This is a genomic window from Microbacterium enclense, assembly GCA_038182865.1.
GTDB classification, from domain to species: Bacteria; Actinomycetota; Actinomycetes; order Actinomycetales; family Microbacteriaceae; genus Microbacterium; species Microbacterium enclense_B.
In genome coordinates this window covers 3,252,738-3,366,449 of record CP116226.1, presented here as the reverse complement: position 1 = coordinate 3,366,449, position 113,712 = coordinate 3,252,738, and the positions used below count along the sequence as shown (strand labels likewise).

The following is a 113,712-nucleotide window of genomic DNA, read 5'->3' as shown; positions in this document are numbered from 1 at the left end:
GTCGTCGAGCTCGTGAATGGCGAGCTCGGCACGGCCCCGCCCTACGCGGAGATTGCGAGCTGGTCGTGAACGTTCTCTGGCCCAACGGATCCCGCGACGCCCCCAACCTCGGCGGCGGCTTCGGCCCCCGCGAGCCCTTCTGGACCCCCGGCGGGTGGACGAACTCGTTCCACTACGGCCAGGACCAGACCGGTTTCGATGACATCTGCGCCATGGCCGACGGAGTCGTCACGTTCGCCGGTTACAACGGCGGCTACGGCAACTTCATCCGCCTGGACCACGGCGACGGCATCGGCAGCGGCTACGCCCACATCGACACCGGCGGCTTCTACGTCGGCTACGGCGCCCGCGTCGTCATGGGTCAGCGCATCGCGCGCATGGGCACCACCGGCCGATCCACCGGAAAGCACCTCCACCACGAGGTGTACCGCAACGGCGTCGAGATCGACCCCGCCGAGTTCATCCGCTCCAACCTCGCCGGACCGGCATCCGTCGGCTCCGACACCGTCAACCCGTCCGAGGAGGACGACATGCGCGTTATCTACTCCCAGCACCTCGATCGCACGTTCCTCATCGGGGACGGCGCCATCACCCACCTCATGCCCGACGTCTACCCGGCCCTGAACGCCGTCGGCATCCCCGGCGGCCGCTGGGTCAACCAGCTCGGCAAGGACGACTTCCGCAAGGTCGTCGAGGCCCACGGCATCAGCTACGAGCAGACCCGTCTGCTCGAGCCCGGCTGGCGTCTCTACGACGACGGCCGCAAGGTCGACGCCGGCCGCGTCCCGTGGGGCGACCGCTGGGCATGACCCGTCTCCGCGCGGTCACCGCGGCCGCGGTGCGCGCGATCGTGTGGCTGACCCTCGTCGTCGGCCGCGCGATCGCGCGCACCTGGTCGAGGATCCACGAGCCGCGGGTGTCGAAAGTCATCTACCTCGTGGGCTACCTCATCGCCGTCGCAATCGGGGTCGTGACCCTGTGGCGGCCGCCGACGTCGATCGAAACGCCCCTCGGTCCAACCCTGACGACTCTCTGGGGTGCCGCGATCCTCGTCGGCGCGATCGCAGCAGCGGTCGCCGTCCTCCCGGGCTGGTGGTGGCTCGAGCGCCTCGGCATCTACTCCGTCGCCGTCGGCGCACTCATCTACTTCGGAGTCGTGCTCACCCTGCACGCTCAGGGGCCTGCCGGATCGTCCCGCCTCACCCAGGCCGGGATGATCCTCGGCTTCGCCTGGCTCATCAGCGCGAACCGCCTCTGGGAGATCCGGGGGTACACCTTCGAACCGCGCGGGAGGTAGCAGTGGACCCGGCCGCTCAGGAGCTCACACGCGCTGCGCTCCTCGTTCTGGGTGGCGTCCTCGGCACCGAGATCTTCAAGTCTGTTCGCGACGGCATCACCGGATCCATGAAGAGACGCCGCGCCGAGGTCGACCGCATCGCTCGCGAGAAGGCCGACCGCGAAGACGAGCTGCACGACCTGCAGACCCGCAACCGCATCGTCACCGAGCACGCGCACGCCGTGCGCGTCATCGCCATCAAGGCGGGCCTCACCGTGCCCGACTTCCCCGTGCTGCCCGACGCACACGGAACCGACCGTCCCGGAAGGACTCCATGAACGCCCTCGCTCTCATCTTCACACCGGAACGCCGACAGGCGATCCAGCTGTTCGCCGGCGCCCTCGCGCCCCTCGCCATCCTCCTCGGCTTCGGTACCGCCGGCGTCTGGGAACAGGCACTGATCATCGTCGGCGCCGCCCTCCAGTTCCTCTCCGCCGTGCTGTCCCTCGTCAACGTCCGCAAGGGCGACATCGGCGCCGGATGGGCAATCATCCGCGCGGCGATCTACACCCTCGCCGCGACGGTCTCCCCCGCCCTCGTGCTGCTCGGCTTCTACGACGACGAGACCAACGCCACCGTCCTGCTCGGCCTCTCCCTCGCGCTCGGAGCGCTCTCCAACCTGCTCGCCATCTTCATCGGCGCCAAGCAGCAGCTCACCGTGCAGCTCGAGCAGGCCACCGATGGCACCTGGAAGCTCCCCGACCCGAGCACCACCACCCGTGAGGAGTACCAGGCCGCGCTCGACCCGCACAACCCGGCCAACTTCCCCAACCCCGGCGCACACAACCACTGACGTGCGCAACCTCGGACGGTGGGCGGCGATCGCCATGACGGCGATCGCCGCCTTCACCATCTGCTTCTCCCCGAACACTCGCCGGCGCCCCGCGCCGGCACCCGCGTGCCGTCACCCCAGGTGACGGCTGAGAGGAGCCTGGCCCACATGGCGCTTGAGACCGTCACCTTCAAACTGGAGGACTTCGCCGGGAAGCCGCGACCGGACCTGCACCTGCGGGTGCTGTTCATCCCCAACGGCGCAGCCATCGGCGGCGACACGCTCTTCATCAGCCCACCCATCGTCGTCGACACGTTCCAGGACGACGGATCCGGCGAAGTGGAGCTGCAAGACACTCACTCGCTCTGGCTCATCACCGGCGAAGACGTCTGGTACGACGTCCGGGTCGAACGATTCGCCGGCACCTACTCGACCGCGTTCGGCGGGCAGGCCATTGCCGATTACATCCCCTGGGACTACCCGGGCTGGGAGCTGCGCGTGCCGCCCGGTGGCGGTGAGCTCGCGGCCCTCGTCCGTGCCCCAACCAACCCCGCACAGATCTTCGTGGGCCCCGGACGCAGCCCCGGCTCCAACGACGACGAGCCCGTGCAGGTGCTCCTCCCGTCGACCTACACGGGCTGGTACCGCACCAACACCCTGCCCATCGAGGGCGTCCGCAACTACTTCGAGTGGGGAGACTGAACATGGGCCGCTGGATTCCCAAAGCACAGATCGCCTTCGCGAACGACCTCATCACCGCATCGCTCGTGCTCGACGAGGACAGCGCCACCTACGCCGCGTTCCGAGGCATCGCCGCCGTCCTCATCTCCGCCGCACTGGCGGAAGATCCGAACCTCGCCGCCTACGTGTCGCAGACCGCGGCGCAGGCCGTCGCAGCGGAACTCGCGAGCAAGGCGCTCGTGCAGACAACAGGCACCGGCACCGACGGGCGCCAGGACTACTTCCCCGACGGGGACAAGTGGGGATGGAACTCAGACACCCCGTACGTCGACCCGAACCTGGGCACTACTCTCCCCGACGAGCCCACCAACGCAGCCCTGCAAGCGGTCGGCTTCCTCCGCGCGATCGCCGCAGTCGACGCCGTGGGCGGCACTGGCCCGGGAATTGACGCCCGCCGACGGGCGACCCACGTTCCTCGAGGTATCCGACAAGTACGACCCCATCACGGGCGTCGTGCCAGCGTCGCTGCGCTCCGACATCTCCCGCGGTCACGTCACCGCCGACAAGTACATCGCCGGCCGCGACCTGGCCAAACTCGTTCCCGCCGGTCGCTTCGTGCTGCACGAGCAGCCCGACGGCCTCCACCTCATCGAAGGCGAGATGACCAATGCCTGACCACGGCCTCCTCCTGCTCGGCGGGAAATCGAGCGAACGACACCCCTTCACCGTCGAGGACATCCTCGCCGACGAAGGCGGCCAGCTCGTGCGCCGCGGCGAAATCATCTACGCCGAGGACTTCGCCAACGACTATGGCAACTGGACCCCGGTGTTCCAGGCCGGAAGCGACGGTGCATCCCGCCCGGACATTCGATCGCCTCTCAGCCGGGTCAAGTACCCCGGCGGCAGCGCCCTGCGCATCGCCGCCCCGGGACAGATCCGCGGGCAGGGCACCGCGACCGACGCGATCGTGCGCCTCGCCCGGCCCCGCGCAACCACCGGGCTGACGCAGGGCGCCATCGTGTCGTTCGGGTTCTACTACTCCCTGTTCGTGGAGTACCTGACCAGCGCATCGGGTGGAGCCACGAAGCGGGTGTCGTGGGACTCGTTCGGCGCCGGCATCGACAACCAAGCCTGGGACAACTCCGAGCGCGCCTACTTCACCGCACTGGCGAAGTCCGACACCGGCGACGTCAACGCCGAGCGGTGGCAGCTCCGCGGCGCCCGCTCCTCCGCGAGCAACCCCATACAGTGGGTCGACGTGCCCGCCAGCCGTGGCGCGTCGGGTCTGGTCCTCGGCTACAACGAGAACAAGACCAACTTCCAGTACGGCCGCCTCACCGCCCGCGTCGGGACGAACGCGGAGTACCTCGAGCTGCAGATGGGCGGGCGCGCCATCGACCTGCGCGGTATCGCCGCCGTGCAGGAACCGATCCAGTTCGGCGCCGACAACACCGCAGCGAACTTCCGCGGCGGGTTCAACCCCTTCTTCAGCTACAAGCTCCTGACCGACGCGCTCGAGGTCATCTGCGGCGGCATCTACGTCACCCGCCTGACCGTGAGCTACAAGGACGAACTGGACCTCGCCGCATGACCGTACAGCCGCACCTCCTGTTCTCCGAGCGGTGGGATCAGACGATCACCGCCGACGGATCCGACGGAATCAGCACCCTCATCCCCGCCAACGGGTTCCGCTGCTCGGACTCGCATCTGCTCGTCTTCTCCGGCCGGTACACGGGCACGAAGACGCCGCAGCCGACGACGGTGGAGTGGGCGCTGGTCCCGCAGATCCTCATCCCTCACACGTCGGGGTATCAGTTCTCGATGCCGGGATGGCAGAGCGTGAAGCCGTCCTACCTCGGCATCCAGGCCACCGGCGCGACCGTCGACGAGGCGGGCGGCCGGGTGGTCATGTCCAGCTCGGTCAACGGGACGCTCAGCTTCGACATCCGCGTCGACGTGTCCAAGATCGACGGCTTCCAATGGCTGAGTGTGGTCACCGCCACCGGCACCAACCCCGCCCGCATCGGTCGCTCCCTGACCATGTCTGAGCACTTCTAAGAAGGGACAACCATTGGCCACGCGTAACCCCGTTCGCACCCGCTTCCCCGGTTTCAACCCGACCGCGAACTTCGCACCCGACGCGTCCCTCACCGACGGCGACCTGCTCCTGCTGGATCCGGGTCGCCCCGACGGCACCTGGGAGGGAACGCAGATCCCCAACCTCGCCGCAGCGTCCGCCAAGCGGATCACCGGCAGCGACGTCGGCTTCGCCACCCTGTTCAACTCGTTCGCGTCGACCGCGTCCGGGCGCGTCGAGCGCACGGCAAAGGGGCGCCCGCACATCATGGTGTCCAAGCAGTCGAACACCTCGAGCGGCGCGACAGGTCTCGGAGCCGGTGCGGGCCTGCAGATCCTCGCGGCGCTCAAGGCATACTTCGAGGCCAACCCCACCCACGTGTACACGTTCGTGTTCGCGTTCAAGCTGACCCGCGGATACACCGCCACGGCGCCGGCGCTCTACCCGCTCTTCGGCCTCAAGACGCCGGCGAGCCTCGCGAACTCCAAGGTCTACACGGGTATCACCGCGAGCGGCACCCTGAGCGGCGTCCCGACAGCGGCGCCGGATCGCCTCGGGCTGACCGGGACGACCCTGCCGGGAGATTCGTCGGAGAAGTACGTCGCGATCACCGCGAAGGGCTTCACGCTCTCGACCGCGGTGAGCACGATCATGCTGTACCTGGGAGCGTGGGACTCCGCCACGCAGAACCGGGCCCCATCGATCGCTATCAGCCGCGTTCGCGCCACCGACCTCAGCGCCGGCACCGACCTGACGCACGGCAACGTCGTCGCCCGCGACCAGCGCGCGTGGAGCGCATCGCTCTCGGTCGGTGGGTACTACTACGGCGACACGATGAGCGACCCGGCGGAGCTGGTCCCCTGAGCCCGAGTACGATGTCGCGCATGGGCCATGCAGTCGAGCCGAACATCGAGCTGCTCGCCTCGGCGGTTCGCAAATTGATCAACCTCGACAACCCAAGAGACGACAGTTTGGCGTTCCTGGCTCGTACTCACGGGTGGGTCGAAGGCATCACGGAGCCTGAGGTTGAGGCTCTTGCGGTCCTCGACCGACACCTGCAGGGTCGCTAGACCGTGTGAGAAGGTCCCAGAGAAGCTCAAGGTAGTGGTGCGCTAGTCGCTGCGGAGTCGGCTCAACAAAGCCCTCGGGCGCATTCCAGAGCAGTTGCCGCGTGACGGGCCATTCCTCGTCGTCTCGTGTGTGATCTGACACTCCGTAGGTCGACGGCAGCTCGCCTCGCTTCAATCCATCGGTGCGAAGCGCGTAAAACCATCGACACACGGGGTCTCTCATCAAACGGGTTTTTTCGACGTCGTACCAGGTGACAAACTCCGGGACTCGGGACTGGATCCTGTCCAGACTGGAGGTGACTGATCGTCCGAAAGTCGCAACGACCAGTAGACCAGACATCCAACGGTCATACCGGCGGGTAAGCAGCACGTCATAGCCCAGCAGCGCGGCGCGGTACTGCGTCCAACCGGCGAACCAGAACGCGCGAGCTTCCGCGGCAGGGTCTGTTGAAGGCGGAATAGACAGGAGCAGTACGGTCTCCGAGATCATGCGTGGACCGTCGAAGGGCCACTCCGGGTGAGCTCTCTCAGACGCCGCGAGAATTTCATCCACAGTGAGCGATCCTTCGGACTGAGCGACCGCCGCGTCGAAGTCGAAAAAGGTCTCGTGGTACCCGCACTCACAGGTGCTCCACCATCTGTCACCGAAAACGAGCTCCGGCTCCGGAAGTGGTCTGCGGCAATTGATGCACTCGATGACGGCCGTGTCGCTCATGGCGCGATCTTACAGAAGGCCGATCGGCGCCTCTCCGCGGGCGCGCGCTCGCGATCACGGGCAACTCTCAACGCCCCCGGCGTCCCTCTTCGAAGGGACGCCGGGGGCCGTTTCGTCGTTATGGGCGCGCCGCGTGCGCCTCGAGCCACTGCTCGGCTGTCCTGTAGACCGCATTCGTGGCATGCAGCAGTTGGAGGACGTTCACCGTTTCGTCAACCGCAACGTATTCGCCTGTAGGGGGGTCGAATCGCCTGCTCCAAATGGGTGGCGGCGAGTCGACGATGCGGATCCCGTCCTCAGGGCCGACGAAGTCCTGCATCCAACCCGCTCCCGGCTCGGCCGCCACGATCGCGTCCTCTATTCGTTCGTCGTAATGCTCTATCCGGTTGCGTACGGTTCGGTCGTGGACAGGTTCCATCGATTCGTCGTCGAAGACGCTTCGCATGAACGCGGCGCGGGCTGTTCGGAGTGCTCGGACCGCCGGTTTTCCCTTTTGAGTAGGTCGGATCAGGCTGGAGATGCGTCCGGCGTTGAGGATGATTTGCTCAACGGACGCGAAGACGTGACGCCACGGGAGACGGCTCAGCGGCTCATTCTCCGCCTGCGCGATCTGGGCATCGAGTAGATGCCCCGTCATGCCGATCATGTAGCCCAGGTCGTAGACGCGACCAATGAAGTGTTCTCGAAGGCGCGCTGTCAGCTCGCCGCCGTCATCCAGACCTTGCCATTCCATGGGGTGTCCAATCTCCTCAAACCCTAGGCCAATCGCACGGTGACGAGCGCGTGCCCCTCAGGCACCTGCCCCTGCAACGCGGGCATGTCGGCGGCTTCGATCTCCCGGACCCCGTCGCGGCGTCTGAGGTATGGCCTGCCAGCTAGAAGCCCCGTCGTACTGTGTGGGGCCGAGCGCATGAGCGTCGGGCCAATGGAGATTCCTCCGACGGCTCGACCGATCTCACTCGTCCGCAGTAGGCGGCCACATACCGCGCCGCTTCATCTCTTTCTCGACCGCCCACCTGGCGTCGTCTAGAGCCGGATCACGGTGGTGTGCTGAGTGTGCTGTGAACGTCGTCGCGTTGAGGTTGTCGTGAAACTGGGCGCGTTCGATTTGGGCGATCCGTCGCTGGCGCTCGGCGAGGTCTAAATCGCTCAACTCGTTCACCTTCGACACGTCGTATACGGCGTCGTGCTCACTACTCACTTCTGACTCCGGCGATGACGGACAACCACCACGACGGCGACAATGATGCCCGCGAGGATGATCACAGACGGGACACCGACCGCGAGCGTGAGTACCGTCTGAATGGGCGGCAGGAAGGGATTTCTCTCCATACCGCAGAGCATGGCCGAACAAGACGTCCGCCGGCGAGGCCTTGACCCAGACTCCCACCCATCCGCGTCGCACACAGCCCTCCGCTAGCCTGAGCGGATGTCGCGTACACGATTGATGGTCGTTGGTGCGGCGGTTGCCGTTGTTGGGAGCGTTGCGACCGTCGTGTACTTCTTCCAACCGTGGCGAACCTGTGACTACGAGGACGCTTCTGTCGGGTGCTCGATGCTGCCTGCGGACGCGGTAGGCATGATGGTCTCGATAGCGGTCGTCGTGGTCGGGCTCGGTGCTCTGGTGCTTGGCTTTACTACGAGGTCAGCAGCTCGTTAGCCCGGACGGTCTACCCGGGCCCGGCTAATGACCCGGGTGTCAGGGGATGGTGATCGCGAATGCCTGGACGCGTGGTTGTGCGCCCTCGGCCATGACCGTTGCCGTTACCGTGCCGGACGTTCCGGATGGCGCCTGAAGCACGATGGTGCAGTTTCCGACCTGCGCACTGGGTGCGACCGCTGCGTTCGAGACGTAGGTGTTCACGCTGCGGGACCACGCGGAGGTGAGCCAGCCGCCGAAGGTGAACGGTCCAAGGTCGAACACGACGGTGAGGACGGCGCTCTGACTGGTGTCGTTGGTCGCGTTCCACGTCCAGTTCACCGAGTTCGCGAATTGCTGATACCTGTAGATCTCGTTTACCGTGCCGGCGGTTTCGCCTGATGCGGCGGCGGCCGGGACCGCCATGGCTACGGCAACGACGGGCGCGGACCACACGCCCGCGACGATCAGGCTTCTTCTTGAGATGTCCCCCACGACCGTGACTCTATCGGAGCGCGAGACCTGCGCGGCACTGCCCGACGTGGCTCGGCAGAACGGACCGTCGCAGCTCAGGGAAGTTCGTCGGCTCGGGCGGCCGCGAGGGCCTCGTCGGCTTGCTCGTTCTTGAGGATCTGACGTCCCCATAAACCCGCCGCGAGGCTCGCGAGTGCGGTGGCGATGGCGAGCGGCCACAGTGTGGTGGTGGCAAGGGCGACCGTCAGGAGCAACAGCAAAGCCGGGACCGTGAACTGGAACAGTTGTGCTCCGCTGATGTCGCTCTTCGTCATGACGGTGATCGTATGGTGCGGAAGATTGCGTGATTCGGGTTCTTGACAAGGGCCCCAGAGATGTTTTCTCATTGGGGTCCGTCGGCTGATCGGCGGCGGTGAATCGGCTCGTGACAGTGGTTTCGAGGTGTGTATGCCCGGTCGTTCGTACACGGGGTGGGGCTACTTCGACGATGAGGGCGCGATCTTCGACCCTCCGAGTGGTCGGTTCTGGGATGAGGAAACTGCTGTGATGGCGGCGTGGTTCGAGCGAGCCGATCGACCTACCAGGGACGCGTTCGACGCTGTGATCGCGTGGCATGCTGAGGGTCTGTTCTGACACACACCTAAACGGATGAATGTGTCAAGCGTCAGCGACGGCGTCCCTCGGTCGGTATGTTCGTGTCGCGGCCCGGAGCGGGGGGCGAAACCCTCCGGCTCGCAACCTCCAAGATAGCTCGGGGTGGGAGCGGATCAGCGCACCCACCCCGAGCGATCAGACGCGTCGGGCGTCAAATACGTCCGAGGGTGATGGTCAGGCCATCCGGGCCGCTGGCTCCTTGCATCATCTCTTCGATGAGTTGGTTGTCGATGGAGGGCGGGCGGCTGCCGTAGAACTGCATCACGATCGGCGTCGCCGGGTGCATCCAGATGCTCAGGTGACCGTGATCGGGGTGCGGCAGGCTGAGCATGAACGGCTCTTGCCTGCGGAGTTTGTTCATCACCACGATCCGCAGATGTGACAGAAGCCGATCCTCGATGTCGACGATCGTTCGTTCCTGATAGATCAGACGTCCCACGGTGTCTCCTCCGAAGGTAGTTTGCAGTGGCGGTGCATGAGGGGGACGCGGGAATGCGGTCTGCAAGCGGTGATGGTGTCCATTCGCGAGCCGAGGATGCTCGGCGGTGACGCTGTGCGGGAGGACCTTGACAACGCGCTCAGGCGCGGCGGCCGCTTTCGCGATCCCATTCCAGCGACCGATACTGCAGGTAGGCGCACAGATTCCCCGCGACCACGAGCTCGGCCGCCAGGTGAGCGAGGTCCGCAACGCCGAAGGTCTGCTCCTCTGGGCGTGCGGTGAGTGTTGCTTGCCACAGCGGCTGGTCGTAACCGGTCGGCTCCATGTAGATAGACACGTTCTTGCCGTGCAGCTGGACCACTACTAGGCCCGTGTCGCGCCCGTCTGAGCCGTCCTGCTCCGCGACGTGCACTGACCCTGCAATGAGATATCCGTGCGCACGGAAGTCATCGACCCACTGCTGCAGCAGCGCCCGAGGGTGAAGGGGCGGTGAGTTCTCGAGGTCGTCTGACGGCACCAGCGCAGCCTACCGGCGCAAGAGACCCACAGTGGCACGGCGCGAAGGAAATCTTGCGGACCCACCCCGCGGCTCACGCACGAGGCGAGGCGGTCGATCGGGACGTGCGGAGGCGACCCCGAACCAGCCGGACGACCGCGACGCTGATCCCGGTGAGAGAGAACGAGAGCAGTGCCGCGCACATCACCATGGTCGTGACGATGGCGGCGAAACCGCCCGGTCGTTCCTGGTAGGTGAATGTCGAGGAGAGAGGGTCCCACACGAGAGTCTCAACCCCGTAGAGCGCTCCGATGCTGTACAGCAGGGGCACGCACAGCAACGCCACTCCCGCCGCGACAGCCCAGAGAATCGTCCGTCTCACGAGCAGGACGGTAGCACCAGTTTCCGAACCCGCGGTGAACGCTCAGCCCCCTCACCGATACTGCACGAGCGCTCCTGCGCGCCAACCCAGCGGTGACAACCACTCCTAGCTCTCGACGGCCCCGACCCACACCCAGCATCGGTGCTCGATGTCCTCGACGGTGAAGACGATGCCGACGGCATCCGGTGTCCAGCGCGAGACGAGCGCGTCGACGCGGATCGGGATGTTGCCGAACCGCACCCACGCTTTGACCTTGCGCCGAGGCCGGGGGTCGATCGTCAGCGGCACCTCATTCAGGCGCAGCTCCGAGGGGGTGAGCGTCTGCAGCGGACCGCCGCGCGAGATGTTGAGCAGGATCTTCTCACCCATGCGGCGGTCGATCGCGTCGGCGTAGCGTCTGTTCGTTCCCACGGGTGGCCGAGTGTCCTTTCCCCGGCCGAGAGGACAACAGGCTACGTCATCCGCCGAGGCGCCCGGGACGGTCCCACGACCTCCACGCCGTCGCGCCACCGACGCCGCTCACAACGCGTTAGAAGGCCCCTCCCGCACTCAGCGTGCACGAAGGGGCGTTCTAGGGCGTCTACGAGGCGTACAGCGGATCTCCTCGGTCGGTGCCCCCGGCGCGATTCGAACGCGCGACCGACGGATTAGAAAGCCGCTGCTCTATCCTCTGAGCTACGGGGGCTGACCGCTCTACGCTACCCGGCGAGCCGACTTGTCGGGAACCGTCACGGTCGGCAACCGCGTCACCGCGGCCGTCAGGGTCGGATCGCTCACGCGAACGTACTTCTGGACCGTCTGCGTGTCAGCGTGTCGGAGCGAGTGAGCGACCACCACCGTCGGGACGTCGAGCTCGATGAGCTCCGTCGCGTGCCAGGCGCGGAGATCGTGTGGCCGGTGCATGATGCCGGCACGCTTGACCGCCTTCGACATGCTGTTGCTCACAGTCGCCGCTGACACATGCTTTGAGGCATCCGCCTTCGTGGGGAACAGCCACCCCTTCATGTCCCGGTAGCGCTCGAGCTCCGGCCACACGAGCTCGTGGATCGGGCGCCACACGAAGCGACCCCCCTTCGCCTCCCACGAGAGGATGCGTCGATTGACCCAGTCGACCTTGTCCGCCCGCACCGCGGCGATCTCGCCGGCACGGAGCGCCTGGTACGCGTACAGCAGCACCCACAACCGCATCCGGCGATAGATACCCGAGTCGAGGAGCCGTTGAATGTCCTCGGTCGGGAACGGGTTCGGCTCCCGCTTCGGCACCTTCACGCGCGGCAACCTCACAGCTGGGTTGTCCGGGCGATCGCCCTCCTCCTGCAACCAGGTGAAGAATCCGTACATCGTCGACTTGTATTGAGACCGAGTCGACGCCGCGATCCCCGGCCGCGCTAGATCTGCCACGAGCTCGTCCCGCGTGACATCCACGAGCGTCGCCCCGGTCCGCCGCAGCATCGCCCGAATGACGATCTCGCGCTCGCGGATGCTCTTCTGTGTGCTGCTCGAGGCGAGCAGCCACGCTCGACGTCGCGCGATGATCCGCTCGTCTGGCGTGAGCCGCCCTCGAGCTGTTACCGCTGGCTCGTCTGCTCCCCCGTCGACGACCCTCAGCTCGGGTCGGTGCACTGCGTCCCCCATCATGATTCCTTCCGTGTATCTGCCCCGTGAATCGGTCCAGTGAAGCTAGCCAGACCTCGGCAGCGACACGAGAATCGGTCCGTCAACGGACCGAACCTCAGTACTCCTAGGTAGCCTGGAACGCCGGAATTCCGCGACTGCAGGCGGGGATGCCGGTCCGCGTATGGACCGCACCCGAAGCGGCTCCTACGCCGATAGGAGCTGGTCATCATCACTGCCTGGAGGCGGTGGCTCGACGACGCGACCGACGGCGCATCCCACCGGGAGATTGCCCGACAGGTCGGCGTCAGCCACCAAACCGTCGGCCGCTGGCTGAACGCCGACATGGCCCCGTGCCACGGCATCATCGCGATCGCGCGCGCGTTCGGCGCCGATCCCGTCGAGGGGATGGTCGTGGCGGGCTGGCTTACCGACGCAGACTTCACGACCGGCGGATTCCGAAACGCTGTAAGCCGTGCCCCCACCACGTTCCTGACCGACGAGCTGCACCAGCGAGCAAGTGCCGGCGACGTGGTCGGCGGTTTCGTCGGGCTCCGTCGCATGTTCGCGCCTGGCGCCGCAGCGGTCAGGCGATCGAGTCCGAGAGAGTGCGCCGGCCGAACTCGACGTGAGTGACGATGCCGCCCGAAACGCCCGCCTTGTAATCCGCCGGTCACACGTTCGAATCGTGTCTGGGGGACTCCGTTCCGGCGTCGGACCCCCTCACTAGACTGGAGGGATGGTAGGCGCTTCTGTAAACGACCGGCTCGTCTGGATCGACTGCGAGATGACGGGCCTCGACCTCGCGGTCGACGAGTTGGTCGAGATCGCCGTCGTGGTCACGGACTTCGAGCTCACTGTGCTCGACCCCGGTTTCCACATCGTCATCAAGCCCGACGCCTCCGCTCTCGAGAACATGGGTGAGTTCGTCACCGAGATGCATCGATCGTCGGGCCTTCTCGAGGAGATTCCTCACGGGGTCAGCCTTGCGGATGCCGAGTTCCAAGCGCTCGAGTACATTCAGCGTTTCGCCCCCGTGGAAGGCAAAGCCCCTCTCGCCGGGAACACGATCGGTACCGACCGGATGTTCCTGGCCAAGTACATGCCGCGCGTCGACCGCTGGCTGCACTACCGCAACGTCGATGTCTCGAGCATCAAGGAGCTTTCGCGCCGGTGGTACCCGCGGGCGTACATCCACGCTCCGGCGAAGAACGGCGGACACCGGGCCCTGGCCGACATCCTCGAATCCATCCGCGAACTGTCGTACTACCGCGAGGCCGTTTTCGTCCCCCAGCCCGGTCCGACGAGCGACGAGGCGAAGGCGGTCGCAGCCTCGGCAGTGTCGTCGTTCGCGCGCGACGTATGACATAATTGTCCAGTTGTCCGCTGCGGCGGACACATGGTGGCTATAGCTCAGTTGGTAGAGCACCGCGTTGTGGTCGCGGGGGCCGCGGGTTCAAGTCCCGTTAGCCACCCCACTTCCTCGAAGGCCCGCCGAGATCCCTCGGTGGGCCTTCGTCGTTCCGGGAGGTCGAGCCTGGGTCGCCCGTAGAATCAAGGGACCACCGACCATCCATTGACCTCACCGGCCGATTTCGCGGGAGATGACTTGAGCGATGACGCGCGCACCGTCGACGCGATGACGCTCGACGCCGATGAATTCGAGGCACTCGTGGTCGAGGAACTTGATCGCCTTCCCGACGACATGGTCGAGGGTCTGGACAACGTCGTGTTCGTCGTCGAAGACCGCCCCGAGGATGGGTCGCTCGATCTTCTCGGCCTCTACGACGGATGGGCGTTGACGGAACGAGACCGCTACGGGGTCGGCGAACTGCCGGATCGAATCATCGTCTATCGCGAGCAGCACCTCGCGGTGTGCGGGAACATCTCCGAACTCCGCGACGAGATCCACACCACGCTCGTTCATGAGATCGCCCACTTCTACGGGATCGACGACGAACGCCTTCACGAGCTGGGGTGGGCCTGATGGCCGGCACCGCTCTGCCCGATCTCGACGTGGTCGAGGAGACCGATCTCACGGCTGTCCCCCCGTCGTCCTGGCAGACCGTCGTGTGGAACGATCCGGTGAACCTGATGAGCTACGTCAGTCACGTCTTCCGGACCTACTTCGGCTTCGACGCGGCAACGGCCGAGCGCCTGATGCTCGCCGTTCACCACGACGGACACGCCGTCGTGGCGCGCGGACCCCGAGAGGTCATGGAAGCCCATACCCAGGCCATGCACGATTACGGGCTGTGGGCCACTGTCCGGAAGGAGCCCGTGTGAGCGACAAGATCGTGGTGCTCGAGATGAGCGGTCTCGAGGCCCTGCATCTGGCCGGCATCGTCGGACAGTTCCGCGATGTCGTCGCTGACACGCGCCGCGACGACGATCCCGCGATCGCCCGTCTCCTCCCCGCTGCCTACCCTGACGACGACGCCGCGACGGCGGAGTTTCGGCGACTCACTGGAGATGACCTTCTGGGCCGACGCGCCCGAGATGCGGAGATCGTTCTGCACACGCTCGGCATGGACGGCGGCGACATCCGTTCGGACGACGATCCGGATGCCACGCTCACGGTCGCGCTCGGAGAGGACGAGGCGATGTCGTGGATGCGCACTCTCTCGGCCGTCCGTCTCGTCATGGCGACGCGGCTCGGCATCCACAGCGAAGATGATCATGAGCCTGACGACCCCCGCTTCGGGATCTACGACTGGATCGGATATCGCCTCGACGGCCTGGTGTCGGCGCTCGATCGCGGCTGAGCGGTCACGCGGCAGCAGACCCCTCTGCGAGTTGCGACGGGATCCGTTCATTGCACCGTCAAGGGACGCGGACGAAGAGCGTTGCCAAAGACACAGGGTTGTTCTGCTCGAGATGTCGGTCTTCCTGAACCGCCCAGCGCTTCCAGTGCGGCCGGTAGCTGTCACCGTCGCGATCGAGCGCCCGGTGCCGGCGTGAACCCGCCGGAGCGTCGACCCAGACGGAGATGTCCGCGAGACGAGCCGTCTCCGGCGTCAGCACTCCCGCACCCTCCACGATCAGCGGCAGCGAGGGGTCGACCGCGTACGACTCGGCGCGATCGTTCGCCTCCCAGTCCCACCGCTGCCAGACGCCCACCAGGCCTTTCGCGTGCGGGGTCAGGATCGCTTCGCGCGCGTACGCCGCCCCGTCGGCGAGACCATCCCAGCCCGGGTAGACATCGTCGAGGGCGACGAGCTGGACGCGGCCGTGAAGCGGCCATGCGGCCACGAGGCGGCGAGCCAATGAGGTCTTCCCGGCCCCGCTGCGCCCATCCACGACGATCACCGGATTGGTGACGCCGAGCTTCTGCACGCGCTCGGTGATGGCGAGCGCCGCCGCCGTCAGCGCGTCGTCGACGGCGTCGGCGCTGGCGTCCGCGCTACTTCTTGAGGGCGCGGATGACACGGCTGAGCGCGCGACCGGCGACCCACACGAACGGGATGCCGACGGCGAGCAGCGACACGAGGTTCGGATCGAAGCGCAGGTCGTCACCGCGGCGGATGTAGGCGCCGAGCGGGAGCGTGTATCCCCCACCGCCGCCACCGCCGTTTCCCTGCTCGTCAGATCCGCCGCCGTACCCGGCCCATACGAGGGCGACGGGGACGATGCGAACACCGTCGACGTCCTGCTGCTCACCGTAGGCGGCGGTGACGCCGAAGTTCGTGGATTGCTTACCGAGTTCCAGAGCGATGTTGGGCATGTGCCCACCGTACCGGCCGGATCCGTCCCGTCGAGGGTGTTGCATCGATCGACCCCGCGTGCCTCGCCCCTCAGTGCTCATAAGACGGCCGCGGGTTCGTCGGCAGGGCTCCCCCGCCCCGCGACGGTCCGAGCAGAGATCCACGTGTCACGGCGCCGCGACCGAACCGTGCGGCCGCGCCATCGAGCGCGCCCTCGACGCGTCGCCACTCGGCGTCGTCATCCCACAGGGTCGCCGCGATCGCGGCGGGCTTGAGCTTCTCTCCGCGCACGCCGACCAACCGCACCGCTTGGCGGCGGTCGATCGCGTCGAACAACTCGATCGCCGCGTCGCCGATGCGCTGGCCGACGGACGTGGCTTCGGGGAGCGTCCGCGACCGGCTGATGGTCGTGAAGTCGGAGAAGCGCACCTTGATCGAGATCGTGGAGGCCTCGTGATACTGGGCTCGCAGACGTGCCCCGACACGATCGGCGAGGCGTCGTAGTTCCACATGCAGAGTGCGCGTGTCGGAGATGTCGGTGTGGAAGGTCTCCTCGTGGCCGATGCTCTTCTCGGTGCGTGTGGTGTGCACCTCCCGCGCATCGATCCCACGGGCGAGGTGCCAGATCCGCTCCCCCATCGCCGGCCCGAGTACCTGGTCGAGCGCGGGGCGTGGGGTGTCGAGGATGTCGGAGATGAGCCGGACGCCGCGGGATTCGAGAGCTTCCGCGGCTTTGGGTCCGACGCCCCACAGAGCGCGCACCGAGCGCGGGCGGAGGAAGGCCTCGGTGTCCGCCTCCGCAACGACCAGCAGCCCGTCGGGTTTCGAGATGGTGGATGCCATTTTCGCGACGTGCTTGGTCGCCGCGACGCCGATGCTGCAGGTCAGTCCCGTCTCGGCCTTCACCCGGGCACGCAGGTCGCGGGCGATCTTTCCCGGGCTCCCCCACAATCGCCGCGCCCCACGCACATCGAGGAAGGCCTCGTCGATCGAGAGCGGTTCCACCAGCGGCGTCACATCGTGGAAGATCGCCATGACCTGCCGCGACATCTCGGTGTACCGGTGGTACGGCGGGTTGACGACGACGGCGGTCGGGCACAGACGCAGAGCGATCGCAACCGGCATGGCGGACTTGACGCCGTAGCGACGCGCCTCGTATGACGCGCTGGACACCACGCCTCGCCCCTCGGAGCCGCCGATGATCAGAGGTTTCCCCGCAAGGGACGGGTCATCGAGCACGGCGACGGAGGCGAAGAAGGCATCCATGTCGACGTGCAGGATGCCGGTGCCGGTGTCGTCCGCGTCGGGCCCTGAGACGATGCGCCCCGTGCCGTCTCCGCGTCCCATGCATCCATTCTCTCCCGGGCCTCCGACATCGGGGCGCCTCCCCCCGGTCGCTCTTCTTGCGCGGAGGAAGACGGATGCCACGCCCCCGTCGCTGCTGCGACGAAGGGGCGTGGCATCCGGTGTCCTACTGGGCGGCGGCCCGCTCCAGGACGAGTTCGCGCACGCGGGCGGCGTCGGCCTGGCCCTTCATCGCCTTCATCACCGCTCCAATGACCGCGCCGGCAGCTTGGACCTTGCCGTCGCGGATCTTCGCGAGCACGTCGGGCTGTGCGGCGAGGGCCTCGTCGATTGCCGCGATGAGAGCGCCGTCGTCGGACACGACCGCGAGACCGCGGGCGTCCACGACCTCCTGCGGCGTCCCCTCGCCGGCGATGACGCCCTCGAGCACCTGACGCGCGAGCTTGTCGGTGAGGGAGCCGGCATCCACCAACTCCTGCAGCGCGGCAACGTTCGCGGGCGAGACGAGATCGGCGGCGTCGCGCTCCTGCGCGTTCGCGACGCGGGTGATCTCGCCCGTCCACCACTTGCGAGCCGCGGCCGGAGCGGCGCCCGCGGCGATCGTCTCGGCCACCGCGTCGAGCAGACCGCCGTTGGCGACGTCCTGGAACTCGAGATCGGTGAAGCCCCACTCGGCCTTCAGTCGGCGGCGGCGCGCGGCGGGCGGCTCGGGGAGCGCAACCCGGAGCTCCTCGATCAGCTCGGGCGCGGGCACGACCGGCAGCAGGTCGGGCTCCGGGAAGTAGCGGTAGTCGTCGGCATCCGACTTCGGGCGCCCGGGTGACGTCCGCCCGGTGTCTTCGTGCCAGTGGCGCGTCTCCTGCGTGATCGTGCCGCCCTTTGCCAGGATCGCTGCCTGGCGCTGGATCTCGTACCGCACCGCGCGCTCGACCGAGCGCATCGAGTTGACGTTCTTGGTCTCGGTGCGCGTGCCCAGCTTCTCCTGGCCGCGGGGGCGCAGCGAGACGTTGGCGTCGCAGCGGAGGTTGCCGCGCTCGAGCCGGGCCTCCGAGATGCCGAGGCCGCGCACGATGTCGCGGATCGTCGCCACGTAGGCCTTCGCGAGGGCCGGGGCCGAGTGCTCGGCGCCGAAGATCGGTTTGGTGACGATCTCGACCAGCGGCACGCCGGCGCGGTTGTAGTCGACCAGCGAGTACTCGGCGCCCTGGATGCGACCGGTCGCACCGCCCATGTGGGTGAGCTTGCCGGCGTCTTCCTCCATGTGCGCGCGCTCGATCGGCACCGTGACGATCGTGCCGTCCTCGAGCTCGACCTCCACGGAGCCCTCGAAAGCGATCGGCTCGTCGTACTGGGAGATCTGGTAGTTCTTGCCCAGGTCGGGGTAGAAGTAGTTCTTCCGCGCGAACCGGCTCGACGGCGCGATCGAGCAGCCGAGGGCGAGGCCCAGGCTGATCGCGGAGCGGATCGCCTCGGCGTTCACGACCGGAAGGGCACCCGGGAGCCCCATGTCGACCGGGGCGACGAGCGTGTTCGGCTCCGCTCCGTGGTTCGCCTCGTTCGCCGGGTTGGGGGCCGAGGAGAACATCTTGGTCGCGGTGTTCAGTTCGACGTGGACCTCGAAGCCGAGGACGGGTTCGAACAGCTCGAGCGCCTCGTCGAAGTCCATCAGCGCATCTTTCGCCATCAGAGCGACGCTCCGTTCGTGAGGGAGGGGGCCTTGTTCAGCAGCGGTCCGCCCCACTGATCGACCAGCAGCGCTTCGAGCGCGGCACCGACGCGGTACAGCCGGGCGTCTTCGCGGGCGGGAGCGAGGAACTGGATGCCGACGGGCAGGCCGTCTTCGGCGGCGAGACCGCTCGGCACCGAGATACCGGGGACGCCCGCGAGGTTCGCGGGGATCGTGGTCACGTCGTTCAGGTACATCTGCAGCGGGTCGTCGATCTTCTCGCCGAGGCGGAAGGCCGTCGTCGGGGCGGAAGGCGTCGCGATGACGTCGACCTGACCGAAGGCCGCGTCGAAATCCTGCTGGATGAGCGTGCGGACCTTCTGCGCGCTGCCGTAGTAGGCGTCGTAGTAGCCGGCCGACAGGGCGTAGGTGCCGAGGATGATGCGGCGCTTGACCTCGGGACCGAAGCCCGCGTCGCGCGTGGCGGCCATGACGTTCTCGACGGTCGGCGTGCCCTGCGGGGTGACGCGGAGCCCGAAGCGCACGGAGTCGAACTTGGCCAGGTTGCTCGACGCTTCCGCGGGAAGAATCAGGTAATAGGCCGCGACGCCGTACTCGAAGTGCGGAGCGCTGATCTCGATGATCTCGGCGCCGTGCCCCTCCATGGTGGAGAGAGCGGCACGGAACGATGCGGAGACACCCTTCTGGAAGCCGCGATCGTCGAGCTCGCGGATCACGCCGACCCTGAGGCCCTTCAGAACCTGGCCGGTCGCGCCCTCGCGGGCGGCGGCGGCGAACGACGGCCACGCGTCGGACAAGGAGGTGGAGTCGTTCGCGTCGTATCCGCCGATCACATCGTGCAGGAGTCCTGCGTCGAGCACCGTGCGCGTGACCGGGCCGACCTGATCGAGGCTGGATGCCAGCGCGATCGCGCCGTACCGGCTGACGCCGCCGTACGTCGGCTTCACACCGACCGTGCCGGTGACGTGCGCGGGTTGACGGATCGAGCCACCGGTGTCTGAGCCGAGGGCCAGCGGCGCCTCGAAGGCGGCGACGGCCGCGGCGGAGCCACCACCCGACCCGCCGGGGATGCGGTCGAGGTCCCACGGGTTGTGCGTGGGACCGTATGCCGAGAACTCGGTCGAGGATCCCATGGCGAACTCGTCCATGTTCGTCTTGCCGAGCGGCACGAGATCCGCGGCGCGCGAGCGCGCGACGACCGTCGCGTCGTAGGGCGACAGGTACCCCTCGAGGATCTTCGATCCGCTGGTGGAGGGCATGTCGGTCGTGACGAGCACGTCCTTGACGGCGAGAGGAACACCCGCGAGCTCGTGCAGCTGCTCACCGGCGGCACGACGGCGGTCGACGTCGGCCGCCACCTCGAGGGCGTGGTCGCTCACATGGAGGAAGGCGTGCACAGCGCCGTCGACGGCGGCGATGCGGTCGAGGTGCGCCTGAGTGGCCTCGACGCTCGACACATCTTTCGCCCTCAGTGCGGCGGACAAGTCGGCCGCGGTCAGACGGGTGAGGTCGCTCACTGTTCCTCCCCCAGGATCGCGGTGACACGGAACCGGCCGTCAGCCTGGTCGGGGGCGTTCTGCAGCACCTGCTCACGCGTGAGCTGCTGTTGCACCACGTCGGGACGGAAGACGTTCTCGAGCGGGATCGGGTGGCTCGTCGCGACGACGTCGGGAGTCGCCACCTCGGACACCTTCGCGATGTTGTCGACGATGGCATCCAGTTGGCCGGTGAGGCTCTGGATCTCCTCGTCGCTCAACTGGATCCGGGCGAGCACACCGAGATGGCGCACGAGATCAGGAGTGATTTCAGACACCCCCTGATCCTAGTTCGCGTCGGGTCGGCGCCGTGTCGCGTGTGGACGTCCGACCCTGCGGGGAACGAGGACTCCAAGAGTTCCCGGCATGCCGGACGCCACTTCCTTCGCTCCCCCACCCGGAGGCGGTTGGGGACAAAGCCCCCAGCCGTTCCGGCACGCGCCCTAGGCTGGCCGGGTGACCAGCTTCGTTCCACCCCGTCCCTGGACCCACAGCTACGCCGCCGGTGTCCCCGAAGACCTGGAACCCCAAAGCGGTTCCCTGGTCGACATCGTCGACGCCTCATCCCGTGACTATCCCGACGCACCGGCCCTGCAGTTCTTCGGCCGCGAGACGACCTACGCCGAGATGTCGGCCCAGATCGCTCGCGTCGCGGGCGCCCTCTCCGCGCACGGCGTGCGCGCCGGAGACCCGGTCGCGATCGTGCTGCCGAACTGCCCCCAGCACATCGTCGCGTTCTACGCCGTCCTTCGCCTCGGCGCCGTCGTCGTGGAGCACAACCCCCTCTACACTCCCCGCGAGTTGCGAAAGCAATTCGAAGACCACGGAGCGAAGCACGCGATCGTCTGGAGCAAGGTCGTCCGGACGGTTCAGGAGTTCCCCGCCGATCTCCGCGTGTCGACTCTCGTATCCGTCGATGTCACCGAGGCGATGCCCCTCCGCACACGCGTGGCACTGCGACTGCCGATCGCGAAGGCGCGCGAGGCCCGAGCCGCCCTGACCGAGAAGACCCCGGATGCCACCACCTGGGCAGAGCTCGTTCGCCACGCGCCGCTGGCGGAGTCGCATCCTCGACCGACGTCGGACGATCTGGCCATCATCCAGTACACGAGCGGAACGACCGGAACCCCGAAGGGTGCCATGTTGACGCACGCGAACCTTCTGGCCAACGCTGCGCAGGCGCGCGCGTGGGTGCCGCAGATCGTGCGCGGCGAAGGGTGCGTGGTCTATGCGGTGCTGCCCATGTTCCACGCGTACGGGCTGACCCTCTGCCTCACCTTCGCGATGTCGATGGGGGCACGCCTCGTGTTGTTCCCGAAGTTCGACCCCGACCTGGTGCTGGCCGTGACGAAGAAGCATCCGGCGACGTTCCTGCCGCTGGTGCCGCCCATCGCTGAACGTCTGCTGGCGGCCGCCGAGGCCAAGGGCGTGTCTTTGGCGGGGACCGATGTAGCGATCTCGGGCGCGATGGCCTTGCCGCACGACCTCGTTGTGCCCTTCGAGAAGGCCACGGGCGGATACCTGGTGGAGGGCTACGGATTGAGCGAATGCTCCCCCGTGCTGATGGCCAACCCGGTCGCTGACAACCGTGTAGCCGGAACCGTCGGCCTCCCGCTCCCGGGCACGGAGTGCCGGGTCGTCGACCCCGACGACCCGCAGGTCGACGTCGAACGCGGCGAACTCCTCGTCCGGGGTCCGCAGGTCTTCTCCGGCTACTACGGCAAACCCGAAGCCACGGCCGAGGTGTTCGCCGACGGATGGTTCCGCACGGGAGACATCGTCACGATCGATGAGGCCGGATTCGTCCGGATCGTCGATCGCATCAAAGAGCTCATCATCACCGGCGGCTTCAACGTCGCTCCGACCGAGGTGGAGAACGTCCTGCGACAGCATCCGTCGGTGTCCGATGTGGCTGTCGTCGGACTGCCGAGCGCACACTCGGGCGAGGAGGTCGTCGCGGCCGTGGTCCCCGCGACACCCGGTGCCATCGACGTCGAGGCGGTGCGGGCGTTCGCTCGCGGGATCCTCACGCCGTACAAGGTCCCGCGCCGCATCGTCATCGTGGACGAGCTCCCGAAGTCGCTCATCGGCAAGGTCCTGCGACGGCAGGTGCGTGACAAGCTGCTCGCCGACTGAACGCGCTCTTCTCGCGACCGGAGCGCCGCGAGAATCGGATCGCCTTCGGCGAGGCCGCCTCGGCTCACCCCCTCGACTCGCTCGTGCGATCCCCATGAACACCTTCTAGGAATCGCCCTCGTCGTCCTCTTCATCGCCCGTGGTACCCGCGTCGAGAGCACCGGGACCCCGCTCGACGAGGATGCGAAACTGCGCGGCATCGAGGATGCGAAGCCCGAGTTCCTCGGCCTTCGCGAGCTTCGAGCCCGCGCCCGGCCCTGCGGCGACGAAGTCGGTCTTCTTCGACACGCTCGACGCGGCCTTCCCTCCCGCGGCGAGGATGGCCTCTTGCGCCCCTTCGCGTGAGTAGCCCTCGAGCGAGCCCGTGGCCACGACCGTGAGTCCCGCGAGAACGCCGCCGGCGGTGGCCGCCGCCCCCGGGCCGGGATGCCCGGGAATGGCGAATCGCACGCCTGCGGTCGCCCATCGGTCGACGATCTCGCGGTGCCAGTCCACCTCGAACCAATCGATGACCGCGTCGGCGATGATTCCGCCGACACCCTCGACCGCCGCGAGCTCTTCGCGTGACGCTGCGCGGATGGCATCCAGAGATCCGAACCACTGCGCGAGCGCTCGAGCCGCGACCGGTCCCACGTGACGGATGTTCAGCGACACCAGGAGGCGCCACAGATCTTTCGTCTTCGCCTTGTCGAGCTCGATCATCAGCTTCGTCGCCTGCTCGGAGGGAAGCACCTCCCGGTGGTCCTTCCGGATCCCACGGCGTCGACGCTCCGCCGGATCGAGATCCTCCGTGCCCGGCGGGTAGGACGCGGGGCCGAGCTTCTGGAACGGTGCGCGTCTCACGAGCTCCCCCGTGTCGGGATCGACCTTGCGCTCGCCCGTCTCGGAGTCACGGACCACCACCTCGATGGGAACCAACTGCTCGATCGTGAGATCGAAGAGTCCCGCCTCGGTGTCCAGGGGCGCCCGTTCGGGAACCTCGGGCTGCGTCAGCGCGGCCGCGGTGACCTCACCGAGCGCCTCGATGTCGAGGGCGCCGCGCGACCCGATGTGTTCCACGCGTCCACGCACCTGCGCGGGACACGATCGGGCATTGGGGCACCGAAGATCGATGTCGCCCTCCTTCGCGGGGCGAAGAGGGGTGCCGCACTCGGGGCAGTCGGCCGGCATGACGAACGCGCGCTCCGTCCCGTCGCGGAGCTCGACCACCGGACCGAGCACCTCGGGAATGACGTCACCCGCCTTGCGCAGCACGACGGTGTCGCCGATCAGCACGCCTTTGACCTTCACGACGTCTTGATTGTGGAGGGTGGCCTGGCGAACGACACTGCCGGCGACCCTCGCCGGTTCCATCACGGCGAACGGCGTCGCGCGCCCCGTGCGCCCCACGGAGACCACGATGTCGAGCAGCTTCGTGTTCACCTGCTCGGGTGGGTATTTGTACGCGATCGCCCATCGAGGGGCGCGACTTGTCGCCCCCAGTTCGTCGTGCAGCGCCAGCTCGTCGACTTTGACGACCACACCATCGATCTCGTGCTCGACGTCGTGCCGGTGTTCGCCGTAGTGCGAGACGAAGCCCAGGACCCCGTCGATCGTCGATTCGACGCGGCTGTAGGGAGACGTGGGCAACCCCCACGAGGCCAACAGCTCATAGATCTCGCTCTGCGCGGCAACCGGCGGATCGGGCCATGCGCCGATGCCGTGCACGTACAGCGAGAGCGACTCGAGGCGCGCGAGGCCGGCCTCGAGCTCGAGTCCGGACTTCTTCTCGATCTGCTGCCGCAGCCCGCCACTCGCGGCGTTACGCGGGTTCGCGAAGGCCGGGAACCGGCGCGCGGCCGCTTGCTCGGCCTTCTCCTCATCGAACGAGCGGCTGCTGCGGCGTCCCGCCGCACGTTCCCGCGCCTCCGCGACCGCCCGTTCGCGATACTCGCCCTGGAGGCGATTGAGGTTCTCGAACTTCGCGACGGGAATGAACACCTCGCCGCGGACCTCGACGAGCCGCGGGTGCCCGTCTCCCGCGAGCTCGCGCGGCACACCGGCGAGACGGAGGGCGTTGTCGGTGACGATCTCGCCGACGCGGCCGTCGCCGCGGGTCGCCGCCGACGTGAGGACCCCGTTCTCGTAGCGGAGGCTGATCGCGAGTCCGTCGATCTTCAGCTCGCTCAGCCAGTGCACTTTTCTGCCGGCGGCCGCTTCGGTCTTGACTGCCCAGTCACGCAGTTCTTCCGGGGAGAAGACGTTGTCGAGACTGAGCATCCGTTCGGCGTGCTCGATCGTGGCGAGGTCGGTCGCCTCCGCCGCTCCGACGGACTGGGTGGGGCTGTCCTGCCCCTGCAACTCCGGATGCATGCGCTCCAGGGCCTCGAGGCGATGCATCCAGCCGTCGTAGGTCGCGTCGTCGACGAGCTCGGCGTCGCGCCCGTAGTACGCGTCGCGGGCCTCGGTGATGCGCTCGGTCAGCGTCGCGACTTCGGCGCGCGCGTCATCGAGGGAAAGGGAGGAGGGATCGTGCTCAGCCACCCGCCAATCATAGGAATGACCACCGACATCGGCGCGGGGGTTGTCGTGGACGACGCCGTCGCTGAGCCCGTGATCACCACGCTCGCGTGAGCTTGGCGGGATTGGACACGCGACGGATGCCGCACACCCGCTCGTCGCGCCACTCGAAAGCGATCACGTCGGCCAGGCCGTAGGTCGACAACGAGAGGGCGATCTCCCCGTTCACCTCGACGGCACGGGCCGATATCGGCTCGGCCTGCGTCGCCGCCTTCTGCAGCACTCCCGCGAAGAACCGGGCGATGTGTGTGGCCCCGAAGATCGGATTGAGCGCACTCTTCACGACACCGCCGCCGTCGGCCCAGAGCACGGCATCGTCGGTCAGCAGCTCCGTCACCCGCGCGATGTCGCCGTTCTCGACCGCGCGGACGAGACGGTCGACGATCGCCGCTGCGGCCGCTCGGGTCGGGAGCGCCTCTCGCGGCTGCAGGCGCCGCTCGCCGCGAGAGATGAGCTGCCGAACCGATGCGGGCGACCGGTCCAGGACGGGAGCGATCTCGACCGCCGTCATGCCGAAGGCACGATGCAGCACGATGGCCGCTCGTGTGTGCGGGTCGAGCTGCTCCGCCAGGTGCAGCATCGCGATCGAGAGGAGCTCGCGGCCGGAGGCGATCTCGTCGGGGAGCCGATCCGTGGCCACCGGCTCGGGAAGCCACGGGCCGGGATACTCTTCACGGCTCGCCTGCAGTCGCCGTAGCCGGTCGATGCACCGGCGCACGCACACGGTGGTCAACCACGCCTCCCACGAGCGCACCTCGACACCCGAGGCTTCCTCACGGAGTGCCTCGATGGCGACGTCCGACACCACGTCCTCCGCCTCGCCGAAATCCCCGAGCATGCGATAACCGAGCCCCACGAGCCGGTCCCGCTCTCGGCTCCAGGCCAGACCAGCGGGCGTCGTCACCCCTCCGACGCTACCCGTCCGCCCCGTCGGTGCCCTCACGCCGCGGGATGCGCGTCGTCTACGGGCGGCGTCATCCCTGTCGCCAGCGCGATCCGGTTCCAGACGTTGATCGTCGCGATCGCCAGCACGATCGACCCCAATTCCTTCTCGGAGAAGAACGACGCCGCCCGCTCCCACACGGCGTCGGTCACCGACTCGGGTCCCACTCGTGTGATCGCGTCGGTGAGGGCGAGCGCCGCGCGCTGTCGATCGTCGAGGAGATCGCCGGCGTGCTGCCAGGCCGACACCGCGTGCAGCGTGCGATGTGGAACGCCTCGACGGGCCGCATCCGTCGCGTGCATGTCGACACAGAATCCGCAGCCGTTCACGATCGACGCACGCAACTTGATGAGTTCGTACAGTGTTCGATCGACGTGGGTCCGCGAGTAGGCCTCCAAGCCCAGCACTGCGGCGTAGCCGGTTCGGTTGGTGCGGGACAGATCGATCCTGCGCATGTCGTTCTCCTCGAGTCGGTGACGAGGCGGAGATCGCCTCTCACCGGGTTGTCGAGAGGGGAGAACGATGTGTGACGAGATCAGACGTCGACCGGAACCGCCGACACCGTCTGGTCGATCGTGAACTGACCGATCACGCGCGTGCCGTCGTAGAGCACGGCGGTCTGGCCGGGGGCCACACCGTCGAACGGCGTCTCAGGACGCACCGTCAACACCCCGTCCTCGAGAGCGGCGAAAGCCGGCACCGGATCAGCGTGGGCACGGATCTGCACGTCGCACGCGAACGATTCCCGCGACGGGGCGCGTCCGGCCCAGGTGAACCTCTCGCCCGCGATCTCGGCGCACGCGAGGGCCTCTTTGGGGCCGACGACGACGGTGTTGCTGACGGGGCGTACCTCGAGCACGAATCGCGGCTTGCCGTCCGACGCCGGCACACCCAGCTGGAGCCCTCGGCGCTGGCCGACGGTGAAGGCGTGAGCGCCCTCGTGCGTGCCGACCACCGCTCCGGTTCGGTCGAGGATCTCGCCCTTCTCGGCGCCGACCTTGTCGGCGAGCCAACCGCGGGTGTCCCCGTCGGGGATGAAGCAGATGTCGTGGCTGTCGGGCTTCTGGGCGACGGTCAGTCCGCGCTCCTCGGCCTCGGCCCGAACGAGCGCCTTCGACGGCGTCGACCCGAGCGGGAAGTAGGTGTGCGCGAGCTGTTCGGCGGTCAGCACGCCGAGGACGTACGACTGATCCTTGGCGTTGTCGGAGGCGCGGTGCAGCTCACGCCCCTCGGCCGTGTCGACCAGCGTGGCGTAATGGCCCGTGCACACCGCGTCGAAACCGAGTTCGATCGCCCGCTCGAGGAGGGCGGCGAACTTGATCTTCTCGTTGCAGCGCATGCACGGGTTCGGGGTGCGCCCCGCGCGGTACTCCGAGACGAAATCATCGATGACGTCGTCGCGGAAGCGCTCCGAGAAGTCCCACACGTAGAACGGCATCCCGAGCTTGTCGGCAGCACGACGGGCATCCATCGCATCCTCGATCGTGCAGCAGCCGCGGCTGCCGGCTCGGAGCGTTCCCCCGGCGCGCGAAAGCGCCAGGTGCACACCCACCACGTCGTGCCCCGCATCGACGGCACGGGCTGCCGCCACCGCGGAGTCGACGCCACCGCTCATCGCCGCCAGAACTCGCATGCATCCAGTCTACGAACGGAGGGCTGAGCGGGTGCCGGATGCCACCGCCCGCGCGTACGCGTCCGGCAGTCGGGCGAGCACGGTGTCGACGTCGTCCGGTGTCGAGGTACGTCCGAGGGTGAACCGCAGGACCGACCTCGCAGCGCGTTCGTCGAGCCCGAGCGCGAGAACGACGTGCGAGGGTTCGGCGACGCCGGCCTGGCACGCCGACCCCGTGGACACCGCGATACCGGCCATGTCGAGGAGGAAGAGCATCGTCTCGCCGGCGGCATCCGGGAACAGGATGTGGGCGTTGCCGGGAAGACGACCGGTGGGGTCGCCCAGGAGCCGGGCCTCGGGGATCTGGGCCCGGATCCCGCTCACCAGGCGCTCCCGCAGGGTGTGGAGCCGGTCGTACTCCCGCTCGCGTTCCCCCTCGGCGGCGGTGGCGGCGGCGGCGAACGCGGCGGCACCGGCCACGTCCTGGGTCCCCGCACGCAGACCGCGTTGTTGACCTCCGCCGTGCACGAGCGGAGCCAGCTGCGCGTGGCGCGAGATGACGGCCGCGCCGACACCGACGGGTCCACCGACCTTGTGTGCCGACACCGAGAGCGCGACCAGTCCGCCGCTGCCGTTCCCCGGTCCGCGCCAGCCCGCGAAGTCGACCGGCACCGTCCCGAACGCCGACACCGCGTCCAGGTGCAGGGGAACACCCGCGCGAGACGCCGACGACGCGAGCACAGAGGCATCCTGGAGAGTTCCGACCTCGTTGTTGGCCACGAGCGCGGTCGCCAGTGCCGCGCCGGGGAGCGCGGCGGCGAAGGAATCGACCTGGATATGCCCGAGCCCGTCGAGCGCGACCGGCCGGACGACGGCGCCCTCGGCGGACGCCAGCCAGGACACGACATCGAGGGTGGCGTGATGCTCGCCGTCAGGCAGGACCACGGACTGCGCGCCCTCGGGGCGTGCCCACCACAGTCCTTTCAGCCCGAGGTTGGCCGCCTCCGTCCCGCCCGAGGTGAACACGATCTCGATCGGCTGGCAGTGCAGAACGCGGGCGAGCTCGTCGCGCGCATCTTCGAGAAGACGCCGCGCGGCCTGCCCCGCGCCGTGGATGGACGAGGGATTCCCCAACACGTCATGCGCGGCCAGCCATGCGTCGCGCGCTTCTGCGCGCAACGGCGTGGTCGCTGCGTGATCGAGGTAGACCTGCATCCTGAGCTCCTTCCGCGATCACCGGCCGCCTTCACTACCCTAGATCGCATGGTCCGACCCGAGACTGTCCTTGCCCCAGGCGCCGCTCTGCTCGACAGCGCCTTCGACGACCTCGGGGTGCGGCTCGGCCCTGACGGGGGAACCCTCCGCGTCTGGTCGGGACACGCCGACGCGATGCAGCTCCTGGTGTTCGACGACGTCGACCTCGACTGGGCGACCGAGACCCTGACGATGACCCCGCTCGGCGGCGGTCTCTTCGAAGCCACCACGGCACTGCTTCGACCGGGCGCGCGGTACGCGATCCGCGTGGGAGGCCCGCACGGCCCCGGGAACACGTTCAACCCGCAGAGCCTTCTGATCGAGCCTTACTCGCGCGGACTCGTATCAGGCAACTACGGAGACTGGCGGTCCGTGGTGGTGGAGGGCGGATTCGACTGGGGATCGTCCGCGAAACCCCGCGTCTCGTGGGATCGCACCGTGATCTACGAGGGACACGTGAAGGGCCTGACCAAGCGTCATCCGTATGTTCCCCCGGCCCTGCACGGCACCTACGCGGGACTCGCGCATCCGGCGATGATCGACCACTTCCAGTCGCTGGGCGTCACCAGCATCGAGTTGCTGCCCGTCCACGCCTTCGCGACCGAGCCCCGACTGCTGCAGCTCGGACTCTCGAACTACTGGGGCTACAACTCCCTCAACTTCTTCACGCCGCACGCCGCCTACGCCACCGCGGCCAGTCGTGCCGAAGGACCCGAGGCGGTCCTGCGCGAGTTCAAAGGCATGGTGAAGCTGCTGCACGAGGCCGGCCTCGAGGTGATCCTCGACGTGGTCTACAACCACACCGCGGAAGAGGGCATCGGAGGTCCGCGTACGAGCTTGCGCGGTATCGACAACCGCTCGTACTACCGGCAGACCGATGAGGGCGTGTACATCGATGAGACCGGCTGCGGCAACGCGGTGAACACCTCGACGGATGCCGCGGCGCGCCTCGTGCTCGACTCGTTGCGCTATTGGGCGAACGACGTGCAGATCGACGGGTTCCGGTTCGATCTGGCCGTGACGCTCGGTCGCGACGCGAATCATTCCTTCACCCCCGAGCACCCGTTGCTGCAGGCGATCCGTGACGACGATCATCTTTCGGGGACGAAGCTCATCGCCGAACCGTGGGATGTCGGCATGGGCGGCTGGCAGACGGGCAACTTCGGCGACGGCTGGCAGGAGTGGAACGACCGTTACCGCGATCGTGTGCGCAACTTCTGGCTCAGCGACGTCGACTACGCCCGCCGCGCGGATACGGCTCCCGTGGGGATCGGCGGTTTCGCCACGCGTCTCGCGGGATCGTCCAACACGTTCTCGGAGGAGCGTGGACCTCTCGCGAGCGTCAACTTCGTCACCGCCCACGACGGCTTCACCCTGCGCGACCTCGTGTCCTACGACGTCAAGCACAATCTGGGCAACGGAGAGCAGAACCGCGACGGCGCCGATACCAACCGATCCTTCAACCACGGTGCCGAGGGGCGCACCGACGACGAGCGCGTACTCGCGACGCGGCGCAAGGCGATGCGCAACCTCATGGGCACCCTGCTCCTCTCGGCGGGGGTGCCGATGATCACGGCCGGCGACGAGATGGGACGGACGCAGCGCGGAAACAACAACGCGTACTGCCACGACTCCGCCCTGACCTGGCTGTCGTGGGACCTCGCGCCCTGGCAGAGCGATCTGTTCGCCCATACGCAACGGCTCCTGCACCTGCGACGTGAGAATCCCGCGCTGCGCCCGAGGCGCTTCGCTCGGGCCGGCGAGAGCATCCCTTCGGCATCCGTCATGGCCTGGTTCGACGAGAACGGCGAGACGATGTCCAGCCAGCGGTGGACCGACCCTTCGCATCGCACGTTGCAATACCTCGCGACGTCGACCCCGGAGGAGGAAGCGCTCAATCGGATCCTCCTGGTCGTCCACGGAGACGAGCGTCCCATCGACGTGACACTCCCCGCGCTCGACGGCGACGTGACCTTCGTCTCGCTGTGGTCCAGTGATGAAGAATCGCCCACGCACCACGTCGCGACGTACTCGCCCGGGGATGTGATCTCCTTCGCGGGTACCTCGATGAGGCTGTTCCGCGTCGAGTAACCCGACCGCCATGTCAAGGCCGGGAGAATGGATGCGGCGAGGTCGGTGGGCCGCGATAGGTTCGGATCGTGGCCACCACGACGACTCTCTCGACCGTACGTCCCTGGCGCAGCGGCGCCTCGATTCCGGAGCGTCCGGTCAAACCGACGCCGACCGCGAAGGGCGTGGTGACCCCGCGCATCCCTCTCGCCCTGCCGCACCCCAGCGTGCCCGGCGGCCGCTTTCGACCCTCTGCGTATGTCGGTGAGGCTGTTCCGTTCACCGTCACCGCCTTCCGCGAGGGCCACGACCGCATCGGTGTGCACGTTCGGCTGTTCTCGCCGTCCTGCGACGAGTCGCTCCACCGTCTCAGCCCGCTGAACGACGGATTCGACCGGTGGTCCACGCTCGTCGCTCCGCTGGAGCAGGGCCTCTGGCGCTTTCGCTTCGAGGCGTTCGCGGACGAGTTCGCGACGTGGGAGCACGCGGCCGAGCTGAAGATCGCCGCGGGCGTCGACGCTCCGCTCATGCGCGAGATGGGCGCTCAGCTGTTCGACCGCGCCCGCGGTGAGAAGAAGCGTCCCAGCACCGACAAAGACGTTCTCTACGACGCGGCGCGGGCCTTGCGCGACCCCGACACGCACGACGACGTCGCGCTCGAGATCGTTCGCAGCCCCGAGATCGCCGCAATGTTCGCGGAACGCCCGATCATGGGACTCGTCTCCGTCGGACGCGAATCCGAGCTGCTCGTCGAGCGCGAACGGGCCGGTGTCGGAGCCTGGTACGAGTTCTTCCCGCGCTCCGAGGGGGCGAGGCATGCCGAAGACGGCAGCATCATCAGCGGAACGTTCCGCACGGCCGTCGACCGGCTTCCGGCCGTGGCTGACATGGGATTCGACGTGCTCTACCTCCCGCCGATCCACCCGATCGGCGAGAGCAACCGGAAGGGACCGAACAACACCCTCGTCACCGCTCCCGGCGACCCCGGATCACCGTGGGCGATCGGTGCCGCCGCGGGCGGTCACGACGCGGTCCACCCCGACCTCGGCACACTCGAGGACTTCCGGAGCTTCGTCCACGCGGCGCGCGACAGCAACATCGAGGTGGCTCTGGACCTCGCGCTGCAGGCCTCCCCCGATCACCCCTGGGTCACCGAACACCCCGAGTGGTTCACCACCCTGCCCGACGGGTCCATCGCTTTCGCCGAGAACCCGCCGAAGAAGTACCAGGACATCTACCCGGTCAACTTCGACAACGACCCCGACGGCATTCGCGCCGAGGTCCTGCGAATCGTGCGGCACTGGATCGCGCAGGGCGTGAAGATCTTCCGCGTCGACAACCCCCACACCAAACCGCTGCAGTTCTGGGAGTGGCTGATCGCCACGATCAGCGCCGAGGAGCCGGATGTCGTGTTCCTCGCCGAGGCCTTCACGCGCCCGGCACCGCTTCAGGGGCTCGCCATGGCGGGCTTCCAGCAGAGCTACACCTACTTCACCTGGCGCAACACCAAGGAAGAGCTCGCGGAGTTCTTCTCCGGTCTCGCACACGAGACGTCCGATTTCCTGAGGCCGAACCTCTTCGTCAACACGCCCGACATCCTCACCGAGTATCTGCAGTTCGGCGGGCGCCCCGCATACAAGATCCGCGCCGCCCTCGCGGCGACCGCGGCGCCCACCTACGGCGTCTATGCGGGGTACGAGCTGTATGAGAATGTGGCCCGCCCCGGCTCGGAAGAGAACATCGACAACGAGAAGTACGAGTACAAGATCCGCGACTGGTCCGGCGCCGAGGCGGCGGGCGACTCCCTCGCGCCGTACCTGCGCCTTCTCAACCGGGTTCGTCGCGATCATCCGGCGCTGCGGCAGCTGCGCAACCTGGACGTGCACTGGAGCGACGACGACGCGATCCTCGTGTACTCCAAGCACCTCGATGCCGCGCTCTCCCCCACGGGCACGAGCGACACGATCATCGTGGTCGCCAACGTCGATCCCCACTCGACGCGCCAGAGCACGGTTCACCTCGACACCACGATCTGGGGCGTCGAGCCCGGCGCCCCCTACGAGGTGGAAGACCTCGTGACGGGCCAGGTCTGGACCTGGGCCGATCACAACTTCGTGCGCCTGGACGCGTTCGACGAACCCGTTCACATCCTGCACGTCAAGGAGATCCGATGAGCCCCCTTCCCCCCGAGCTCCTGGATGCCGTCGCCCACGGCACGCACCACGATCCGCACAGCGTCCTCGGTGCCCACGAGGGCTCGGACGGCTGGGTGATCCGCGTCCGCCGCCCGCTCGCGAAAGACGTCGTCGCCGAGCTCGGCGACGGCACGGCCGCAGTCTTCGCCCACGTCCGCGAAGGGGTGTGGGAAGCGCCCGTCCCCGAGAACCCCGGGGCCTATCGCGTCCGCGTCACGTACGACGACGGAGTCCCGCATTCCGATGATGATGCTTACCGGCACGTGCCGTCGGTGGGCGAACTCGACCTCCACCTCATCGCGGAGGGACGTCACGAGGAGCTGTGGCGCGTCCTGGGCGCGCACGTCCGCGAGCTCGACGGGTCTGTCGGCACCGCGTTCACCGTCTGGGCGCCCAATGCCCGGGCGGTCCGGGTGATCGGCGATTTCAACGGGTGGGACGGACGCGGCAGTTCGATGCGCTCCATGGGCGCCAGCGGCGTCTGGGAGGTCTTCCTCCCGGGCGTGGGCGCGGGCTCCCGCTACAAGTTCGAGATCCTCGCCCGCGGCGGTTTCTGGGTGCAGAAAGCCGACCCGATGGCCCGGCTCGCCGAGGTTCCGCCGGCGACCGCGTCCGTGGTCACGGAGTCGGAGTATGCCTGGGCCGACGACGAGTGGATCGCAGAACGTTCGCGGACGGCTCCTCTCGACCGCCCCATGTCGATCTACGAACTGCACCTGGGCTCCTGGAAGCAGGGGCTTTCCTACCGGGATGCAGCCGATGAGATCATCGACTACGTCGGCGCGCAGGGCTTCACGCACGTGGAGTTCCTGCCTCTCTCGGAGCACCCGTTCGGCGGCTCGTGGGGATACCAGGTGTCGGGCTACTACGCGCCCACCAGTCGCTTCGGAGACCCCGACGATCTGCGGTACCTGATCGATCGCCTTCACCAGGCGGGCATCGGCGTGATCATGGACTGGGTCCCGGGACACTTCCCGAAAGACGACTTCGCCCTCGCCCGTTTCGACGGTGAGGCTCTCTACGAGCACCCCGACCCGAGACGCGGAGAGCACAAGGACTGGGGAACCCTCATCTTCGACTACGGCCGCAACGAGGTGCGCAACTTCCTCGTCGCGAACGCGCTGTACTGGTTCGAGGAGTTCCACGTCGACGGACTGCGCGTGGATGCCGTGGCATCCATGCTCTACCTGGATTACTCCCGCAATGACGGCGAGTGGGCGCCCAACCAATTCGGCGGTCGCGAGAACCTCGAAGCGATCCGCTTCCTTCAGGAGGTGAACGCGACCTCCTACAAGCGCTACCCCGGCATCGCGATGATCGCCGAGGAGTCCACCAGCTTCCCCGGCGTGACCGCCCCCACCTCGCACGCCGGTCTGGGCTTCGGCTTCAAGTGGAACATGGGCTGGATGAACGACTCACTGCAGTACATCGCACGGGACCCGATGTATCGATCGCACCACGAGGGAGAGCTGTCGTTCTCGTTCGTGTACGCCTTCAGTGAGAACTTCATCCTGCCGATCAGCCACGACGAGGTCGTGCACGGAAAGGGCAGTCTCTTCGGCCGGATGCCGGGCGACCACTGGCAGAAGCTCGCCAACATGCGTGCCTTCTTGGCGTACATGTGGGGGCACCCGGGCAAGCAACTCCTGTTCATGGGGCAGGAGTTCGGTCAGATGTCGGAGTGGTCGGAGGGGCGCAGCCTCGACTGGTGGATGCTCGACCAGCCCTCGCATGCCCAGCTGCACGCGTTCGTCGCCGAGCTGAACCGTGTCTACAAGGACCAGGCTCCGCTGTGGTCGCGCGACCACGACGGCGCGGCGTTCTCTCGCTTGGGCTCGCCCGCGTGGAATCCGAACGTGCTGGCCTTCGCGCGACGTGATCACCACGGCAATACCGTCGCCGTGCTGTGCAACTTCTCCGGCGTGCCGCTGACCGACTTCCCGATCGACCTTCCGGAGTCGGGCACCTGGACCGAGGTGCTCAACAGCGACGCCGAGGCGTTCGGCGGGTCGGGTCAAGGGAACTTCGGAGCCGTCACGACCGACCCTCGCGGTTCCGCCGTCGTGACGCTGCCCCCGCTCGGCGTTCTCTGGCTGCAGCACTCCGCAGGCGCCTGACGCGCTTCGCGGTAAGGAGGAAGGCCCCGTCTCGCGACGGGGCCTTCCTCCTTGCCCTGCATCGGCGTGATCGTCAGAACAACAGAGACGCCAGTCGCCCGCGCGCTCGGATGACGCGAGCATCGTCGTCTCCGACGAGTCCGAACAGCTCGAGGAGGCGCTCGCGCACGCGCGGTCGCTCATCCGTCGGCAGTGCCGCGAAGAGGTCAAGCAGGCGACCGAAAGCGTCGTCGACGTGCCCGCCGGCGAGATCGAGGTCGGCGACCAGGAACTGTGCGTCGACGTCTCCCGGCGCCGCGTCCGCCGCCGCCCGCGCCTCCTGCAGATCGGCACCTTGCACACGATCCAGCAGCCGTACCTGGCCGAGCCCTGCGGCCGCCTCGCTGTCGCGGGGGTTCTCCGCGAGTGCGCGCTCGTACGCGGAGATGGCGCGGGGGTAGTCGCCCTCCTCGATCGCGGCGAAGGCCTCGGCGTGCAGCGGCGGCAACGGCGGATCCGACGGTTCGTCGGCATCCGGAGCGCCCTCCCCCACGGGGACTGTGCCTGTCACACCGTGCTGAGCAGCCAGCTGCAGGAGTTGCCCGAACACCTCGCGCACCTGCTGCTCCGGGACCGCGCCCGTGAACAGCGGAACCGGCTGTCCGGCCACCAGAGCAACCACCATCGGAATCGACTGTGCACGGAAGCCCTGAGCCAACTGCGGATTGGCGTCGACGTCGACCTTCGCCAGCACCACGCGGCCCGCGAGCTCGGTGACGACCTTCTCGAGGATGGGGCTGAGCTGCTTGCACGGCCCGCACCATTCGGCCCATAGGTCCACCACGACAGGCACCGTGCGAGAGAGCTCGAGGACATCGCCGAACGTCGCATCGGTCACGTCGAAGACGAGCGGGGTCGCCGACGCCTCTCCCGCCGGAGCGGAGGCGGTGGCCGAGGGGGTCACCGGTGACGTGGGGCGGTTACGCAGCGACGACAGGTCGACAGCGCCGCGCAGGACGGAGCCGGGGGCAGGAGTGCTCACGGGGACACCTTCGCTTCGAGGAGGCTGGATCGGTAACCGAGGAGACGGATCTGGTCGTCCGATCCCTGGCTGGGCACGTAGAAGAAGATCTGGTCGGAGTACGTCGTGGTGAATCCCGTGGCCGACTGGTCGACACCGGTGAGAGCCTTCACCGCGGGATTGTTGTCGAGCTTGATGACGGCATCCGCGTTCGTCGGCTTGGCCGTGTCGCTCTCGTAGACGTTCACCGCGACGATCGCACCGGTGTCCAGCGTCGCCAGGGCGATCGGATCGGCCGGTCCCGCCGAGGCCGAGAAGCTGATCTCCGCCGTGCCCTGCCCGGTCTGGTTCAGCTCGTCGGTGCGCTTGCTCTTGTTGTCCTCGATGGCGGGGAGCAGCAGATCGTTCGCGGTGTCGAACTTCGCCCACGAGGTGCTGTTCTGCCCGTTGTTGATGAGATCGGCGTAGGCGGTCGCGAGCTCGTTCGGCGGCATCACCAGGAACGACGAGTCCGGCGGAACTTGCGTGGCACCGACGTACGGGGCGGCGAGCTCGGGCAGGTTCGTGGAGGCCTCGAGATTGCCGACGTACGACGCGCGGTACTCCGACCACGGGTCGTCCTGCGTCATCATCATGATGGTCGTCGTGGGAGCTGTCGCGTCGTCGGACTCCACGACGGTCATCACCGTACGCGGCCAGGCGTTCGTGGTCTGCGGCAACGTGATCTGGACGGGCTCCGCCGGGATCGCGGGAAGAGTCGGACGGTCGGGGATCGCCGCGCGCAGGGTGTAGTTGGTCTTGCGTTCCGCGAGAGCGGGGCCGGTGAGGCGCGACTCGGCAGCCGTGGCATCCATCGCCGCGTCCGCCTGCGCGACGGTCTCGGAGATGCGGGACACGATCCGCTGCGCCTGCGCCTCGGTCACGGCCGGGGGGAACTGCCCTTCCGGAACGATCACGGTCGCCGACGGACTCGGTGAGTCGGACGGAGCCACCTGCGGCCACGCGTCGGCCGAGCAGCCGGCGAACAGGACCGCGGACACGCCGAGCGCCGGCACAGCGATCAGGGCACGACGGCCGGAACCGAGTGCTCCCCGTCCGCGTCCGTTCGCTCGGCGACGCGGTGACTCGCTGATGACGCCCTTGTCTTCGGATTCGGCGATGGAGATGGGTTCGGTCACGGGAAGCGGGAGGCCCTTGCGACGGGGGCGCCGCGAGCGTCGCACGTGACGGATGCCGAGGATGTACAGCACCAGGCCGATGAGCAGAACGATGCCGCCGCCCACGATGAGGGGACCGGCCCAGGGCGTGGAGTTGTCGACAGGCCACGTGACCGTGATCGTGGACGGCGCCGGCGCGACGCCGTCGGAGGCCACGAGCAGGCTCATGTCGGAGGGGAGCTGAAGGGTGGTCGACAGGGTGCCGGACTGCTCGAACTCGTCGAGCCACAGATCGGAGCCGATCGGTGAACGAGCCCCCGCGGTGGCCGTCGGGGTCGTGGTGTCCGTCCCGTCGCCGGCGGCAGGCGTGTCGCCCGCCGTGGGCGCCACGGTGGGCTCGACGACAGACGTCTGCACCGCTCCCTCGTCGCCCATCGTGACCGAGGTGTACTCGGCGTCTGAGAGCCACGCGCGGACGTCTTCCGAGCGGCCGTAGGACACGAACACGTCGGAAGAGCCCTCGACGCGAAGAGTCTGCGCGCCCGGGAGGCTTCCGAGAACGGCGCCGTCGATCATCGTGTAAGCCGTGGATTGATCGGTCTGGATCACCTGCGACGCCTCGCCGGGACCCTGGAACACGGTGCGCTGGGCGATGCCCGCACCGATCATGACGGCGGCGATGATGAACGCCACCACGGCCCAGACGAATCTCACGCTATGCACCATCCCCAATCGGCGACTCGGGTGGTCGCCGAAGAATCGACGTTTCAGACTATCGGAGGACTCCTGAAAGTTCTCGGCGAGGACGGAAGAGGCGGTTGTCTGCCCTCGCTCAGTATCCTTGCGAGACGGGCGCGGACGCGGCCGGAGGAGGCGGGGTTCCCGGCATGAAGATCCACAACCCGTTCCGGGTGGCCTTGCTCGCGACGTTGGGCGTCGGCGTCGGACTCCTGCTCATCGGAAGCGTGCAGAATCTGTCGACGATCCTGCTGTACGTCGGCACGGCGCTGTTCTTGTCGCTCGGCCTCGATCCTCTCGTCTCGGGCCTCGAACGGCGCGGTCTCCCGCGCTGGGCCGCCGTCCTGGTGACGATCATCGGAGTCCTCGGCGTCTTCACCGGCATCATCCTGATGGTCGTGCCGATCATCGCGAGCCAGATCACCCAGCTGGTCACGCAGATCGAGCAGCTGCTGCGTCCTGGACGCTGGAACGAGATCGTCTCCGGCGTCCAGGACTGGGCATCCACGACGTTCCCCTGGCTCCGCCTCGACGAGGTGTGGGCGGGTGTGCAGCACTGGTTCTCCACCCTCGACGTGGGGTCGATCTCGACGATGGTGGGCAACAGCCTCCTTACGGTCGGCGGTGCTGTCGCCGCGGGCCTCGGCGGCGCGTTCATCGTGCTCATCCTGACGATCTACTTCACCGCATCCACGCCGTCGCTGAAGTCAGCGGTGTACCAGTTGGTACCGGCCTCCAAGCGAGCGCGCTTCATCGAACTGGCCGAGAAGATCACCGACTCCGTGGGCTACTACGTCATGGGTCAGGTGAGCCTCGGTGTGATCAACGGCATCCTCAGCGCCATCTTCCTCACCATCATTAATGCGCCGTTCCCCGCCGTCCTGGCGGTCGTGGCGTTCTTCTTCTCGCTCATCCCTCTCGTCGGCACCCTGACGGGATCGACGATCATCGTCTTGACCTGCCTCATCCCCGGGTTGGGCTCGCCGACGACGGCGCTCATCGCCCTGATCTACTACCTGATCTACATGCAGGTGGAGGCGTACGTCATCTCGCCGCGCATCATGAACCGCGCGGTGTCGGTGCCCGGCGCGGTGGTGGTGATCGCGGCGTTGGCGGGAGGCGCGCTGCTGAACCTTCTCGGTGCCCTGATCGCCATTCCCGTGGCCGCGAGCATCCTCATCATCTACCGCGAGGTCATCATCCCGCGGCAGAACGAACGCTGACCTCAGGTCGCGACGTCGCCGTCCCACTCGACCGGGAGCGGAAGAGCGTCGGGATTCACCGCGGCGACGATCTCGGTGAGCACCCGCCGCGTCTGTGTCTCGCCGACCCACAGGTGCTTCCCGCCTTCCACCGCGATCAACGTCGCGTGCGGGATCGAGGCGAAGCGTTCACGCGCCTCGTCGGGGCGCAGATAGTCGTCGAACTCCGGCACGAGAACGACGACACGGCGCTCATCTCCGCCCCACGCCGCAACCTCCTCGGCCGTGGCGCGGTGCAAGGGAGGAGAGAGCAGGATGACGCCCTCGATGTCGTGATCCCGCCCGTACTTCAGGGCCAGCTCCGTCCCGAAGGACCATCCGACGAGCCAGGGTCGCGGTAGGCCGCGTTCGTGCACGAAGTCGACCGCCGCCGCAACATCGAAGATCTCCGCCGCTCCCCCGTCGAAACTCCCCTCGCTCGTCCCACGGGGAGACGTCGTTCCGCGCGTGTTGAAGCGCAGCACCGCGAGGTCGGCGAGCGCGGGAAGACGACCCGCAGCCTTGCGCAGGATGTGGGAGTCCATGAAGCCGCCGGCGGTCGGCAGGGGGTGGAGAGTGACGAGGGTCGCCACGGGTTCGTGATCGACCGGCGTCGCGAGCTCACCGACCAGGGTGAGACCGTCGACGGTCTGCAGCTCGATCTCCTCGCGTCGCGCGGGCAGCAATACGGGTCCGCGGATCTCCATCACGCCATCCTCCAACAGGGAGTGTGCCAGTGCCGGCGCGCGGCCAGGTCGGCCGGGTCGCCCAAGACGCCGTCGGCGCGCCACACGACCACGTGTGCAACGCCCGGTTCGATCGCGCGACCACAACCGGGGCACCGATACTCCTTTTGCGCTTGCGCCGTCGAAAGGGGCTGGACGGTCCACTCGGCCCCGCGCTTGACCTCGGTGCGCTTCCACCCCGCGATCAGGCGATCGAGGGAGTCATCGTCGCGCTCCCGGTCGGGGCGGCGCTTCCGTGAGCGGGGCATGGGTCCCGCTCACCACCAGTGGTTGCTGGTCCAGAAGGCGTAGGCACCCGCCCAGCTGCCGTAGCGGCCCGTGGCGTAGCCGGTCGCCCAGCGCAGATTGTCGACGGGGTCGTACCCGTTTCCGGGAACTTTGCTGCAGGGCAGGGCCTGGACGAGACCACAGGCGCCGGACGAACGGTTCGTCGCGTTCGGGTTCCACCCGCTCTCGCGACTCACGATGTAATCGACGTAGCCCATGTCGGCCTCGGAGATCCCCGCAGCCGACATCCACTCCGCTGGAGCGCCCCCACCTGTGTAGAACAGCGGTCCGCCTCCGCCCGACGAACCGGAATCCTCCGGCGTCGGGGTGGGAGTGGGGGTGGGCTTCGGCTTCACGTACACGTTGTAGCTTGCGCGGTCCAACGCCGGCGACTGGCGCTCGCCCGTCGTCGACACCTCCTGGGTGTCGTTCAACCCCTCCGCGAACAGCGTCACCGTCTTCGGCTCCTCGGCCTGCGCGCGGGAGACCACGACCCCCATCGGGCCGACGTATGCCGCCGCGAACAGCAGAGCCGCGGCGCCGGCGAACACGCCGACGACTCCGCGGCGGCGAGACCACCGGGGTGCGCGGCGACGTGGCAGAGAGGGCGGGACGACATCCGCCACGCCCGCGCCTCGGCGCGCTGCGTGGCGGTGGGACACGCGTGTGAGGTCGGATCCGGAAGTCACAGTGTCCCGAGTCTATCGATGTGGCGCGAGGGGTGCGACGTCGCGCTCAACCGACGGCGAGCATGACCTCGACGACGGCGTCGAGCACGGCATCCACCTGCTCCTCGCGGTAGCCGCCTCGCTCCATGCGGAACGCCACGGACCGGACCTGCTCCGCGGTGATCGTGTCACCCGCGGCGAGATACCGCGCGATCCTGTCTGCCGCGACGTCCACTTCGTCGAAGCGATAGCCGTATCGCATGAACCCGACGCGCTCGAAGCGCTGCCCGCGGGGACGCTGCAGGCGATCGAGGACGACCTGCGCCGTGTCGCGCGTCTCCGCGACCCACGCTCTCGCGCCCAGTCGCGAGAGAGCGTGTTCCCGCTCTCGTGCGGCGAAGGCGTCTTCGACCCGTCCCAGGGCGGCGTCGACGGGCGCAATCGCATAGCCGCCGCGGACGAGGGGGAACGCCGTCGCTCGCACTTCGGTCGAGCGCAGCGCGCCCGGGGCGTCGGACTCGAACGCCTCGCGCGCGCGAGCGAGGAACTGGTCGACGGCGCGCTTCTCGTACCCCTTCGACCGACCGGCGGCGTCCGGGAAGTGGGCGCTCTCACGGCGCTCGTCGATCGGCATTTCCGTCATGACACTCCCAAGGGGGCAAGCAGATAGAACATGGCAAGGGCGGCGATCGCCGACGGCAGGATGGAGTCGAGACGGTCGAGCACCCCACCGTGGCCGGGCAGCCAGGAGCTCATGTCCTTGATCCCGAGATCGCGCTTGACCATCGACTCACCCAGGTCGCCGACCGTGGCGGTGGCCAGAACCACCGCGCCGAAGATGAGACCCGCCCACCACGGGATCTGCAGCATGAACACCGCCAGCAGCACCCCGGCGACCAACGCGGCCAGACACGCGCCCGCGAAGCCCTCCCAGGTCTTCTTGGGGCTGATGCGGGGTGCCATCGGATGGCGTCCGCCGCGACCGAAAGTCAGGCCGGACACGTATGCGCCGGTGTCGGACACGACGGCGACGATCAGGAATGCCAGGACCCACCACTCGCCCCGGTTCTCCGACAGCAGGATCGTCGCGAAGCTGCCGAGGAACGGCAGGTAGAGCTGGACGAAGCCACCGACCAGCACATCCCCAAGGATCTCGGCGTGGGTTCGCCCATCGCGAGCGACCATCTGCGCCACGAGACGCCAGACGATCACGACGACCACCGCGACGACGGTGGCGACCCAGTGCACCCACAATCCGGCGAAGAAGCCACTCAGCAGGAGAAGCAGGCCGAGCCCCACCTGCGGCACGACGTCGACACGCCGACCGGAGGCCTGAAGCGCGCGAGAGAACTCGAAGAGCGCGAGGCCGACGGCTGCCGCGGCGAAAAGGACGAACAACCACTTGAAGAAGATGAGCGAGGCGACGACCACCACGCCGATCGACAGGCCGATGGCCGTCGCCAGGATCAGGTCGCGCCCTGTGCGCTGCTTGATCCGCTCATTCGCCTGGTCGAACTCGGCGCGAGCTTGAGCGATGTGGAGCTCGGCGTCCGAGCGCATGGCGCGCAACTGCGATTCGATCGCGGTCACCGCCTCGCCGGTCGCGGGAGTGCGCCGTGACGCGTCGCCGCGACGACGGCCGGTCGCCCCGGTGGGCGGCTCGGCGTCGTCGCGTGCAGAGTCATCGGTCATCGACGTCAGACCTCGAGGAGCTCGGCCTCTTTGCGCTTCAGCGCCTCGTCGATCTGGTCGACGTGCGATCGCGTGACGCCGTCGAGCTCCTTCTCGGCGCGGACGAGTTCGTCTTCGCCGACATCGCTCTTGAGCGCGTCGAGGTCGTCCTTCGCCTTGCGGCGGAGGTTGCGGATCTGGACCTTGGCGTCTTCACCCTTGCCACGCACGAGCTTGACGTACTCTTTGCGTCGCTCTTCGGTCAGTTCTGGCATGGTGATGCGCACGATGGTGCCGTCGTTGGTGGGGTTCACGCCCAGGTTCGGCATGTCGCGGATCGCCTGCTCGATGGCCTTGAGCGCCGACTTGTCATACGGGTTGATGACGAGCGTGCGCGCCTCCGGATTGTTCAACGAGGCGAGCTGTGCAAGAGGGGTGGGCGAGCCGTAGTAATCGACCAGGACCTTCTGGAACATCTGGGGGTTCGCGCGCCCGGTGCGGACGGTCGCGAAGTCCTCCTTGGCGGCCTCCACGGCGCGATCCATGCGCGTTCCGGCATCGGCGAGGACATCGGCGATCACGGTGACTCCATTCGTTGGGACTGACGTCTCAGTCTAGCCGCGCGTGGGCCCGGCACCCCGGGCCCACGCGGCGGGTCATGCCGTGACGAGGGTGCCCATCGTCTCGCCGAGCAGCGCGCGGGTCACGTTGCCTTCCGGTTCCATGCCGAACACGCGCATGTCGATGCCGTTGTCCATGCACAGGCTGAACGCGGTCGAATCGACCACCTTCAGGCCCTTCTGGAGAGCATCGTTATAGGTGAGATGGTCGAGCTTCGTCGCGTTCGGGTCGACACGCGGGTCGGCCGTGTACACCCCGTCGACGCCGTTCTTGGCAACCAGCACCTCGACCGCTCCGATCTCGAGCGCGCGCTGGGCGGCGACGGTATCGGTGGAGAAGTACGGCAGTCCTGCGCCGGCGCCGAAGATGACGACGCGGCCTTTCTCGAGGTGACGAACCGCGCGGCGCGGGATGTACGGCTCCGCAACCTGGGTCATCGAGATGGCCGACTGCACACGCGTCGCGGCACCGGCCTGTTCGAGGAAGTCCTGCAGGGCGAGCGAGTTCATCACGGTGCCCAGCATGCCCATGTAGTCGGCCCGGCCGCGGTCCATGCCGCGCTGGCTCAACTCGGCCCCACGGAAGAAGTTGCCGCCGCCCACCACGATGGCGATTTCGACACGATCCACCGCCTCGGCGATCTCTCGAGCGATCTGGCTGACCACATCAGGATTCACGCCCAGTTGGCCTCCGCCGAACGCCTCCCCCGACAACTTCAGCAGGACGCGGCGGCGCTTGGTGGCTTCATCGATCACTAGTGGAGTCCTCTCGTCGTCTCAAAACTATCTGCCCGCCCGCCGAGTCGATATGTCGTGCGCGCAGGAAAAAGGCCCGGGATGCCATGGCATCCCGGGCCTCTCATCAGTGCTTACGCGCCGACCTTGAAGCGGGCGAAGTCGGTCAGGGTGAGACCGGCGTCGGACGCGACCTTGGCCACCGACAGCTTGTTGTCCTTGGCGTAGTCCTGGTCGAGCAGGGAGACCTGCTTGAAGAACGCGTTCACGCGCCCCTCGACGATCTTGGGCAGGGCGGCCTCGGGCTTGCCCTCGTTGCGGGAGATCTCCGTGACGATCTCGCGCTCCTTCTCGACGTCGGCCTCGGGCACGTCGTCGCGGGTGAGGTACGAGGGGTTCGCGAACGAGATGTGCTGCGCGATCGAGCGAGCGGTCTCGGCGTCGTCACCCGCGTAAGCGAGCACCACACCGACCTGCGGCGGAAGGTCCTTGCTGGTCTTGTGCAGGTAGACCTCGAACTTGTCCCCGGAGATCGTCCGCACGCGACGGAGCTCGACCTTCTCGCCGATGATCGCGGCCTCGTCGGAGATGAGCTGCTCGACGGTCTTGCCGTCGGCGTCAGCGGCCAGAGCGGCCTCGACCGAGTCGGCTCCGGCGGCGGCGGCCGCGTCGACGACCTTGTCCGCCAGCGCGATGAAGCGCTCGTTCTTGGCGACGAAGTCGGTCTCGCACGCGAGCTCGAGCAGCGTCACGGAACCGTCGTTCTCGCGAGCGACGACGAGGCCTTCGCTGGTCGAGCGGTCAGCGCGCTTGGCGTTGCCCTTGGCGCCCTTCAGGCGCAGGATCTCGACGGCCTTCTCGACGTCGCCATCCGCCTCTTCGAGGGCCTTCTTGGTGTCGACCATGCCGGTGCCGAGCTGCTCGCGCAGCGCCTTGATGTCGGCGATCGTGAAGTTTGCCATGGTGTGGCGTCTCCTTGTCGTATGCGTTCTTGATAAAAGCTCGGCGGGGCCGTGGCGCCGCATCTCGCGAGGAGGTGCGGTCACGACCCCGCCGGATCGTAGCCTGTGCGGGTGACGCACCGCTCACCACGTGGTGAAGCGGGCGACGCGCGATTACTTGCTGTCGGCGGCCTCGGCGTCGGCGACGTCGGTCGCCGTCTCGCCCGACGCGGCGGCGACGGCCTCGTCGTGTGCTTCGGCGCCGGCGGCGTCGTCAGCCGACTCGGTCGCGGCTTCACCCTCGGCGGCCTGCTCGTCGGCGACGATCTCGGACGCCTCGGCACGAGCCTCGGCCAGGTCGGCGACCTTCTCGGTCTCGGCGGAGGACTGCTCCGGAGTCGCCGACTCGAGGAGCTCGCGCTCCCACTCGGCGAGGGGCTCAGCGGCCTCGTCCTCACCAGCGGGCTGGTGACGCTGGATCAGGCCCTCGGCAGCGGCGTCGGCGATGATGCGCGTGAGCAGGCTCACCGAGCGGATCGCGTCGTCGTTGCCGGGGATCGGGTACTGGAACTCGTCGGGGTCGGCGTTCGTGTCGAGGATACCGATCACGGGGATGCCGAGCTTCTTGGCCTCGTCGACCGCGAGGTGCTCGCGCTTGGCGTCGACCACCCAGATGGCCGAGGGGGTTTTCTGGAGGTTGCGGATACCACCGAGCGACTTGTGCAGCTTGTCGAGCTCGCGCTTCTTCAGCAGCAGCTCCTTCTTGGTGAAGCCGCTCTCAGCCGGGTTCTCGTAGTCGAGCTCCTCGAGCTCCTTCATGCGGGCGAGGCGCTTGGACACCGTCTGGAAGTTGGTGAGGAGGCCACCGAGCCAGCGCTGGTTGACGTAGGGCTGGCCCACGCGGGTCGCCTGCTCGGCGAGGACTTCCTGCGCCTGCTTCTTCGTGCCGACGAAGAGGATGGTGCCGCCGTGCGCGACCGTCTCCTTGACGAACTCGTACGCCTTGTCGATGTACCCGAGCGACTGCTGCAGGTCGATGATGTGGATGCCGGAGCGCTCGGTGAGGATGAAGCGCTTCACCTTCGGGTTCCACCGGCGGGTCTGGTGTCCGAAGTGAACGCCGCTGTCGAGCAGCTGGCGGATGGTGACGACGGCCATGGTCGTACTCCTGTTTCTGGGCGCTCTCGCGCCGTGGTTGTGGTTGATCGCGCCGGACGAGTCGTTCGGCGAGCCTGGTGCCCGGCGCACACCCGCCACCCGCCGAAGCGGAGGACCATGGGGTGTGGATGCCGCGCGATGCGCTGTCCCGAAGGACGGCGCGCTGCGCTTTCGGCACGCGGAGTCATCCCGAATACACGAGATGCGTCTGTCAGTGTACAGGACCGCCCCGCTCATGCGCTCGTCACGGCGTCTCCTCCCCCACGGCGTGTTCGACCGGATCGCCCACAATCGGCCGGTCCGCGACGGCGAGGCCTGATGGACGAGACGACACTGTGGACATGAAGGGTCCGGCTGCTCGCCTCATCGCCGTCATCGCGGCCACCGTCGTGCTGGCGGTCGGGGTGGCCGTCCCGTCGGCTGCGAACGGCGACGATCTCTCGCAGCGCGGATGGGTCTGGCCCGTCGACGAGGTCGAACTCGTCCGGCGTTTCGAAGCACCGGCGCACACGTACGGTCCGGGGCACCGGGGTATCGATCTCGGTTCCGTCGACGTCGTGCGCGCTCCGGCCGCAGGACGGGTGGCGTTCGCCGGTATGGTGGCAGGCCGTCCCGTCCTCACCCTCGACCACGGTGACGGTCTGATCACGACCCTCGAACCGGTGGTGACAGAGCTCTCCGTGGGCGACCCCGTCGAGCGGGGAGCGCCGGTCGGGGTTGTGACGGCGGGAGGGCATACCTCAGCCGGGACCCTGCACTTCGGGGTGCGGCGCGATGGCGAGTACCTCAACCCGCTCCGTTTGTTAGGCGGTGTGCCGCGTGCCGTGCTTCTGCCGTGCTGTTGAGCACGGCACAAGTGCCCGCACGTGGCCGACGTCACCCCACCTGGTTGCCTCGTCCCTCGATGGTGGTGTCGCCGATGCCGCCACCGGCGCGGACGACGTTGTCCTGCCCACGGATCGCGACCGACGCGATGGCCGCGACGGCGGTCACCTGGGTGCGATCCCCGCTGACATCGATGCTCCCGATCGCCGCGGCAGACGTCACGGATGCGTCGTTGCCCTGGACGGAGAGGGCGGTGATGGCCGCAGCGTCGACGCGAACGCGGTCGCCTGCGATCGAGAGGGTCTGGATGCTCGCAGCCGATGCGTCGACGGTCAGCGCGTTGCCGGAGACGGACAGCTGTGCGCACGAGCCCTCGACCCGCACGGTCCGCTCACTGCCGGAGATCGAGTACGACTCCCCCTCCGCGCAGGTGACGAGGTCACCGTCAGCGGTGCTTTCCCTCGAGGACGCAGACGGCGCGGGCACCGATGTCGCCGAGGGCTCGACAGGCACGACCGAGGGTGCGGGCACCGTCACCGTGGGGACGGGAGCGGACCCCGCGACGCCCGGGGGCAGACGCGTCACCGTCGGTTGAGGCGCGAAGGCACATGCAGACAGGACGATGGCCAGCGCACCCACGCCCGATGCAGCGGTCACGACACGGTTCACACCACCCACGCTACGACCGGAGACCAGGGAGACGCTACGCCGGATGCCGCGGGCGCGTGGGCGGATCACTGACCAAGCCGCACGTGCGAGCGCACTCGGGACTCCCACCGCGGGCACTTCTCCTCGTCAGGCGCGCGGATGAGCAAGGCGATACGCCTCGCGCAGCCGCTCGCCCGAGACATGCGTGTAGATCTGCGTGGTGCCGAGACTCGCGTGTCCCAGGATTTCTTGCACGGTACGCAGGTCCGCTCCCCCGTCGAGCAGATGGGTCGCCGCCGAGTGTCGGAGCGCGTGCGGGCCGAGGACCTCGGAACCCACCACGGGCGCGACCACTCTCGACACCAGCGCGTGGACGGCGCGCGGGCCCAGTCGCGCGCCTTTCGCACCGAAGAACACAGCCCGGGAGTCCGTCGCGTCGCCGCGGACGCGGAGCACCGGCCGACCGCGGACGAGATAGGCCTCGAGAGCCCGGTCGGCGGGGGCGCCGAACGGTACGACGCGCTCTTTGTCGCCCTTGCCGCGGACGCGCAACGTGCGATTGTCTCGATCGATGTCGTCGACGTCCAACCCGCAGACCTCCGACACGCGCGCACCGGAGCCGTAGAGGATCTCGAGCAGCGCGTGATCGCGGAGCTCGACAGCGTCACCCGATGCCGCGCGCTCCTCGGCGGCGACCAGGACGTCTTCCAGCGCCGTGGTCGTGGCGACCACCGGCAACGTACGGCCCCTTTTGGGGGCGACGAGACGCGGAGAAGGATCGGCGTCGATGAGCCCCTCTTCGTGCGCCCATGACAGGAACGCGCGAACCGCTGACGTTCGGCGCGCGGCGGTCGCTTTCGACAGTCCGGCGGTGGTCGCCGCCCACTGCCACTCGCGCAGGGTGTCGATGTCGATCTCGCGGATCGGCTTGTCCCCCGTCGAGTGGGAAAGATCAGAGAGATCCGAGCTGTAAGCGCGCACGGTCGCCGGGGACAGCCTCCGGACCGTGGCCAGGTGCGCCAGGAACGCCTCGGCGGCGGCGGAGATGCGCATGGGATCTAGCCTGCCCCGCACAGACACCACGCGGGGGACGGCGCGCGCAGGGGCGCGAAGGCGCGCCGTCCCTGGTGGCGCCTGCGCGTCATCCGGGACCTGTCTCACGACCCCGCGGCGCGCCATCCGCCGTCGTCGTCTCGGGCCGCGCGACCGGCGAGCTCGGCGAGGCCGAGCAGCGTCCGCACCTGAGCAGGAGCCAGTCCACTGCGACGGGCGATCTCCTCCGGCTCTCGTCCGACCCGTCTCGACAACGCGTCGAGCACACGCGTCGAATCGTCGGTTCGACCTGCCCACCGTAGGGACTCGGTCTCCTCGGGTATCGCGTGACGGTCACCGAGCATCTCCCGCACGTCGTCCGCCGACGTCACGCACACCCCGTCGTACTCCCGCAGGATGCGGTGACAGCCGGCTGACGCCGCTGACGTGATCGGCCCGGGCACCGCTCCGAGCGCTCGACCGAGGGTCGCGGCGTGCGCCGCCGTGTTCAGCGAGCCACTTCTCCATCCCGCCTCGACGACGACGACAGCGTCGGCCATGGCGGCGATCAGTCTGTTGCGGGAGAGGAATCGCCACTTCGTAGGACTCGCCCCGCACGGCGTCTCGCTCCACACGGCGCCGGTATCCGCGATCCGCGTCAGCAGTCCCTCGTGCCCACGAGGGTAGGGGCGATCGACACCTCCTGCCAGGAAGGCGATCGTCTTTCCTCCCGCGGAGAGAGCGGCTCGATGGGCGGCACCGTCGATGCCGTACGCCGCCCCGGACACGACGGCGACCCCCGAACCGCTCAGCTCGGCAGCGAGATTGGCGGTGACTCCTTCGCCGTACGCGGTCGCCGCGCGCGCCCCGACGATGGCGACGGCCGCCGTGGCATTCGCGTCTGCCGACCCGCGCACCCACAGTGCGATCGGCGCGTGCACGCCGAGGTCGTCGACGCGTGTGGGCCACCGGGGGTTCCCCGGCACGACCAGCTGCGCCCCCGCACGCCCCGCGGCGGCCAGCGAGGCGCGGACGGCCTCGGGCCGCAGACGCGGCGTCCAGCGAGCACGGGCCTCGTGCCACTCGTCGTCGGCCGGCGTCGACGCGATGCGCAGAGCCTCTGCGGGGCCTACCGCCGCGATCAAAGCGCCCGCCGTTCCGTCCCCAGGCTCCGCGATGACGTTCCAGACGACGCGCGCATAGGCCTCGATCTCCCCGCCCGGCGGCCCGCCACCGATCGGCGCGAGCACCGCCCGCGCCACGTCGCGCGACAGCTCAGGAAGTGTCACGCGCTCATCCCCCGCCGCAGGTACAGTGCCCGCCCGACGTCGTCGACGGTCATCGCGTCGTGTTCTGCGATGTCGGAAACCGTCCACGCGACCCGCAGCAGTCGGTCGTATCCGCGAAGCGTCAGTGCACCGCGCCGGAGCGCGGTGTCCAAGGGGCGGAGCACCTCCGGCGCGGGCGCGGCGGGTCCGCGCAACCACGTACCGGGAACATCCGCGTTACGTGACCACGGCGTTTCGGCCCAGCGTCGTGCGGCGCGAGCTCGCGCCGCACTCACGATCTCCCGCGCGTGTCGCGTCGTGACCGTCGTGGTCTCATCCTCGCGTCGCGCCGCAGAGACGCGCTGGAGCCGCAGGTCGATATCGATGCGGTCGAGGAGTGGTCCCGAGAGGCGGCGGGTATATCGGCGAATGGCCTGGGGAGCGCACTCGCAGGCTCCTCCCGGGACTCCGTACTGCCCACAGGGGCAGGGATTCGTGGCGACCACGAGCTGGAATCGGGCGGGATACGTCGCCGCGACCCCGGACCGATGCAGGTGGATCACCCCGCTTTCGAGGGGTTGTCGCAGGGCGTCGAGCACCGAGGCGGGGAACTCGCCACCTTCGTCGAGGAAGAGGACGCCGTCGCTCGCGCGCGCGATGGCCCCCGGGCGCACCACGCCCGATCCGCCGCCGATGAGAGCCGCCGCACTCGCACCGTGATGCGGGCTCTCGAAGGGCGGGGTCCGCGAGAGGCGCACCACCGTCTCCCCGGACAGGGAACGCACCGACGCGACCGAGAGCGCTGCCTCATCGTCGAGGTCGGGAAGGATGCCGGGAAGCCGCCGCGCCAGCATCGTCTTGCCGGCGCCGGGCGGTCCGCTCATGAGGATGTGATGCCCACCGGCTGCGGCGACCACGAGCGCGTCCACCGCGTCCGGTTGTCCGACCACGTCGGCGAGCTCGAGCGGAGGACCATCGGCCTGCGGAGCTGCCGAGGGGAGGACAGGCTCGAGATCCGGCGCCTCGCAGACGCCTCCGTGCCACCGGACGACCTCAGCCAGGCAGGTCGCCGCGCACACGTCCATGCCGTCGACGAGCATCGCTTCGTCCGCGTTGGCTGCGGGAACCACGACGCGGCGGAGGCCGGCGCGGTGCGCCGCGACCACGGCCGGAAGAACGCCCGGGACCGGACGAAGCCGACCGTCGAGACCGAGCTCGCCGATATGCACCGTCGTCGCGACGCGGGTGGACTCCATCAAGCCGGTCGTCGCCAGTGCCGCCACGGCGATCGCGACGTCGAACCCCGAACCGCGCTTCGGCAGGCTCGCGGGTGAGAGGTTCACCGTGATCCGGCGCTTGGGGAGATCGAGCGCGCGGTTCGCGCACGCGTTGCGGACGCGACGACCAGCCTCGCCGAGAGCCTTGTCGGGAAGGCCGATGATGGAGAACTCCGGGGTCTGCTGGGACAGGTCGGCCTCGACCTCGACGAGGTCACCGCGCAGTCCCGACAGAGCCACCGCCCACGTGCGCGCCACCGTCACAGCGCGTCCTCGAGATGTTCGAGTCGCGCGGTGGCGGGCTCCGCGCCGGTGAGGGCGATCGCGTCGATTCGCAGACGCCGCCCTCGTGCATCATCGGGGTGCTCGGCCATCCACGCCATCGCAAGACGCCACAACCGGGCCGCCTTCCGCTGATCGATGGCCTCGAAGGGGTGGCCGAAGGCCTCGCTCGTGCGGGTCTTCACCTCGATCACCACGAGGGCGCCGTGGTGGTCGGCCACGATGTCGATCTCTCCCTGCGGACACCGCCAATTCCTGTCCAGAATGCGATAGCCGCTCCGCTGGAGGTGAGCGACGGCGCGGTCTTCGCCGGCTCGTCCGAGGTCATCTTTCGCTGCCATGCCCGAGAGCGTGGCATCCGGTCGCCGGTGTCCGTCGTGGCAGCGGACCGTTCCGGGGACGGATCACCCGAATGAGCGCTTGTGGAGGAGGATCGCCCGGACGGTCGAACCTCCGGCGCCCACCGCTCAGTTGTCGAGTGAGAGCTCTTCAGGGAGCTGGAAATCGCGGCGTGAGAGCTCCTCGACGTTGACGTCCTTGAACGTGAGCACGCGCACCGACTTCACGAAACGGTCCGCCCGGTAGATGTCCCACACCCACACGTCCGACATCGAGATCTCGAAGTAGAAGTCGTGCTCGGTGTCACGGCGGACGACGTTGACGTCGTTGGCCAGATAGAACCGGCGTTCGGTCTCGATCACATACTGGAACTGCTGCACGACGTCGCGATACTCGCGGTACAGGGCCAGTTCGAGTTCGCGGTCGTAATCCTCGAAGACGTCGTCATCCATGGTCATCCCATCCTAGGCGCGCGGCGTCCCCCCGGCCGCACGGCGGAGACGGCCGGGCGCGTCCTGCGTGCGTCTCGATCAGAACAGCGTCGGCGCCGCAGCGATCGCCCAGGAGTGGCGGTGATGGACGCTCATGCCGTGCACGGAGATGGCCTCGCGGTGATCGAGGCTCGCGTATCCCTTGTTGCGTGCCCAGCCGTACGCCGGGAGATCGTCGTGGAGAAAGGTCATCACCGTGTCGCGAGCGACCTTGGCGATGACGGATGCCGCCGCCGCACTCGCGCAGTCGCGATCGGCCTTCACGATCGGGCGGACACGGAGTCCCGCTTCACCGGCGGGAGTGATGTAGTCGTGGTTTCCGTCGAGGATCACGAGCGCGTCCTCGGGCACGACGCCGTGCGCGCGCAGATCCGCGATCGCACGGACGGCGGCCAGCCCCAGGGCGCGGATGATCCCGACCTCGTCGATCTCCTCGGAGCTCGCCCACCCCACGGCGCTGTGCTGAACGAACGCCGCGGCGCGCGCGGCGACCTCGGGCCGGCGCGCTTCGGGGACGAGCTTCGAGTCGCGCAGCCCCGGGGGCACCCGCTTGCGCGAACGAGAGGGATCGATCACCGCGGCGCCGACGGCGACCGGTCCCGCCAGAGCGCCGCGGCCGACCTCGTCGCACGCGATCACGAGAGCGTGCTCCCTGAGCAGCCGACGTTCCAGGCTGAGGGTCGGCTCGATCACGGCGCGGCCTCGGGCGCGGGCACCCCCGCGAAGACGTTGTGGTGGAAGTCGATCAGGCCGAACCGCGAGAAGGGCCAGGTGATGAGGAACGCGCGTCCGACCACATTGTCGATCGGGACGAAACCGTGCCCGGGCTGCTCCTGGTTGAACCGCGAGTCCTTCGAGCTGTTGCGATTGTCCCCCAGCACCCAGAGCGAACCGTCGGGGACGGTGATGTCGTAGGGGACCGGGTTGGGGGCGGTCGCCCCCGGAGACAGCTTCACGTACGGCTCGTCGAGGGGCACGCCGTTCACAGAGGTCTGGCCCAGCGCGTTACAGCACACGACGTGGTCGCCGGGCGTGCCGATCACCCGCTTGATGAGGTGGTCGTCACTGTCGGGGGCGGAGAGGCCGAACAGCGACAGCACCCAATCGGCACCCTCTTCGAGAGGGGGACGCGACGGCTGGGTGGAGACCGGAAGCCACCCGCCCGGGTCGCGGAACACGACGACGTCGCCTCGGGAGTAGTCACCGAAGCGCGGCGTCAGCTCGTCGACCAGGATGCGATCCTGCTCGATGAGCGTGTTGTTCATCGAGGCGGACGGGATGTAGAACGACCGGACGACGAAGGTCTTGACGAGGAACGACACGACCAAGGCGATGAGGACGATGACGAGGATGTCGCGCAAAAACGCTCCCCAGCCGCGTCGCCGACGATTCGAGGGGGCGGACGCCGTGGCATCCGGGGCCGACGCGGTCTGGTCGTTCATTGCAGATCCTTCACCGGGCTCGCCGCACATCGGAGAACCGCACGAACAAGGGTCGCACATCGAGGGCCCCGTGCCCGACGGCGGCCCCGTGAAAACACCGAACGCCCCGTGGCTGGCCACGGGGCGTTCGAGAGAGCGGACTCAGCGGTCGCGCTTCTCCTTGATCTTGGCCTTCTTGCCGCGGAGGTTCCGCAGGTAGTACAGCTTGGCGCGACGCACGTCACCGCGCGTGACGACCTCGATGTGGTCGATCACGGGGCTGTGAACCGGGAAGGTGCGCTCGACGCCGACCTGGAAGCTGACCTTGCGGACGCAGAAGGTCTCGCGCACGCCGTCGCCCGAGCGGCCGATGACGACGCCCTGGAACACCTGGATGCGCGAGCGGTTGCCTTCGGTGATGTTGACGTGCACCTTGACGGTGTCGCCGGGAGCGAAGGGGGGGATGTCGGAGCGGAGCGAGGCCGCGTCGACGGAGTCGAGGATCTGCATGATCATCACTTCCTGCGACCGCCACAGGTCGATCGCACGATAAGAGGGAAAAGGTGAGGCGTGCCCGAGGCCGCGGATGCGGCGGGACTCCCCTGAGGCAGAGCCGGTCAGGGCACAAACGCCTATTCTGCCACGGCGCGCGACGCGCACCAAACCGGCTCAGTCCCGGGGGCGGCTCTCCGGCACGACGATGACGTCGCCTCCGACGCGCGGTCGCGGACGCTCCGCCGCCGGCGGGATGTACGCCGTGCCGTCCGGGGCGTGAAGAACGGTCACCGATCCGCGGGCCTCGTTCCACAGCTGCGACAGGGACGACCAGAACAGGACGAGGGCGCCTACGACACTGAGCGCGAGCAGCGCGAAGAACGCACGCGAGTCATAGAAGCCGAGAGCCACGATCACCACGTGCCACACGCCGAGGCTCACCACGTCTCGCCACGACACAGCTCCCGTCGTCCGGACGCTGGACCTCGTGCGTACGAGCAGCGTGAGAATCAGTTGCGAGACGAAGACCGTCGGTGCCGCGATGAGCAACCACAACAGCGCCCACCCGCTCCCGCCGGCGAACACGACCCAGCCCACGAACAGCCACAGTGGCAGGACGAAGGCTGCCGGGAACAGCCAGCGGAGGAACACTCGGCGAAGCACCATGGATTGAGGCTACGCACCGACACTGTGCGACGGCTATGAGGGACGCAGGAGTGCGGCGGGGGTGAGGGCGGAATCGGAGAGAATGGGTGAGACGAAGGGAACCACCGATGATCGAACTGCGCACCCCTGCCGAGATCGAGGCGATGCGGCCGGCCGGCCGTTTTGTCGCCGAGGTGCTGGCCACGCTGCGCGACGAGACCAAGGTGGGCACCAACCTCCTCCACCTCGACCGTCGCGCCCACGACATGATCCGCGCCGCGGGCGCCGAGTCCTGCTATATCGACTACCACCCGTCGTTCGGGGCCAGCCCCTTCGGCAAGGTGCTGTGCACGTCGATCAACGACGCCGTGCTCCACGGGCTGCCCCACGACTACGTGCTGCGCGACGGTGACCTCGTATCGCTCGACTTCGCGGCATCCGTCGACGGATGGGTGGCCGACTCGGCCGTGTCGTTCGTCGTGGGCACGCCCCGCGAGGAGGACCTCGCCTTGATCGACACGACCGAGCGGGCTCTCGCCGCGGCGATCGATGCCGCGACCGTCGGCCACAAGATCGGCGACATCTCCGCAGCGGTCGCCGCCGTCGCCCGCGCCGAGGGTCTCAGCATCAACACCGACTTCGGTGGACACGGTGTCGGCCGCACGATGCACGGCGACCCGCACGTCGCCAACGATGGAAAGGCCGGGCGAGGCTACCCGCTGCGCGCTGGGCTGGTCGTCGCTCTCGAGCCCTGGTTCCTGCAGACCACCGATGAGCTCGTCACCGACCCCGACGGGTGGACGCTCCGCAGCGCCGACGGCTCCCGCGGTGCTCACTCGGAGCACACCGTCGCGATCACCGCAGATGGGCCGATCGTGCTGACCGACCGATCCTTCCTGGGCGTGGACTGACCTCGGATCGCGGATGCCGCGGCCTTCGGGTCGTGGCATCCGTCGTGCCCGAACGGGAACTCAGTCGGCCAGGAGGTCTGGCCGGCGCTCGCGTGTGCGGACGAGCTGCTGATCGCGCCGCCATGCCGCGACGGCGCCGTGGTTGCCGCTCAGCAGCACCGGTGGGGCTTCGCGGCCGCGCCATACGGACGGCTTCGTGTACGAGGGGTACTCGAGGAGGCCGTCCTCATGAGACTCCTCCACCAGGCTCTCCGGGTTGCCGACCACCCCGGGAATGAGGCGGCCGATCGCCTCGATCATCGCCATGACGGCGACCTCGCCGCCGTTGAGGACGTAGTCGCCCAGGCTGATCAGGCGTACGTCACCGAGTTCGGCAGCGTAGTCGAAGACACGCTCGTCGATGCCTTCGTAACGACCGCATCCGAAGACGAGGTGCGGGGCCGCGGAGAGTTCCCTCGCGGTGGCCTGCGTGAACCTCTCCCCCGCGGGCGACGGGAAGATGATGACGGGACGTTCGGGGACACCACTTGCGATCTCGTCGAGGGCCTCACCCCACGGCTCCGGCTTCATGACCATTCCCGCACCCCCGCCGTAGGGCGTGTCATCGACGGTGCGGTGGCGATCGTGGGTGTAGTCACGCAGATCGTGTACGCGAACGTCGAGGAGTCCCGTCGTTCGGGCCTTGCCGAGCAGCGACACCTCGAGGGCGTCGAAGATCGTCGGGAAGATCGAGACGACGTCGATGCGCACGTCAGTCCTCGCGGGACGTGTGCGTCTCGTCCGTGTCGACGGCCTCGTCGTCGGCGGACGCGGAACCGTCGGATTCATCGGCGTCGGACGCGCCCTCGACGGGTTCCGGCTCGTCGTTCTCGTCGCTCGGGAGGTCTTCGAAGAGCCCCGCCGGGGGCGTGACGACCACGCGACCGCCGGCGATGTCGACGTCGGGGACGATCGCACTCACGAACGGGACGAGCACCTCGCGATCCTCGCCCGACGGACGCACGATCAGCAGGTCTTGAGCGGGGAAGTGGTCGACGCGCACGACGCGCCCCACGATCTCGCCGTCCCGCACGACCTCGAGGCCGACGAGCTGGTGGTCGTACCAGGCGTCGTCCTCTGCCGGGGCGTCCGCGGTGTCCTGGTCGATCCACAGGATCGCCTTCACGAGCTCTTCAGCGGCAGTGCGGTCGTCGACGCCCTCGAAGAAGGCGACGGGATGCGAGTTCATCCAGCGGAACTCACGAACCGTCAACGGGCGCCCATGCCACGGCGAGGACTCGGGCACCTGCAGAGTGAAGGTGTTGCCCGGCACGAAACGACCCTCGGGGTCATCGGTGTACAGCTCGAGCTTGAAGGCGCCCTTCAGGCCGTGAGCCTTGACGAGCCGCCCCACGCGGAGCTGGGTCTTGGCGGGCTGTGAGCCCGCGGTGTCGTCGGACGCCATCAGTCGTCGGCGACGTCGACGCGCACGCGGCGGCCGTCGGCGAGGGCCGTGATGAGCGTGCGCAGCGCCTTGGCGGTGCGACCGCCGCGCCCGATCACGCGACCCCGATCATCGGGGTGCACGCGAACCTCCAGCACGTCGCCGCGAGGCGAGGTGCTGGAACGGATGGTCACGTCTTCGGGGTGATCGACGATCCCCTTGACGACGTGTTCGAGCGCGGCGGACAGCACGGGACTTACTCGGCCGAGGTCTCGGCGGCGTCGTCGGCCGAGGCGTCGGCCGCGGGGGCCTCCGCCTTCTTCTCGGCCTTGGGCTTGACGACCGACTTCTTGGCGGAGTCGGCCTCGAAAGCCGCCTTGGGCTCGCGCACCTTGACGGTCGAGACGGCGTTCTTGTCGCCCTTGAACTTGCCCCAGTCGCCCGTGAGCTTGAGGATCGCCGCGACCTGCTCGGTGGGCTGGGCGCCGACCGACAGCCAGTACTGGGCGCGCTCGGAGTCGACCTCGATGAACGAGGGCTCCTCGGTCGGGTGGTACTTGCCGATCTCCTCGATCACGCGACCATCGCGCTTGGTGCGCGAGTCGGCGACGACGATGCGGTAATAGGGCGCACGGATCTTACCGAGACGCTTGAGACGAATCTTGACAGCCACGAATTTTCTCCTGAATGGTGAAAAGCGAACGAACTGATCGCCTGGAGCGTGGGGTGCACACCCGGCGGAAGCTCAAAAAAGGCGGGCCGACACTGGATAGAGGGTCGAGTGCCTGGTCCGACCCTCTATTCTGCCAGATGACACGGCATGGCGCGAAACATGGCGTGCCGTGTCTCCCGTGTCAGACTGACCGCATGACCCTGCAGTTCGCTTCATCGACGCGCTCGTCCGTGGGGCTGGAGTGGGAGCTCATGCTCGCCGACCGCGCTACCGGCGACCTCGTCCCGCGTGCTCCCGAGATCCTCGACCTCGTGGAAGAGCGCACGGCGTTGGAGCGCTTCACGGTCACCGGTGAGCTGCTGACCAACACCGTCGAGGTCACCAGCGGGGTGGGGTCCACGGTGGCCGAGGCGGTCGACGACATCGCAGACGCCATTGGCGCCCTGCGCGAGGAGACCGAGCCGCGCGGCATCGAGCTGCTCTGCGCCGGGAGCCACCCGTTCGCCCAGTGGTTCGACCAGCAGGTCACCGACAAGACCCGGTACCGCACGCTCATCGATCGCACCCAGTGGTGGGGGCGCAACATGATGATCTGGGGTGTGCACGTCCACGTCGGTGTCGACGACGTCGACAAAGTCCTGCCCATCGTCAACGCGTTGACCGTCTATCTCCCCCATCTCCAGGCGCTTTCGGCATCCAGCCCCTTCTGGGCCGGGGAGCGGACCGGATACGTCTCGAATCGCTCCCTGGTCTTTCAGCAGCTGCCCACCGCCGGACTGCCATGGCAGCTGGAGACCTGGGAGCAGTTCGAGTCCTACCTCGATGACATGGTCCGCACGGGCGTGATGGCGGATGCCAGTGAGGTGAGGTGGGACATCCGTCCGGCACCGCGCTGGGGCACGGTGGAGATCCGTGCGTGCGACGGGATGTCGACGCTCCCCGAACTCGCCGCGGTCGCGGCTCTCGCGCAGACCCTCGTCGAGCACTTCTCGCGACTTCTCGACGAGGGCAAGGACCTTCCCGGCGTCCCGCCGTGGTTCGCGCGCGAGAACAAGTGGCGCGCCGCCCGCTACGGCCTCGACGCGCGCGTGATCGTCGACCGCCAGGGCACCCAGCGTCACGTCGTGGAACACCTCCAGGAGACGATGGAGCAGATCGCCGACATCGCCCTCGAACTGAAGTGCGCGCGCGAGTTCGCCGGGCTCGAGACGATCCTCTCGACAGGTGGCAGCTCAGCCCGTCAGATCGCCATCGCCGAAGCCGCGGACGGCGATCTTCGTGAGGTGGTCCAGCACCTCATCCGGGAGTTCCGCGCGGGGCCGACCCTGCGTGAGCACCTCGCCGCGCTGCGTGTCTGACCCGTCCCTCGCACGGGGGCTTCGGCGGATTCTCATAGCCGCCCGCCTTTAGGATCACGCCATGACCACCGTGCGCGCCCGCTTCCGGACAACGTCGGTCGCGCTGGTAGTGGGCCTGGCCGTGACGTTGACCGCGTGCGCGCCCGAACCGACCGCCTCGCAGCCGGACTTGACCTTCGCCGTCGAGTCACCGGCCCCCGCGCCCAGCTCGTCGACTCCCCCGCGTCTGCGGGTCGTGACGGTGGGTGATTCGCTCATGTCGGGGGCGGGTCTGGATCTCGGAGAAGCCTGGCCCGACCTCATGGCATCCCGATCCCACCTCGCGCTGACGAACCTCGCGTGCGGCGGGATGGGCTTCGTCGTCGAGGGCGAATGCGGAACGGCGTACGCAGGATTCGCCCCCGCTGTCGCCGCGCTGCAGCCCGAACTGTTGATCGTGGAGTCGTCGAGCAACGATTTCTGGCAGGACTCCGACGACATCCGGTCCGCGACCGCCGCCACGGTCGACGAGCTGCACGAGGCCGCGCCGACGGCGCAGATCGTGGGCCTGAGCACCATCTGGAACGACGACCCCGACGTCCCCGATGACACGGCGGTCACCTCCGACGCTCTGCATGACGCGATCGACGAGGTGGGCGGAACGTACATCGATGTGGGCCAGCCCCTCGTCGGCCACCCGGAGTGGCTCCAGGACGACGACGTGCACCCCACCGCGCGCGGCCAGAAGGCGATCGAGCAGACGATCGTATCGGCGCTGCAGGACGCCGGTGTGCTGCCCTGAGTCGAACTCGACTCAGCCGCGACCGAGCATCTTCTGCAGCTCCGCGAGGTCGGCCTCGGTCGGCGCCTTCTGACCGCCCAAGCCGAAACCGGACCCGGTCGGAGTGGCGGATGCCGCGATGCCCGCGTTCTCCGCCGCACGCTTGGCCGGGTTTCCTGAGCGAGAGCCCTTCGCCTTCTGCTGCTTGCCGCGCTTGGAGGACGCGCCGGGCTTGCCGCCCACCGGCCCCATGCCGGGGATGTTGGGCACTCCACCGCGCGCGACGGTTTTCATCATCTTCGCGGCCTGCTCGAAGCGCTGGACCAGCTGGTTGACGTCGGTCACGGTCATGCCCGAGCCCCGCGCGATACGCAGACGTCGGGAACCGTTGAGGACCTTGGGGTTGCGACGCTCCCCCGGAGTCATCGAACGGATGATCGCCTCCGTTCGGTCGATCTCGCGCTCGTCGAAGTCCTCGAGCTGTTGCTTCATGTTTCCCATGCCCGGGAGCATCCCGAGCATCTTCTTCATGGAGCCCATCTTCTTCATCTGCTGCATCTGCTCGAGGAAGTCCTCGAGCGTGAAGGTCTCGGTCGCGAGCTTCTCGGCGACCTTCATCGCCTCGGCCTCGTCGAAGGCCGACTGCGCCTGCTCGATCAGGGTGAGGATGTCACCGAGGTCGAGGATGCGGGATGCCATGCGGTCGGGGTGGAAGGGCTCGACGTCGTCGAGACCCTCACCGGTCGACGCGAAGATGATGGGTCGCCCGGTCACCGACGCGACCGAGAGAGCGGCGCCACCGCGCGCGTCGCCGTCGAGCTTGGACAGCACGACACCGGTGAAATCGACGCCGTCCTGGAACGCCTTGGCGGTGTTCACCGCATCCTGACCGATCATCGCGTCGATGACGAACAGCACCTCGTCGGGCTGCGTCGCCGTGCGGATGTCGGACGCCTGCTGCATCAGCTCCGCGTCGACGCCGAGACGGCCGGCGGTGTCGATGATGACGATGTCGTGCTGCTGACGCGTCGCGTAGGCGACTCCGTCACGAGCGACCTTCACCGGGTCGCCGACGCCGTTGCCGGGTTCCGGGGCGTAGATCGCTGCTCCCGCGCGCTCGGCGACGACCTGGAGCTGGTTGACGGCGTTGGGACGCTGAAGGTCGCACGCGACGAGAAGCGGTGTGTGGCCGTCCTTCTCCAGCATCTTCGCGAGTTTGCCGGCGAAAGTCGTCTTTCCCGAGCCCTGGAGACCGGCGAGCATGATGACCGTCGGGGGGTTCTTGGCGAACTGCAGGCGACGCTGCTGACCGCCGAGGATGCCGATGAGCTCGTCGTTGACGATCTGCACGACCTGCTGCGCGGGGTTCAGCGCGCGGTTCACCTCGTCGCCGAGGGCGCGCTCGCGCACCGCGGCGGTGAACTCCTTGACCACCGGCAGCGCGACGTCGGCGTCGAGCAGCGCGCGGCGGATCTCGCGGACCGTCCCGTCGACGTCGGCGGGGGTGAGCTGGCCCTTCTTCCGGAGGTTGCGGAAGGTCTCTGTGAGCCGGTCGGAGAGGGTGCCGAAAGTCGCCATGATGAGACGAGTTTACGCGGGCAGGAAGGCCCTCGCCGCCCCGGCGCGCTCTCAGGTCGCAGCGAGGGCGTCGGCCAGGGTGTCCGGGAGGGACGGTCCCGATGCGGTGCGATCCGCCCACGCCCAGACCGCGGCGAGCACGGCAGCTGAGAGCGCGCCCGCGCGAACCTGTGCCCGCAGCGGCGTCTCACCGTCCCTCACGAGTCGCGCTGACACGTCTCGCTGCAGACGGAACTGGCGCACGGCGCGATCCCGGTCGAGCTCCGCGGCGATCCCCATGGTGTCGGCGTTGGTGATGGCGAGCGCGAGGGCGTCGGGAGCGAGGCCGTCGCCGATGGAGGCGAGGGCAGCGACCACAGCCTCCCCGTCCTGGAGGAGCGACACTCCGCGCGCGGCCTGCGCGTCGAAGCCCGACCAGAGGACGTCGCTCTTCGCGGAGAAGTAGTTGAAGAAGCTCGAACGGCTGACGCCGGCGCGCCGCGTGATGTCGGAGACGCTCGTGGCGTCGTACCCCCGCTCGAGGAAGAGTTCACACGCGGCTTCCGCGAGCACCTCGCGCGAGGAGGCGCGCGGCCGTCCGCTCCGGGGTTCCGAGGTCACCGCCCCAGCCTAGGGCTGGTCGAGATGTGTATTGTTGGACTCAATCCAACATCGGAGGCGGTCGATGATCGACATCCACCACGTGGGGCTGTCCCCGCACTACGTCCCGTACCTCGACGGCTGGGCCCATCAGCGAGCAGTGCATCACGACGTCGTCTCCGGCGATCGTCCCGACACATTGCTGCTCCTGGAGCATGAGGCCGTCTACACCGCCGGCAAGCGCACGGAAGATCACGAGCGCCCGGACGACGGCACGCCCGTCATCGACGTCGACCGGGGCGGCAAGATCACGTGGCACGGCCCCGGCCAGCTCGTCGGCTACCCGATCGTGCGCCTCCCCGAACCCCTCGACGTCGTCGCGCACGTGCGGCGGCTCGAGTCCCTGCTGATCGCCGCCCTCTCCCCCTTCGGTGTCGACGGTTTCCGCGTCGACGGCCGCAGTGGGGTGTGGGTACGACGTCCGCTCGGCGTCGACAAAGTCGCGGCGATCGGCGTCCGCGTGGAAAGAGGAGTGACCATGCACGGCTTCGCCGTCAACTGCGACAACACACTCGCGGGATTCCGCCACATCGTTCCGTGCGGGATCTCGGATGCCGGAGTCACCACCGTTCGTGAGGTGATCGGTGCCGAGATCTCCCCCGCCGATCTGCTCCCCGAGATCGAGCGCGTGTTCCGCGCCGAGTACGCGGCGGTGGCGGCATGACCACGTGCGGAACCGGAACGGCGGGGGTGCCGGCATCCACTGCCCCCAACGGACGCAAGCTCCTGCGACTGGAGGTCCGCAATGCCGAGACCCCCATCGAGCGCAAGCCCGAGTGGATCAAGACCAAAGCCAAGATGGGCCCGGAGTACACCGCTCTGCAGAGTCTCGTGAAGAGCGAGGAGTTGCACACGGTGTGCCAGGAGGCCGGCTGCCCGAACATCTTCGAGTGCTGGGAAGACCGCGAGGCCACGTTCCTCATCGGCGGATCGCAGTGCACGCGTCGCTGCGACTTCTGCCAGATCGACACCGGCAAGCCCGCCGACTACGACACGGACGAGCCCCGCCGCGTCGCCGAGAGCGTGACCCGCATGCAGCTGCGATACGCCACGGTCACGGGTGTCGCGCGCGACGACCTCCCCGACGAGGGCGCCTGGCTGCACGCCGAGACGGTGCGGCGCATCCACGCCGAGAACCCGGGCACGGGCGTGGAGATCCTCGCGACCGACTTCTCGGGCGACCCCGCGCACCTCGACGAGGTGTTCTCGTCGCGGCCCGAGGTGTTCGCGCACAACGTCGAGACGGTGCCGCGCATCTTCAAGCGCATCCGTCCCGCGTTCCGCTACGACCGCTCACTCGGCGTGCTGACCGCCGCACGCGACGCGGGACTGATCACCAAGTCGAACCTCATCCTCGGGATGGGCGAGGAGCCGGAGGAGGTCGTCCAAGCCCTGAACGACCTGCACGAGGCCGGGACCGACATCATCACGATCACGCAGTACTTGCGTCCGACGCCACGGCACCTGCCCGTCCAGCGGTGGGTGAAGCCTGCAGAGTTCGTCGAGTTCAAGGAGGAGGCGGAACGCATCGGCTTCCTCGGCGTGCTCGCGGGGCCCCTGGTGCGCTCGTCGTACCGCGCGGGGCGCCTCTGGGCGCAGTCCATGGTGTCGAAGGGCCGCGAGATCCCACCACACCTGGCCCACCTCGCGAAAGACATCGCCGCCGCCGACGCCGGGTTCGCTCAGGCCGTGTGAGGCGTGCGCGGAGAGTACGCCTCTTCGCGCCGCGGCGGAAGGGAACCTCCTGGTCACCCTCGAGGTCTACCGTGTCGCCGGGTCGACCGACCCGCCTCGACATCACCCTTCCGAACGGAGCCGCGGTGGATCTCGCCGTCGTCATACCCGTCCTTCTTGTCATCGCTCTCGCGATCTTCTTCGACTTCACCAACGGCTTCCATGACACGGCCAACGCGATGGCGACCTCGGTCGCCACGGGGGCTCTGAAGCCCAAGGTCGCGGTGCTCATCTCCGCGGTGTTGAATCTGGTCGGTGCATTCCTGTCCACCGCCGTCGCCAAGACGGTGTCGGAGGGAATCCTGGCCCAGGACGACCGAGGTCTGCCCCAGATCACGGTCCCCATGATCTTCGCCGGCCTCATGGGCGCGGTCATCTGGAACCTGCTCACCTGGTGGCTGGGGCTCCCCTCCAGCTCCACGCATGCGCTTTTCGGTGGTCTCATCGGCGCCGCGGTGATCGGGGTCGGCTTCCAGGCTGTCGAATGGGGCGGCGTCCTCTCCAAGATCGTGCTGCCCGCCCTGCTGTCGCCGTTCATCGCGGGCATCGTCGCGCTCGTGGCGACCTACCTCGTCTACCGCATCACGAGAATGGCGACGGTGGCCGGTTCGACGACCGCGTTCCGGCACGGCCAGACGGTGTCGGCATCCCTCGTCTCGCTGGCGCACGGCACCAACGACGCGCAGAAGACCATGGGAGTCATCACCCTCACGCTCATCGTCGCCGGGGCGCAGGAAGCGGGGACCGGACCCCAGCTGTGGGTCATCCTCAGCGCGGGAGGCGCGATCGCCCTCGGCACCTACCTGGGCGGATGGCGCATCATGCGCACGGTCGGCAAGCGCATCACCGAGGTCAAGCCGCCCCAGGGTTTCGCGGCCGAGACGAGTGCCGCCTCGACGATCCTCATCTCGTCGACGCTCGGCTTCCCGCTGTCGACCACGCAAGTCACCTCGGGCGCCGTCATCGGCTCGGGACTCGGCCGACGCCTCGCCTCCGTTCACTGGAACGTCGTGACGCGTATCGCCTTCGCCTGGGTCGTCACGCTGCCCGCGGCGGCCATCGTCGGCGGCGGCGGAGCGTGGGCGGCATCCACGGGTGTGGCGGGGCTCGTGGTCGTCCTGGTCGTCGGCCTCGCCGCGTGCGCAGGGCTCTTCGTGCTCGCGCGACGCCGTCCTGTTTCCGCCGAGAACGTCAACGACGAGTCCGTGGATGCCGACAGACTCGGCCAGCGTCAGCCCGAAGGAGAACGCGCATGAACGAATGGCTCAGCGAGGAGGGGGCATCGATCCTCCTCGTGTTCGTCGTGGGAATGACCGTCACCGTCACCATCGTGGGGCTGTACGCCCTCGGCATCCGGTTCCTCGCCGTCGGGGCATCCGACATACGGGTTCCGGCCGGCGACGACCCTGAAGGCCCGACGGCGGTCGCGGTGCCGCGCCCTCACCCGCGTCCGCTGCCCGCCACCGCCGCCGGCCTCGTGTGCTTCGCGGGCGTCGCCGCGGCGGTGATCTACGGCATCTACCTCGTCATCCCGGCGTTTCACGGCGCCTGAGTCCGCGTCAGAGCGGCCAGACGTAGGGAAGGTCGTCGGGGACGTCGCCGAAGCGGGGAACGTAGAACGCGGAATCCTTTCGGACGAGGTTGGAGCGATGCGAGAGGTGGAACGCCTCGTCACCGATCCACGACGGCAGGTCGAGGTCGTCCTGCGCGACGCCGTCGACCTCCGGAGCGAAGGCGAGGATCTTCTCGCGCACCGTGTCCGCGCGCCCCTGTGCGATCCATTCATCGGTCATGACGAGGCCGTAGGAGACGAGGGCGGGCAGATGGTCGGCCCACATCTTGGCGGCCGGGTGATGGCGGAACCCATGCCCGGAGACCGTGAGCGCGCGCAAGAGCTGGAAGGCTTCCACCCGCTGTTTCCCGAGCCGCTTCGCGTCGAGCACGGCGGCCGATTCCGCGAAGGACGGGTACGGGAGGAAGGTCTGCACGAGGTCAATCGGCGCTGGTGACCGACTGCACCTTGCCGTCGGAGGCCAGGTTGACCAGGAGCACATCGTCGGTGGCATCCGGGTCCAGGGCGTACTCGAGCACCGCGAACGGATCGGTTCCCCCGTGCTCGTCGGCGAGGATCGTCACGCTCATGAGCTGCATCGATTTGATGACGTCGATGTGGGTGTCACCGGAGGGGTCGATCAGCAGATCGTCGATCTCGTCGCCGAGAGTGGCCTGTTGCTGGAGGATGTATTCCGTCACCTCGCTGGTGCGCGAGTCGAGCTCGCCGACCATGGCGTTCCGGGCGGCGAGATCGATCGCTTCCAGAGCGGAGATCATGGCGGCCGCGACATCCAGCGCCTCGACGGACACGTCGTCCTGATCGGGCGCAGTGAGGTCGACGGTCACGTTCTGATCGCCGAACTCCACGTTCTCCGACCAGAAGATCGACCCGTCGGGTCCGGACTCGAGGAGTCCGAAGAAATCGTGCTCGATCGCCATGAGTCCATGAAACCAGTCCTCACCCGCTTCGGGAAGGCGACCCGCCCGCGACCGGCGGCGTGGGGAGATCTCAGTCGACGAGCGAGGCGGCGAAAACGTGGGGGGTGAAACCGGTGAGGTCGTTGATGCCCTCGCCCTGACCGAGGAGTTTGACCGGGATGCCGGTGCGCTCCTGAACCGCGAGCACGAAGCCACCCTTGGCCGACCCGTCGAGTTTGGTCAGCACGAGGCCGGTCACCCCCGCGCTGTCGAGGAAGGCCTGGGCCTGCATCAGGCCGTTCTGTCCGGTCGTGGCGTCCAGGACCAGGAGCACCTCGGCGATCGGTGCCTGCTTCTCGATCACGCGCTTGATCTTGCCGAGCTCATCCATGAGGCCGCCCTTCGTGTGCAGCCGGCCGGCCGTGTCGACGAGGACGATCTCGGTGCCGGTCTCCTTCGCGTGGGCGACGGTCTGGAAAGCGACGGATGCCGGGTCCTGGCCCTCGTGTTGTGGGCGCACGATCGTGGCACCCCCGCGCTCCGCCCACGTCGCCAGTTGGTCGACGGCCGCAGCGCGGAACGTGTCGGCGGCCCCGACGACCACCGTCCGACCGTACCGCTGGAGGAACTTGGCGAACTTGCCGATGGTGGTCGTCTTCCCGACACCGTTGACGCCGACGACCAGGACGACGGCGGGGCGTTCGGTCAACCGCAGGGTCGTGTCGAACTTCGCGAAGTGCTCTTCCAGCGTCTCCTTCAGCATGCGCTGCAGGTCACGCGGGTCCGTCGTGCGGAACCGTTCGACCTTCTCGCGCAGCTCGTCGACGAGTCGCTCGGTGACGTCGGGACCGAAGTCGGCCGTGAGGAGGGCGGTCTCGAGATCTTCCCACGTCGTCTCGTCGATCGTGGGTTTGACGAACAGCCCGCGCAGCGCGCGTCCCAGCGACCAGGAGTTCTCAGCCATTCCCTCAGCTTACGGGGGCACTCTCCCGCTGGGCTGCCGCCCGATCGCCGACGCGCTGCCCGACCACGGCCGACACCCCGTCTTGCCGCATCGACACGCCGTACAGCGCGTCGGCGATCTCCATCGTGCGCTTCTGGTGCGTGATGACGATGAGCTGACTGCTCGCCCGAAGCTTCTCGAAGACGCCGAGAAGTCGCCCCAGATTCGCGTCGTCGAGTGCGGCCTCGACCTCGTCGAGGATGTAGAACGGGCTCGGTCGTGCGGTGAAGATCGACGTGAGGAATGCGACGGCCGCGAGCGAGCGCTCTCCACCCGACAGGAGAGAGAGCCGTTCGATCTTCTTGCCCACGGGACGAACAGCGACCTCGATGCCTGTCGTGAGGGGATTATCCGGGTCGGTGAGCGAGATGCTGCCGGAGCCCCCGGGGAAGAGGATGGGGAAGATCTCGGTGAACGCGGCGCGTGTGTCTTCGAAAGCCGCGACGAAGATCGTCTGCATCCGCTCGTCGAGCTCCGTGATGATGGTCTGGAGATCAGCCCGCGTCTGTTGCAGATCGGCGAGCTGTTCGGTGAGGAACGCGTGCCGTTGCTCGAGAGCTGCGAACTCCTCCAGCGCCAAGGGATTCACGCGACCGAGCTGACCAAGCTTGCGCTCCGCATCCTGCAGGCGGCGCTTCTGTTCCGCCCGGTCGAACGGCACGGTCTTCCCCTCGCCCTCGGCAGGAATGGGCTCGTCCGGCCCATATTCTGAAACGAGAATGTCTTCGTCAAGCGCGAGTTCCGACTGCACTCGTTCCAGCAGACTCGTCACGTGCAGACGTTTCTCGTGCATCTGCAGTTCGAGTCCGTGCACGCTCTCGGTCAAGCGGGCGAGGCGCTCGCGCACGGCGCTCTCTTCGCCGCGCGCGCGGGCCAGATCGGCAGAGACGGCGGTGCGGGCTGCCTCGGCGGCGGCGAGGTGGACGCGCGCCTGGCTGACCGACCGGTCGACCGAATCGAGCAGGGCCGGAAGCTGTCGTGAGACGTCGGCGGCGATCTCGCGCTGGGCGCGGCGGACCACGGCTCGTCGCGCGGCCTCTTCCGCGGCCGCCCGCTCGCGTTCGCGCTGATTCTCCAGCTGGACGATGCGCGCCTCGCCCGCCCGCACGCGCTCTTTGAGCGTCTCGATGTCGAGTCGCGCTCGCATCTCGACCTCGCGCGCCGTCTCGAGGTCGGACACCATCCCGTCACGGGCGGACGCGTCGAGGATCGGGCGGGGAACCTCCAGCGCCCGAGTGAGAGCAGCTTCGGCCGCTTCGGCGTCCTTCTCGGCGTCGTCGACCGCCGCAACGGCCTGCGCGAGCCCCGCCTCCAAGCGCTCGCATTCCGCGACCGCAGCTTCGTGCCGGACCGTCACGCGGTTGACCTTCTCGGCCTGCGCGGCGAGGGCGGCGTCGTGTGCCCGCAGGGTGGCCAGTGCGTCCTTCGTCCGCTGACGGGCATCGATGAGTGAGCGCTGACCCTCCCTCAGCGCCTCGCGGAGGGAATCGGCCACGACCACGATCTCGGCGAGGCGCTCCGCCGCGGCATCCCGTTCCGCCGCGAGTTCGAGCCGCGAGCGACCAGCGCCGGAGCCCGCGCGCAGGGTGTGCGCCGTCAGCACCTGGCCGGCGCGGGTCACCAGGACCACGCGATCGTCGAGTTGACCCCACGCCGCGCGCGCGGCCTCCAGATCATCGACGACGACGACGTGCGAGAGGACACCGAGCACGCCCGGCGGCGCGGTCACCACTTCTGCGGCCCGGATGCCACCGGCCACCGTCCCCGCTGACGGCGCGACGGTCACCGACTCGGCGAGGGCGATCTCCACCATGCCGAGGTCGTCCTCAGCTGCCGTTCGTGCTGTCGCGAAGGCCGCACCCGCGTCGTCGACGAGGACGCCTTCCGCGAGAGATCCGAGGACCGCAGCGATCGCGGCCTCGTAACCGGCCGTGACCTTCACCGCGTCGGCGACGAGACCGCGAACCCCTGGTTGCCCGGATGCCACGAGCTCCGCAGCGGCATTGCGCACGTCCAGAGCCCGGCTCAGCGCGGTGGTCTGAGCCGACAGAGCGTCGCGCTCGCGCTCTGCGGCGTGGAGCCGCTCCCGCAGCTGGGCCACCGAGGTCTCGGCCTCGTTCGCGTCGCGCTGCGCACGCTCGTAGGCGGCGGCATGCTCCGCCGTCGACGCCTCAGGAGTCGACGTGGGATCCAGCGCGGCGAGAGCCTCCTCGGCCTCCCGCCGACGGACCAGGGCCGCATCGAGCGCGCGCTGCTGGCGCTCGACGCCCGCGCGCACGGCATCGCGGGTCGACGCAGCCGCGGAGGCCGTCCCCCGCAACGCGGTGAGCTTCATGTCGTGCTCGGACACGAGGGCGCTCTGTGCCGCGATGTCGGCGTCCAGCGCGTCCAGCTCCGCCCGCGCGCGAGTGACGGACCGCGCGGCGTCGGCTGCCGCATCTTGCGCATCGCCGAGGCCGGCGGCGATGTCGTCGATCTCGCCACGGACGTCGTCGATCATCGACTGCGAGACCGTCGGAGAGAAGGCTGCGGTGTCGCGGTCGTCGTCGGAGAGCAGGGCGAGGCGCTGCCCCGCGAGCGTATAGAGTCCGCGGAGACGCTCCTGAACCTGCTCCAGGGAGAACGCCACGCGCCGGGCCTGGTCGACGGCTTCCGAACGCTGCTCTTCCTCGAGCCGCTCGACGCGATGGCGCAGCCCTTCGGCCTGCTCCTGGAGAACCAGACGCTCGGTGTGGCGCTCATTCTCCGCGCGGGCGGCATCAGCGAGCTGGCCACGCAACCGCACGAGCTCGTCGGCGAACAGACGCGCCTTCGCGTCGCGGACGACGGCGGCGATGGTCGCGGCCTCGCGGGCGATCTCCGCCTGCTTCCCCAGGGGCTTGAGCTGGCGACGCAGCTCACCAGCGAGATCGCTCAGGCGCGTGAGGTTGGTCTCCATCGCCTCGAGCTTGCGCACGGTCTTCTCTTTGCGCCGTCGATGCTTGAGGATCCCCGCGGCCTCCTCGATGAAACCGCGCCGATCTTCGGCCGTGGCCTGCAGCACGGTGTCGAGACGCCCCTGCCCGATGATGACGTGCATTTCGCGCCCGAGGCCGGAGTCGCTCAGCAGTTCTTGCACATCGAGGAGGCGACTGGTCTGCCCATTGATCGCGTACTCGCTGGCCCCGGTGCGGAACAGCGTCCGGCTGATGGTGACCTCGCTGTAGTCGATCGGGAGGGCCCCGTCGGAGTTGTCGATGGTGAGCTGGACCTCGGCCCGACCGAGCGGCCCGCGCGTCGAGGTGCCGGCGAAGATGACATCTTCCATCTTGCCGCCGCGAAGAGTCTTCGCCCCCTGCTCGCCCATGACCCAGGCGAGGGCGTCGACGACGTTGGACTTGCCCGAGCCGTTGGGTCCGACGATGCAGGTGACCCCGGGTTCGAGGGCGAAGGTCGTGGACTGCGCGAACGACTTGAAGCCCTTGAGCGTCACGCTCTTCAAGTGCATGTCGCCGCGCCTCCCGCCTGGTCGTCAACGCTTCACGCTACCGGAGGAACCGCGGGATTCCGCGGTGGCGAGCCGTTCAGGGTCGCGGGGCGCGCGCGGGAGTCCGCCGAGTCTGGACGCGAGCTTGACATCCGCTGACAGCGTTCGCTAGCGTCGGGGGTCGCAACCGACGTCGAAAGGAGGTCCTCCCATGATTCGCAACACCACTGGCTTCGCCGCCACCGGCTTCACCGCCGCTCCCGTGCTGTCTGCCTCGTTCGCCGGAGTGACCACCGCCGTCGGCATGCCCACCTATCTGGGCTGACCCCGTCGCGTCGAGACGCCACGCGTCTCCGCCTCCTGTGTCGCATCCCTCGGATGCCGGGCACGCGGATCGTCCGATCCGTTCCTCGCGCGAGCATTGCTCGCCATCCTCTCTCTCGCTCTCTTCTCTCTCGGAGCCTCCGCATGAGCACCCTGCCCACGCGCGCGCCGCAGCACACCGCGGCCACGCCCACCATCTCCCTCCCCACGATCAGCAACCGACCGGTCGGCCTCGTCGACCGTCTCACGCTGCGGCTCGGCCTCTGGCTGTTGACGCGTCACGCGGCGCGTGTCCACGTCAGAGAACTGCGCACGGCCACGACGCACCGCGCATTCGTCCAGTCGGCCGAGCGCCGGCGTCGCGAACGCGATTGGTCCCGCACCGCGTCGCTGTTGCGTCCGCCCACCTGATCGGGTGTGCGTCGTCCCCGGGGCGGTGCACACCCTTCCTCCCCTCCTCACGAAAGACATCTCATGACCTCGCTTCCCCCGGGCGTCGAGTTCCGACGCCTGCACATCCCCGCCTCCATCGACGGCGACGACGCCGCGGACTTCCGCGAAATGACCCGCGTGCGCAATCTGGTGTACGCCGAGATCTCCGGCCACGACGACCATGCCATGCCGGCGGATGAGCTCCTCCCGAACTTCCAGCCCGACCCCGCACAGGTGCGGTACTCGTGGATCGTCGTTCTCGACGGCGAGGTCGTCGGACGCATCGGTTTGGACCTCCCTCAGGAAGAAGGCGCCCGATCGGGATTCTGGCTCGTCGAACTCCTCCGCTCCGTCTGGGGCCGCGGCATCGGTCGCGCCGGCTTCGCCCTGATCGAGCGCACGGCACGCGAACACGGCCGGACTGTCCTGCAGTCGTGGGCCGAACACCCCGCCGCGGACGAACCGCACCTCCACGCTCCCACGGGCTTCGGGTCCGTGCCGCACGATCACATCGCGCGTTTCTTCCTGGCATCCGGTCATTCGCTGGAGCAGGTGGTACGGGTGAGCTCCTACGATCTCAGCGGGTCACGGTCGCGCCTCGAGGAACTCCTCGCCGAGGCGGAGGCGGCGTCCACCGGGTATCGCGTCGTGCAATGGACCCTGCCGACGCCGGACGAGTTCGTTGACGGCCTCGCCCGGATGAAGGAGCGCATGGTGACCGATGCTCCCGCTGCCGGTCTCGAGTACGACGAAGAGATCTGGGATGCCGATCGCGTTCGTCGCTACGAGCGCACCTACCTCGATGCGGGGCGGCACCTCCTGGTGACCGCTGCGCAGCACGTCGACAGCGGCGAACTCGTCGCCTTCAATGAGCTCGCGATCGGTAAGGACCGAGCGGGGGCGACGTCTCAGCACGACACCCTCGTCGTGGGCGCCCACCGCGGGCACCGCCTCGGAACGCTCGTGAAGTGCGCGGGCCTCCTCGCCTGGCACGACATCGCGCCCGAGTCTCCGCGCGTGCTGACGTACAACGCCGAGGAGAATCGCCCGATGCTCTCCATCAATGAGCAGATCGGCTTCGTGCCCGTCGCCTACGAGGGCGCGTGGAAGAAGGTCCTCGCTTGACATCGCCCGACTGAGTCGCCGGGATCCGTCGCCTCGTGAGAGCGGGGCGACACATCCCGGCGGCTCGTGTCGGTACGCGCGCGACGGGGCTCAGCGTACGCGCTGGCAGTGCGCGCAGAAGTGACTCGACCGGTTCATGAACGAGACGCGCACGATCGGCCGGCCACAGCGGGGGCACGGTTGACCGGTTCGCCCGTAGGCGTTCAAGGAGTGGGCGAAGTACCCCGCCTGGCCGTTCACATTCACGTACTGCGCGTCGAAGCTGGTGCCGCCCTCCGCCAAGGCCTTCTCGAGAACGGCGCGCACCTCGCCGAGGAGTCGATTGACCGCGCGGGTCGGAAGAGTGGATGCCACGCTCTCGGGGTGGATCCGCGCCGCCCACAGCGATTCGTCGGCGTAGATGTTGCCGATGCCGCTCGCGACGGTCTGATCCAGAAGCACACGTTTGATCCCCGACGACGTGCGGGCCAGCCGTGCGCGGAAGCGCGCCTCGTCGAAGGCGGGATCGAGCGGATCGCGGGCGATGTGCGCGACTTGTGTCGGCACGCGCGGAAGAGCCGAACCGCGGCCGGCCGCGGCGCCGTCTGGCGTATCGACCAACGTGTCGAGGGCCAGCGACCCGAAGGTCCGCTGATCGGCGAACACCACGGACAGCGGACCGTGGACGGGGTGCTCGAGCTCGATGCGGATCCGCTCGTGCCGCTCCTCGGGGGCGCCCGGGACACGCAGCAGCATCTGACCGCTCATCCCCAGGTGCGTGACGATCGCCTCGTCGTCGGCGACCGGCATCCACAAGAACTTCCCTCGCCGCACCGCCGCGGTGATCCGTCGACCGGTGACCTCGGCTTCGAAGTGCGCCGCGCCGCCGGTGTGGCGCGTGAGCGCGCGCTCATCGCGAACGTCGACGGAGGCGATCAGCGCGCCGGTGACCGCGGGTTCGAGGCCGGCGCGGACGACTTCGACCTCGGGAAGCTCAGGCATGCGCGTCGAGCTCGTGCCAGGCGGTGAGGGCTGCGGCCATCTCGGCCTGCTTCTTGCTCGAACCGGTCCCGGTGGTCACGACATCGCCGACCGTCACGGTCGCCGTGAAACGTCGGTCATGATCGGGACCCGCGGCCTCGACACCGTAGACCGGCGCCGACAGCGACAAACGCGCCGCGATCTCCTGCAGGCTCGTCTTCGGGTCCATCGCCGCACCGTAGCGAGCAGGGTCGGCCATCAACGGTTCGACGAGCCGCAGCACCATCGCGGTGGCGGCGTCGGGACCGGATGACAGGTAGGTCGCCCCGATGATGGCCTCCATCGTGTCGGCGAGGATCGAGTCCTTGTCGTGGCCGCCCGTGAGGATCTCGCCGCGGCCGAGCCGCACGTGCTCTCCGAGACCGATCCCGCGGGCGACCTCGGCGAGGGCGATGGTGGAGACCACTCCCGCACGGCGCTTCGCGAGCTGGCCCTCGTCGAGGTCGGGGTGCTGGGTGAACAGCCGCACGGTCACGGCTTGCCCGAGCACCGAGTCCCCGAGGAACTCGAGGCGTTCGTTGTGCGGGATCCCGCCGTTCTCGTAGGCGAACGAGCGGTGTGTCAGAGCGAGCGAAAGAAGCTCGGGGTCGATATCGACCCCGAGCTTCTCGGTGAGCGCTGAGCGCTCGATGGTGTTTCGCGTCACGAGTTTCGCGTCACGTCGCCGATCAGACGTCGGCGACCTTGCGGCCCTTGTACTCGAGGAAGAGCTCGGTGCCCTGCGAGTCGGTGACGACCTTGGCCTGGTGGGGACGGCTGTAGACGACCTTGCCGTTCTCGATGGTCTTGACCAGCGCGGGGGCTTCGGCCTTCCACTGCGCGCGGCGCGAGCGGGTGTTCGAGCGGGAGACCTTCCGCTTCGGGGGGTTACCTGCCATGACTAGCTCTTCTCTGTCTTGGGGGCGGCGCGGAGCGCATCGCCGTCGTCTGGGGTGTACTGCTGGAGCGCAGCCCATCGAGGATCAACGGACGTCTGCTCCGTGTCGCCGGGGCTTTCTGTCAGCCTCTCGCCCGTGTTCGGGTCGAGCCCGGGGCAGTCCGGCTGACACACCGGCTGGAACGGAAGCGACAGGACAATCGTGTCCCGGACCAGATTTTCAAGATCCACGTGGTCGTCTTGAACGTCGAAGTCACTCGCTTCGTCCCCAGGATACGCGAAAAGTTCCTGGAACTCGACTTCGACAGGCTCTTCGATGTCGATGAGGCACCGTCCGCAGACGCCGACAGCGGTGGTGTCGACGCTGCCGGAGACGAGGATGCCCTCGTGCACCGACTCCAGTCGCACCTCGAGGTCGAGTGGCTCACCCTCGGGAACCGACACGAGCCCTTCGCCCCACTTCTCGGGAGACGGAAGCTCGAGGGTGTGTTCGCGCATCTCGCCCGGCTTGCGCTCGATGTCGCGCACGGGGAGCTGGAAAGGTCCGGGACGGTGGGTTCTCACGGTCGTCGATTCTACCCGCGCGCCCCCGGACGCGGGCCGGGCCACGCGGCCGTGCCCCGCGAGGGGCGTGGGCGTCAGATCCCGCGCGCCCCGGTGTCGAGGAAGCGCGCGACAGCCGGGGGGACGTACGGAGAAACGTCGCCGCCCAGGCCCGCGACCTGGCGGACGAGCGAGCTCGACACGAGAGCGTGCGAGGGGTCGGGCAGCAGGAAGACGGTCTCCACGTGCGCGAGGTCACGATTGACGATCGCCATCGGTGTCTCGTACGCCACGTCGACCTGTGAACGGATACCCTTCACGAGCACCTTCGCCCCCACCTCGGTCGCGTAGTCGACCAGGAGTCCCATGCTCCACGCGGCGACGACGACATCACCCTCGACCCCGCCCTCACTGATCGACTGCTCGAGGAGCGACTGGCGCTGCGCGAGAGGCAGCATCGCCTCCTTGCCGGGGTTGTGCACGACGAGAACGTGAAGCTGGTCGAAGAGACCGGCTGCACGGCGGATCACATCGAGGTGTCCCAGCGTCGGCGGGTCGAACGAGCCGGGAACGACGGCGATCCGGGGATTCATGCGGCCAGCCTACCGATGACTCCGGGACAGGGCTCGGCGACCGCGGCTCTCACGATTTCGCGAGAGCCGCCCGCTCCTCGACGCCGAGACGACGCTCGAGTGCGGCCGCGAGACCCGGATGCCGCTGCAGAGCCGGGTCGTCGGCGAGAAGGCGTTCCCCCTCGGCGCGCGCCTCGGTGATCAGGTCGGCATCGGTGACGACGCGCAGAAGGCGTAGCGACGACCGTACGCCGGACTGCGCGCCGCCGAGGACGTCACCCTCGCCGCGCAGCTCGAGGTCGACCTCCGCGAGGGCGAAACCGTCGAGCGTGGCGGCCACGGCGTCGACGCGGGCCCGCGAGGACGTACCGGGAGACGCCTCGGTGACGAGGAGGCACAGCCCCGGCACTCCGCCGCGACCGACGCGGCCGCGCAGCTGGTGGAGCTGCGAGACGCCGAATCGATCAGCCTCCAGGATCACCATCGTGGAGGCGTTGGGGACGTCGACGCCGACTTCGATCACCGTCGTGGCGACGAGCACGTCGATGTCTCCCCGGGCGAAGGCTTGCATCACGGCGTCCTTCTCGTCTGCGGGCATCTTGCCGTGCAGGATCTCGACCCGGATATCGGCGAACGCCGGCAGTCTCGATAGCAGCGCCTCGACCTGCACGACTCCCCAGCGCGTGCGGTTGGCCTCGCCCGAGGCGGTGGTCGGCGGCGCCGCCTCGGGCGCGTCCGCCGGTTCATCGGTCTTCTCGTCGGCGGAGAGCTGGTCGGCGTCGATCGCGGCGCACACCACGAACGCCTGCCGGCCTTGCGACACCTCCTCGGCCACGCGGTCCCAGACGCGCGCGAACCAACTCGGCTTCTCGGCGAGAGGGGCGACGAACGACTGGATGCCGGCACGCCCGGCCGGCATCGTACGGATGGTCGACACGTCGAGGTCGCCGAACACCGTCATGGCGACCGTCCGGGGGATGGGCGTCGCCGTGAGCACGAGCGTGTGCGGCGACTCCCCCTTCGCACGAAGCGCCTCGCGTTGGTCGACACCGAAACGGTGCTGCTCGTCGACGACGACGAATCCGAGATCCGCGAACGTGGTCGTCGAACTCAAGAGCGCGTGTGTACCGACCACGATCCGCGCCTGCCCCGAGGCGACGCGGAGCGCCGCCTTCCGACGCTCCGCGGCCGGAAGCTGTCCGGTCAGCAGCGTCGGCATCAGCTCGGGGGCCAACTCCGGACCGAGCATTCGAGCGATCGAGCGCAGGTGCTGCGCGGCGAGGACCTCGGTCGGTGCGATGAGCGCCGACTGCCCCCCGGTCTCGGCCACCTGGAGCATGGCGCGCAACGCCACGAGCGTCTTGCCCGACCCGACCTCGCCCTGCACCAGGCGGTTCATCGGCCAATCACCGACCATGTCGGACGCGATCTGCGCGCCGACGCTCTGCTGGTCGGGAGTCAGCTCGAACGGCAGGATCCGGTCGAACCGCTCGAGCAGCCCCCCGGGCTGGGCAGGTCGTCGCGTCGCCGAGAGGGCGCGCACGAACTGGCGCTGCTGCAGCAGCGCGGTCTGGAGCACGAACGCCTCCTGCATCCGCAGCGTGGCCACCGCGGGAGGGATGTCGTCGTCGTTCTCGGGTCGATGGATCTGCTCCAGGGCGGCGCGCGCGGGCAGCAGAGCACGGCGCGCACGCAAGTCGTCGGGCAGCGGGTCGTCGATGTCTCCGAGAGCGTCGAGGACGAGGGAGATCGTCTTCTGCACGAGTGGACTCGGGACGGTTGCGGTGGCCGGGTAGATCGGGATGGGCCGCTTCGCGCTGACCTCCGCCTCTGCTCGGGCCTCGGCGATGTCGTCGAAGAGCTCGTAGTCGGGGTTGGTGAGCTGCGTCTGACGCCGGTACTCGCCGACCTTGCCCGAGAAGATCCCTCGTCGGCCCGGCGTGAGGTCTTTCAGCCGCCACGGCTGATTGAAGAACGTCAGCGACAGTCGGCCGTCGCCGTCGCTGATGACGACCTCGAGAAGCGAGCCCCGGCGATTCTGCATCCGCCGCTCGTTGGCGCTGACGACCTCGGCGACGATCGTGACCGGCTCACCCAGCGGAAGCGTGGAGATCGGGGTGAGTTCGCCGCGCCGGGCGTACCGCCGCGGGTAGTGCTCGAGGAGCTCCCCCACCGTCTTCATGCCGAAGGCACGGTCGAATGCCGCCGCCGTCTTGCCGCCGACGGCGCCGTCGAGACGGGAGGCGAGCGACAGACCGGGCATGCTCCGAGTCTAGGGACGGCCGCCGACATCGACGCCGGCGCAGCGGTCGGCGCTCGCGGAAACCCTAGGCTGAGTCCGTGACGCGCATCATCTCCGGCCGCGCCGGCGGCACCGTGCTCGACGTGCCGCCCAAGGGCACCCGTCCCACGAGCGACCGGGTCCGTGAGTCGCTGTTCGGCGCCCTCGACGCCGCGGGCCTCCTCGACGACGCTCGCGTGGCGGATCTGTACGCCGGCTCCGGTGCACTGGGGTTGGAGAGTCTGAGCCGCGGGGCCGCCGCGGCCGACCTCGTGGAGTTGTCGGCGCCCGCCACCGCGTTCATCCGCACGAACGCCGAACGGGTCCGCTCCGCGGGTGTCACCGGCGCCGCGCGCGTGCACCGCGCGAACGTCACGACCTACCTCACGGCATCGACCGCCGAGTGGGATCTCGTCTTCATCGACCCCCCGTACGACGTCGGCGAGGACGAGCTCACCCGCGTCCTGGTGGCTCTCGCTCCGCGGCTGAGTCGAGATGCCACCGTCATCGTCGAGCGGGCCACGCGCTCACCGGCTCCGGACTGGGCCACCGCGGGCCTCGAACCGGAGCGCGACCGCGCGTACGGCGACACGACGATGTGGTGGGGTCGACCGCCGGCATGACGCGCGCCGCTGTGCCGGCTCAGCCGCGACCTGCGTCCCAGTCCCGATAGGGGTCCCAGCCCGCGCGTCCCGTCCAGGGGGTGCCGTCGACGATGAGGGGATCCGCTCCTCGCTCCTCGACCGTCCCCACACGTCGACCGACGGGGTCGGCGCCCGCCGGGAAGGTGACGAGGAACCCGTGATCCTCTCCCCCGCGCAGCGCGAGCGCCGGATCGTCACCCAGCGCGGCGGAATCGAGGGCGATCGTCACATCCGAGGCATCCGCGAGGCGGGTGGCATCCAGCGCCAGGCCGTCGGAGATGTCCATCATCGAGGTCGCCCCGGCGTCGGCCGCGCGCTGGGCGTCTGCGATGGGAGGGCGGGGGGTGAGTTGCCGCGAGAGCGCGTGGGCATCCGTCGGTGAGAGCGCGGCGCGATCCTCGGCGGTCACGGGCACCGGGGCTCCGTCGGCATCCGTGAATCGACGGAAAAGCAGCTCGATTCCGCGAGCCGCCGGACCGAGTTCGCCGATCACGTAGACACCATCTCCGGCCCGCGCCCCCGAGCGACGGACGGGGGCGCGCCCATCGAGGGAGCCGAGGGCGGTCACGGCGATCGTGAGGGTGTCGGAGACCGTGAGGTCGCCGCCCTCGACGGCGCAGCCGGGGGCCAGCTGGGCACACGCATCGCGCAGACCGTCGGCGAAGCCGCGGACGAAGGACACCGGCGTGTCGTCGGGCATGGCCAGCGCCACGAGGAGGGCGAGGGGGCGCGCGCCCATCGCGGCGACGTCGGCGAGGTTGACGGCGGCCGCTTTGAACCCGAGGTCATGCGCCGACGACCACGCGAGGCGGAAGTCCGGACCGTGCACCAGCGTGTCCGTCGTGGCCACGACACGACCGTCGGGAACGGCGAGCACGGCCGCATCGTCGCCCGGCCCGACGGGAGCGGACGATGGCGGGAGGCGATCCAGGATGCCGCGGAGGATCTGCCCCTCTGACAGCTCTCCCACGGTGAGCTCACGGGCGGTGTCGGCGTCGGTCACTCCCCCACGCTATTAGCCTGGAGGGGTGCCCCGCTTCTCTCGGACCTCCGCGCTGCTCGCCGCCCTCCTGCTCCTTCCGGGGCTCGCGGCATGCAGCACGACCGTCGCGATGGAGCCGGCGAAGCTCGCGAACGACCCCGCGTGCGCCAACGTGGTCTCGCGACTGCCGAAGACGATCTCGGGCCAGGAACGACGGTGGACCGACGCGCAGGCGACGGCCGCCTGGGGCAATCCGGCATCCATTCTCATGACGTGCGGTCTCGAGGCTCCCGGTCCCACGACCCTGCCCTGCCGCACGTCGGACGGGGTCGACTGGATCATCGACGAGTCGCAGGCCGATCAGAACAAATACACGCTCACGACCTACGGGCGCGAGCCCGCGCTGCAGGTGTACCTCGACCAGGCGGTCGCCAGCAGCGGAGACGTCGCTCAGGCCCTCGGACCGCTCATCCGGGACTGGCTCGCCGAGACCGGCGCGAAGTGCACGGCGCCGTCGGACGCGACCCCGGCTCCCGAGCCGTCGTCGACCCCGTAAGCCCCCGCCCCGGCTGCCGACCATCGGTCGCGTCCGTGGAGGTGCGCCGGCTTGGGCCGAACGTCCGCCGAAACGGGGTTCTGGCGCACACGAGGCCGAGGTCAGCGTGGTGAGAGCCGTCAGGCCGAGGGCAGCGCCGCGTCGATCAGGTCGCTGATCAGGTCGGGGTAGCTGAGGCCCGAGGCGATCCAACAGGTCGGGAACATCGAGATGGGCGTGAACCCGGGCATGGTGTTCACCTCGTTCACGTAGAACTCCGTACCGGTGTAGAAGAAGTCGACGCGCGCGAGTCCCTGGCCGCCGATCGCGTCGAATGCCCGGGCGGCGATGCGCTGCATCTCCTCGAGCTCACCGTCGCTGAGATCCGCGGGGCAGACGAGGTCGACGCCCGGGGCATCGAGATACTTCGCCTCGAAGTCGTAGAACTCCCGACCCGTGACGACGATCTCGCCCGCGACGCTCACACGGATCGGCCCCCCGTCGCGGCCGGGGAGCACGCCGCACTCGACCTCACGGCCGACGATCGCCTGCTCGACGAGGACGAGGCCGTCCTCGGCGAAAGCGGTGTCGAGGGCGTCGTCCAGGTCGTCCCAGCGGGAGACCTTCGAGACGCCGACGCTCGATCCGGCCTGGTTCGGCTTGACGAAGACGGGCAGGTCCAGGGAACGGATGCGGCGCTCCCAGAGAGCACGATCGCGCGCGAGATCGGCCCGCGACACGGCGACCCACGGCACGACCGGGACGTTCGCCGACCGGAGCACCTGCTTGGTGACGTGTTTGTTCATGCCGATCGCCGACATGAGCACGCCGCCGCCGGCATACGGGATGTCGAGCAGTTCGAGGAGCCCCTGCACGGTCCCGTCTTCGCCGAAGCGTCCGTGCAGGATCGGCAGCACGACGTCGACCTCGCCGAGGGAACGGGTGCCCTCGGCATCCGTCACCGACCATTCGCGCGACAGGGTCGAGTCGGGAAGACGCACGCGCGTACCGTTGTCGACCACCTGCGGGAGCGCCTCGGGGATGAGAGCGAACTTGTCGGGATCGTCGTCCTCGAGGACGAAGGCGCCGTCGCGCGTGATGCCGACCGGGATCACCCGGAAGCGGTCACGATCGATCGCGCGCAGCACCCCGCCCGCCGTGGCGGAACTGATCGAATGCTCGCTGGAGCGCCCGCCGAAGAGCACCACCACCACCGGTTTGGTCATTCTGCGTCCTCTCGCCCTGCGGCTGGTCGTCGTCGGTCGTCAGGTGCGGCGCGATGTCGCGCGGATCCATGGTGCCGTCGAGCACCATCTTCACCTGTTGCACGATGGGCATGTCGACACCGACCTGCTTCGCGAGCTGGAGCACGGGGGCGACGGATGCCAGGCCCTCGGCGGTCTGCTGCATCTGCGCGACCACCTCCTTGTAGCCGTACCCCTGACCGAGCAGACGCCCGGCCGTGTTGTTGCGGCTCAGCGGTGATTGGCACGTCGCGATGAGGTCGCCGAGGCCGGCGAGACCCTGCAGCGTCTCGGGCTGGGCCCCCTGTGCCACGGCGAAATCGGTCATCTCGACGAGCCCTCGCGTGATGATCGACGCCTTGGTGTTCTCGCCGTACCCCACGCCGTCGACGATGCCGATCGCCACCGCGATGAGGTTCTTCAGGACGCCGCCGAACTCCGTACCGATCACGTCGGTGTTCACGAACGACCGGAAGTAGCGGTTGCGCGCGCGGCGAGCAACCGCTTCCGCGGTCTCGGGGCTCAGCGAGCTGATGACGGCCGCGGTGGGCTGCTCGCGTGCGATCTCGAGGGCGAGATTGGGACCGGATGCCACGGCGATCCGCGCCGGATCGCACTGCAGGACCTGCTCGATGACCTGGCTCATGCGCAGGCCCGTGCTCTTCTCGACGCCCTTCATGAGTGACACGATCGGTACGTCGGTGTGCTCGACGAGCGGCTTGATCGCGGCGAGGTTCTCGCGCAGCGACTGACTCGGAACCGACAGGTAGATCTGCTCGGCACCCCGCAGCGCCTCGGCGAGGTCGGTGGTCGCCGTCATCGTGCGGGGGAGGTTGATCCCCGAGAGGTAGCGGCTGTTGCGCTTGGACTCGGTGATCTCGGCGGCCAGCTCCGGACGCCGGGCCCACATCACCACGGAGGCTCCCCCGTCGGCGAGGATCTTGCCGAAGGTCGTCCCCCAGCTGCCCGCCCCGACGACCGCGATCTTCGGGCCCGCGACGGGACCGACGTTCTTACGACTCAAGGCGGCCCGTCTCGTTCTGCCCGTGCTGCGACGGGTTCCAGCGCTCAGCGGGGGCGGGCAGACCCCGGATGCCGGAGAGCATGGTCGTGATGCGGTTCATCATCGCGTCGGTGGCGCGCGTGAGCGTGGCGGGCTGGGTCGGTGTCGCGGTGTACTCCGACAGATCCATCGCCGGGCCGAACTCCACGATCACGCGCGAGCGCCGCGGGAACCTGAGCTTGCCGTAGCGGGGCAGGATCTGCTGGACGCCCCACTGGGCCATGGGGATCAGCGGCAGGTCGCCCGCGAGGGCGAGACGTACCGCCCCGGTCTTGCCCCGCATCGGCCACAGGTCGGGGTCTCGTGTGAGGGTTCCTTCGGCGTAGACGATGACGCCGCGGCCGTCTTTCGCGATCTGCTCGGCCGCCTTCATCGACTGGTTCGCGCTGGTCGACGCTCGGGGAACGGGCACCATGCCCGTGGACCGGAGCGCGGCGCCCAGAACAGGCACCCTGAACAGGCTCTCCTTCGCCATGAATCGCGGTGCGCGACCCAGACGCCACACGGCGACCGCCACGATGACGGGGTCGAACTCCGAATTGTGGTTCGGAGCGAGCACGTACGCCCCCTCCCGCGGGAGGTGCTCGCTGCCGCGGATCTCGATCCGAGCGAAGAGTCCCGTGAGGGGGACCACGATCGCGGCGAGCGGCCAGAAGGCGCTCGGTCGACTCTTCTCTGGGGTCGCGACCACGGCCTCAGCCCACGACGGAGAAGTCGGCGTCGAGAGCGGTGAGCTTCTCGAGGAACTTCTCGTACCCGCGGCGGATGATGCCGATGTTGCGCACCGTCGACTCGCCCTCGGCCGCCAAGGCGGCGATGACGTAGCTGTAGCCGCCACGGAGATCCGGCACCTCGACATCGGCCCCGTGCAGCGGCGTCGGTCCGTTGATGACGGCGGCCTGCTCGAGGTCGCGGCGAGGCACACGGCGGTCGGGGCTCGCGATGCCCTTGGGGTGCACGACGATGTCGGCACCCATCTTGTTCAACGCGGCCGTGAAGCCGAGTCGATTCTCGTAGACGGTCTCGTGGACGGTCGAGGTCCCGTTCGCCTGCGTGAGCGCGACGATGAGAGGCTGCTGCCAGTCGGTCATGAAGCCCGGGTGCACATCGGTCTCGACCATGACGGGCTTGAGCGCCTCGCCCCGACGGAACAGAATGCCGTCCTCGCGGACGTCGAACCATCCGCCCGCCTTACGGAAGACGTTGAGGAACGTCAGCATGTCCTGCTGGCGTGCACCCTTCGCGAAGATCTCGCCGTCGGTCGCGAGCGCGGCGCAGGCCCAGGACGCGGCCTCGTTGCGGTCGAAGATCGCGCGGTGGTCGTACCCGTCGAGCTTGTCCACACCCTCGATGAAGATGACGCGGTTGGGCTCGTAGGAGATGATCGCGCCCATCTTCTGCAGCACCGCGATGAGGTCCATGATCTCGGGCTCGATCGCCGCGTTGCGCAGCTCCGTCACGCCCTTGGCGCGCACCGCGGTCAGCAGCACCTGCTCGGTCGCGCCGACGCTGGGGTACGGCAGCGTGATGTCGGCACCGTGCAGACCGTTCGGAGCCGTGATGCGAATGCCCTCGTAGCTCTTGTCGACCACGGCGCCGAACGCGCGCAGGGCGTCCATGTGGAAATTGATCGGACGGTCACCGATGCGGCATCCCCCGAGGTCGGGAATCAGTGCCTCACCGAGCAGGTGCAACAGGGGGCCGCAGAAGAGGATCGGGATGCGCGAGGCGCCGGCGTGCGCGTCGATCTCCTCGAAGTGCGCGGCGACCGCGCCCGAGGGGTCGAGGTGCAGAGTGCCCTCTTCATCGCCCTCGGTGACGGTCACACCGTGCACCTCGAGGAGGGAACGGACGACCTTGACGTCGCTGATCATCGGCACGTCGCGCAGGGTGCTGGTGGTGCCGCCCAGAAGTGCGGCCACCATCGCCTTGGTGACGAGGTTCTTCGCCCCCTTGACCTCCACGGTGCCACGCAGCGGTCGACCGCCGCGGATGGTGAGCGTCTCTGCCGCCTCCCAGTCCGGCTGCTGGCCGATGTGGTGTTCTCCGGTGTCGGAAACGAGTGTGCTCATAGGGGGGTGGACCTCACTTCGTGGACGAGGGGCGGTGAATCGACCCGATCGGGGCGATCGGGATCAGCGGACCGGAAGGGTCCGCGGCCGCCATGCCTCGCGGCGCGCCTCGAACTGCGTGATCTTGTCTTCGTTCCGCAGCGTGAGCCCGATGTCGTCGAGCCCTTCGAGAAGCCGCCACCTAGTGTAATCGTCGATCTCGAACGACACCTGGAGGTCGCCCAGGGTGGCGGTCTTCGCGGTGAGATCGACGGTCATCTCGACGCCGGGCTGCGCCTCGATGGCGGCCCAGATGCGCTCGAGGTCGTCCTCCGAGATCACCCCCGTGACCAGGCCTTGCTTGCCCGAGTTCCCGCGGAAGATGTCGGCGAACTTGGGGCTCAGTACCACCTTGAACCCGTAGTCGCGCAAGGCCCATACGGCATGTTCACGGCTGGAGCCCGTACCGAAGTCGGGACCGGCCACGAGGACGGACGCCGAGCGGTAGGCATCCTGGTTCAGGATGAACTCCGGGTCCTGACGCCAGTTGGCGAACAGCGCGTCGTCGAAGCCGGTCTTGGTGACGCGCTTGAGGAAGACGGCCGGGATGATCTGGTCAGTGTCGACCGCCGAGCGCTTCAGGGGAGCGGCGATACCGGTGTGCGTGGTGAACTTCTCCATGTCAGGCCTCCGCCCCGGTCGAAACGGTCTCGACGGCTACGGCGTCGAGGTCTGCCGGGCTCGACAGCGTGCCGCGGACGGCGGTCGCGGCGGCGACCAGCGGCGAGACGAGGTGGGTACGGCCGCCCTTGCCCTGACGACCTTCGAAGTTGCGGTTCGAGGTCGACGCGCAGCGCTCCCCCGGCGCCAGTTGGTCGGGGTTCATCCCCAGGCACATCGAGCATCCGGCGAAGCGCCACTCGGCGCCGAAGTCGGTGAAGACCTTGTCGAGGCCCTCGGCCTCCGCCTCCAGGCGCACGCGCGCAGACCCCGGGACGACCATGACGCGGACGTTCTCCGCCTTGGTACGGCCCTGGATGACGGACGCGAAGGCACGAAGGTCTTCGATGCGGCTGTTGGTGCACGAACCCATGAACACGGCATTCACGGGGATGTCCTTCATCGGCGTTCCCGCCTCGAGGTCCATGTACTCCAGCGCCCGCTCCGCAGCGGCTCGCTCGTTGGGATCGGCGATGTCGGACGGGGTCGGCACGACGTCCGAGAGCGAGACGCCCTGGCCCGGGTTCGTCCCCCAGGTGACGAAGGGCTCGAGCTCGTTCGCGTCGAGGAACACCTCGGCGTCGTAGACGGCGCCCTCGTCGCTGGGGAGGGTGCGCCAGTACGCGACGGCGTCGTCCCAGTCCTGACCCTGCGGGGCGTGCGGCTTGTCTTTGACGTAGGCGAACGTCGTCTCGTCGGGGGCGATCATGCCGGCGCGGGCGCCGGCCTCGATCGACATGTTGCACATCGTCATCCGCCCCTCCATCGAGAGGGAGCGGATCGCGCTGCCACGGAACTCGAGCACGTAGCCCTGACCGCCGTTCGCACCGATCTTGGCGATGATCGCGAGGATGATGTCTTTCGCGGTCACGCCGGGCTTGAGGTCGCCCTCGACGGTGATCGCCATCGTCTTGAACGGCTTCAGCGGAAGCGTCTGCGTGGCGAGCACGTGCTCGACCTCGCTCGTGCCGATGCCGAAGGCCATGGCACCGAACGCGCCGTGCGTCGAGGTGTGCGAATCTCCGCAGACCACGGTGATGCCCGGCATTGTCAACCCGAGCTGCGGGCCCACGACGTGGACGATGCCCTGCTCTTTGTCACCGAGGGAGTGGATGCGGACGCCGAACTCGTCGGCGTTACGGCGCAGCGTGTCGATCTGCGTACGGCTCGTGAGGTCGGCGATCGGCTTGTCGATGTCGAGCGTCGGGGTGTTGTGGTCCTCGGTCGCGATCGTGAGGTCCAGGCGACGTACCGGGCGCCCCTCGGCACGCAGGCCGTCGAACGCCTGGGGGCTGGTCACCTCGTGCACGAGGTGCAGGTCGATGTAGATGAGGTCGGGCTGGCCGTCCTCGCCCTTGACGACGAGGTGGTCGTCCCAGACCTTCTCAGCCAGGGTACGGGGGTGATCAGGGATGCCGGTCATGTTTGCGCTTCTCCTCGGGAGGGGTGTGAGGCCCGCGACGAACTCCGCGACGAGAAAGGCCTAGAACAAGGTCTCGTCGCGGCCGCTAAGGAGGAGGCCGGCGATCCGCACCTCGCCACGATACCACCGGGCTCGTGCGGGTCAGCCGCGCGCGCGACCGCGCCTTCCCCGCAGGTCCGACCCGAGCGGTGCCCGGGGATCGCCTCCGCGCCCGCGCACCGGCGTAACACGGCGCCGCACATTTCGGCGCCTCGCACCCGCTCGTGCGAGCCTGTCGAGACGCCGCAGGAAGGAGCGTGCCGCATGGCCGCGAACGCAGAGCCCGGATTCTCGACCCGACAGGTGCACGTCGGAGCGTCCACCATGCCCGCCTCGCCCCGCGCTCTGCCCATCTATCTCACGGCCGGTTTCACGTTCACCGACCTCGACGAGTCAGCGGAGCACTTCGGCACCGGCTCCGGCTTCGGATACACCCGCACCGGTAACCCCACGGTGCAGGCCGTGGAAGACCGGCTCGCCTCTCTCGAGGGCGGTGACCAGGCCGTCCTCGTCTCGAGCGGCCAGGCCGCCGTGACCGTCGCGCTGCTCGCTCTCGCCGGTGCGGGCGACCACGTCGTCGTCTCGGAGCACATCTACGAGGGCACCCGAGGGCTCCTTCTCGACAACCTCGCGCGCCTGGGGATCGAGACGACGTTCGTCGACACATCAGACCTCGACGCCTGGCGGGACGCCATCACCCCCCGCACGAAGGCGCTGTTCGCCGAGACGCTCTCGAACGCGCGCAACGACGTGCTCGACATCGCCGCCGTGTCCGCGATCGGCCGCACGCACGGCATCCCCCTCGTCGTCGACAGCACGTTCACGACGCCCTACCTCCTGCGCCCGATCGAACACGGTGCCGCCATCGTGGTGCACTCGGCGAGCAAGTTCCTCGCCGGCCAGGGTGCGGTGCTCGGCGGCGTGATCGTCGATGACGGGCGATTCGACGCCGCGGCAGCCGGTCATCGGTTCCCGCATCTCGTGCAGACCGACCGCCTGGGCGGCGCAAGCTACGCGGAGAAGTACGGGGCCCGCGCGCGTGGTGCCTACATCCGGGAGAGCGTCGCTCCGCGGTTCGGCCCGGCGCCGTCGCCGCTGAACGCCTTCCTCATCGGACAGGGCATCGAGACGTTGAGCCTTCGCGTCGAGCGCCAGTCGCAGAACGCCCTCGCGGTCGCACGGTGGTTGGAGGCCCGGCCCGAGGTCGAGCGCGTCGACCATGTCGGCCTCGACTCGCACCCCCATCACGAGCTCGGGCGGCGATACCTCACCCGCGGCACGGGGTCGGTGTTCACCGTGACCCTCCGCGGCGGCCTCGAAGCCGCGCGCCACGTCGTGCAGTCGGTGAAACTCATCACGCACATGACCCACCTCGGTGACGTGCGCTCCCTCGTGCTGCACCCGCAGAGCACCTCCCACTCCGCGCGGACGGTGGACGAACGCCAGCGCGCAGGGGTGTTCCCCGGCACGATCCGCCTCTCGATCGGCATCGAAGACATCGACGACATCCTCGTCGACCTCCAGCAAGCGCTCGTGGGCGTCCCCGTCGCCGAGCGTGAGACGGTCGTGCTGTGAGCCGGCTGCAGCATTTCGGGTGGTTCCTCGCGCGCGGGTTCGGTCCGCACGGCTGGGGCCACCCGTACCTCCGGTGGAATCACCGCTGGACCGAGCCGCAGCTCTACCAGGAGTCCGCCCGAACCCTCGAGCAGGCGGGTTTCGATCTTCTGATCATCGAAGACGCACCGTCCTTGGGCAGCGCCGAGACGATCGACCTCCGCGTGCGCCACGCCTTCGGTGGCCCCAAGCACGACCCGCTGCTGCTTGCGCCGTACCTCTTCGCCGAGACGAGTCACCTCGGTGTCGTGCCGACCGTCAACCCGGCTGCGTACCTCCCGTACACCGCCGCCCGTCAGTTCTCGACGCTCCAGCACCTGAGCGGTCACCGACTGGGCCTCAACGTCGTGACCGACACCGGCAGCGCGCGGCACTTCTCCACCGATCCGCAGCTCGGGCACGACGCGGCGTACGACCGGGCCGAGGAATGGCTCGACGGCATCCGTGAACTCTGGCGGAGCTGGGGCGAGGGCGCGCTCGTCGTCGACGAGGAGTCGGGTGTCTACGCGGACGGGACGAAGCTGGATGCCACGCGCCACCGCGGCGAGCACTTCGGGTTCGACGGTCCGCTCAATGCGATTCCGTTCACCGATGGCGAGCCGGCGATCGTCTCCCCCGGCGGATCGGGGCGTGGCCTGTCGTTCGCGGGGCACAACTCCGACGTGCAGCTCGCCCTCGCTCCGCTCGACGAGGCCAGCATCCGCGCCTACCGCGGCCGCATCCACGCGGCTGCCGAGGCCGCAGGGCGCAGGGCCGACGACATCAGCATCCTCTTCGCGATCCAGCCGGTGCTCGTCTCGTCGCCGGAGGAGGCCGATCGCCTCGTCGCGGCATCCGCGGACCCTTCCGAAGAGACGCTCATCGGCATCGCACGCAAGCAGTCGAGCGACCTCGAGACCGATCTGACCGGACTCGACCTCGACAACCCCCTGGACCGGTCGATCTTCGGTGAGCACGTGTCGGAGGGCAGCATCAAACGGCTCGTCGGAAAGCACGACGCCGACGCACCGCTGCGGACGCTGCTCACCGCGCACGCGCGTCTGGGACGCCTGAACGACGGCTCCGGCTTCGTGGGCACGGCGGACGAGTTCGCCGACCGGATCGAGGAGCTCGGCACGTGGGGCAACGACGGCGTGCTGCTGTGGGGCGACCTGCACCCGGTGACCGTGCATCGCCTCCTGGACGACCTGGTACCGATCCTGCGTCGTCGCGGGATCCTCCGCGAGGAGTACGTCGACGGCGGGCTCCAGGCGAACCTGCGCGCGTTCTAGGTTCGGGGTGCCGGGATCTCGGTCCAGCACGGCTCTGCGCGTCCCTCGAACAAGCTCAGCGAACGGCGGCGCGACGGGTGACTGGGCTCGTCGAGGCCACCGAAGGTCGAGCGGCCCGTCCCTTCTCCGAGCTCAGGGTCTTCGGTCGCTCAGGGCCCGTTCAGTCGCGCTCGGGGTGCTCCACCGTCGCGGGCGTGCCCCTCTCATCGGCGACCTCCGCAGCGGCATCCTGCGGTCCCGCAGCTGACGGTTCCCGCCGAGCAGCGATGAGGCTCGCGATCGTCGCCACAGCCATCGACAGCACGATCACCGCGAGCGACACCCACGTCGAGATCTCGGGTGCCCACTCGATCGGCTCACCGCTGTTCAGGAACGGCAATTCGTTGACGTGCATCGCGTGGAAGACGAGCTTCACACCGATGAAGGCGAGGATGAACGCGATGCCGTAGTGCAGGTACTTCAGGCGGTCGAGCAGGTCTCCGAGGAGGAAGTACAGCTGTCGTAGCCCCATCAGCGCGAAGAGGTTCGCCGTGAACACGATGAACGGACTCTGCGTGATGCCGAAGATCGCCGGGATGGAGTCGATCGCGAAGAGCAGGTCGGTCACGCCGATCGCCACGAACACGATGATCATCGGTGTGAACAGCCTCTTGCCGTTCACGCGCGTGACGACCTTCTTGCCGTCGTACGAGTCGCTCATCGGCAGGGCGCGGCGGAGCATCTGGACGATGAGGTTCTCTTTCTGCTCATCGTCGTCGTCTCCGGGGAGAGCCTGGCGGATCGCGGTGTAGACGAGGAAGAGTCCGAAGAGGTAGAAGATCGGGCTGAAGTTCTCGATGATCGTCGCGCCCACCAGGATGAACGCCCCGCGCAGGACGAGAGCGATGATGATGCCGACCATCAACACCTCCTGCTGATAGCGACGCGGCACGGCGAACTGCGCCATGATCAGGACGAAGACGAACAGGTTGTCGATCGAGAGGCTGTACTCCGTGAGCCAACCCGCGACGAACTGCCCCGCGACCTCTCCCCCGGCCACGATCCACAGCACGCCCGCGAAGATCAGCGCGAGCGTGACGTAGAACACCACCCAGAGGGTCGATTCCTTCGCCGCGGGGATATGGGGCCGCTTCAGGATGATGAGCAGATCGGCGATGAGGATCAGCACGAGGACGATGAGCGTGATCGTCTGGAAGAGCGGGTCGATCTGCAGCTCCATGACGAGCCTCTCGTTCGGGGGAAACGCTCGAGTCTATCGAGGAGACCGCGCACGGCCCGGGCTTGTGCACGTAGTGCTCATTGCGTGCGTACTTGCGTGAGACGATCGCGCCCTGACGGACACCTCTCAGTGAGAGAGTGCTCGGAGAGCCTCGTCCCGACGAGAAGTGGATGCCGATGACCGACGACGTGATCGACGACAGGGCCCTCGTGGCGCGCGCCGCGGGCGGGTCGGAGGTCGCGTATCGCGAGCTGTACCGCGCCTACGTCCGGCCGGTCTACTGGATCGCTTTCGGCCTCATGGGCGATGCCTCCGACGCAGAGGACGTCGCGCAGGACACCTTCGTCACCGCGTGGCGGAAGATCCCGTCGCTGAGGCTCGAGGGGACGACGCTGCTCCCGTGGCTCGCGACGGTCTGCCGGCTGCAGGCGCAGAACCGACTCCGGGCACGTCGGCGACACGGCTCCCACGGTGCGCTCGACGAGGACATGCCGTCGGCCGTCGACGTCGAAGCCCAGGTCGTTCAGGCGCAGACCGTGGCCGCGATTCTGGCGGCCGTCGAGGGTCTCGGCGACCTCGATCGGGAGATCTTCCGCCTCTGCGCGGCGGAGGGTTACGGCTACCAAGCCGCCGCCGAGCAGCTCGGTGTCTCGCACGGCACCGTGCGCAACCGCCTCTCCCGCATCCGGACACGGGTGCGCGCCAGCGCGATGGAGACGGAGACCCCATGACCACGCCCACCCTTCCCCCGCTCGATGACGACCGGATCGACGCGATGGAGACGCGCATCTTCGCGCGCATCGACGACTCCACCCGGACCGATCGCCGACGCCGGCGCGCTCGGATCGGCGGATGGACGGCCGCGGCGGCCAGCGTCGTGCTCATCGCGGCGATCGCCGGCCCGGCCGTGTTGAACGGCGGGAATAGCGCCCTGTTCGATCAGTCCGCTTCCGGGGGTGGCAGCCTTACCGAGCAGTACTCGGGCTCCGCGGACGGCGCCCCCGCTGCCCCGCTCCTCGACGGAGCGCAGGCCGAGACGGCTCCCGGCGCGGGGGCCACGACCACGCGCGAGATCATCGCGAACGGCTCCGCCACCATCGAGACGGATGACGTCGCGGCCGTCGTGTCACGGATCTCGGATGCCGCGACTTCGGCCGGCGGGTACGTCGAGTCCTCGCAGGTCGGGGGCTCGTCCGGCGCCGTCCCCCTCGATGCCGCGACGGCGCCGGCGAACGGGGACCCATCGATGGGCTGGGTCACCGTCCGCATCCCCGCCGACGAGCTCACCGGCGTGATGGACGGGCTGTCCACCATCGGGGCCGTGACGGCCTCGAGCGTGACGCGCAGCGATGTCACCGACCAGGCGGTCGACCTCCGGGCCCGCGTCGCCGCCGGCGAGGCATCCGTCGCCCGTCTGACCGAGTTGATGTCGCAGGCGGCATCCGTGTCCGACCTCATCGCGGCGGAATCCGCGCTGGCCGACCGACAGGCGCGGCTCGACGCCGATCGGCAGCAACTGACCCTGCTGGAGACGCAGGTGGCGATGTCGTCGCTGTCGGTCCAGGTCGTCCCCGCCGCGGCCGCGGTGACCGCTGATCCCGCCGGGTTCGGTGACGGCTTGATGGCCGGATGGAACGGCCTCGTCGCGGCCCTGAACGGTCTCGTCGTCGGCCTCGGCTTCCTGCTCCCCTGGCTCGCGGTGGCCGCGGTGATCGGGGTGGTGGTCTGGACGATCCGGCGCGCGCGGCGACGGCGGTCCGATCGGGTCGACACCTGATCGCAGATCCGGAGAGTGCCGCCGGATCCGGACGAATCGCCCCGGCCGGTCCGGATCCGATGTCGCTCTCCGGATCCGCTGCGGGCGCCCATCTGAAGGCCACCTCCGGGAGGAGCCCAACCCGTACAAGCGGGTCCTCGCCCAGCATCGGCGCCTGAGAACGAGAAAAGCCTCGACCATTCGGTCGAGGCTTTTCTCGTGTTGGTGACCCCAGCGGGATTCGAACCCGCGTTACCGCCGTGAGAGGGCGGCGTACTAGGCCGCTATACGATGGGGCCGCGTCGCAACCGTTCAAGTATGCACCACGAAAACACGCACGCAAAATCGAGGCGGGACCGCCGGGGATCTCGGGCGTGTCCGGCCACCGTACCCCCATCCGACGAAGGACGGTAGACCCCGGAACGTATCCCCCGCGCCGCATATCTACCTCGCCGGAGGCGGGCCCGCCACCGGTTGCTCCGTGGATCGACGAGGAGTTGACTCGCACTATGCGAGTAACCAAGCACGAACACGCCGCCCTCGTCCTCGTCGAATCGGGGCATTCCCTCGTCATCGATCCGGGGGTCTTCACCTCCCCTCTCGAAGACCTACACGGTCTCGTGGGCATCGTCCTGACCCACGAGCATCCTGACCACTGGACCCCCGACCACCTGAACCGCCTCCTCGAGACGCACCCCGGGACGCCCATCTACGGGCCCGAGGGCGTCAAGCAGGCCGCGGCAGGCTTCGACATCACGGTCGTCCACCCCGGCGACACCCTCGACCTCTCTCCCTTCCACCTCGAGTTCTTCGGCGGGAAGCACGCTGTGATCCACGAGTCCATTCCGGTCATCGACAACGTCGGAGTCCTCGTCAACGACGCGCTGTACTACCCGGGAGATTCGTACAGCGTCCCCAAGCACAAGAAGATCGCGCTGCTCGCAGCCCCCGTGGGCGCGCCGTGGCTGAAGATCGGCGACGCGATCGACTTCGTCCTCGAGGTCAAGCCGCAGCGCGTCTTCGCCACGCACGACATGACCCTCTCCCAGGCGGGCAAACAGATGGGCGACGGGCGCTTGACGTGGGCGGCGGAGCAGCACGGCGGGACGTTCGTCGACCTGAAGCCGGGAGACTCGACCGACGTCTGAGGCGGCGCGACCTCGGCACGCAGAAACACCGGATGCCACGAGCCCTCAGGCCCGTGGCATCCGGTGTTCGTGTGTTCGTGCTTACTGCGCGTCGAGGTCGGTCTCGAGAAGGGCGACGAGCTCGTCGAGTGCCTGCTCGGCACCCTCGCCCTCGGCCTTGAGGGTCACGACCGTGCCATGACCGGCCCCCAGGCCCATGAGCGACAGAATGCTCCCGGCGTTGAGGTCAGGGCCACCCGCGGCCGCGATGGTGACGGGGATCTTCTTTTCCTGCACGGCCTGCACGAAGAGCTTCGCGGGGCGGGCGTGGAGGCCCGAGGCGCTGGCGATGGTGGCCTGACGTTCTGCCATGGTGAATCCTTCCGATTCGACGGGGGTGTTACGCAGCCACCGTGGCTGCGGGCGCAGCCTCGGCGACGGCGGCGTCCTTGGTGCTGCGGCCGAGGCCCTTGAGGGCCACGACGATCAGCGCCGTCACGACGGTACCCGCCACGATTGCGAGGGCAAAACCCCAGAAGGGGTTGATGGCGAAGAAGACGAAAATGCCGCCGTGCGGAGCGAACGACTGCACACTCAGGAGCATGCTCAGACCACCGGTGATCGCACCACCCACCATCGAGGCGGGGATGACGCGCAGCGGGTCGGCCGCGGCGAACGGGATCGCGCCCTCGGAGATGAACGACGCGCCGAGCAGCCACGCGGCCGCACCGTTCTCGCGCTCGACCGGGGTGAACTTCTGGCGGGCCAGAAGGGTCGAGGCGAGGGCCATCGCGAGCGGAGGCACCATACCTGCGGCCATGACCGCAGCCATGATCAGGTACGGCGCGGTGTTGGTCTGTGACGCGGCCGCGAGGCCCGTCGTGGCGAAGACGTAAGCGACCTTGTTGACCGGGCCACCGAGGTCGAAGCACATCATGAGACCGAGGATCACTCCGAGCACGATGGCACCGGCGCTGCTGGCGGCGAGCGACGTGAGGCCCTCGGTGAGCGCGGCCATGAGCGCCGCGATCGGGCGCCCGAGGAACAGGATCATCAGACCCGACGCGAAGATCGAGCCGAGGAACGGCACGATCACGACGGGCATGAGCCCGCGCAGCCAGCGCGGGGCGTCGAACCGGCCGAGCCACCAGGCGATGAAGCCGGCGAGGAGGCCACCGATGATGCCGCCGATGAAGCCGGCGTTCATGAGCACGGCGACGGCGCCGGCGACGAACCCGGGTGCGATACCGGGGCGGTCGGCGATCGCGTACGCGATGAAGCCCGCGAGCACGGCGACGATGAAGCCCATCGAGGTCGCGCCGATCATGAAGGCGACCGAGCCGAGGTACTGGCCGATCGGGCCGAGGGGCGACGTGATGCCCTCGGTCGGGAGGTCCCAGAGCGAGTTCTGGATGATGACGTTGGCCGCGTTCTGCGTGACCTGGTATCCGCCCAGGAGGAAACCCAGGGCGATGAGAAGGCCGCCACCGGCGACGAAGGGGATCATGTAGCTGACACCGGTCAGGAGCCACCGCTGGATGCGACGGCCCACCGACTGCTGGACGACGGGAGCGTCGGACGCGGATGCCGCGGCCGCCCCGCCCTGCACACGGGCGGCGTTCGGGTTCTCGCTGGCGGCGAGGGCTTCGGCGATGAGCTGCTTCGGCTGCTCGATGCCGCGCTTGACACCGGCGCGGACCACGGGCTTGCCGGCGAAGCGCTGCGGCTCGCGCACATCGACGTCGACCGCGAAGATCACGGCGTCGGCGTCGTCGATGACGCTCTGCGGGAGGGCCTTGTAGCCGCTGGAGCCCTGAGGCTCGACGATGAGCTCGACGCCCTCGGTCTCCGCACCGGCGGCGGTGAGCGCGTCGGCCGCCATGAACGTGTGAGCGATGCCGGTCGCGCAGGCGGTGACGGCGACGATCTTCTTCGTCTTCGTGGTGGGCGTGCGGGCCTCGGCGCGCGTCGCGGCCGGGGCCTCGGCGGGTGCGGCGGGCGCGGGGGCGGGGGCGATGGCATCCGTGATGATCTTCACCGCGTCAGCGGGAGTCGCCGCCGCGCGCAGACCCGACAGGAAGTCGTTGTTCATCAGGCTGCGAGCCAGCTGCGACAGCACCGCGAGGTGGGCCTCGTCGGCACCGGCGGGGGCCGCGATGAGGAACACGATGTCGGCGGCGCCGTCGGGGGCGCCGAAGTCGACGCCCGGGTTCAGGCGCGCGAACGCGAGGGTCGGCTCGGTGACCGAGGCGCTGCGCGCGTGTGGGATGCCGATGCCGCCGGGCAGGCCGGTCTCGTCCTTCTGCTCGCGGGCCCAGGCGTCGTCGAACAACTCTTGGGCGCTGGTCGCGCGACCCTGCGCGACGACGCGCTCGGCGAGGGCTCGGATCACCGACTGCTTGTCGGTGCCCAGGGGCGCGTCGAGGGTGACGAGCTCCGGAGTGATGATGTCGGACATTGTCAGGTGACCTCCGTGGTCAGGATGTTGCGATGGGGGTGGGGAAATCGGAAACGGCGATCGTGCCCGCGGGCAGATCGGCCGGCGTCGGAGCCTGGGTCCCGGGCAGCGTCGCGGCCGCGGCACCGTAGGCGATGCTGCGCGCGAGGCGTTCGGGAGCAGATGCCCCCTCGAGGTCGGCGAGAAGATACCCGGCGAGCGAGCTGTCGCCCGCGCCGACCGTGCTCGCGACCTGGATCTTGGGCGCGCGACCACGCCAGGAACCGTCGGCGGTGAAGACCAGGGCGCCGTCGGCGCCGAGGGTGACGAGGGCGGATGCCACCCGCTCCGGCACGAGGGTGGCGGCGCGACGCGAGGCCTCGGCGATCACGTCGACGTCGGATGCGGCGTCCTCGCCGACGAGCTCGGCGAGTTCCTCGTGATTGGGCTTGATGAGGTCGGGGCGCGCCGTCTCGACCACGGCCGCGAGGGCAGCTCCGGACGCGTCGACAGCGATGCGTGGAGCAGAGCTCCCCCACCGCTCGCGGACCGCGCGGATGAGGTCGGCGTAGAACGACACCGGCACTCCGGGTGGCAGCGATCCGGCCAGCACGAGCCACGTCGCTCCCTCGGAGGCCGCGACGACGCCAGAGACCAGGGCCTCCGCTTCGGCGGTCGACAACTCGGCTCCGGGGAGGTTGAGCTTCGTGGTCTCGCCCGCGGGGTCGGTGATGGTCAGGTTGGCACGCGCGCGACCGGAGACCTCCACGAGGTCGAGAGCGATGCCGGTGTCCTCGAGCAGCATCCGGTAGGGATCGTGCGCGTTCACGGGGACGACGGCACGCGCGGGAGCTCCCGCCGCGGTCACGACGCGGGCGACGTTGACGCCTTTGCCGCCCGCGTCTTCGCGCGACGACAGGGCGCGCTGCACCTCGCCGGGGGCGAGCGCCGCGGACAGAACGACAGCGCGGTCGGCCGAGGGGTTGGCGGTCAGGGTGACGATCATGCGACGCGCACCTCCACGTCGGCGTCGGCGAGAGCCTCCGCGAGGGCTGCGGACGGCTCCGCATCGGTGACGAGCACGTCGATCTCATCGAGTCGGGCGAAGCGCACGAGCAGTTCCTCTCCGAACTTGGCGGCGTCGGCGACGAGGACGACGCGCCGGGCCGATTGGATGATGGCGGTCTTGACGGCGGCTTCGTCGGGGTCGGGAGTGCTCAGACCGAAGCCCGCGCTCAGGCCGTTCGTGCCGACGAAGGCGATGTCCGGTCGCAGCTGACCGATGGTCCGCACCGTGTGCGCGCCGACCGCCGCTGCTGTGACGCCGCGCACGCAACCGCCGATGGTCGTGAGCGAGAGGCGCTCCTCCCCTGCCAGCAGATGCGCCGCCTCGAGGGAGTGCGTGACCACCTCGACGGCCGCCACGGACGTGAGGGCCGTGGGGATCATTGCGGCGACGGCGGCCGGGGTGGTGCCGGCGTCGACGAAGATCGAGCCGCGGAAATCGGCCCCCAGGAGCGCGACCGCCTCGGCCGCGATCGCCCGCTTGGCGTCACCGTGGCGTTCGCGGCGCTCGGTGAGTGTCGCCTCGGCCGTGCTGGCCCGGTCGGTGCTGACGGCTCCGCCATGGACCCGGCGGAGCAGACCGGTCGTCTCGAGACGGTCGAGGTCGCGACGGACGGTCTCCGTGGTCACGTCGAAGCGGCGGGCCAGATCGACGACGCTCACACGTCCGATCTCGCGCAGTTCGCGCTCGATGAGCTGCTGGCGCTCCATTGCGTACACAGAAATCCCCTTCGAAGATTCCCACACGATACAACACAGAACCACACAGAGCAACAGATTCCGGAGGAACCGCAGATGAGACCTCGGGACCGCACCGAGAGAGAATCGGGTCACCGTCGAGGCGTCACCCGCACAACGGTGCAGGCAGGTCGGCCCGCGTGCGGGGCGACATGCGTTCGCGCGGTTCGAGCTGCGAGAGGTCGTCCGGCTCCCGGTCGATCGCGGCACGCCCTCGCGGATAACGAGAGAGGCGGACGAGCGCGCTCGTCAGATCGCGCTCAGTCCTCCGGCTGGACCTTCTCCGGGACGATGGACCACATGTAACGCGCGCGGCGGAACTCGCCCTCTTCCGAGCGATCGGCGCTGAGGGCTTCGAACTCGTCGAACACCTCCATGACCCGGTCCTGCAAGTGACCGACCTCGTCGGCGCTGAGGAGCAGCTGCCCGGTCCTGAGCACCATGTAGACGATGTCCGCGTCGGGCGGTCGGACCGATCGCACCGCCAGCAGTTCCTCCATGCGCTGACGCATGGGGGTCACCCGCGAGTCGATCAGCACCATGCGTTGCACGGCATCCGACTCCACACTCGCCACCAGCGAATAGTTCGCGGCCGCCGGCAGCCACGGCCGCTCGCGCCCATCGGAGGACTCGCCCCGGCGGATGAGTCCCGTCGACTCCGCCGCCCGCAGGTGGTAACTCATCGCGCTCGGGCTCAGACCCACCAGCTCGGCGAGTTCCGTCGCGGTCGCCGGCCCTTGGCGACGGTACAACTCGTCGACCACGACCATCCGCAGGGGGTTCGCCATGGCGCGAACCGCCCGCGGATCGGAGATGACGAGCGTCTGACCGGACATGGCGTCCCAGTCTGCCGCGTCGGCGGGCGCCGCGCATCCCGAAGGGTGCGCGACGCCCGCCGATACCGAGCTCAGGAGCGTCGGCGGCGTCGCCACACGATCGCCGATCCCGCGGTCACGGCCGCCGCGGCGCCGACGGCGAGCCACACGAGAACGACGCCGTCGATACCGGTCGAGGCCAACCCGTCGTTCCGCGGAGCAGCACCGGGAGGCGGGGTCGCTCCCCCGTCCGGAGTCGGCGTCGACGGACTCGGCGTGGGCTCCGTCGGAGTCGGGGTCGGCTCCCCCGTGACCGTCGGGGTGACGATCTCCGCCCGCGCGTCGCCGTCCCCGTGCAGGTGGAGCACAAGCACCTGGGGCGTGGCGTCGCCGGTGCGCGTCACCGCGACGGAACCGGCCGCATCCGCGAACATCGGGGTCCCGCTGTTGCCGAACGCGAGGGCCGGAGCGTAGGCGTCGATGCTCGCGGCATCCGTCTGATCGACGAGCGCACTCCGATAGCCGCCGTCGAAGGCAGGGTTGTAGTACGACCGCGTCTGAGCGAGGTACCGCACCGTCGTCTGCGTCGTGCCGGGCGTGTAGCCCAGAGCCGACAGCGAGGTCGACATCGTCAGCACCGTGTTGTCGAACACGTTCGTGCCCTGATCACCGAACAGGCCGTTGACCGGCCGCTCCTCGATCACGTCGCCGGTCACGGCGTCGATCGTCATGGCCACGGGGACGTCTCCGGCTTCTCCCGGCTGCACCTGCACGATGAAGTCCGCACGGGTGTCGCCGTTCACGTCGAGCTGCACCATGGGCCAGGTCAGCGGTGACATGCGCGCCCACTCACCGTCCATCTGCACGCCGAACGTCAGAACGCCCTGAGTGGGGTCGTCCATCAGCGGAGCAGTCGAGGACGCACCCACCGCGAGGATGTCAGCGCTCTCCAGCGTTTCGCGCGCGGACGTCTCCGGGAAGGTGTCGTCGGGGTCGGTGGCACCGAGGATGAGCGGAACCATCACTGAGCGGTACCGCTCACGCCCCTCGCCTTGGTCGAGGCCGCGACCCGAGACCGTCAGCGTTCCCGCCGTGCCGTCGAATGCGAGTCCGTCGGTGCGTGTCTCCGAGTACGGGCGGGGAGCCGCGTACACGGCGAGGCGCACCGGATACGTACCCGCGGCCCCGTTCGCCTCGAGCACGCCGGAGGCATCGGCGAGGTACTGACGCGGCGCGCCTCCCGTCTCGGCCTCCATCGTCGGATCGAGGGTGCGGCGCAGCGCCGTCGGGTCGTCGATGCGCAGGGTGAGCGTCACGTCGACGCTGCCGCCGGCCGGGACCGTCACCGTCGCAGGGCTCACGTCGTAGGCGACGCCGGGTGTCTCGGTGCGCGGCGAGTACCGCAGGTCGAGGGTCTCGGCATCCGCGCCGTCGTTGCCGACGGTGACCGTGCGCGTCTGCACGACGGGCGCCGTGCCGACGTTGACCACGCCGAAGGAGGCGCTGAGGAGGTCGCCGTTCTCCACCGAGCGCAGGGTGATGTCACTCTGGACGGCAGCCAGCGCGTCGACGCGTCCCACACCCACGCGGGCAGGTCCGTACGCCTTCGGGTCGGCTCCGGCCGTCACGATGTCGTGGGCGGCCGTGTTCATGACCTGCTGCTTGACCCGCTCGGCCGACCAGTCGGGGTGCGCCTGCACCACGAGGGCGGCGATGCCGGCCGTGTGCGGTGAGGCCATCGATGTGCCGCTGAGCACCTCGAGACCCGAGCCCGTGCCGTTGCCGGCAGAGACGACAGAGACACCAGGAGCCGAGACATCGGGCTTGAGCACGTCGTCGATCGACCCGTGGGTCCCCCGGGACGTGAAGGATGCCGCGGTGTCGACGCGGCTGGAGTCGAACACCTCGATCGTGCGGCGCAGATCGGAGTCGAGCTCGATGACGAGGCGCCCCTCCTCCATGGCGGGCCGGAGGGCGGTCGTGAAGTCACCGGTCAACTGCGCGCCGGGAATGGCGGCATTGCCGGCGATGCCGTTCTCGAACGAGTTCGACTGGCTCGTCAGGACGACGCCCTCGGCGCCCGCATCGTAGGCGTTGTCGAACCGCTGCGCCGAGCCGCACGCGACGTCGGCGTCGTCCCACTCCAGCCAGACGATCTTTCCCGCGACGCGCGGACGGTCGGCGGCGCCGAACGGCTCGCAGCCGTCGGCGTTGGCCGTGTCGGTCAGGGCCACGACGTTGCGCGCGACGTCGAACGCCCACCCGTACTCTTGCGAGTACTGCACCTTGATCTTCTCGGCGGGGTTCTGCGCCGGGTCGCCGACGATGGCCAGAGCCGCATCGGCAAGACCGTGACCGCTCGACGAGGCGGCGACCGTCAGGGCGCCCATCGTGGTCCCGGGGCTCCCCGCCACGTCGACGACGTCGCCGGAGTTACCCGCGGCGACCACGGGCAGCACGCCCGCGTCGATCAGGACCTCCAGCTTGGCGTTGTCGGGGTCGTCGATGGCGCCGTAGCTCGTGCCGAGCGAAAGGTTCACGACGTCGATCTCGGTTCCCGACGCCACCTGCTGGGCGATCCACTCGAGCGCCGCGCCGGTGAGAGAAGTGCTGCCGCCGTTGTCGCCGAACACCTTCAGGGCGATGAGTCCGGCTTCGGGAGCCGAACCCGGACCGATCGAGAACTCCGATCGGACGCTCTCCGCCGAGAGCGTCGTGTAGTCGCCGCGGAAGGTCTTCTGCTCTTTGTCGACGCCGAGGCCCACCGCGGTTCCCGCGACGTGCGTTCCGTGGTTGCCGCCCGGCCCGTCGATGGGGTTCGCATCCGGGCGTGGGATGGGATCGTACGAGGGTGTGCCGTTCGCGCCGTTGTACGTGGCGCCGGCGAAGTCATAGCCGCCGAGGTACTTGGTCGCGTCGAACCAGCTCGCCTCGGGCGCCTCGGTCGACGCCACCGCCTGCTGGTAGACCTCGGTGGTCCCGGGGCCACCGAAGTCGGCGTGGGTGTAGTCGACGCCCGTGTCCACGACCGCGACCGTGACGTCCTTGCCGGTTCGTCCCGACTGCTGCCAGGCGTTCACCGCGCGGGTGAGGGCATCCGACGCCCCGTTCATGGGCGTGGCGCCGTCGACGGCGGGGAGCTCGATGGATTGGGGAACGATCCGCGAGATCTTCTGCACCTCCGGGCGCTCCGCGAGTTGACGCAGCGTCTCGACGTCGGCGCTCACGGCGACGCCCGGCACCGAGTATGTCGAGGTGTAGAGCACCGTGGCATCCGGATCGATCTGCTCGAGAGCGTCTGACACGCGATCGGCGACCTCGGCGTTACGCGCCGCGGTCTCGCTCGCGGCAGCGGAGGCCACCTCGTCGGACGCTCCGAGGTCTTGGCGCGCGGTGCGTACCTGGAGAGCACTGTCTCCGCGGGTCTGCACGAAGACGTCGACCTGCCCCTGGGCGGAGACGATCGAGTCGGGAAGGGGCGTTCCGGTCGCGGGAGCGGCGGGGGCGATGGCGATCTCGTCGAGATCTCCGGGGGCGGCCCCGGCCGGGACAGCGGCACCGAGCGACAACGAGGCCGCAAGGAGGCCGGTGCCGACCAGGGCGCAGGCGCGCGAGCGCGCTGAACGTGAAGTGATCATCGGGTTCCTGAACTCAACGGGTGGGCACGGTGGGGACGGGAAGCGCCGGGGTCGGCGCCGCATCCTCGAACGGGTCGGGGGTCGGGGTGGAAGGGGCGGGCGTTGTCGGTGCGGGCGCGGGCGACGTCGGTGCCATGGGTGCCGGCTGGGGCAGCGCCGGAGCCTCCTCGACGGGCGCGAGTCGCTGCTCGGGTGCGAGCGAGGGCGCGGTCTCCGGCGTCGTGAGCCCGGTGAGGGCTGCGGTCACCTCCAGCGGGAGGTGCACGTCGTAGGCCGCAGCTCCCCCACCGCCTTCGATCCAGACCGTGTAGGTGCCGGCGGCCAAGGGATCGAGGGTGACGAGAGGAAGGGCGAGGACCCCGTCGTCTCCGATGTTCGCGTACGCGTCGGCTCCTACGAGCAGCGGCTGCCGCTCCCAGGCCGCATTGCGCAGGGACACGCGGAAGCTCGTTCCGGTCGGGATGTCGCGTCCCTGAACGACCACTCCGCCTGCCGGATCGGCGAGGCTTCGGGCGTCCACGGTGCTCGCCGAGAGCGAGATGTCGGACGCGGGCACCGACGGGTTGCCCGTGACGTCGAAGCTGCCGGTGGCGTAGTCGCCCGTCGTCGTGGACCGCGCGGTCACCGTGTACTCGCCCTCGGGAACGCCTGCGGGACTCGTGATGGCGTTGGTGCCATGCCCTTCACCGTTGGTGCGAGAGATGCCGAGCGACGCGGTGTACCCGCGAGACGTGGTCAAGAGCAGCTCGTAGGTGTCGAACGGGAGGAAGCCGTCGAGGGTGAACCGCATACCGGGTTCGGCGGCGAAGTCGGCCGCCGTGATCTCTCGGCTGGCGGGGGTGACCGTCTTGTCGGCGCGACGCTCCGCGCCGGGGGTCACCTCGAAGGTGCCGGAGCCGTTGAGGTCATCGGACACGAAGCTGAGGAGCCAGGTCCCCACTTGCGCGTTCACGGAGTTGACCTGCAGCTCGTACGAGAACTCGCCGTTCTCGTCCGAGTGGAGACCCTCGTTCTCGCCGACGGCGAACATGGTCGTGTCGGGCATTCCGAGGTTGAAGAACACCTTCGTCATGGGCGTGAAGCCGCTGGCACGAATGGTCACGGGGCGATCGAGGAACTCGTCTTGACTGATCGATGTCGGGTCGGCGCTGATGTCGAGTGCCTCCGCCGTGGCGGTGATGTCGAGCAGCACGGAGCCGGCCTCACCTGCCGACGAGGTGACCCTGATCTGTGCGAGGCCCGCCTCAGGACGGGTGTTCTCGGGGTCGACGTCGAGAGTACGCACGCGGGTGACGACGGTGCCGTCGGCGTCGGCCACGATCGGAGCCCAGTGCTTCGTCGCGCCGGAGGCGAAGACGATGCCGATCTCGACCTCGGCACCGGGCGTCAACCCGTGCGCGGTCACCTCGACCCCACTGGCCCAGAGCCAGTACTGCTCGATGCTCTTCACGTCGAGGGTGACCGGCACCTCGGTACGCGCCTCGGGCGCGGGGGCGATCACGCGGCTATCGGCGACAGCGGTCGCGCCCTCGCTCTCGGCGAGGGTGAAGGATCCCGCGCGGTCGAGATCGATGGCGGATGCCGCGATTGCGGCGTGCGAGTCCGCACCGGCCGGTGCGGGTATGTCGTTGTGCGCGACGGCGACGGTGCCGGCGACGGTGCCGGCGAGCACGACGGCGACGAGCGCCGCGCCGGCGGTGATCCAGGGTTTTTTCATCAGGGCCTCAGAGGTGTACGGACGGGGTGCGTACAGTGAAGCACGATGTGAAGGAATTTTTCAGATTATTTTTGCGCCCGCCACACGCTGTCACACGATCGTCATCTGGAGGGCCACCCGCAGGCCTCGTTCGTCACTGATCTGCGAAACGGGCTCCGTTCCCGCGCGCCTCACGGCGGTCGCGCAGCTGCGCGCGCCGGGTCTCGGCATCCGCTCCGAGATCGCGCGCGAGCGCGGGTCGGAGCCGGGCGAGACGGTCGACCAGCGCGACCGGGAGCACGAGCACCGTCACCACGGTCATCGCCGTCGCGGTCGTCGGGGTGCGCTCACGGCTCAATGCCGCCGTGCCCAGCCACTCCCCACGTTCCACCGCTGCGGGCAGGATCTCGCCGTCGGGGTCGGCGAGCGCGACACGCCCCTCCATGATCCGCAGGATCTCGTGCGTCGCGGATCCGGCGCGTTGGATGACCTCACCGGCCCCATAGTGCTCGACCCGCGCCTCCTCTGAGACGTCGCGGCGCAGCTCGTCGTCGAGGTGCAACGCCCGCGTGGAGCCGCTCAGCGCCGCTTCGAGCTCCGATCGGTCGGCCGTGGCGTCCGGAGCGACCTTGTCGAGCGAGAGCCCGCGCCGCCGCGCCGCGTACCAGAGCCAGGACCGGAAGGTGCTCAGCGCGTCGGAGGCGGCGACCGGGGAATCCAGCGGAATGGACACCTGCCACGCGCCCGCGCCGACATTGGAGACTTTCGCCTCGCCGCCCGGGACGAGCGACGGAAGGTCTTCAGCGACCTGGCGCAGCACGGCGATGACCGCATGGGGCGGGTCGCTGGGCGCGAACGTGGCCGTCGCCACTGCCGAGAACGGACCGGCCGGGCGACTGAGATTCAAGAACGACGCGTCGGCGAGACCCGCGTTCGGGATGATCTGCAACCCTGAGCCCGTGTCGATGTGCAGCGCTCGCCAGTTCACCTCGACGACCCGGCCGGTCGTACCCCCGGTCGTGATCCAGTCGCCCTGACGGAACGGCTGTTCGAACAGCACGAGCAGGCCTGAGACGATACCGCCCGCGGCGTTCTGCAACGCCAGACCGATGACGATCGAGGTGACCCCGAGCGCGGCGATGACGCCCTCGACATCGGCTCCCCAGATGAAGGAGAAGAGGAACGCGACGCCGATCACCACGAGGAGCAGGCGCGCGATCTCGACGAAGATCGTGGGAATGCGCTCGCGCCACGTGCCGCGCTGGGCGGTCGCGAAGACGGCGACGTTCAGCACGCTCAGCGACAGCAGGATGACGAGGAAACCGAAGATGGTGGCCACCACGCGCGGCCACACCAGATCCTCTTCCGAGCGTGTCGCGAAGACGAGCAGACCCACGAGCCCCCCGAAGGGAACCACCCAATTGCGCAGCAGCGCGAGGGGTTTCACGACGGGGCTTCGACGGCGACGCAGGATGCCGATGACCTCGGTCAGCACGACCAGCAGCACCGGCACGGCCACGACGACCGCGATCGCCCACCCGATCGCCGCACCGTCGAAGACCGCGGGCATCACGACACCTGCCAGACGGTGGAGGAGCGCCCGTCGACCTCGACGGATCCGGCCTCGACGAACTCGAACAGCCCCTCGACGCGGTCTCGGACGGCGCCGGTGACGAACACCCCCGGCTCCTCGCCCGCTCGACGCAGTCGCGAGGCCAGCCGCACCGCGTCTCCCCAGAGGTCGTAGGCGAGACTCGCGCGGGCGACGATCCCGCTGGTGACGCTGCCGGTGTCGACCCCGGCGCGAAGATCGAGGGCCGATCCGTTGCGCGCATTGAAGCGCTCGACGCTCTCGCGCATACCGAGGGCGAATTCCACGGCGCGGCGGGCGTTGTCGACGCGCGGCACCGTGAGCCCGCTGCTGGCGAGATAGCCGCCGCGCAGAGTTCGCACCGATTCCACCCCGCAGCGTGCGGCGACCTCGTCGAAGCCACGCATGAGGTCGTTGAGCGCGAGCGTCTCCGCGCGGCCATCCAGGTCGCGGGAGAAGTCATCGAATCCGACGAGCTCGGCGAACACCACCGCGACATCGTCGTGACGTTCGGCGAGCGTCTCCTCGCCCTCGCGATACTTCTCGGCGAGGCTCTCGGGCATGATGCTGCGCAGGAGGCGTTCATTCTCTGACCGCTGGTGCTCGATGAGCTCCTGCTGAACGCGGAGTCCCGCCGCCATTTCGTTGAACGCGGTCGCCAGATCGGCGACGTCGTCGGTCCCGCGGACGGGAACGCGCGCTTCGTAGTCTCCATCGGCCAGGCTCTGCACCGCCGTGGCGAGGCGGCGGAGAGGGCGCGTGAACGACTGCGACAACACCAGAGCGAGCACACTCACCAGCAGCATCAGCCCGAGGGTCGACAGGACCACGGTGCGCGTGAAGTCGGAGACCGGGGCGAACGCCTCGTCGGCGTCCATCCGAGCGACGATGGCCCAGTCCAGCCCGTCGATGTCGAGCGGAGCGTACGCCGTGACGTTCTCGCCGTCGATGTACTGCTCCGACAGCTCGGCACCCGTCCGCCCGGCGATCGCCGCGTCGACGGCCGCACCACGGGCCGGCTGCAGAAGAACCGTGCCGCCGGCCTTCGTGACGCGCTCGGCCGTCTCCGCCGTCGTACCGTCGGCGATGACGGCCGCGGCGTACCCCTCGGGATCTTGGATCAGGCGTCTCGAGTTCGACCGCATGAGGTGGTCGCCGCCGACGAGGTAGGTCTCGCCCGTCGCACCGAAGCCCTGCTGCTCCCACTGCCCGTACCCGGTCATGACATCGTTGATCCATCTGACCGGAACCTGTAGTGCCATCACCCCGGTGATTCCGTCGTCGTCTCCGATCGGCGACACGACCCACATCACGGGGAAGCCGAGAGCGGGGGCCCACTCCTCGATGTCGGTGGTGACGACCGCGTTGACGGAGTTGTCGGCCACGACATCGCGCACCCCCTGTGCCAGGTGGGTTTCGCGGAAGGGCCCCTCACCGAGGTTGGTGCCGAGGTCGACACCTCCCCCGGCGGTGTAGACGACATCCGCGTCGACGTTCGTGACCACCACGTCGGTATAGCCGACGGTGCGGACCAGTTCGGAGAAGTATTGATCGGCGCTGAGATACGCGGCCGTGTACGAGCTGCCGTCGCCCGGGTCGGCCGCGGGGCGATCAGCCGTGCCGTCCTGGCGCGTGAACAAGTACTGCGCGTTCCGCCCGGCGACGGAATCGGGGACGAACGCCCGGTCACTGAAGTCCTCCCCGGTCGCGCTCTCGAGCCGTGGCAGGAACGTCTCGCTGTAGAAGGCCGTGAGCTCGTTCTCCTGGCCCGCGGTGAGAGGGCGGGCCGCCAATTCGTCCCATCCCGCGTTCAGCGCCTGGGATGCCCCACGTGCGCTGGCGTTGTTGGTCGCCAGCGCCGACTCGCGCTGAACCTCGCCGAGGAGCGCCGTGACTTCCCCCGCGCGCAGTTCGCGCATCGCCGTCACCTTGTCGACGACCTCGTCGCGCAACGACTCTCGCCCGCTGACGGAGCCCACCACTCCCACCACGACGGCGCTCAGCAGGCTGACCACCAGCAGCATGATCAACAGGCGTGACTGAATGCTCAGCGCGCCGCGTCGTCGCTCAGGAATGCGCGCGTTCGTCGTCTTCTCCGGCCCCATGCGGCTCACAGTATCGGGGCGGTGGCAGCGGTACCCGTCTCCCGTGGGATTTGGCGACGCCAGCCCTCCGTGCGAGGCCGTTTCGCGGCGGATCCGGGACATCCCTCGCGGCCCCTCACCCTGCACTTCACCCTGCGGGATCAGGAAGAACGGATGCCGCGACCTCCCGGCACCGCGCCGGATCGCCCCCGCGTGTCAGGGGGCGACCACGGAGATGCGGAAGGAGATCTGTGTGCCGTCGGGGCTGGTGAGCGTGGCGTCTGTCGTCCCTGTCGCACGCGCGACGAAGCCGGGACGGAATGTCGCGCCTTCCGAGGCGCCGCCCGCCGAGAACTCCGCGATCGTGCGATCGGCTGTCGTCCCCGTCCAATCTGCTTCCGTTCCGTCGGGGGCGGCGACAACGAGGGCGGTGCCGACGACGACCGACACATCCCTCCCGTCCAGGTCACCCGGCGACACGATCGTGGGAGGGAGAGCCTGCGCGCTCGCCGACGGCGCCGGTGTCGCCGCCGATCCCGATACCCCGGAGTCCGTCGCCGGACCGGGAGACGGGTCCGCACTCTGCACGCATCCGGTCAGGAGAAGACCGGTCGAGATCAGCCCGACCACGACGAACGACGAATGCTTCACGCCAGACCTCCTCCGACCGGGACCACCCGCGGCGCTGTTGACCCGGATGCTATCGCGAGCCGCCTTGTCTCACCTGAGGCGGCTGGCCCGGCGTCGACGATGTCGCCGGGGTCATTCCCCGCGCACGAGGCCGATGCGTTCGCCGCGCCCGCGAGCCGGGCGCCGGGTTCGGGTGCGCCGGCACGGGCTGCTGCGCCGCGCGCGCCTCAGGTGAGCGGGTGATCCGCGAAGAAGGCGAGAATCAGGTCCGTCGCCGAGATCGTCTGGGTCGTCACGCCTGGACCGCTCTGGGCCACAGCACCCGGCCAGGTGTGACCTCCCCCATTGATGCGGTAGTGAATCAGGGCGCCGCGCCCTTGGCATCCGGTCCAGGTGCTCTGGTCCACGTCCGAGCCGAGTCTGGTGCGGGTCGGCTGGGGCGCACAGCCGTTCCTCTGCGCCTCGCGGGTCAACCACCGCGACACGGATGCCAACGGCGTACCGTTGCGATCAGCGCCGTCGAACGCCGTCACCGGGTCGGCCGTGCCGTGGAACTCGATGACCGGTACCGGAAGCGCGGTGGGGCATCCCGGGTTGTAGGCGGGATAGACGGCGCCCGCCACGACGGCGAAGGCGGCGATACGGTCGGGCAGAGTGCAGGCCAGCAGCGCGACGAAGCCGCCGCCGTTGGAAATGCCGACAGCCGACACCCGGTCGGCGTCGACGCAGTACCGGCTCGAAACCGCGTCGATGAGCGCGGAGACGAACCCCACGTCGTCGAGCCCGGACGAGTACGGAGCCCCCTGCCATCCGTCCTTCTGGGACGCGCCTCCCGCTTTCGGGTAGACCACCAGTGCCCCGCTGTCGTCGAGGTCGCTGAACCCCTCGAGAGCGGTCGGCGACATTCCGTGACCGTGGAAAGCGAGGATGACCGGCGTCGGCGTCGCGGCGTCGTAGTCGGCCGGGACGTGCACGGCGAACGTGCGGTCCTGTCCGTCGACCGCAAGGGTGCCCGGGGTGGTCTTCCCGACCGGATCGGGCGCGGGAACTCCACAGCCGACCGTGGTCGCGGTGGGCGTCGGGGAGGTGATGCTCGCGCTCGGGCGCGGGGTCGGTGTGGGTGCCGTCAGCGGCGATGCGCACCCTGCGAGCGCGGTACCCACCAGCAGGAGGAGAGCAGCAAGGGAACGGACGCGCACTGCTTCACCCTAAGTCGAGAGGTGCCGCGCGCCCGAACCGTCGGGACCGCTCGCCCGCCCGTCGGCCGCAGATCGGTCGAGCGACGTCAGTCTTGCGAAGGATCTTCCGCGAGGGACGTGGACGTCGGGTGCACCCCGTCCGGCGTCATCGCGTCGAGCGGAATCGCGATCGACGAAAGCCGGCCCTCTGCTGCTCCGAGAAGGCCGGCCGGAGACGACTCCAGACCGTCATCCTCGGGCAGCACCTCCGCGCGACTCTGGGGTCGGCGCGGCTCGCCGGGGAGGCCCGCCCACTCGCTCGGCTCTTCCGGACGCTGCACGAAAAGTCCCATGTGCCCATTCTGCGCGCGCTCCGAGAGCCGGGGGTCAGGAGGTGAAGACGTACCGCAGCGAGATGCGCGCCTCGGCGTCGACGGTCACGTCCGCGCTCACCGTCATCCCGTCGACGGTGGTCGGGGGCAGGCTCAGCGTCTGCGCCACGCCGTCGGCGCGACCCGCCTCACCCACCTTCCGCGCGAGATCCTCGACGTCGCTCGCCGACCATCCCCAGGCGGCCGCCCGCTGCTCCAGATCCGTGCGGATGGCGGTCCACGTGGTGCTCGACGCGGGCACCACCGTCACCGCCGTGAGCCTGTCGTCTTCGGTCGACACGGCGAACCAGGAGACGCCCGGAAACGAAAGGGTGCTTGCGGTGCCCCGCACCTCGAGGGTCAGCGGCACCAGCGTCTCGACCGGGGTGTCGCCGTCGGCGGGGAGACCAAGGTCGCTCGCGGCGGCGGGAGCCGCCACACCGACGACGGCCACGCCCTGCCGGGTGAAGAAATCCGTGCCGGCGCGATCGAATCGCGACTGGCCGTCAGGAAGCTGCTGGTCCGCCGCGGGAGCGGGGGCCTCCTCGACCCACCACGAGTTCGCCATCGCGTACGCCCCGAACCCGGCGATCGCACAGACGACGAGGACGACGCCCATCGTGATCCACGTGGTCAGTCGCTCGCGGCGCGCCCGGCGCGCGCCCGGCGACGGGCGCCGGGGTGGCGAGACAGTCGTGGACATACGTCCTGCCTACCAGCGTCGGACCAGGGACGCCAGACGAGAGGCGAAAGCAGAAGCCCCGGTTCTCCGCGCTTCGTGCGGTGACCGGGGCTTTTCGTCTTGCTGGGGTACCTGGACTCGAACCAAGAACAACGGAACCAGAAACCGCCGTGTTGCCAATTACACCATACCCCAAGGCGCTGAGCCGGAACTCGTGCCGAGGATCAAGCTTACGTGACGCGGGGCCGTCCGCCAAACCGGCGCCGTCCCGCGCGCGTCGCGAAGCCCGCCGCCGACATCGTGTTTGTCGCAGAAACGCCTCAGCCGAGGTGCTGCACGAGAGCACCGAGGCGGCGGATGCTCTCAGCCTTTCCGAGCAGTTCCATCGACTCGAACAACGGCGGCGACACGCGGCGTCCGGTGAGGGCGACGCGCGGCGGGCCGTACGCGACGCGGGGCTTCAGCCCCAGCTCCTCGACGAGGGCATTCGACAGCGCCTCCTGCACGGCGGCGGCGGTGAACTCCGTCTCGGGCACCAGCTCGAGAGCGCCGACGGACGCCACGAGCACCTCGCCCGCGTTCGCGGGGAGGCCCTTGAGCGCGTCCTCGGCGTAGGTGACGTCCGAGACGAACAGGAAGCCGAGCATGCCCGGAACCTCGCCGAGCAGCTGCACGCGCTCCTGCACGAGGGGCGCTGCGGCAGCGATGATCGCGCGGTGCTCGTCGCTGGGGTGCTCGTCGATCAGTCCCGCGCCCGCGAGATAGGGAACGATACGAGCGGCGAAGTCGTCGGCATCCAGGAGGCGGATGTGATCTCCGTTGATGGCCTCCGCCTTCTTCTGGTCGAAGCGCGCCGGGTTCGGGTTGACGTCGGCGATGTCGAACGCTGCGATCATCTCGTCGAGCGAGAACACGTCGCGGTCGGCGGCGAGCGACCAGCCGAGCAGCGAGAGGTAATTCAGGAGCCCCTCGTGGATGAAGCCCTTCTCACGCTGCAGGAAGAGATCCGCCTGCGGGTCGCGCTTCGACAACTTCTTGTTCCCCGTCTCGCCCAGCACGAGCGGCATGTGGCCGAAGCGCGGGATGAACGTCGTCACGCCGGCATCCACGAGGGCCGAGTACAGCGCGAGCTGACGGGCGGTCGACGGCATCAGGTCTTCGCCGCGGATGACGTGGGTGATGCCCATGAGGGCGTCATCGACCGGGTTCACGAACGGATAGAGCGGCACTCCCCCGGCGCGCACGAGCACGAAGTCGGGGAACGAACCGGCGGGGAAGGTGACCTCGCCGCGGATGAGGTCGACGTAGGTGAGATCGTGGTCGGGCACGCGCAGGCGCCACGCGGGCTGACGGCCCTCGGCACGGAACGCGACCTTCTGCGCCTCGGTCAGGTCGCGATCGAAGTTGTCATAGCCGAGCTGCTTGGCGCGGCCGTTCGCTTCGTTGCGCGCGTCGATCTCTTCCGCGGTCGAGTAGCTCTCGTACACCGCTCCCGCCGCGACGAGCTTGTCGAGCACCTCGCGGTAGATCTCGTGGCGCTGCGACTGCCGGTACGGCGCGTGCGGACCGCCGACCTCGACGCCCTCGTCCCAATCGATGTTCATCCAGCGGAGGGCCTCCAGCAGCTGCTGGTAGCTCTCCTCGCTGTCGCGGGCGGCGTCGGTGTCTTCGATACGGAAGATCAGCTTGCCGCCGTTGTGCCGGGCGTACGCCCAGTTGAACAGGACGGTGCGAATGAGACCCACGTGCGGCAGGCCCGTCGGAGACGGGCAGAAGCGGACGCGAACGTCGGCGCCGGAGGCGGTCGTGGTGCGGGGATCGGGCGTGGCAGACATCCCCTCGATCCTACCGGCGGACCACCTCGACACCGGAGGGGTGCGGATAGTCGGCGAGGACCTCGCCGACGACCTCGAGAGCCACCCCGACCGCCGGCACGCGTTCGGCTCCACGCGCCGTGACCACGTGCAGCGTGCGGGCCTCGGCATCCGGAAGACGAGGCGCGGCGATACCGGAAAGGAGAGGGAAGGATGCCACGGCCATGCGCGGCAGGATCGCGACCCCCACGCCCTGGGCGACGAGGTTCTCGACGGCGATGTAGTTGTCGGTCTCGAACGCGATGTCGGGGACGAACCCGGCGCGCGCGCACGCTTCGAGAAGGTGTCCGCGGCACTGGGGGCATCCTGCGATCCAGCGCTCATCCGCGAGACGCGAGAGGTCGATCGGGCCCTCGGCGGCGGGGTGGTCGACGGGCAGCACCAAGACGGTGTCGTCTCCGCCGACCGTGCGGACGGAGAGGCCGTTCGCCGCGAGATCGAGTTCGCGACGGTCGCCGGGGTAACTGTACGTGAGCGCGATGTCTGCTCGATCCTCGCGGACCGCCACGATCGCTTCGGGCGGCTCGGCCTCCACGAAGCTGATCGATACCCCGGGCCGGCGCGCCGTCACCGCGGCGATGACGCGGGGCACGACCGTCGACGACGCCGAGGGGAACGCGGCGATCCGCACGCGCCCGGCCCGCAGACCTCGCAGCTCGGCGAGGTCACCCGCGGCGGCGTCGAGGGCCGTGGTCACCGCCGCGGCGTGACGGGCGAGGACTCGCCCCGCCTCGGTGAGGCGCACCCCTCGGCCGACTCGCTCCACGATCGGCATGCCGGCGCGGCGTTCGAGACGACGCAGCTGCTGGCTGACGGCCGGCTGACTGTAGCCGAGGGCGCGCGCCGCGGCCGTGATGGAACCGGTGTCGGCGATCGCCTTCACGACCCGCAGAGAATGGGCGT

Annotated in this window: 117 protein-coding genes and 4 tRNA genes (2 of these 121 running past the window's edge); 37 read left to right on the top strand and 84 right to left on the bottom strand. The window is 68.7% G+C overall.

Translation table 11 applies throughout. The features are described 5' to 3' along the window. The 10 genes from PIR02_15905 to PIR02_15860 all read left to right on the top strand — a co-directional run. A protein-coding gene (locus tag PIR02_15905; protein ID WZH36231.1) for a hypothetical protein crosses the window boundary here: on the top strand, window positions 1-69 show its 3' portion. The gene continues 186 nt to the left of window position 1, outside the view; only the last 69 of its 255 coding nucleotides appear in the window; its start codon lies beyond the left edge, outside the window; its stop codon occupies window positions 67-69. Next, window positions 66-809 (top strand): M23 family metallopeptidase, encoded by a 744-nt coding sequence (locus PIR02_15900; protein WZH36230.1) that lies wholly within the window; start codon window positions 66-68, stop codon window positions 807-809. The genes PIR02_15905 and PIR02_15900 overlap by 4 nt, the downstream gene beginning before the upstream one ends. Continuing rightward, complete coding sequence (locus PIR02_15895; GenBank protein ID WZH36229.1) at window positions 806-1,297, top strand: hypothetical protein; 492 nt, start codon at window positions 806-808, stop codon at window positions 1,295-1,297. Before PIR02_15900 ends, PIR02_15895 begins: the two co-directional genes overlap by 4 nt. 2 nt (window positions 1,298-1,299) lie before the next feature. After that, window positions 1,300-1,614 (top strand): hypothetical protein, encoded by a 315-nt coding sequence (locus PIR02_15890; protein WZH36228.1) that lies wholly within the window; start codon window positions 1,300-1,302, stop codon window positions 1,612-1,614. Further along, window positions 1,611-2,129, top strand: coding sequence for a hypothetical protein (locus PIR02_15885; GenBank protein WZH36227.1), 519 nt, complete (start codon window positions 1,611-1,613; stop codon window positions 2,127-2,129). The genes PIR02_15890 and PIR02_15885 overlap by 4 nt, the downstream gene beginning before the upstream one ends. Window positions 2,130-2,276: 147 nt before the next feature. Then, complete coding sequence (locus tag PIR02_15880) at window positions 2,277-2,810, top strand: hypothetical protein (protein WZH36226.1); 534 nt, start codon at window positions 2,277-2,279, stop codon at window positions 2,808-2,810. Between the two features lie 423 nt (window positions 2,811-3,233). Beyond that, window positions 3,234-3,464 carry a hypothetical protein gene (locus tag PIR02_15875; GenBank protein WZH36225.1) on the top strand — a complete coding sequence of 77 codons (231 nt, stop codon included), beginning with the start codon at window positions 3,234-3,236 and terminating at the stop codon, window positions 3,462-3,464. After that, window positions 3,457-4,380, top strand: a complete 924-nt coding sequence (locus PIR02_15870) for a hypothetical protein (protein ID WZH36224.1) — start codon at window positions 3,457-3,459, stop codon at window positions 4,378-4,380. The genes PIR02_15875 and PIR02_15870 overlap by 8 nt, the downstream gene beginning before the upstream one ends. Then, entirely contained in the window at window positions 4,377-4,847 is a 471-nt protein-coding gene (locus PIR02_15865; GenBank protein WZH36223.1) for a hypothetical protein, read from the top strand. Before PIR02_15870 ends, PIR02_15865 begins: the two co-directional genes overlap by 4 nt. 13 nt (window positions 4,848-4,860) lie before the next feature. Beyond that, a complete protein-coding gene (locus PIR02_15860) occupies window positions 4,861-5,730 on the top strand; it encodes a hypothetical protein (protein WZH36222.1) in 870 nt (289 codons plus the stop codon). A gap of 147 nt (window positions 5,731-5,877) precedes the next feature. On the opposite strand, the gene PIR02_15855 is transcribed toward PIR02_15860, so the two are convergent. The 11 genes from PIR02_15855 to PIR02_15805 all read right to left on the bottom strand — a co-directional run bounded on the left by PIR02_15855 (window position 5,878) and on the right by PIR02_15805 (window position 12,370). After that, window positions 5,878-6,651, bottom strand: a complete 774-nt coding sequence (locus PIR02_15855; GenBank protein WZH36221.1) for a hypothetical protein — start codon at window positions 6,649-6,651, stop codon at window positions 5,878-5,880. Window positions 6,652-6,769: 118 nt separating this feature from the next. Then, on the bottom strand, window positions 6,770-7,384 hold the full coding sequence (locus PIR02_15850; GenBank protein WZH36220.1) for a hypothetical protein: 615 nt from the start codon (window positions 7,382-7,384) through the stop codon (window positions 6,770-6,772). A 222-nt stretch (window positions 7,385-7,606) separates the two neighbouring features. Continuing rightward, entirely contained in the window at window positions 7,607-7,852 is a 246-nt protein-coding gene (locus PIR02_15845) for a hypothetical protein (GenBank protein ID WZH36219.1), read from the bottom strand. A 498-nt stretch (window positions 7,853-8,350) separates the two neighbouring features. Continuing rightward, window positions 8,351-8,785 (bottom strand): hypothetical protein, encoded by a 435-nt coding sequence (locus PIR02_15840; protein ID WZH36218.1) that lies wholly within the window; start codon window positions 8,783-8,785, stop codon window positions 8,351-8,353. A 74-nt stretch (window positions 8,786-8,859) separates the two neighbouring features. Beyond that, window positions 8,860-9,078: a hypothetical protein gene (locus tag PIR02_15835; GenBank protein ID WZH36217.1), complete on the bottom strand. Its 219-nt coding sequence runs from the start codon at window positions 9,076-9,078 to the stop codon at window positions 8,860-8,862. A 491-nt stretch (window positions 9,079-9,569) separates the two neighbouring features. Further along, window positions 9,570-9,857 carry an ATP-dependent DNA ligase gene (locus tag PIR02_15830; protein ID WZH36216.1) on the bottom strand — a complete coding sequence of 96 codons (288 nt, stop codon included), beginning with the start codon at window positions 9,855-9,857 and terminating at the stop codon, window positions 9,570-9,572. Window positions 9,858-9,996: 139 nt separating this feature from the next. Then, on the bottom strand, window positions 9,997-10,374 hold the full coding sequence (locus PIR02_15825; GenBank protein ID WZH36215.1) for a hypothetical protein: 378 nt from the start codon (window positions 10,372-10,374) through the stop codon (window positions 9,997-9,999). 73 nt (window positions 10,375-10,447) lie between these two features. Further along, a complete protein-coding gene (locus tag PIR02_15820; protein WZH36214.1) occupies window positions 10,448-10,735 on the bottom strand; it encodes a hypothetical protein in 288 nt (95 codons plus the stop codon). A 105-nt stretch (window positions 10,736-10,840) separates the two neighbouring features. Next, window positions 10,841-11,146 (bottom strand): hypothetical protein, encoded by a 306-nt coding sequence (locus PIR02_15815; GenBank protein ID WZH36213.1) that lies wholly within the window; start codon window positions 11,144-11,146, stop codon window positions 10,841-10,843. A 201-nt stretch (window positions 11,147-11,347) separates the two neighbouring features. After that, window positions 11,348-11,420 (bottom strand) — tRNA-Arg (locus tag PIR02_15810). Window positions 11,421-11,428: 8 nt separating this feature from the next. Then, on the bottom strand, window positions 11,429-12,370 hold the full coding sequence (locus PIR02_15805; protein WZH36212.1) for a site-specific integrase: 942 nt from the start codon (window positions 12,368-12,370) through the stop codon (window positions 11,429-11,431). A gap of 718 nt (window positions 12,371-13,088) precedes the next feature. On the opposite strand from PIR02_15805, the gene orn reads away from it, so the two are divergent. From orn to PIR02_15780, 5 genes are all read left to right on the top strand, one after another. Continuing rightward, on the top strand, window positions 13,089-13,715 hold the full coding sequence (orn, locus tag PIR02_15800; protein ID WZH36211.1) for an oligoribonuclease: 627 nt from the start codon (window positions 13,089-13,091) through the stop codon (window positions 13,713-13,715). A gap of 36 nt (window positions 13,716-13,751) precedes the next feature. Further along, a tRNA-His gene (locus tag PIR02_15795) sits at window positions 13,752-13,827 on the top strand. A 161-nt stretch (window positions 13,828-13,988) separates the two neighbouring features. Beyond that, the gene (locus tag PIR02_15790; protein ID WZH39025.1) at window positions 13,989-14,336 is read left to right on the top strand and encodes a metallopeptidase family protein; all 348 of its coding nucleotides are present in this window, start codon (window positions 13,989-13,991) and stop codon (window positions 14,334-14,336) included. Beyond that, window positions 14,327-14,635, top strand: coding sequence for an ATP-dependent Clp protease adapter ClpS (gene clpS / locus PIR02_15785; protein WZH36210.1), 309 nt, complete (start codon window positions 14,327-14,329; stop codon window positions 14,633-14,635). Before PIR02_15790 ends, clpS begins: the two co-directional genes overlap by 10 nt. Next, the gene (locus PIR02_15780; protein WZH36209.1) at window positions 14,632-15,114 is read left to right on the top strand and encodes a DUF2017 family protein; all 483 of its coding nucleotides are present in this window, start codon (window positions 14,632-14,634) and stop codon (window positions 15,112-15,114) included. Before clpS ends, PIR02_15780 begins: the two co-directional genes overlap by 4 nt. Window positions 15,115-15,172: 58 nt before the next feature. Here the strand turns inward: PIR02_15780 and PIR02_15775 are convergent, their stop codons facing one another. From PIR02_15775 to gatC, 6 genes are all read right to left on the bottom strand, one after another. Further along, window positions 15,173-15,778: a hypothetical protein gene (locus PIR02_15775; protein ID WZH36208.1), complete on the bottom strand. Its 606-nt coding sequence runs from the start codon at window positions 15,776-15,778 to the stop codon at window positions 15,173-15,175. Further along, window positions 15,753-16,073 carry a hypothetical protein gene (locus PIR02_15770; protein WZH36207.1) on the bottom strand — a complete coding sequence of 107 codons (321 nt, stop codon included), beginning with the start codon at window positions 16,071-16,073 and terminating at the stop codon, window positions 15,753-15,755. The genes PIR02_15775 and PIR02_15770 overlap by 26 nt, the downstream gene beginning before the upstream one ends. A 70-nt stretch (window positions 16,074-16,143) precedes the next feature. Beyond that, complete coding sequence (locus PIR02_15765) at window positions 16,144-17,400, bottom strand: DNA polymerase IV (protein ID WZH36206.1); 1,257 nt, start codon at window positions 17,398-17,400, stop codon at window positions 16,144-16,146. A 124-nt stretch (window positions 17,401-17,524) separates the two neighbouring features. Beyond that, window positions 17,525-19,042 (bottom strand): Asp-tRNA(Asn)/Glu-tRNA(Gln) amidotransferase subunit GatB, encoded by a 1,518-nt coding sequence (gatB, locus tag PIR02_15760; protein ID WZH36205.1) that lies wholly within the window; start codon window positions 19,040-19,042, stop codon window positions 17,525-17,527. Further along, complete coding sequence (gene gatA / locus PIR02_15755; protein ID WZH36204.1) at window positions 19,042-20,562, bottom strand: Asp-tRNA(Asn)/Glu-tRNA(Gln) amidotransferase subunit GatA; 1,521 nt, start codon at window positions 20,560-20,562, stop codon at window positions 19,042-19,044. The genes gatB and gatA overlap by 1 nt, the downstream gene beginning before the upstream one ends. Then, window positions 20,559-20,858, bottom strand: coding sequence for an Asp-tRNA(Asn)/Glu-tRNA(Gln) amidotransferase subunit GatC (gene gatC, locus PIR02_15750; protein WZH36203.1), 300 nt, complete (start codon window positions 20,856-20,858; stop codon window positions 20,559-20,561). Before gatC ends, gatA begins: the two co-directional genes overlap by 4 nt. A gap of 178 nt (window positions 20,859-21,036) precedes the next feature. Between gatC and PIR02_15745 the strand changes: the two genes are divergently transcribed. Beyond that, window positions 21,037-22,716, top strand: coding sequence for a long-chain-fatty-acid--CoA ligase (locus PIR02_15745; protein WZH36202.1), 1,680 nt, complete (start codon window positions 21,037-21,039; stop codon window positions 22,714-22,716). A 105-nt stretch (window positions 22,717-22,821) separates the two neighbouring features. Here the strand turns inward: PIR02_15745 and ligA are convergent, their stop codons facing one another. From ligA to PIR02_15720, 5 genes are all read right to left on the bottom strand, one after another. Next, window positions 22,822-25,239 (bottom strand): NAD-dependent DNA ligase LigA, encoded by a 2,418-nt coding sequence (gene ligA / locus PIR02_15740; GenBank protein ID WZH36201.1) that lies wholly within the window; start codon window positions 25,237-25,239, stop codon window positions 22,822-22,824. Between the two features lie 73 nt (window positions 25,240-25,312). Further along, window positions 25,313-26,179: a sigma-70 family RNA polymerase sigma factor gene (locus PIR02_15735; GenBank protein ID WZH36200.1), complete on the bottom strand. Its 867-nt coding sequence runs from the start codon at window positions 26,177-26,179 to the stop codon at window positions 25,313-25,315. Between the two features lie 35 nt (window positions 26,180-26,214). Further along, window positions 26,215-26,673: a carboxymuconolactone decarboxylase family protein gene (locus PIR02_15730; protein ID WZH36199.1), complete on the bottom strand. Its 459-nt coding sequence runs from the start codon at window positions 26,671-26,673 to the stop codon at window positions 26,215-26,217. An 80-nt stretch (window positions 26,674-26,753) separates the two neighbouring features. Next, a complete protein-coding gene (mnmA, locus tag PIR02_15725) occupies window positions 26,754-27,851 on the bottom strand; it encodes a tRNA 2-thiouridine(34) synthase MnmA (GenBank protein ID WZH36198.1) in 1,098 nt (365 codons plus the stop codon). 9 nt (window positions 27,852-27,860) lie between these two features. After that, on the bottom strand, window positions 27,861-29,045 hold the full coding sequence (locus tag PIR02_15720; protein WZH36197.1) for a cysteine desulfurase family protein: 1,185 nt from the start codon (window positions 29,043-29,045) through the stop codon (window positions 27,861-27,863). A gap of 48 nt (window positions 29,046-29,093) precedes the next feature. Here PIR02_15720 and glgX point away from each other — a divergent pair, with 48 nt between their 5' ends. From glgX to glgB, 3 genes are all read left to right on the top strand, one after another. Continuing rightward, complete coding sequence (glgX, locus tag PIR02_15715; protein WZH36196.1) at window positions 29,094-31,175, top strand: glycogen debranching protein GlgX; 2,082 nt, start codon at window positions 29,094-29,096, stop codon at window positions 31,173-31,175. Window positions 31,176-31,243: 68 nt separating this feature from the next. Next, window positions 31,244-33,328, top strand: coding sequence for a DUF3416 domain-containing protein (locus PIR02_15710; GenBank protein WZH36195.1), 2,085 nt, complete (start codon window positions 31,244-31,246; stop codon window positions 33,326-33,328). After that, a complete protein-coding gene (gene glgB / locus PIR02_15705; GenBank protein WZH36194.1) occupies window positions 33,325-35,466 on the top strand; it encodes a 1,4-alpha-glucan branching protein GlgB in 2,142 nt (713 codons plus the stop codon). Before PIR02_15710 ends, glgB begins: the two co-directional genes overlap by 4 nt. Before the next feature lie 73 nt (window positions 35,467-35,539). Here the strand turns inward: glgB and PIR02_15700 are convergent, their stop codons facing one another. Together PIR02_15700 and PIR02_15695 are read right to left on the bottom strand one after the other, a co-directional pair. Continuing rightward, complete coding sequence (locus PIR02_15700) at window positions 35,540-36,487, bottom strand: tetratricopeptide repeat protein (protein ID WZH36193.1); 948 nt, start codon at window positions 36,485-36,487, stop codon at window positions 35,540-35,542. Next, window positions 36,484-38,337 (bottom strand): glycosyl transferase, encoded by a 1,854-nt coding sequence (locus tag PIR02_15695; GenBank protein ID WZH36192.1) that lies wholly within the window; start codon window positions 38,335-38,337, stop codon window positions 36,484-36,486. Before PIR02_15695 ends, PIR02_15700 begins: the two co-directional genes overlap by 4 nt. Before the next feature lie 173 nt (window positions 38,338-38,510). Here PIR02_15695 and PIR02_15690 point away from each other — a divergent pair, with 173 nt between their 5' ends. Beyond that, window positions 38,511-39,584 (top strand): AI-2E family transporter, encoded by a 1,074-nt coding sequence (locus PIR02_15690; GenBank protein ID WZH36191.1) that lies wholly within the window; start codon window positions 38,511-38,513, stop codon window positions 39,582-39,584. A gap of 2 nt (window positions 39,585-39,586) precedes the next feature. On the opposite strand, the gene PIR02_15685 is transcribed toward PIR02_15690, so the two are convergent. The 9 genes from PIR02_15685 to rpsB all read right to left on the bottom strand — a co-directional run bounded on the left by PIR02_15685 (window position 39,587) and on the right by rpsB (window position 46,408). Further along, window positions 39,587-40,309, bottom strand: a complete 723-nt coding sequence (locus PIR02_15685) for an alpha/beta hydrolase (protein WZH36190.1) — start codon at window positions 40,307-40,309, stop codon at window positions 39,587-39,589. Beyond that, on the bottom strand, window positions 40,309-40,596 hold the full coding sequence (locus tag PIR02_15680) for a hypothetical protein (GenBank protein WZH36189.1): 288 nt from the start codon (window positions 40,594-40,596) through the stop codon (window positions 40,309-40,311). Before PIR02_15680 ends, PIR02_15685 begins: the two co-directional genes overlap by 1 nt. A gap of 9 nt (window positions 40,597-40,605) precedes the next feature. Next, complete coding sequence (locus PIR02_15675) at window positions 40,606-41,304, bottom strand: transglycosylase SLT domain-containing protein (GenBank protein WZH36188.1); 699 nt, start codon at window positions 41,302-41,304, stop codon at window positions 40,606-40,608. A gap of 46 nt (window positions 41,305-41,350) precedes the next feature. Continuing rightward, window positions 41,351-41,926 carry a DivIVA domain-containing protein gene (locus tag PIR02_15670; protein ID WZH36187.1) on the bottom strand — a complete coding sequence of 192 codons (576 nt, stop codon included), beginning with the start codon at window positions 41,924-41,926 and terminating at the stop codon, window positions 41,351-41,353. Next, the gene (locus PIR02_15665) at window positions 41,923-42,975 is read right to left on the bottom strand and encodes a phosphatidate cytidylyltransferase (protein WZH36186.1); all 1,053 of its coding nucleotides are present in this window, start codon (window positions 42,973-42,975) and stop codon (window positions 41,923-41,925) included. Before PIR02_15665 ends, PIR02_15670 begins: the two co-directional genes overlap by 4 nt. A 5-nt stretch (window positions 42,976-42,980) precedes the next feature. Next, window positions 42,981-43,535, bottom strand: a complete 555-nt coding sequence (gene frr, locus PIR02_15660) for a ribosome recycling factor (protein ID WZH36185.1) — start codon at window positions 43,533-43,535, stop codon at window positions 42,981-42,983. A gap of 75 nt (window positions 43,536-43,610) precedes the next feature. Beyond that, the gene (pyrH, locus tag PIR02_15655; protein ID WZH36184.1) at window positions 43,611-44,330 is read right to left on the bottom strand and encodes a UMP kinase; all 720 of its coding nucleotides are present in this window, start codon (window positions 44,328-44,330) and stop codon (window positions 43,611-43,613) included. A 113-nt stretch (window positions 44,331-44,443) separates the two neighbouring features. Further along, complete coding sequence (gene tsf / locus PIR02_15650; GenBank protein WZH36183.1) at window positions 44,444-45,271, bottom strand: translation elongation factor Ts; 828 nt, start codon at window positions 45,269-45,271, stop codon at window positions 44,444-44,446. A 153-nt stretch (window positions 45,272-45,424) separates the two neighbouring features. Further along, window positions 45,425-46,408 (bottom strand): 30S ribosomal protein S2, encoded by a 984-nt coding sequence (rpsB, locus tag PIR02_15645; GenBank protein WZH36182.1) that lies wholly within the window; start codon window positions 46,406-46,408, stop codon window positions 45,425-45,427. Window positions 46,409-46,749: 341 nt separating this feature from the next. On the opposite strand from rpsB, the gene PIR02_15640 reads away from it, so the two are divergent. Continuing rightward, complete coding sequence (locus tag PIR02_15640) at window positions 46,750-47,253, top strand: M23 family metallopeptidase (protein ID WZH36181.1); 504 nt, start codon at window positions 46,750-46,752, stop codon at window positions 47,251-47,253. 31 nt (window positions 47,254-47,284) lie between these two features. On the opposite strand, the gene PIR02_15635 is transcribed toward PIR02_15640, so the two are convergent. From PIR02_15635 to PIR02_15590, 10 genes are all read right to left on the bottom strand, one after another. Then, window positions 47,285-47,902: a DUF3060 domain-containing protein gene (locus PIR02_15635; GenBank protein ID WZH36180.1), complete on the bottom strand. Its 618-nt coding sequence runs from the start codon at window positions 47,900-47,902 to the stop codon at window positions 47,285-47,287. Between the two features lie 126 nt (window positions 47,903-48,028). Further along, window positions 48,029-48,934: a tyrosine recombinase XerC gene (locus tag PIR02_15630; GenBank protein WZH36179.1), complete on the bottom strand. Its 906-nt coding sequence runs from the start codon at window positions 48,932-48,934 to the stop codon at window positions 48,029-48,031. A 104-nt stretch (window positions 48,935-49,038) separates the two neighbouring features. Next, the gene (dprA, locus tag PIR02_15625; protein ID WZH36178.1) at window positions 49,039-50,202 is read right to left on the bottom strand and encodes a DNA-processing protein DprA; all 1,164 of its coding nucleotides are present in this window, start codon (window positions 50,200-50,202) and stop codon (window positions 49,039-49,041) included. Next, window positions 50,199-51,722, bottom strand: coding sequence for a YifB family Mg chelatase-like AAA ATPase (locus tag PIR02_15620; GenBank protein ID WZH36177.1), 1,524 nt, complete (start codon window positions 51,720-51,722; stop codon window positions 50,199-50,201). Before PIR02_15620 ends, dprA begins: the two co-directional genes overlap by 4 nt. Beyond that, complete coding sequence (locus tag PIR02_15615; protein WZH36176.1) at window positions 51,719-52,081, bottom strand: YraN family protein; 363 nt, start codon at window positions 52,079-52,081, stop codon at window positions 51,719-51,721. Before PIR02_15615 ends, PIR02_15620 begins: the two co-directional genes overlap by 4 nt. Before the next feature lie 126 nt (window positions 52,082-52,207). Then, window positions 52,208-52,531 (bottom strand): DUF2469 family protein, encoded by a 324-nt coding sequence (locus tag PIR02_15610; GenBank protein ID WZH36175.1) that lies wholly within the window; start codon window positions 52,529-52,531, stop codon window positions 52,208-52,210. A 78-nt stretch (window positions 52,532-52,609) separates the two neighbouring features. Then, window positions 52,610-53,263, bottom strand: a complete 654-nt coding sequence (locus PIR02_15605) for a ribonuclease HII (GenBank protein ID WZH36174.1) — start codon at window positions 53,261-53,263, stop codon at window positions 52,610-52,612. After that, window positions 53,260-54,012 (bottom strand): signal peptidase I, encoded by a 753-nt coding sequence (gene lepB, locus PIR02_15600; protein ID WZH36173.1) that lies wholly within the window; start codon window positions 54,010-54,012, stop codon window positions 53,260-53,262. The genes PIR02_15605 and lepB overlap by 4 nt, the downstream gene beginning before the upstream one ends. A gap of 141 nt (window positions 54,013-54,153) precedes the next feature. Beyond that, complete coding sequence (gene rplS / locus PIR02_15595; GenBank protein WZH36172.1) at window positions 54,154-54,501, bottom strand: 50S ribosomal protein L19; 348 nt, start codon at window positions 54,499-54,501, stop codon at window positions 54,154-54,156. A 159-nt stretch (window positions 54,502-54,660) separates the two neighbouring features. Further along, window positions 54,661-55,152: an MFS transporter permease gene (locus PIR02_15590; GenBank protein WZH36171.1), complete on the bottom strand. Its 492-nt coding sequence runs from the start codon at window positions 55,150-55,152 to the stop codon at window positions 54,661-54,663. Window positions 55,153-55,259: 107 nt separating this feature from the next. Here PIR02_15590 and map point away from each other — a divergent pair, with 107 nt between their 5' ends. Then, window positions 55,260-56,042 (top strand): type I methionyl aminopeptidase, encoded by a 783-nt coding sequence (gene map, locus PIR02_15585; GenBank protein ID WZH36170.1) that lies wholly within the window; start codon window positions 55,260-55,262, stop codon window positions 56,040-56,042. Window positions 56,043-56,102: 60 nt separating this feature from the next. On the opposite strand, the gene trmD is transcribed toward map, so the two are convergent. The 4 genes from trmD to rpsP are packed head-to-tail and all read right to left on the bottom strand — an operon-like array spanning window position 56,103 to window position 58,138. Further along, on the bottom strand, window positions 56,103-56,792 hold the full coding sequence (trmD, locus tag PIR02_15580) for a tRNA (guanosine(37)-N1)-methyltransferase TrmD (protein WZH36169.1): 690 nt from the start codon (window positions 56,790-56,792) through the stop codon (window positions 56,103-56,105). A gap of 1 nt (window position 56,793) precedes the next feature. Then, window positions 56,794-57,486, bottom strand: coding sequence for a ribosome maturation factor RimM (gene rimM, locus PIR02_15575; GenBank protein WZH36168.1), 693 nt, complete (start codon window positions 57,484-57,486; stop codon window positions 56,794-56,796). After that, on the bottom strand, window positions 57,486-57,716 hold the full coding sequence (locus tag PIR02_15570) for an RNA-binding protein (GenBank protein WZH36167.1): 231 nt from the start codon (window positions 57,714-57,716) through the stop codon (window positions 57,486-57,488). The genes rimM and PIR02_15570 overlap by 1 nt, the downstream gene beginning before the upstream one ends. A gap of 5 nt (window positions 57,717-57,721) precedes the next feature. Beyond that, window positions 57,722-58,138 (bottom strand): 30S ribosomal protein S16, encoded by a 417-nt coding sequence (rpsP, locus tag PIR02_15565; GenBank protein ID WZH36166.1) that lies wholly within the window; start codon window positions 58,136-58,138, stop codon window positions 57,722-57,724. Between the two features lie 194 nt (window positions 58,139-58,332). Here rpsP and PIR02_15560 point away from each other — a divergent pair, with 194 nt between their 5' ends. Both PIR02_15560 and PIR02_15555 read left to right on the top strand, forming a co-directional pair. Continuing rightward, window positions 58,333-59,496, top strand: a complete 1,164-nt coding sequence (locus tag PIR02_15560) for a glutamate--cysteine ligase (protein WZH36165.1) — start codon at window positions 58,333-58,335, stop codon at window positions 59,494-59,496. A gap of 61 nt (window positions 59,497-59,557) precedes the next feature. Continuing rightward, window positions 59,558-60,277, top strand: a complete 720-nt coding sequence (locus tag PIR02_15555; protein ID WZH36164.1) for an SGNH/GDSL hydrolase family protein — start codon at window positions 59,558-59,560, stop codon at window positions 60,275-60,277. Window positions 60,278-60,289: 12 nt separating this feature from the next. On the opposite strand, the gene ffh is transcribed toward PIR02_15555, so the two are convergent. Further along, window positions 60,290-61,834, bottom strand: coding sequence for a signal recognition particle protein (gene ffh, locus PIR02_15550; protein WZH36163.1), 1,545 nt, complete (start codon window positions 61,832-61,834; stop codon window positions 60,290-60,292). A gap of 51 nt (window positions 61,835-61,885) precedes the next feature. After that, the gene (locus tag PIR02_15545; protein ID WZH36162.1) at window positions 61,886-62,434 is read right to left on the bottom strand and encodes a helix-turn-helix domain containing protein; all 549 of its coding nucleotides are present in this window, start codon (window positions 62,432-62,434) and stop codon (window positions 61,886-61,888) included. Between the two features lie 64 nt (window positions 62,435-62,498). Here PIR02_15545 and lipB point away from each other — a divergent pair, with 64 nt between their 5' ends. The 4 genes from lipB to PIR02_15525 all read left to right on the top strand — a co-directional run bounded on the left by lipB (window position 62,499) and on the right by PIR02_15525 (window position 65,759). Further along, window positions 62,499-63,137: a lipoyl(octanoyl) transferase LipB gene (gene lipB, locus PIR02_15540; protein ID WZH36161.1), complete on the top strand. Its 639-nt coding sequence runs from the start codon at window positions 62,499-62,501 to the stop codon at window positions 63,135-63,137. Then, entirely contained in the window at window positions 63,134-64,168 is a 1,035-nt protein-coding gene (gene lipA, locus PIR02_15535; GenBank protein ID WZH36160.1) for a lipoyl synthase, read from the top strand. The genes lipB and lipA overlap by 4 nt, the downstream gene beginning before the upstream one ends. A gap of 125 nt (window positions 64,169-64,293) precedes the next feature. Continuing rightward, window positions 64,294-65,463 (top strand): inorganic phosphate transporter, encoded by a 1,170-nt coding sequence (locus PIR02_15530; GenBank protein WZH36159.1) that lies wholly within the window; start codon window positions 64,294-64,296, stop codon window positions 65,461-65,463. Continuing rightward, complete coding sequence (locus tag PIR02_15525) at window positions 65,460-65,759, top strand: hypothetical protein (GenBank protein ID WZH36158.1); 300 nt, start codon at window positions 65,460-65,462, stop codon at window positions 65,757-65,759. The genes PIR02_15530 and PIR02_15525 overlap by 4 nt, the downstream gene beginning before the upstream one ends. A 7-nt stretch (window positions 65,760-65,766) precedes the next feature. On the opposite strand, the gene PIR02_15520 is transcribed toward PIR02_15525, so the two are convergent. From PIR02_15520 to smc, 4 genes are all read right to left on the bottom strand, one after another. Continuing rightward, window positions 65,767-66,195, bottom strand: coding sequence for an MSMEG_6728 family protein (locus PIR02_15520; GenBank protein ID WZH36157.1), 429 nt, complete (start codon window positions 66,193-66,195; stop codon window positions 65,767-65,769). Between the two features lie 4 nt (window positions 66,196-66,199). Next, window positions 66,200-66,700, bottom strand: coding sequence for a DUF2004 domain-containing protein (locus PIR02_15515; GenBank protein WZH36156.1), 501 nt, complete (start codon window positions 66,698-66,700; stop codon window positions 66,200-66,202). Between the two features lie 70 nt (window positions 66,701-66,770). Beyond that, on the bottom strand, window positions 66,771-67,643 hold the full coding sequence (ftsY, locus tag PIR02_15510) for a signal recognition particle-docking protein FtsY (protein WZH36155.1): 873 nt from the start codon (window positions 67,641-67,643) through the stop codon (window positions 66,771-66,773). Window positions 67,644-67,647: 4 nt separating this feature from the next. Then, a complete protein-coding gene (gene smc / locus PIR02_15505) occupies window positions 67,648-71,169 on the bottom strand; it encodes a chromosome segregation protein SMC (protein WZH36154.1) in 3,522 nt (1,173 codons plus the stop codon). A 447-nt stretch (window positions 71,170-71,616) separates the two neighbouring features. Between smc and PIR02_15500 the strand changes: the two genes are divergently transcribed. Together PIR02_15500 and PIR02_15495 are read left to right on the top strand one after the other, a co-directional pair. Next, window positions 71,617-71,883, top strand: a complete 267-nt coding sequence (locus PIR02_15500; GenBank protein ID WZH36153.1) for a hypothetical protein — start codon at window positions 71,617-71,619, stop codon at window positions 71,881-71,883. Between the two features lie 63 nt (window positions 71,884-71,946). Then, window positions 71,947-73,029: a GNAT family N-acetyltransferase gene (locus PIR02_15495; GenBank protein ID WZH36152.1), complete on the top strand. Its 1,083-nt coding sequence runs from the start codon at window positions 71,947-71,949 to the stop codon at window positions 73,027-73,029. Between the two features lie 90 nt (window positions 73,030-73,119). Here PIR02_15495 and mutM read toward each other — a convergent pair whose 3' ends face one another. The 6 genes from mutM to PIR02_15465 all read right to left on the bottom strand — a co-directional run bounded on the left by mutM (window position 73,120) and on the right by PIR02_15465 (window position 78,304). Beyond that, window positions 73,120-74,010, bottom strand: coding sequence for a bifunctional DNA-formamidopyrimidine glycosylase/DNA-(apurinic or apyrimidinic site) lyase (mutM, locus tag PIR02_15490; GenBank protein ID WZH36151.1), 891 nt, complete (start codon window positions 74,008-74,010; stop codon window positions 73,120-73,122). Then, window positions 74,003-74,695, bottom strand: coding sequence for a ribonuclease III (rnc, locus tag PIR02_15485; GenBank protein ID WZH36150.1), 693 nt, complete (start codon window positions 74,693-74,695; stop codon window positions 74,003-74,005). The genes mutM and rnc overlap by 8 nt, the downstream gene beginning before the upstream one ends. A gap of 22 nt (window positions 74,696-74,717) precedes the next feature. Continuing rightward, window positions 74,718-74,927: a 50S ribosomal protein L32 gene (gene rpmF, locus PIR02_15480; GenBank protein WZH36149.1), complete on the bottom strand. Its 210-nt coding sequence runs from the start codon at window positions 74,925-74,927 to the stop codon at window positions 74,718-74,720. Window positions 74,928-74,929: 2 nt separating this feature from the next. Next, complete coding sequence (locus PIR02_15475) at window positions 74,930-75,424, bottom strand: DUF177 domain-containing protein (GenBank protein ID WZH39024.1); 495 nt, start codon at window positions 75,422-75,424, stop codon at window positions 74,930-74,932. A gap of 140 nt (window positions 75,425-75,564) precedes the next feature. Then, window positions 75,565-76,062: a pantetheine-phosphate adenylyltransferase gene (coaD, locus tag PIR02_15470; GenBank protein ID WZH36148.1), complete on the bottom strand. Its 498-nt coding sequence runs from the start codon at window positions 76,060-76,062 to the stop codon at window positions 75,565-75,567. A 49-nt stretch (window positions 76,063-76,111) separates the two neighbouring features. Next, window positions 76,112-78,304 (bottom strand): ATP-dependent DNA helicase RecG, encoded by a 2,193-nt coding sequence (locus PIR02_15465; GenBank protein WZH36147.1) that lies wholly within the window; start codon window positions 78,302-78,304, stop codon window positions 76,112-76,114. Between the two features lie 77 nt (window positions 78,305-78,381). Between PIR02_15465 and rlmJ the strand changes: the two genes are divergently transcribed. Further along, a complete protein-coding gene (rlmJ, locus tag PIR02_15460; GenBank protein WZH36146.1) occupies window positions 78,382-78,945 on the top strand; it encodes a 23S rRNA (adenine(2030)-N(6))-methyltransferase RlmJ in 564 nt (187 codons plus the stop codon). Between the two features lie 19 nt (window positions 78,946-78,964). Here the strand turns inward: rlmJ and thiL are convergent, their stop codons facing one another. Then, window positions 78,965-79,969, bottom strand: coding sequence for a thiamine-phosphate kinase (thiL, locus tag PIR02_15455; protein ID WZH36145.1), 1,005 nt, complete (start codon window positions 79,967-79,969; stop codon window positions 78,965-78,967). A gap of 25 nt (window positions 79,970-79,994) precedes the next feature. On the opposite strand from thiL, the gene PIR02_15450 reads away from it, so the two are divergent. Then, window positions 79,995-80,504: a DUF3515 family protein gene (locus tag PIR02_15450; protein WZH36144.1), complete on the top strand. Its 510-nt coding sequence runs from the start codon at window positions 79,995-79,997 to the stop codon at window positions 80,502-80,504. Between the two features lie 119 nt (window positions 80,505-80,623). Here the strand turns inward: PIR02_15450 and PIR02_15445 are convergent, their stop codons facing one another. The 6 genes from PIR02_15445 to leuC all read right to left on the bottom strand — a co-directional run bounded on the left by PIR02_15445 (window position 80,624) and on the right by leuC (window position 86,984). Beyond that, window positions 80,624-81,709, bottom strand: a complete 1,086-nt coding sequence (locus PIR02_15445; GenBank protein WZH36143.1) for a D-alanine--D-alanine ligase — start codon at window positions 81,707-81,709, stop codon at window positions 80,624-80,626. Further along, on the bottom strand, window positions 81,609-82,751 hold the full coding sequence (locus tag PIR02_15440) for an NAD(P)-dependent glycerol-3-phosphate dehydrogenase (protein ID WZH36142.1): 1,143 nt from the start codon (window positions 82,749-82,751) through the stop codon (window positions 81,609-81,611). The genes PIR02_15445 and PIR02_15440 overlap by 101 nt, the downstream gene beginning before the upstream one ends. Beyond that, window positions 82,741-83,481: a lysophospholipid acyltransferase family protein gene (locus PIR02_15435; GenBank protein WZH36141.1), complete on the bottom strand. Its 741-nt coding sequence runs from the start codon at window positions 83,479-83,481 to the stop codon at window positions 82,741-82,743. The genes PIR02_15440 and PIR02_15435 overlap by 11 nt, the downstream gene beginning before the upstream one ends. A gap of 4 nt (window positions 83,482-83,485) precedes the next feature. Continuing rightward, window positions 83,486-84,862, bottom strand: coding sequence for a UDP-N-acetylglucosamine 1-carboxyvinyltransferase (murA, locus tag PIR02_15430; protein ID WZH36140.1), 1,377 nt, complete (start codon window positions 84,860-84,862; stop codon window positions 83,486-83,488). A 63-nt stretch (window positions 84,863-84,925) separates the two neighbouring features. Next, on the bottom strand, window positions 84,926-85,522 hold the full coding sequence (leuD, locus tag PIR02_15425; protein ID WZH36139.1) for a 3-isopropylmalate dehydratase small subunit: 597 nt from the start codon (window positions 85,520-85,522) through the stop codon (window positions 84,926-84,928). Window position 85,523: 1 nt separating this feature from the next. After that, window positions 85,524-86,984: a 3-isopropylmalate dehydratase large subunit gene (gene leuC, locus PIR02_15420; protein WZH36138.1), complete on the bottom strand. Its 1,461-nt coding sequence runs from the start codon at window positions 86,982-86,984 to the stop codon at window positions 85,524-85,526. Window positions 86,985-87,287: 303 nt separating this feature from the next. Between leuC and PIR02_15415 the strand changes: the two genes are divergently transcribed. Both PIR02_15415 and PIR02_15410 read left to right on the top strand, forming a co-directional pair. Then, entirely contained in the window at window positions 87,288-88,598 is a 1,311-nt protein-coding gene (locus PIR02_15415; protein WZH36137.1) for an aminotransferase class I/II-fold pyridoxal phosphate-dependent enzyme, read from the top strand. Further along, window positions 88,595-89,908, top strand: a complete 1,314-nt coding sequence (locus tag PIR02_15410; GenBank protein ID WZH36136.1) for an LLM class flavin-dependent oxidoreductase — start codon at window positions 88,595-88,597, stop codon at window positions 89,906-89,908. Before PIR02_15415 ends, PIR02_15410 begins: the two co-directional genes overlap by 4 nt. A gap of 160 nt (window positions 89,909-90,068) precedes the next feature. On the opposite strand, the gene PIR02_15405 is transcribed toward PIR02_15410, so the two are convergent. Next, window positions 90,069-91,127, bottom strand: coding sequence for a TerC family protein (locus PIR02_15405; protein ID WZH36135.1), 1,059 nt, complete (start codon window positions 91,125-91,127; stop codon window positions 90,069-90,071). Window positions 91,128-91,303: 176 nt separating this feature from the next. On the opposite strand from PIR02_15405, the gene PIR02_15400 reads away from it, so the two are divergent. Further along, complete coding sequence (locus tag PIR02_15400; GenBank protein ID WZH36134.1) at window positions 91,304-91,858, top strand: sigma-70 family RNA polymerase sigma factor; 555 nt, start codon at window positions 91,304-91,306, stop codon at window positions 91,856-91,858. Beyond that, on the top strand, window positions 91,855-92,904 hold the full coding sequence (locus PIR02_15395; protein WZH36133.1) for a DUF4349 domain-containing protein: 1,050 nt from the start codon (window positions 91,855-91,857) through the stop codon (window positions 92,902-92,904). The genes PIR02_15400 and PIR02_15395 overlap by 4 nt, the downstream gene beginning before the upstream one ends. Before the next feature lie 202 nt (window positions 92,905-93,106). Here PIR02_15395 and PIR02_15390 read toward each other — a convergent pair. Next, window positions 93,107-93,182, bottom strand: a tRNA-Glu gene (locus tag PIR02_15390). 210 nt (window positions 93,183-93,392) lie between these two features. On the opposite strand from PIR02_15390, the gene PIR02_15385 reads away from it, so the two are divergent. After that, window positions 93,393-94,031 carry an MBL fold metallo-hydrolase gene (locus tag PIR02_15385; protein WZH36132.1) on the top strand — a complete coding sequence of 213 codons (639 nt, stop codon included), beginning with the start codon at window positions 93,393-93,395 and terminating at the stop codon, window positions 94,029-94,031. Window positions 94,032-94,112: 81 nt separating this feature from the next. On the opposite strand, the gene PIR02_15380 is transcribed toward PIR02_15385, so the two are convergent. The 16 genes from PIR02_15380 to PIR02_15305 all read right to left on the bottom strand — a co-directional run. Beyond that, window positions 94,113-94,382, bottom strand: a complete 270-nt coding sequence (locus tag PIR02_15380) for an HPr family phosphocarrier protein (protein ID WZH36131.1) — start codon at window positions 94,380-94,382, stop codon at window positions 94,113-94,115. A gap of 28 nt (window positions 94,383-94,410) precedes the next feature. Beyond that, on the bottom strand, window positions 94,411-96,468 hold the full coding sequence (locus PIR02_15375) for a fructose-specific PTS transporter subunit EIIC (protein WZH36130.1): 2,058 nt from the start codon (window positions 96,466-96,468) through the stop codon (window positions 94,411-94,413). A gap of 19 nt (window positions 96,469-96,487) precedes the next feature. After that, window positions 96,488-97,453: a 1-phosphofructokinase family hexose kinase gene (locus PIR02_15370; protein WZH36129.1), complete on the bottom strand. Its 966-nt coding sequence runs from the start codon at window positions 97,451-97,453 to the stop codon at window positions 96,488-96,490. Next, window positions 97,450-98,232, bottom strand: coding sequence for a DeoR/GlpR family DNA-binding transcription regulator (locus PIR02_15365; protein WZH36128.1), 783 nt, complete (start codon window positions 98,230-98,232; stop codon window positions 97,450-97,452). The genes PIR02_15370 and PIR02_15365 overlap by 4 nt, the downstream gene beginning before the upstream one ends. A gap of 278 nt (window positions 98,233-98,510) precedes the next feature. Beyond that, entirely contained in the window at window positions 98,511-99,086 is a 576-nt protein-coding gene (locus tag PIR02_15360; protein ID WZH36127.1) for a helix-turn-helix domain-containing protein, read from the bottom strand. 71 nt (window positions 99,087-99,157) lie between these two features. Next, window positions 99,158-102,703, bottom strand: coding sequence for a S8 family serine peptidase (locus tag PIR02_15355; protein ID WZH36126.1), 3,546 nt, complete (start codon window positions 102,701-102,703; stop codon window positions 99,158-99,160). A gap of 13 nt (window positions 102,704-102,716) precedes the next feature. Next, window positions 102,717-104,420 (bottom strand): hypothetical protein, encoded by a 1,704-nt coding sequence (locus PIR02_15350; protein ID WZH36125.1) that lies wholly within the window; start codon window positions 104,418-104,420, stop codon window positions 102,717-102,719. A 133-nt stretch (window positions 104,421-104,553) separates the two neighbouring features. Continuing rightward, window positions 104,554-105,969 carry a mechanosensitive ion channel family protein gene (locus PIR02_15345; GenBank protein WZH36124.1) on the bottom strand — a complete coding sequence of 472 codons (1,416 nt, stop codon included), beginning with the start codon at window positions 105,967-105,969 and terminating at the stop codon, window positions 104,554-104,556. Then, window positions 105,969-108,095 carry an adenylate/guanylate cyclase domain-containing protein gene (locus PIR02_15340; GenBank protein WZH36123.1) on the bottom strand — a complete coding sequence of 709 codons (2,127 nt, stop codon included), beginning with the start codon at window positions 108,093-108,095 and terminating at the stop codon, window positions 105,969-105,971. Before PIR02_15340 ends, PIR02_15345 begins: the two co-directional genes overlap by 1 nt. 195 nt (window positions 108,096-108,290) lie before the next feature. After that, window positions 108,291-108,725, bottom strand: a complete 435-nt coding sequence (locus tag PIR02_15335) for a hypothetical protein (GenBank protein WZH36122.1) — start codon at window positions 108,723-108,725, stop codon at window positions 108,291-108,293. Window positions 108,726-108,931: 206 nt separating this feature from the next. Continuing rightward, window positions 108,932-109,903: a PHB depolymerase family esterase gene (locus PIR02_15330; GenBank protein ID WZH36121.1), complete on the bottom strand. Its 972-nt coding sequence runs from the start codon at window positions 109,901-109,903 to the stop codon at window positions 108,932-108,934. 86 nt (window positions 109,904-109,989) lie between these two features. Next, a complete protein-coding gene (locus tag PIR02_15325) occupies window positions 109,990-110,235 on the bottom strand; it encodes a hypothetical protein (GenBank protein WZH36120.1) in 246 nt (81 codons plus the stop codon). A gap of 34 nt (window positions 110,236-110,269) precedes the next feature. Further along, window positions 110,270-110,956 carry a hypothetical protein gene (locus PIR02_15320; GenBank protein WZH36119.1) on the bottom strand — a complete coding sequence of 229 codons (687 nt, stop codon included), beginning with the start codon at window positions 110,954-110,956 and terminating at the stop codon, window positions 110,270-110,272. Between the two features lie 102 nt (window positions 110,957-111,058). Continuing rightward, window positions 111,059-111,130, bottom strand: a tRNA-Gln gene (locus PIR02_15315). Between the two features lie 125 nt (window positions 111,131-111,255). After that, window positions 111,256-112,770: a glutamate--tRNA ligase gene (gltX, locus tag PIR02_15310; GenBank protein WZH36118.1), complete on the bottom strand. Its 1,515-nt coding sequence runs from the start codon at window positions 112,768-112,770 to the stop codon at window positions 111,256-111,258. Window positions 112,771-112,780: 10 nt separating this feature from the next. After that, window positions 112,781-113,712: the 3' portion of a LysR family transcriptional regulator gene (locus PIR02_15305; GenBank protein WZH36117.1), read on the bottom strand. The gene runs 25 nt beyond the window's last position; 932 of the gene's 957 nt are visible here — the last part of the coding sequence; the start codon falls outside the window, past its right edge; it ends in the stop codon at window positions 112,781-112,783.

Coding starts and splice junctions, on each gene's coding strand:
- PIR02_15895 (WZH36229.1), top strand. CDS start 806: ATGACCCGTCTCCGCGCGGTCACCGCGGCCGCGGTGCGCGCGATCGTG.
- PIR02_15885 (WZH36227.1), top strand. CDS start 1,611: ATGAACGCCCTCGCTCTCATCTTCACACCGGAACGCCGACAGGCGATC.
- PIR02_15880 (WZH36226.1), top strand. CDS start 2,277: ATGGCGCTTGAGACCGTCACCTTCAAACTGGAGGACTTCGCCGGGAAG.
- PIR02_15870 (WZH36224.1), top strand. CDS start 3,457: ATGCCTGACCACGGCCTCCTCCTGCTCGGCGGGAAATCGAGCGAACGA.
- PIR02_15865 (WZH36223.1), top strand. CDS start 4,377: ATGACCGTACAGCCGCACCTCCTGTTCTCCGAGCGGTGGGATCAGACG.
- PIR02_15855 (WZH36221.1), bottom strand. CDS start 6,651: ATGAGCGACACGGCCGTCATCGAGTGCATCAATTGCCGCAGACCACTT.
- PIR02_15850 (WZH36220.1), bottom strand. CDS start 7,384: ATGGAATGGCAAGGTCTGGATGACGGCGGCGAGCTGACAGCGCGCCTT.
- PIR02_15835 (WZH36217.1), bottom strand. CDS start 9,078: ATGACGAAGAGCGACATCAGCGGAGCACAACTGTTCCAGTTCACGGTC.
- PIR02_15805 (WZH36212.1), bottom strand. CDS start 12,370: ATGGGGGACGCAGTGCACCGACCCGAGCTGAGGGTCGTCGACGGGGGA.
- orn (WZH36211.1), top strand. CDS start 13,089: ATGGTAGGCGCTTCTGTAAACGACCGGCTCGTCTGGATCGACTGCGAG.
- PIR02_15790 (WZH39025.1), top strand. CDS start 13,989: ATGACGCTCGACGCCGATGAATTCGAGGCACTCGTGGTCGAGGAACTT.
- PIR02_15770 (WZH36207.1), bottom strand. CDS start 16,073: ATGCCCAACATCGCTCTGGAACTCGGTAAGCAATCCACGAACTTCGGC.
- PIR02_15765 (WZH36206.1), bottom strand. CDS start 17,400: ATGGGACGCGGAGACGGCACGGGGCGCATCGTCTCAGGGCCCGACGCG.
- gatB (WZH36205.1), bottom strand. CDS start 19,042: ATGGCGAAAGATGCGCTGATGGACTTCGACGAGGCGCTCGAGCTGTTC.
- PIR02_15730 (WZH36199.1), bottom strand. CDS start 26,673: ATGCGCAGGATCGATCTGTCCCGCACCAACCGAACCGGCTACGCCGCA.
- mnmA (WZH36198.1), bottom strand. CDS start 27,851: ATGCGAGTTCTGGCGGCGATGAGCGGTGGCGTCGACTCCGCGGTGGCG.
- PIR02_15720 (WZH36197.1), bottom strand. CDS start 29,045: ATGCAGGTCTACCTCGATCACGCAGCGACCACGCCGTTGCGCGCAGAA.
- glgX (WZH36196.1), top strand. CDS start 29,094: ATGGTCCGACCCGAGACTGTCCTTGCCCCAGGCGCCGCTCTGCTCGAC.
- glgB (WZH36194.1), top strand. CDS start 33,325: ATGAGCCCCCTTCCCCCCGAGCTCCTGGATGCCGTCGCCCACGGCACG.
- PIR02_15690 (WZH36191.1), top strand. CDS start 38,511: ATGAAGATCCACAACCCGTTCCGGGTGGCCTTGCTCGCGACGTTGGGC.
- PIR02_15685 (WZH36190.1), bottom strand. CDS start 40,309: ATGGAGATCCGCGGACCCGTATTGCTGCCCGCGCGACGCGAGGAGATC.
- PIR02_15680 (WZH36189.1), bottom strand. CDS start 40,596: ATGCCCCGCTCACGGAAGCGCCGCCCCGACCGGGAGCGCGACGATGAC.
- PIR02_15670 (WZH36187.1), bottom strand. CDS start 41,926: ATGACGGAAATGCCGATCGACGAGCGCCGTGAGAGCGCCCACTTCCCG.
- PIR02_15665 (WZH36186.1), bottom strand. CDS start 42,975: ATGACCGATGACTCTGCACGCGACGACGCCGAGCCGCCCACCGGGGCG.
- tsf (WZH36183.1), bottom strand. CDS start 45,271: ATGGCAAACTTCACGATCGCCGACATCAAGGCGCTGCGCGAGCAGCTC.
- rpsB (WZH36182.1), bottom strand. CDS start 46,408: ATGGCCGTCGTCACCATCCGCCAGCTGCTCGACAGCGGCGTTCACTTC.
- PIR02_15640 (WZH36181.1), top strand. CDS start 46,750: ATGAAGGGTCCGGCTGCTCGCCTCATCGCCGTCATCGCGGCCACCGTC.
- PIR02_15630 (WZH36179.1), bottom strand. CDS start 48,934: ATGCGCATCTCCGCCGCCGCCGAGGCGTTCCTGGCGCACCTGGCCACG.
- PIR02_15615 (WZH36176.1), bottom strand. CDS start 52,081: ATGGCAGCGAAAGATGACCTCGGACGAGCCGGCGAAGACCGCGCCGTC.
- PIR02_15610 (WZH36175.1), bottom strand. CDS start 52,531: ATGGATGACGACGTCTTCGAGGATTACGACCGCGAACTCGAACTGGCC.
- lepB (WZH36173.1), bottom strand. CDS start 54,012: ATGAACGACCAGACCGCGTCGGCCCCGGATGCCACGGCGTCCGCCCCC.
- rplS (WZH36172.1), bottom strand. CDS start 54,501: ATGCAGATCCTCGACTCCGTCGACGCGGCCTCGCTCCGCTCCGACATC.
- PIR02_15590 (WZH36171.1), bottom strand. CDS start 55,152: ATGGTGCTTCGCCGAGTGTTCCTCCGCTGGCTGTTCCCGGCAGCCTTC.
- map (WZH36170.1), top strand. CDS start 55,260: ATGATCGAACTGCGCACCCCTGCCGAGATCGAGGCGATGCGGCCGGCC.
- rimM (WZH36168.1), bottom strand. CDS start 57,486: ATGGCGTCCGACGACACCGCGGGCTCACAGCCCGCCAAGACCCAGCTC.
- PIR02_15560 (WZH36165.1), top strand. CDS start 58,333: ATGACCCTGCAGTTCGCTTCATCGACGCGCTCGTCCGTGGGGCTGGAG.
- PIR02_15555 (WZH36164.1), top strand. CDS start 59,558: ATGACCACCGTGCGCGCCCGCTTCCGGACAACGTCGGTCGCGCTGGTA.
- ffh (WZH36163.1), bottom strand. CDS start 61,834: ATGGCGACTTTCGGCACCCTCTCCGACCGGCTCACAGAGACCTTCCGC.
- lipB (WZH36161.1), top strand. CDS start 62,499: ATGATCGACATCCACCACGTGGGGCTGTCCCCGCACTACGTCCCGTAC.
- lipA (WZH36160.1), top strand. CDS start 63,134: ATGACCACGTGCGGAACCGGAACGGCGGGGGTGCCGGCATCCACTGCC.
- PIR02_15525 (WZH36158.1), top strand. CDS start 65,460: ATGAACGAATGGCTCAGCGAGGAGGGGGCATCGATCCTCCTCGTGTTC.
- PIR02_15515 (WZH36156.1), bottom strand. CDS start 66,700: ATGGCGATCGAGCACGATTTCTTCGGACTCCTCGAGTCCGGACCCGAC.
- ftsY (WZH36155.1), bottom strand. CDS start 67,643: ATGGCTGAGAACTCCTGGTCGCTGGGACGCGCGCTGCGCGGGCTGTTC.
- smc (WZH36154.1), bottom strand. CDS start 71,169: ATGCACTTGAAGAGCGTGACGCTCAAGGGCTTCAAGTCGTTCGCGCAG.
- PIR02_15500 (WZH36153.1), top strand. CDS start 71,617: ATGAGCACCCTGCCCACGCGCGCGCCGCAGCACACCGCGGCCACGCCC.
- PIR02_15495 (WZH36152.1), top strand. CDS start 71,947: ATGACCTCGCTTCCCCCGGGCGTCGAGTTCCGACGCCTGCACATCCCC.
- mutM (WZH36151.1), bottom strand. CDS start 74,010: ATGCCTGAGCTTCCCGAGGTCGAAGTCGTCCGCGCCGGCCTCGAACCC.
- rpmF (WZH36149.1), bottom strand. CDS start 74,927: ATGGCAGGTAACCCCCCGAAGCGGAAGGTCTCCCGCTCGAACACCCGC.
- PIR02_15475 (WZH39024.1), bottom strand. CDS start 75,424: ATGCGCGAACACACCCTCGAGCTTCCGTCTCCCGAGAAGTGGGGCGAA.
- coaD (WZH36148.1), bottom strand. CDS start 76,062: ATGAATCCCCGGATCGCCGTCGTTCCCGGCTCGTTCGACCCGCCGACG.
- PIR02_15465 (WZH36147.1), bottom strand. CDS start 78,304: ATGCCCGGTCTGTCGCTCGCCTCCCGTCTCGACGGCGCCGTCGGCGGC.
- PIR02_15445 (WZH36143.1), bottom strand. CDS start 81,709: ATGACCAAACCGGTGGTGGTGGTGCTCTTCGGCGGGCGCTCCAGCGAG.
- murA (WZH36140.1), bottom strand. CDS start 84,862: ATGAGCACACTCGTTTCCGACACCGGAGAACACCACATCGGCCAGCAG.
- leuD (WZH36139.1), bottom strand. CDS start 85,522: ATGGAGAAGTTCACCACGCACACCGGTATCGCCGCTCCCCTGAAGCGC.
- leuC (WZH36138.1), bottom strand. CDS start 86,984: ATGACCGGCATCCCTGATCACCCCCGTACCCTGGCTGAGAAGGTCTGG.
- PIR02_15415 (WZH36137.1), top strand. CDS start 87,288: ATGGCCGCGAACGCAGAGCCCGGATTCTCGACCCGACAGGTGCACGTC.
- PIR02_15405 (WZH36135.1), bottom strand. CDS start 91,127: ATGGAGCTGCAGATCGACCCGCTCTTCCAGACGATCACGCTCATCGTC.
- PIR02_15400 (WZH36134.1), top strand. CDS start 91,304: ATGACCGACGACGTGATCGACGACAGGGCCCTCGTGGCGCGCGCCGCG.
- PIR02_15395 (WZH36133.1), top strand. CDS start 91,855: ATGACCACGCCCACCCTTCCCCCGCTCGATGACGACCGGATCGACGCG.
- PIR02_15385 (WZH36132.1), top strand. CDS start 93,393: ATGCGAGTAACCAAGCACGAACACGCCGCCCTCGTCCTCGTCGAATCG.
- PIR02_15380 (WZH36131.1), bottom strand. CDS start 94,382: ATGGCAGAACGTCAGGCCACCATCGCCAGCGCCTCGGGCCTCCACGCC.
- PIR02_15375 (WZH36130.1), bottom strand. CDS start 96,468: ATGTCCGACATCATCACTCCGGAGCTCGTCACCCTCGACGCGCCCCTG.
- PIR02_15370 (WZH36129.1), bottom strand. CDS start 97,453: ATGATCGTCACCCTGACCGCCAACCCCTCGGCCGACCGCGCTGTCGTT.
- PIR02_15360 (WZH36127.1), bottom strand. CDS start 99,086: ATGTCCGGTCAGACGCTCGTCATCTCCGATCCGCGGGCGGTTCGCGCC.
- PIR02_15355 (WZH36126.1), bottom strand. CDS start 102,703: ATGATCACTTCACGTTCAGCGCGCTCGCGCGCCTGCGCCCTGGTCGGC.
- PIR02_15350 (WZH36125.1), bottom strand. CDS start 104,420: ATGAAAAAACCCTGGATCACCGCCGGCGCGGCGCTCGTCGCCGTCGTG.
- PIR02_15345 (WZH36124.1), bottom strand. CDS start 105,969: ATGCCCGCGGTCTTCGACGGTGCGGCGATCGGGTGGGCGATCGCGGTC.
- PIR02_15340 (WZH36123.1), bottom strand. CDS start 108,095: ATGGGGCCGGAGAAGACGACGAACGCGCGCATTCCTGAGCGACGACGC.
- PIR02_15325 (WZH36120.1), bottom strand. CDS start 110,235: ATGGGACTTTTCGTGCAGCGTCCGGAAGAGCCGAGCGAGTGGGCGGGC.
- PIR02_15320 (WZH36119.1), bottom strand. CDS start 110,956: ATGTCCACGACTGTCTCGCCACCCCGGCGCCCGTCGCCGGGCGCGCGC.
- gltX (WZH36118.1), bottom strand. CDS start 112,770: ATGTCTGCCACGCCCGATCCCCGCACCACGACCGCCTCCGGCGCCGAC.